This is a genomic window from Tritonibacter scottomollicae (assembly GCF_003003215.1).
Classification (GTDB): domain Bacteria; phylum Pseudomonadota; class Alphaproteobacteria; order Rhodobacterales; family Rhodobacteraceae; genus Epibacterium; species Epibacterium scottomollicae.
On record NZ_PVUF01000001.1, the window covers coordinates 731,678 to 820,415 of the forward strand.

81 protein-coding genes, 4 tRNA genes and 1 pseudogene (1 of these 86 only partly in view) are annotated in these 88,738 nt (G+C 62.4%); 48 read left to right on the top strand and 38 right to left on the bottom strand.

The features are described from left to right. Nucleotides 1-848, top strand: the end of a protein-coding gene (locus CLV89_RS03470; protein ID WP_106162208.1) for a molybdopterin-containing oxidoreductase family protein. 1,234 nt of this gene lie to the left of the window's left edge; 848 of the gene's 2,082 nt are visible here — the last part of the coding sequence; its start codon lies beyond the left edge, outside the window; its stop codon occupies nt 846-848. Between the two features lie 115 nt (nt 849-963). Then, entirely contained in the window at nt 964-2,361 is a 1,398-nt protein-coding gene (pdxR, locus tag CLV89_RS03475; RefSeq protein ID WP_106162209.1) for a MocR-like pyridoxine biosynthesis transcription factor PdxR, read from the top strand. A gap of 68 nt (nt 2,362-2,429) precedes the next feature. On the opposite strand, the gene CLV89_RS03480 is transcribed toward pdxR, so the two are convergent. From CLV89_RS03480 to CLV89_RS03505, 6 genes are all read right to left on the bottom strand, one after another. Further along, nucleotides 2,430-2,504, bottom strand: a tRNA-Glu gene (locus CLV89_RS03480). Between the two features lie 203 nt (nt 2,505-2,707). Then, a tRNA-Glu gene (locus CLV89_RS03485) sits at nt 2,708-2,782 on the bottom strand. 124 nt (nt 2,783-2,906) lie between these two features. Continuing rightward, nucleotides 2,907-4,649, bottom strand: a complete 1,743-nt coding sequence (gene recJ, locus CLV89_RS03490) for a single-stranded-DNA-specific exonuclease RecJ (protein ID WP_106162210.1) — start codon at nt 4,647-4,649, stop codon at nt 2,907-2,909. Between the two features lie 112 nt (nt 4,650-4,761). Further along, on the bottom strand, nt 4,762-5,745 hold the full coding sequence (gene glpX, locus CLV89_RS03495) for a class II fructose-bisphosphatase (protein ID WP_106162211.1): 984 nt from the start codon (nt 5,743-5,745) through the stop codon (nt 4,762-4,764). Nucleotides 5,746-5,924: 179 nt separating this feature from the next. Continuing rightward, nucleotides 5,925-7,211, bottom strand: a complete 1,287-nt coding sequence (locus tag CLV89_RS03500; RefSeq protein ID WP_106162212.1) for a homoserine dehydrogenase — start codon at nt 7,209-7,211, stop codon at nt 5,925-5,927. 96 nt (nt 7,212-7,307) lie between these two features. Further along, on the bottom strand, nt 7,308-7,616 hold the full coding sequence (locus tag CLV89_RS03505; RefSeq protein ID WP_341477103.1) for a hypothetical protein: 309 nt from the start codon (nt 7,614-7,616) through the stop codon (nt 7,308-7,310). 119 nt (nt 7,617-7,735) lie between these two features. Between CLV89_RS03505 and CLV89_RS03510 the strand changes: the two genes are divergently transcribed. Both CLV89_RS03510 and CLV89_RS03515 read left to right on the top strand, forming a co-directional pair. After that, nucleotides 7,736-8,323, top strand: a complete 588-nt coding sequence (locus CLV89_RS03510; RefSeq protein WP_165798083.1) for a TetR/AcrR family transcriptional regulator — start codon at nt 7,736-7,738, stop codon at nt 8,321-8,323. A gap of 5 nt (nt 8,324-8,328) precedes the next feature. Then, nucleotides 8,329-8,817, top strand: coding sequence for a GNAT family N-acetyltransferase (locus CLV89_RS03515; RefSeq protein ID WP_106162214.1), 489 nt, complete (start codon nt 8,329-8,331; stop codon nt 8,815-8,817). A 310-nt stretch (nt 8,818-9,127) separates the two neighbouring features. Here CLV89_RS03515 and CLV89_RS03520 read toward each other — a convergent pair whose 3' ends face one another. From CLV89_RS03520 to CLV89_RS03530, 3 genes are all read right to left on the bottom strand, one after another. Then, a complete protein-coding gene (locus tag CLV89_RS03520) occupies nt 9,128-10,039 on the bottom strand; it encodes a pirin family protein (RefSeq protein ID WP_106162215.1) in 912 nt (303 codons plus the stop codon). A gap of 258 nt (nt 10,040-10,297) precedes the next feature. Continuing rightward, entirely contained in the window at nt 10,298-11,755 is a 1,458-nt protein-coding gene (gene nhaC / locus CLV89_RS03525) for a Na+/H+ antiporter NhaC (protein ID WP_106162216.1), read from the bottom strand. A gap of 377 nt (nt 11,756-12,132) precedes the next feature. Further along, nucleotides 12,133-13,413, bottom strand: coding sequence for an FAD-dependent oxidoreductase (locus tag CLV89_RS03530; protein ID WP_106162217.1), 1,281 nt, complete (start codon nt 13,411-13,413; stop codon nt 12,133-12,135). Nucleotides 13,414-13,530: 117 nt separating this feature from the next. Between CLV89_RS03530 and CLV89_RS03535 the strand changes: the two genes are divergently transcribed. Together CLV89_RS03535 and CLV89_RS03540 are read left to right on the top strand one after the other, a co-directional pair. Continuing rightward, on the top strand, nt 13,531-14,127 hold the full coding sequence (locus CLV89_RS03535) for a helix-turn-helix domain-containing protein (protein ID WP_417839050.1): 597 nt from the start codon (nt 13,531-13,533) through the stop codon (nt 14,125-14,127). Between the two features lie 170 nt (nt 14,128-14,297). Further along, entirely contained in the window at nt 14,298-14,789 is a 492-nt protein-coding gene (locus CLV89_RS03540; protein ID WP_106162219.1) for a hypothetical protein, read from the top strand. Between the two features lie 31 nt (nt 14,790-14,820). On the opposite strand, the gene CLV89_RS03545 is transcribed toward CLV89_RS03540, so the two are convergent. After that, nucleotides 14,821-15,768, bottom strand: coding sequence for an SRPBCC family protein (locus CLV89_RS03545; protein WP_243394918.1), 948 nt, complete (start codon nt 15,766-15,768; stop codon nt 14,821-14,823). A 360-nt stretch (nt 15,769-16,128) separates the two neighbouring features. Here CLV89_RS03545 and CLV89_RS03550 point away from each other — a divergent pair, with 360 nt between their 5' ends. Continuing rightward, nucleotides 16,129-17,514 carry an MATE family efflux transporter gene (locus tag CLV89_RS03550; RefSeq protein WP_106162221.1) on the top strand — a complete coding sequence of 462 codons (1,386 nt, stop codon included), beginning with the start codon at nt 16,129-16,131 and terminating at the stop codon, nt 17,512-17,514. Continuing rightward, nucleotides 17,511-17,966 (top strand): glyoxalase superfamily protein, encoded by a 456-nt coding sequence (locus tag CLV89_RS03555; protein ID WP_106162222.1) that lies wholly within the window; start codon nt 17,511-17,513, stop codon nt 17,964-17,966. The genes CLV89_RS03550 and CLV89_RS03555 overlap by 4 nt, the downstream gene beginning before the upstream one ends. Before the next feature lie 60 nt (nt 17,967-18,026). On the opposite strand, the gene CLV89_RS03560 is transcribed toward CLV89_RS03555, so the two are convergent. Genes CLV89_RS03560 through CLV89_RS03570 form a run of 3 tightly spaced genes read right to left on the bottom strand, consistent with a single transcriptional unit; the run spans nt 18,027 to nt 20,887 of the window. Then, nucleotides 18,027-18,635: a TadE/TadG family type IV pilus assembly protein gene (locus tag CLV89_RS03560; RefSeq protein ID WP_106162223.1), complete on the bottom strand. Its 609-nt coding sequence runs from the start codon at nt 18,633-18,635 to the stop codon at nt 18,027-18,029. 3 nt (nt 18,636-18,638) lie between these two features. Beyond that, nucleotides 18,639-19,181, bottom strand: a complete 543-nt coding sequence (locus tag CLV89_RS03565; RefSeq protein ID WP_106162224.1) for a TadE/TadG family type IV pilus assembly protein — start codon at nt 19,179-19,181, stop codon at nt 18,639-18,641. Continuing rightward, nucleotides 19,178-20,887, bottom strand: a complete 1,710-nt coding sequence (locus tag CLV89_RS03570) for a pilus assembly protein TadG-related protein (protein ID WP_106162225.1) — start codon at nt 20,885-20,887, stop codon at nt 19,178-19,180. Before CLV89_RS03570 ends, CLV89_RS03565 begins: the two co-directional genes overlap by 4 nt. Nucleotides 20,888-21,259: 372 nt before the next feature. Here CLV89_RS03570 and CLV89_RS03575 point away from each other — a divergent pair, with 372 nt between their 5' ends. Continuing rightward, complete coding sequence (locus CLV89_RS03575) at nt 21,260-22,690, top strand: Glu/Leu/Phe/Val family dehydrogenase (RefSeq protein WP_106162226.1); 1,431 nt, start codon at nt 21,260-21,262, stop codon at nt 22,688-22,690. Between the two features lie 122 nt (nt 22,691-22,812). Here the strand turns inward: CLV89_RS03575 and CLV89_RS03580 are convergent, their stop codons facing one another. Beyond that, a complete protein-coding gene (locus CLV89_RS03580) occupies nt 22,813-23,355 on the bottom strand; it encodes a winged helix-turn-helix transcriptional regulator (RefSeq protein ID WP_106162227.1) in 543 nt (180 codons plus the stop codon). Between the two features lie 39 nt (nt 23,356-23,394). Between CLV89_RS03580 and CLV89_RS03585 the strand changes: the two genes are divergently transcribed. From CLV89_RS03585 to ribD, 13 genes are all read left to right on the top strand, one after another. Then, nucleotides 23,395-23,775 carry a VOC family protein gene (locus CLV89_RS03585; RefSeq protein ID WP_106162228.1) on the top strand — a complete coding sequence of 127 codons (381 nt, stop codon included), beginning with the start codon at nt 23,395-23,397 and terminating at the stop codon, nt 23,773-23,775. A 306-nt stretch (nt 23,776-24,081) separates the two neighbouring features. Next, nucleotides 24,082-25,347 carry a sarcosine oxidase subunit beta family protein gene (locus tag CLV89_RS03590; RefSeq protein ID WP_106162229.1) on the top strand — a complete coding sequence of 422 codons (1,266 nt, stop codon included), beginning with the start codon at nt 24,082-24,084 and terminating at the stop codon, nt 25,345-25,347. 66 nt (nt 25,348-25,413) lie between these two features. Next, nucleotides 25,414-25,692 carry a sarcosine oxidase subunit delta gene (locus tag CLV89_RS03595; RefSeq protein WP_106162230.1) on the top strand — a complete coding sequence of 93 codons (279 nt, stop codon included), beginning with the start codon at nt 25,414-25,416 and terminating at the stop codon, nt 25,690-25,692. Further along, on the top strand, nt 25,689-28,634 hold the full coding sequence (locus CLV89_RS03600) for a sarcosine oxidase subunit alpha family protein (protein ID WP_106162231.1): 2,946 nt from the start codon (nt 25,689-25,691) through the stop codon (nt 28,632-28,634). Before CLV89_RS03595 ends, CLV89_RS03600 begins: the two co-directional genes overlap by 4 nt. Continuing rightward, the gene (locus tag CLV89_RS03605; RefSeq protein ID WP_243394919.1) at nt 28,627-29,184 is read left to right on the top strand and encodes a sarcosine oxidase subunit gamma; all 558 of its coding nucleotides are present in this window, start codon (nt 28,627-28,629) and stop codon (nt 29,182-29,184) included. The genes CLV89_RS03600 and CLV89_RS03605 overlap by 8 nt, the downstream gene beginning before the upstream one ends. Nucleotides 29,185-29,222: 38 nt before the next feature. Then, nucleotides 29,223-29,582: a hypothetical protein gene (locus CLV89_RS03610; protein WP_106162233.1), complete on the top strand. Its 360-nt coding sequence runs from the start codon at nt 29,223-29,225 to the stop codon at nt 29,580-29,582. Between the two features lie 38 nt (nt 29,583-29,620). Then, nucleotides 29,621-31,639, top strand: a complete 2,019-nt coding sequence (gene dnaG, locus CLV89_RS03615) for a DNA primase (protein ID WP_106162234.1) — start codon at nt 29,621-29,623, stop codon at nt 31,637-31,639. Between the two features lie 165 nt (nt 31,640-31,804). Next, the gene (gene rpoD / locus CLV89_RS03620; RefSeq protein WP_106162235.1) at nt 31,805-33,805 is read left to right on the top strand and encodes an RNA polymerase sigma factor RpoD; all 2,001 of its coding nucleotides are present in this window, start codon (nt 31,805-31,807) and stop codon (nt 33,803-33,805) included. 256 nt (nt 33,806-34,061) lie between these two features. Beyond that, on the top strand, nt 34,062-34,355 hold the full coding sequence (locus CLV89_RS03625; protein WP_243394920.1) for a hypothetical protein: 294 nt from the start codon (nt 34,062-34,064) through the stop codon (nt 34,353-34,355). 105 nt (nt 34,356-34,460) lie between these two features. Next, a complete protein-coding gene (locus CLV89_RS03630) occupies nt 34,461-34,919 on the top strand; it encodes a hypothetical protein (RefSeq protein ID WP_106162237.1) in 459 nt (152 codons plus the stop codon). 13 nt (nt 34,920-34,932) lie between these two features. Next, complete coding sequence (locus CLV89_RS03635) at nt 34,933-35,352, top strand: secondary thiamine-phosphate synthase enzyme YjbQ (protein WP_106162238.1); 420 nt, start codon at nt 34,933-34,935, stop codon at nt 35,350-35,352. Between the two features lie 147 nt (nt 35,353-35,499). Continuing rightward, entirely contained in the window at nt 35,500-35,967 is a 468-nt protein-coding gene (gene nrdR / locus CLV89_RS03640; protein WP_106162239.1) for a transcriptional regulator NrdR, read from the top strand. Between the two features lie 47 nt (nt 35,968-36,014). Beyond that, nucleotides 36,015-37,115, top strand: a complete 1,101-nt coding sequence (ribD, locus tag CLV89_RS03645) for a bifunctional diaminohydroxyphosphoribosylaminopyrimidine deaminase/5-amino-6-(5-phosphoribosylamino)uracil reductase RibD (RefSeq protein WP_279327842.1) — start codon at nt 36,015-36,017, stop codon at nt 37,113-37,115. Between the two features lie 78 nt (nt 37,116-37,193). Here the strand turns inward: ribD and CLV89_RS03650 are convergent, their stop codons facing one another. From CLV89_RS03650 to CLV89_RS03660, 3 genes are all read right to left on the bottom strand, one after another. Next, nucleotides 37,194-39,233 (bottom strand): capsular polysaccharide biosynthesis protein, encoded by a 2,040-nt coding sequence (locus CLV89_RS03650; protein WP_106162241.1) that lies wholly within the window; start codon nt 39,231-39,233, stop codon nt 37,194-37,196. Nucleotides 39,234-39,239: 6 nt separating this feature from the next. Further along, on the bottom strand, nt 39,240-40,367 hold the full coding sequence (locus CLV89_RS03655; RefSeq protein WP_106162242.1) for a polysaccharide biosynthesis/export family protein: 1,128 nt from the start codon (nt 40,365-40,367) through the stop codon (nt 39,240-39,242). 105 nt (nt 40,368-40,472) lie between these two features. After that, nucleotides 40,473-41,765: a capsule biosynthesis protein gene (locus tag CLV89_RS03660; protein ID WP_106162243.1), complete on the bottom strand. Its 1,293-nt coding sequence runs from the start codon at nt 41,763-41,765 to the stop codon at nt 40,473-40,475. A gap of 205 nt (nt 41,766-41,970) precedes the next feature. Here CLV89_RS03660 and CLV89_RS03665 point away from each other — a divergent pair, with 205 nt between their 5' ends. From CLV89_RS03665 to CLV89_RS03695, 7 genes are all read left to right on the top strand, one after another. Next, entirely contained in the window at nt 41,971-42,576 is a 606-nt protein-coding gene (locus CLV89_RS03665; RefSeq protein WP_106162244.1) for a riboflavin synthase, read from the top strand. Next, nucleotides 42,576-43,184 carry a hypothetical protein gene (locus tag CLV89_RS03670; RefSeq protein ID WP_106162245.1) on the top strand — a complete coding sequence of 203 codons (609 nt, stop codon included), beginning with the start codon at nt 42,576-42,578 and terminating at the stop codon, nt 43,182-43,184. The genes CLV89_RS03665 and CLV89_RS03670 overlap by 1 nt, the downstream gene beginning before the upstream one ends. Nucleotides 43,185-43,851: 667 nt before the next feature. Next, complete coding sequence (ribB, locus tag CLV89_RS03675; RefSeq protein ID WP_106162246.1) at nt 43,852-44,976, top strand: 3,4-dihydroxy-2-butanone-4-phosphate synthase; 1,125 nt, start codon at nt 43,852-43,854, stop codon at nt 44,974-44,976. A 14-nt stretch (nt 44,977-44,990) separates the two neighbouring features. Continuing rightward, the gene (locus tag CLV89_RS03680) at nt 44,991-45,515 is read left to right on the top strand and encodes a 6,7-dimethyl-8-ribityllumazine synthase (RefSeq protein WP_106162247.1); all 525 of its coding nucleotides are present in this window, start codon (nt 44,991-44,993) and stop codon (nt 45,513-45,515) included. Between the two features lie 24 nt (nt 45,516-45,539). Next, nucleotides 45,540-46,022, top strand: coding sequence for a transcription antitermination factor NusB (gene nusB / locus CLV89_RS03685; protein WP_106162248.1), 483 nt, complete (start codon nt 45,540-45,542; stop codon nt 46,020-46,022). Nucleotides 46,023-46,431: 409 nt separating this feature from the next. After that, nucleotides 46,432-46,848 (top strand): universal stress protein, encoded by a 417-nt coding sequence (locus CLV89_RS03690; RefSeq protein WP_106162249.1) that lies wholly within the window; start codon nt 46,432-46,434, stop codon nt 46,846-46,848. A 40-nt stretch (nt 46,849-46,888) separates the two neighbouring features. Beyond that, nucleotides 46,889-48,538: a BCCT family transporter gene (locus tag CLV89_RS03695; RefSeq protein WP_106162250.1), complete on the top strand. Its 1,650-nt coding sequence runs from the start codon at nt 46,889-46,891 to the stop codon at nt 48,536-48,538. Between the two features lie 74 nt (nt 48,539-48,612). On the opposite strand, the gene CLV89_RS03700 is transcribed toward CLV89_RS03695, so the two are convergent. After that, a complete protein-coding gene (locus tag CLV89_RS03700) occupies nt 48,613-50,163 on the bottom strand; it encodes an adenylate/guanylate cyclase domain-containing protein (RefSeq protein WP_106162251.1) in 1,551 nt (516 codons plus the stop codon). 168 nt (nt 50,164-50,331) lie between these two features. Here CLV89_RS03700 and CLV89_RS03705 point away from each other — a divergent pair, with 168 nt between their 5' ends. Together CLV89_RS03705 and CLV89_RS03710 are read left to right on the top strand one after the other, a co-directional pair. Continuing rightward, on the top strand, nt 50,332-50,652 hold the full coding sequence (locus CLV89_RS03705) for a hypothetical protein (protein ID WP_106162252.1): 321 nt from the start codon (nt 50,332-50,334) through the stop codon (nt 50,650-50,652). Nucleotides 50,653-51,068: 416 nt separating this feature from the next. Continuing rightward, complete coding sequence (locus CLV89_RS03710; RefSeq protein ID WP_207796878.1) at nt 51,069-51,599, top strand: MmcB family DNA repair protein; 531 nt, start codon at nt 51,069-51,071, stop codon at nt 51,597-51,599. A 109-nt stretch (nt 51,600-51,708) separates the two neighbouring features. Here the strand turns inward: CLV89_RS03710 and CLV89_RS03715 are convergent, their stop codons facing one another. Both CLV89_RS03715 and CLV89_RS03720 read right to left on the bottom strand, forming a co-directional pair. Next, nucleotides 51,709-52,743: a chemotaxis protein CheA gene (locus CLV89_RS03715; RefSeq protein WP_106162253.1), complete on the bottom strand. Its 1,035-nt coding sequence runs from the start codon at nt 52,741-52,743 to the stop codon at nt 51,709-51,711. Nucleotides 52,744-53,006: 263 nt separating this feature from the next. Then, on the bottom strand, nt 53,007-53,195 hold the full coding sequence (locus CLV89_RS03720; protein ID WP_106162254.1) for a DUF6324 family protein: 189 nt from the start codon (nt 53,193-53,195) through the stop codon (nt 53,007-53,009). Nucleotides 53,196-53,479: 284 nt separating this feature from the next. Here CLV89_RS03720 and CLV89_RS03725 point away from each other — a divergent pair. Beyond that, a tRNA-His gene (locus CLV89_RS03725) sits at nt 53,480-53,556 on the top strand. Nucleotides 53,557-53,778: 222 nt separating this feature from the next. On the opposite strand, the gene CLV89_RS03730 is transcribed toward CLV89_RS03725, so the two are convergent. Continuing rightward, nucleotides 53,779-54,087: a DUF6476 family protein gene (locus CLV89_RS03730; RefSeq protein WP_106162340.1), complete on the bottom strand. Its 309-nt coding sequence runs from the start codon at nt 54,085-54,087 to the stop codon at nt 53,779-53,781. Here CLV89_RS03730 and CLV89_RS03735 point away from each other — a divergent pair. Next, the gene (locus CLV89_RS03735) at nt 54,086-55,123 is read left to right on the top strand and encodes an RluA family pseudouridine synthase (protein WP_106162255.1); all 1,038 of its coding nucleotides are present in this window, start codon (nt 54,086-54,088) and stop codon (nt 55,121-55,123) included. The genes CLV89_RS03730 and CLV89_RS03735 overlap by 2 nt on opposite strands. Before the next feature lie 220 nt (nt 55,124-55,343). Here CLV89_RS03735 and CLV89_RS03740 read toward each other — a convergent pair whose 3' ends face one another. Further along, entirely contained in the window at nt 55,344-55,757 is a 414-nt protein-coding gene (locus CLV89_RS03740; RefSeq protein ID WP_106162256.1) for a hypothetical protein, read from the bottom strand. A gap of 98 nt (nt 55,758-55,855) precedes the next feature. Here CLV89_RS03740 and CLV89_RS03745 point away from each other — a divergent pair, with 98 nt between their 5' ends. Beyond that, nucleotides 55,856-56,686, top strand: a complete 831-nt coding sequence (locus tag CLV89_RS03745) for a LysR family transcriptional regulator (RefSeq protein WP_165798084.1) — start codon at nt 55,856-55,858, stop codon at nt 56,684-56,686. Nucleotides 56,687-56,867: 181 nt separating this feature from the next. Then, complete coding sequence (rpoH, locus tag CLV89_RS03750; protein ID WP_106162258.1) at nt 56,868-57,764, top strand: RNA polymerase sigma factor RpoH; 897 nt, start codon at nt 56,868-56,870, stop codon at nt 57,762-57,764. A 767-nt stretch (nt 57,765-58,531) separates the two neighbouring features. On the opposite strand, the gene CLV89_RS03760 is transcribed toward rpoH, so the two are convergent. Beyond that, nucleotides 58,532-59,704 (bottom strand): dipeptidase, encoded by a 1,173-nt coding sequence (locus CLV89_RS03760; RefSeq protein WP_106162259.1) that lies wholly within the window; start codon nt 59,702-59,704, stop codon nt 58,532-58,534. Nucleotides 59,705-59,864: 160 nt separating this feature from the next. Here CLV89_RS03760 and CLV89_RS03765 point away from each other — a divergent pair, with 160 nt between their 5' ends. Both CLV89_RS03765 and CLV89_RS03770 read left to right on the top strand, forming a co-directional pair. Beyond that, nucleotides 59,865-60,854, top strand: coding sequence for a Gfo/Idh/MocA family protein (locus CLV89_RS03765; RefSeq protein ID WP_106162260.1), 990 nt, complete (start codon nt 59,865-59,867; stop codon nt 60,852-60,854). Between the two features lie 227 nt (nt 60,855-61,081). Next, nucleotides 61,082-61,351, top strand: coding sequence for a DksA/TraR family C4-type zinc finger protein (locus CLV89_RS03770; RefSeq protein ID WP_106162261.1), 270 nt, complete (start codon nt 61,082-61,084; stop codon nt 61,349-61,351). Nucleotides 61,352-61,399: 48 nt separating this feature from the next. On the opposite strand, the gene CLV89_RS03775 is transcribed toward CLV89_RS03770, so the two are convergent. The 4 genes from CLV89_RS03775 to CLV89_RS03790 all read right to left on the bottom strand — a co-directional run bounded on the left by CLV89_RS03775 (nt 61,400) and on the right by CLV89_RS03790 (nt 65,357). Next, on the bottom strand, nt 61,400-61,909 hold the full coding sequence (locus tag CLV89_RS03775) for a GNAT family N-acetyltransferase (protein WP_106162262.1): 510 nt from the start codon (nt 61,907-61,909) through the stop codon (nt 61,400-61,402). Between the two features lie 97 nt (nt 61,910-62,006). After that, nucleotides 62,007-63,827: a M3 family oligoendopeptidase gene (locus CLV89_RS03780; protein WP_106162263.1), complete on the bottom strand. Its 1,821-nt coding sequence runs from the start codon at nt 63,825-63,827 to the stop codon at nt 62,007-62,009. Between the two features lie 274 nt (nt 63,828-64,101). Then, nucleotides 64,102-65,049 carry an alpha/beta hydrolase gene (locus CLV89_RS03785; protein WP_106162264.1) on the bottom strand — a complete coding sequence of 316 codons (948 nt, stop codon included), beginning with the start codon at nt 65,047-65,049 and terminating at the stop codon, nt 64,102-64,104. 20 nt (nt 65,050-65,069) lie between these two features. Further along, nucleotides 65,070-65,357 (bottom strand): SCP2 sterol-binding domain-containing protein, encoded by a 288-nt coding sequence (locus CLV89_RS03790; protein WP_106162265.1) that lies wholly within the window; start codon nt 65,355-65,357, stop codon nt 65,070-65,072. A 99-nt stretch (nt 65,358-65,456) separates the two neighbouring features. Here CLV89_RS03790 and CLV89_RS03795 point away from each other — a divergent pair, with 99 nt between their 5' ends. The 5 genes from CLV89_RS03795 (at nt 65,457) to CLV89_RS03815 (ending at nt 70,682) form a co-directional block, all read left to right on the top strand. After that, nucleotides 65,457-66,047: a tetratricopeptide repeat protein gene (locus CLV89_RS03795; RefSeq protein ID WP_207796872.1), complete on the top strand. Its 591-nt coding sequence runs from the start codon at nt 65,457-65,459 to the stop codon at nt 66,045-66,047. Between the two features lie 85 nt (nt 66,048-66,132). Continuing rightward, on the top strand, nt 66,133-69,090 hold the full coding sequence (locus CLV89_RS03800) for a helicase-related protein (protein WP_106162342.1): 2,958 nt from the start codon (nt 66,133-66,135) through the stop codon (nt 69,088-69,090). A gap of 7 nt (nt 69,091-69,097) precedes the next feature. Then, entirely contained in the window at nt 69,098-69,472 is a 375-nt protein-coding gene (locus CLV89_RS03805; RefSeq protein ID WP_106162266.1) for an RNA-binding S4 domain-containing protein, read from the top strand. Between the two features lie 67 nt (nt 69,473-69,539). After that, nucleotides 69,540-69,878, top strand: coding sequence for a ferredoxin FdxA (gene fdxA / locus CLV89_RS03810; RefSeq protein WP_106162267.1), 339 nt, complete (start codon nt 69,540-69,542; stop codon nt 69,876-69,878). Nucleotides 69,879-70,169: 291 nt separating this feature from the next. Then, nucleotides 70,170-70,682, top strand: a complete 513-nt coding sequence (locus tag CLV89_RS03815) for a CarD family transcriptional regulator (RefSeq protein WP_106162268.1) — start codon at nt 70,170-70,172, stop codon at nt 70,680-70,682. Between the two features lie 84 nt (nt 70,683-70,766). Here the strand turns inward: CLV89_RS03815 and cobS are convergent, their stop codons facing one another. Then, a complete protein-coding gene (gene cobS / locus CLV89_RS03820) occupies nt 70,767-71,519 on the bottom strand; it encodes an adenosylcobinamide-GDP ribazoletransferase (protein ID WP_106162269.1) in 753 nt (250 codons plus the stop codon). 101 nt (nt 71,520-71,620) lie between these two features. Between cobS and cobT the strand changes: the two genes are divergently transcribed. Continuing rightward, entirely contained in the window at nt 71,621-72,631 is a 1,011-nt protein-coding gene (gene cobT / locus CLV89_RS03825) for a nicotinate-nucleotide--dimethylbenzimidazole phosphoribosyltransferase (protein WP_106162270.1), read from the top strand. Between the two features lie 39 nt (nt 72,632-72,670). Here the strand turns inward: cobT and CLV89_RS03830 are convergent, their stop codons facing one another. From CLV89_RS03830 to CLV89_RS03840, 3 genes are all read right to left on the bottom strand, one after another. Beyond that, a complete protein-coding gene (locus CLV89_RS03830) occupies nt 72,671-74,548 on the bottom strand; it encodes a monovalent cation:proton antiporter-2 (CPA2) family protein (protein WP_106162271.1) in 1,878 nt (625 codons plus the stop codon). A gap of 203 nt (nt 74,549-74,751) precedes the next feature. Further along, nucleotides 74,752-75,975: a PAS domain-containing protein gene (locus CLV89_RS03835; RefSeq protein WP_106162272.1), complete on the bottom strand. Its 1,224-nt coding sequence runs from the start codon at nt 75,973-75,975 to the stop codon at nt 74,752-74,754. A 63-nt stretch (nt 75,976-76,038) separates the two neighbouring features. Further along, nucleotides 76,039-76,494, bottom strand: a complete 456-nt coding sequence (locus CLV89_RS03840) for an Lrp/AsnC family transcriptional regulator (protein WP_106162273.1) — start codon at nt 76,492-76,494, stop codon at nt 76,039-76,041. Nucleotides 76,495-76,632: 138 nt separating this feature from the next. On the opposite strand from CLV89_RS03840, the gene hppD reads away from it, so the two are divergent. After that, complete coding sequence (gene hppD, locus CLV89_RS03845; protein WP_106162274.1) at nt 76,633-77,733, top strand: 4-hydroxyphenylpyruvate dioxygenase; 1,101 nt, start codon at nt 76,633-76,635, stop codon at nt 77,731-77,733. A 139-nt stretch (nt 77,734-77,872) separates the two neighbouring features. On the opposite strand, the gene CLV89_RS03850 is transcribed toward hppD, so the two are convergent. Further along, entirely contained in the window at nt 77,873-80,695 is a 2,823-nt protein-coding gene (locus CLV89_RS03850) for a hypothetical protein (protein ID WP_133166696.1), read from the bottom strand. A 242-nt stretch (nt 80,696-80,937) separates the two neighbouring features. Here CLV89_RS03850 and CLV89_RS03855 point away from each other — a divergent pair, with 242 nt between their 5' ends. Beyond that, entirely contained in the window at nt 80,938-81,654 is a 717-nt protein-coding gene (locus CLV89_RS03855) for an SIMPL domain-containing protein (RefSeq protein WP_106162276.1), read from the top strand. Nucleotides 81,655-81,750: 96 nt separating this feature from the next. On the opposite strand, the gene CLV89_RS03860 is transcribed toward CLV89_RS03855, so the two are convergent. The 3 genes from CLV89_RS03860 to CLV89_RS03870 all read right to left on the bottom strand — a co-directional run bounded on the left by CLV89_RS03860 (nt 81,751) and on the right by CLV89_RS03870 (nt 85,096). Beyond that, a complete protein-coding gene (locus tag CLV89_RS03860; protein ID WP_106162277.1) occupies nt 81,751-83,043 on the bottom strand; it encodes an O-acetylhomoserine aminocarboxypropyltransferase/cysteine synthase family protein in 1,293 nt (430 codons plus the stop codon). Between the two features lie 139 nt (nt 83,044-83,182). After that, nucleotides 83,183-84,172: a hypothetical protein gene (locus CLV89_RS03865; protein WP_106162278.1), complete on the bottom strand. Its 990-nt coding sequence runs from the start codon at nt 84,170-84,172 to the stop codon at nt 83,183-83,185. A gap of 99 nt (nt 84,173-84,271) precedes the next feature. After that, nucleotides 84,272-85,096 (bottom strand): hypothetical protein, encoded by an 825-nt coding sequence (locus CLV89_RS03870; RefSeq protein ID WP_243394921.1) that lies wholly within the window; start codon nt 85,094-85,096, stop codon nt 84,272-84,274. A 250-nt stretch (nt 85,097-85,346) separates the two neighbouring features. Between CLV89_RS03870 and CLV89_RS03875 the strand changes: the two genes are divergently transcribed. After that, a tRNA-Thr gene (locus tag CLV89_RS03875) sits at nt 85,347-85,422 on the top strand. Here the strand turns inward: CLV89_RS03875 and CLV89_RS03880 are convergent. Both CLV89_RS03880 and CLV89_RS03885 read right to left on the bottom strand, forming a co-directional pair. Further along, nucleotides 85,385-86,947: a recombinase family protein gene (locus CLV89_RS03880; protein WP_106162343.1), complete on the bottom strand. Its 1,563-nt coding sequence runs from the start codon at nt 86,945-86,947 to the stop codon at nt 85,385-85,387. The genes CLV89_RS03875 and CLV89_RS03880 overlap by 38 nt on opposite strands. After that, the gene (locus CLV89_RS03885; RefSeq protein ID WP_106162280.1) at nt 86,935-87,234 is read right to left on the bottom strand and encodes a hypothetical protein; all 300 of its coding nucleotides are present in this window, start codon (nt 87,232-87,234) and stop codon (nt 86,935-86,937) included. The genes CLV89_RS03880 and CLV89_RS03885 overlap by 13 nt, the downstream gene beginning before the upstream one ends. A 223-nt stretch (nt 87,235-87,457) precedes the next feature. On the opposite strand from CLV89_RS03885, the gene CLV89_RS03890 reads away from it, so the two are divergent. Further along, entirely contained in the window at nt 87,458-88,180 is a 723-nt protein-coding gene (locus CLV89_RS03890) for a hypothetical protein (RefSeq protein WP_106162281.1), read from the top strand. Here the strand turns inward: CLV89_RS03890 and CLV89_RS03895 are convergent. Further along, complete coding sequence (locus CLV89_RS03895) at nt 88,165-88,470, bottom strand: hypothetical protein (protein WP_106162282.1); 306 nt, start codon at nt 88,468-88,470, stop codon at nt 88,165-88,167. The genes CLV89_RS03890 and CLV89_RS03895 overlap by 16 nt on opposite strands. 136 nt (nt 88,471-88,606) lie before the next feature. Between CLV89_RS03895 and CLV89_RS22850 the strand changes: the two are divergent. Continuing rightward, nucleotides 88,607-88,738, top strand: a pseudogene (locus tag CLV89_RS22850) (IS3 family transposase); the annotation flags it as partial.

An 88,738-nucleotide genomic window follows, 5' to 3' on the forward strand; every position in this document is an offset into this window, starting at 1 on the left:
AGATCTTCACCGTCGGCTGCGATGTGGTGATGACCGACAGCATGGCCTATTGCGATGTGATCCTGCCTGCCGCCACGCATTTCGAGCATGACGAGATCTTTGCCGCCTATGGCCAGAACTACGTGCAACGCGCCGCGCCGGTGATCGCGCCGGTGGGCGAGAGCCTGCCCAACACCGAGATCTTCCGCCGTCTGGCGGCGCGCTTCGGCTACACGGAAGCCGCCCATCAGGCCAGTGACGCGCAGCTGATGGATGACGCGATGGACGCCAGCCATCCGCAATTCGAGGGCCGCCCGCCAAGTCAGATGCCCACCGACCGCGCGCTGGAAATGCAGGCACAGGACGGCACTGCGCTGATCCTCTGCGACACAGTGCAGCCCGACACGAAAAGCGGCCGGATCGAGCTGTTCAGCGATGCCCTGCAGGCGGAGACCGGCTTTGGCGTGCCGCGCTTTGATCCGGTGCCGCAGGACCTGCCGCTGGTGCTCATCACCCCCAGCTCCGACAAGCGCATCAACGCCACCTTCGGCAGCGCGCCGCTCTCTGCCGGCCCCGAAAGCATCGAGGTGCACCCAGAGGATGCCGCCGCGCGCGGGCTGCAGGATGGCGACACGGTGGAGGTTTCCAACACCCGCGGCAGCGTCACCTTTCGCCTCAAGGTCTCGGACGCGATGCAGCGCGGCGTGGTCTACGCGCCCAAGGGCACATGGCGCATCAGCTCCGCCACGGGTCTCACGGCCAATGCGCTGATCCCGGTGGAGGTGCGCACGGATATCGGCGACGGCGCCTGCTACAATGAGACTTTCGTGGAACTGCGCGCCTTTGCCGGTTTGCAGGCCGCCGAGTAGGCGAGGGCACCTCACGACAGACCGGACAGGACCGGGCCTCGCGCCCGGTCTTTGCTTGTTGTGACATTGGCAGGGCGTTACGCTCTCCTCCAGCACATACTCACCGGACCAATTGATGCCTAAACCCACGCCTGCCTTCATGCCGGACCGCGCCTCTGCAGTGCCGATCTTCGAGCAGATCTGCGTCTCCTTCCGCGCCCGCATCCGCTCCGGCGCGCTGGAAACCGGGGCGCGGCTGCCCGCGACCCGGGCCTTGGCGCAGGATCTGGGCGTGGCGCGCGCCACCGTGGTCACCGCCTATGAACAGCTGGTGGCGGAGGGCTACCTCGCCTCCCGTCGCGGCTCCGGCTACACGGTTTGCGCCATGGGTGAGGTCGAACTGTCCCCGGGCGCGCCCGCCACCGCGCCCCCGGAATTGACCGAGCGCGGAGATCTGCTGTTGGAGGCGGGCCAGCCCGACATGCGGCTGTTTCCGCACCGCGCTTGGGCCAAATGCGTCGCCCGCCTGTGCCGCACCCGGCCAGAGGACATGCTCAGCGGCTGTGGCCGATTTGGGCACCCGGAGCTGCGGCAGGCCATCGCCACCCATGTGCGCGACTGGCGCGGCATCGCGGCGCGTCCGGACCAGGTGCTGGTGACCTCCGGCGCGACCGAGGCGCTGGACATCTGCCTGCATGCGCTGGCCACGGCCGAGGGCGCGGTGGGTGTCGAGGATCCGGGCTTTCCCCCGATCCGCCGCTTTGCCGAGGCGCAGGGCCGCTGCACCCGCGATCTGGCGCTGGACCCACAGGGGGCGGAGCTGCCGACTCCCGGCGATGGCACCGATGTGGTGGTGCTGACGCCCTCGCATCAATACCCGCTGGGCGGCGCGATGACAGCGGGACGACGGCAGGACTTTGTGCGCTGGGCGGCGCAATCGCAGGGCTGGATCATCGAGGATGATTACGATTCGGAATTCCGCTACGCGGGCCGCCCGATCCCGGCATTGGCTGGCGTCGACGGGCAGGGGCGCACGGTCTATATCGGCAGCTTTTCCAAGATCTTCTCCAACAGCCTGCGCATGGGCTATATCGTGGCCCCCGATGGGCTGATCGACCGGCTGGCACAGGCCATGCGCGCCAAGGGGGCACGCGCCAGCGCCATGCCGCAGGCGGCCCTGGCGGAGTTCATGCAGCAGGGTGAGTTCTACCGGCATCTGCGCCGGGTGCGCCGGATCTACGCGGAGCGCCACCGCAACCTGATCGAGTCCCTGCGGGCCGGGTTTGGCGATGTGGGGCATGTGGTGGACCATCAGGCCGGCATGCAGGTGGTTTTGCATCTGCATGCCGCATTTGCGGACAGGCCAATCGTAGCCGCCGCCCGCGCCGCAGGGGTCGGGGCCGAGGCGCTTTCGGCCTACAGCCGCCGCGCGGGCGCCTGCAACGGCGTGGTTCTGGGCGCTTGCCTCAATGATCTGGACGAACAGGCAGAGGCCCTGATCCGCCTGCGACGGGCCATTTCCTCAACAGGATAATCCCCGTCGCGCCTGCGTATAGATCGTATGTGAGTGGTCGGATGCGCCAGCTTTTCGAAAAGGAAAAGTGGTACTCCGTAGGGGAATCGAACCCCTCTTTCCAGGTTGAAAACCTGGCGTCCTAACCGATAGACGAACGGAGCACTCTTGGTGTGAGCGGGTGTTTACTGAAGGTGGCCCAACCGCGCAAGAGGAAATCTGCCCAAAGTGCAAAGTTTTTACGACAGGGGGCGGAGCGTGAGATTCATAGTGAAACCAAGCGTTTAACGTGACGTGCCACATGTTTCACGCGGCATTGCATCGCGCAGTGTGCGGGATGTTTGCTCGATAACTACGGGGGAGAAAGTGGTACTCCGTAGGGGAATCGAACCCCTCTTTCCAGGTTGAAAACCTGGCGTCCTAACCGATAGACGAACGGAGCACTCTTGGTGTGAGCGGGTGTTTAGGGTTTTGCGCCGCAGGCCGCAAGCGAAAAAAACGCGGGCGGCGCAAAATTCTTATCCACAGGCGGCTGGAGGGCGCTGACCTCGCCCTTTGACGCCATGTCAGGCCTCGGCGGCGTCCTCCAACCGCAGTTGCGCGCTCTGGCGGCCACCCCAAGTGTTCACCTCCAGCCGTCCGGCCACATGAAACCGCGCGCCACCATGCTCCAGCAGGCGCGGCCCCAGCGCGGTGTCAAAGGCCCCAAAGGCGATGGTGTCGATATTGCCGCCCATGCCATCGGTAAAGCTGACCTTGAGATGCGATTCGCCCACCCGTTTGGCGAATCTCACCGCCATGTCGGGAAATCCGTAGCGCGGGGCAGGGGCGCCCGCGCCAAAGGGTCCGGCCTGTTCGATCTGTTCGATCAGATCCACGGTGGCCGCGCCCGGCATCAGCATGCCGTCGAGCTTCAGATCGGAGGGCCCGAGGTCTCCGGCGCCCTGTTTCTCCAACAGCTCCGCCAGCCGCGCCATGGCTGGTTCCAACTGGTCGCGCGCCACGGTCAGCCCCGCCGCCATCTTGTGGCCGCCACCCTTCAGCAACAGCCCTTCCATCGCCACCCGCTGGATCGAGGCGCCAAGGTCGATGCCGGACACCGAGCGGCCCGACCCCTTGCCCTCATCGCCATCCAGTCCGATGACAATAGCCGGGCGACCTGTGGCCTCCTTCAGGCGCGAGGCGACGATGCCGACCACGCCCGGATGCCAGCCTTCGCCCGCCGCCCAGACCAGCGGCGCGTCAAAGCCACGCTCCTCGGCCTGTTCCAGGGCGGCGGCACGTACGGCGTTTTCAATGTCGCGGCGCTCGGTGTTGAGCTGATCCAGCCGTTCGGCCAGCGCGGCGGCTTCATGCGGGTTCTCCGTCGACAACAGCCGCGCACCGAGATCCGCCTTGCCGATCCGCCCGCCCGCGTTGACGCGCGGGCCCAGCAGAAACCCGAGGTGATAGGTCGAGGGCGCCGAATCCATCCGGCTCACATCCGCCAGCGCCACCAGCCCGGGGCGCTGGCGCTGTCCCATGACCTTCAGCCCCTGACGTACCAACGCCCGGTTGGCGCCGATCAGCGGCGCCACATCAGCCACGGTCGCCAAGGCCACCAGATCCAGCATCGCCATCAGGTCCGGCCCCGCGCCAAGCCCCTTTTCGCGGGCCTGACGGCGCACCTCGACCAGCATCAGGAACACCACGCCGGCCGCACAGAAATAACCCAGATCGCCATCCTCGTCCTGGCGGTTCGGGTTCACCACCGCCACGCAGTCGGGCAGGGTCTCGCCGCCGAGGTGGTGGTCCAGCACCACCACATCCGCGCCCTTGGCCGCGGCAATCGGCCCGTGCGAGAGCGTGCCGCAGTCGACGCAGACAATCAGGTCGTGATCGCGCGCCAGACCGGCCATGGCGGCGTCATTGGGACCATAGCCCTCGTCGATCCGGTCTGGAATATACAGCGTCGCCTGCTGCCCCATCTGCCGCAGATAGACCATCAGCAGCGCCGCCGACGACCCGCCATCCACGTCATAATCGGCAAAAATCGCAATCCGCTCGCGCCGTTCCACCGCCTGCAGGAAACGTGCGGCGGCGGTCTCCATGTCCTTCATCCGACGTGGATCAGGCAGCAGCTCCTTCAGTTGCGGGGTTAGGAACCCGGTGGCCTCATGCGCGGGCACCCCGCGCCGTGCCAGCACCTGACAGACGGCGGCGGGCAGGCCGGTTTCTTGCGCCAGATGCTCACCCGCGCGGGATTGATCGACGCCGGGTCCCCGCCAGCAGCGCCCGGTCAGAGAGGTCTCGACACCCAGAAAACTCAAATCCGCACTCCCGTTATGTGCAAAGGCCGGACCCGTGCGGGACCCGGCCTTTCATCTTTTCCCAAATACCTAAATCCCGACCCCAGCTGCAAGCGCTGAGGCCGAAGCGGGATTACTGATGCGCGCTCAGCGGCGTGCGGTAGGTCATGCGCCGCACCGATCCGGTTTTGGAGCGCATCAACAACGTGGTCGTCTCGACCCAGCCCGGCTGGCGCTTGATGCGCGGCAGCAGCGAGCCGCCGGTCACCCCGGTGGCGGCAAAGATCACGTCCTGCGTCACCATCTCGTCAAGGGCATAGATGCGGTCCAGATCGGTGATGCCGGCCTTGGCGGCACGGCCACGCTCGTCATCGTTGCGGAACAGCAGTCGGCCAAAGATCTGCCCGCCCATGCATTTCAGTGCAGCCGCCGCCAGCACGCCCTCCGGTGCGCCGCCGGAGCCCATGTACATGTCGATGCCGGTGGTCTCGGCCTCGGCGCAATGCATCACGCCGGCCACGTCGCCATCGGTGATCAGGCGGATGGAGGCACCGGTTTCGCGCACCTCGGCGATCATCGGCTCGTGGCGGGGGCGTTCCAGAATGCAGACGGTGATGTCGGAGGGGGCGCATCCCTTGGCCTTGGCCAGCGCTTCGACCCGCTCGCGCGGCGACATGTCCAGTGACACCACGCCCTCCGGGTAGCCCGGGCCGATGGCCAGCTTGTCCATATAGGTGTCGGGCGCGTGCAGCATGGAGCCGCGCGGCCCCATGGCGATCACGGTGAGCGCGTTGGGCATGTCCTTGGCGGTCAGGGTGGTGCCTTCCAGCGGATCCAGCGCGATGTCGACGCCGGGACCATTGCCGGTGCCCACTTCCTCGCCGATGAACAGCATGGGCGCCTCGTCCCGCTCGCCTTCACCGATCACCACCACGCCGGCGATGTCCAGCAGGTTGAGCTGTTCGCGCATGGCGTTCACGGCGGCCTGGTCGGCGGCCTTTTCGTCGCCGCGCCCGATTAGCGGGGCAGAGGCCAGGGCGGCCTGTTCGGCAACCCGGGCCAGGCCCAAGGACAGCAGGCGGTCGTGAAACGGCGCGTCGGCGGTGGTCGAAGTCATTCCCAATATTCCTATCTCAAACTAGCGCGATCCCATTTGGCATAGCCCGGCCGCCCCCATCGGGGCAAGGCGCGGGCGAAGCTGGTGTCGCTAACAGTTACGCATATGGTTCGGTCTTGCGCGGGCCGCCGCCGAGGCGATCAGGGCCCGCGCGCTTTGCCCCCTATAGAGGGGGAATGTCACAGTTCTTCGATGCGCAGCGCCACCGGCGCGCCCTCGACAACGCCGGTTGCAGCCAGCCCCTCCAGCGCCTGTTCCAGCATTGCGGAGGTGCATTTGTGGGTCACGATCAGCACCGGCGCGATGGTGGTGGCATGGTCGTACTGGCGCATGCGGTGGATCGACACGCCCGCATCACCAAGCGCCGAGGCCACCTTGGCCATGGCACCGGGCTTGTCCTGCAGCGCCATGCGCACGTAATGCGGCGCGGGCAGGCCGGTCTGTGCCGCCGGGGTCTCTTCCAGCGTTGCGGCGGGCTGGCCAAAGGTTGCGATGCGCAAGCCGCGCGCAATGTCCAGGACATCGCCCATCACCGCGCTTGCGGTGGGGCCTTCACCGGCGCCGGGGCCGCGCAGCACCACCTGTTCGATGGCGTCGCCTTCGATCACCACCATATTGGTGCCGCCCTCCAGCTGGCCCAGCGGCGAATTCGCTGGCACCAGACAGGGGGTCATACGCTGCTCCAGCCCGCGGGCAGAGCGCTGCGCCACGCCCAGAAGCTTGATCCGGTAGCCCATGTCGGCGGCGTGGCGGATGTCCTCGATGGCGATGCGCTGGATGCCTTCCAGCTTCACATTGTCAAAGGCTGGTTTGGTGCCAAAAGCGATGGAGGCCAAGAGCGCCAGTTTGTGACCGGCGTCGATGCCGCCCACGTCCAACGTCGGGTCGGCTTCGAGAAAGCCCAGATCATCGGCCTCCTTGAACACGGTCGCATAGGGCAGGCCGGCGGTTTCCATCCGGGTCAGGATGTAGTTGCAGGTGCCGTTCATCACCCCCATGACGCGGGTGATCTCGTTGCCCGCAAGCCCCTCGGTGAGGGATTTGATCACTGGGATGCCACCGGCCACGGCAGCTTCAAAGCGGATCACGCGGCCATTGGCCTCGGCCTGTTCGGCCAGCGCCTGACCGTGAATGGCCAGAAGCGCCTTGTTGGCGGTGACCACATCCTTGCCCGCCGCCAATGCGGCCTCGGTGGCGCGTTTGGCGGCGCCCTCGTGGCCGCCCATCAGTTCGACAAACACATCCACGTCATCGCGGGTGGCCAGCGCCACCGGGTCGGTCTCCCAGGCGTAGTCCTTCAGCGAGACGCCGCGATCCTTGGTGGCGTCTCGGGCGGAGACGGCGGTGATCACCACCGGGCGTCCCGTGCGGGCCTCCAACAGGGCGGCATGGCGGCGGATGATTTTCACCACGCCCATGCCGACCGTGCCCAAACCTGCAATCCCCAGTCGAAGCGGTTCAGTCATAGTGGAGGTCCTTATTGTATTGGCGGTCTATGGGTTCGCAGTCGCCTTAGCGGCTCTGGCCCGCTGGTGCAATGTTCAACGCGGCCAAACCCTGCCTCAGGGCTGGCGGCGGCGTAATTCCTCGGCCCGGCGGCGCAAACGGGCCGCACGGGCATCAAGCGTATCCGACAGCTCGGCGCTTTCCTCTTCGGGCAGCGGCTGCTGTGCCAGGGCGGTGTCGAGCGGCAGCAACCTGGGGTAGGGCTGTTGGCGCAGATCCGCGGGCAAGCGGTCCTCAAGCTGCGGCACGCGCGAACAGCCCGCCGTCAGGGCCAGCAGTGCGCAGGCCGACAGAACCACACGGCGCGCCGCCACAGGTGCAGGCGAAGAGAGCATCAGGGTGGTCAGTTTGGCGGGGATGGACATACCAAGCTTTCTGTCTGGAGTTTCGCCCTTGATGCACAAATGCGCCTGTGGGTACAAGTTAATCTGCGCCGGCTGCCATGCCGCTTTTATCTGAACAGATGTTCAGTTACCTTGGGCATATGGCACGTACTCAAGGTTCCCATTCCGACATCACCGGCCCCCGCATCCGTGCGGCCGCGCAGGAGCTGTTTGCCCGCCACGGCTATGCCGCCGTCTCCATGCGCCAGATTGCGGGCGCGGTGGGGGTGCAGGCAGGCGCGCTCTATAATTACACCGCCGACAAGCAGAGCCTGCTGTTCGATCTGATGCAGGCCCATATGGAGGGGCTGTTGTCCGCGTGGGCGACAGAGCAGGTGCCTGAGGATGTGATGGGGCAGTTGGAGGGCTTTGTGCGGTTTCACATCCGCTACAACCTCGAACGCCCGGATGCGGTGTTCATCGCATATATGGAGCTTCGCAATCTCACCGAGGAGAATTTTGCCCATATCGAGGATCGCCGCCGCGCCTATGAGGACCAGCTTGAGGGTATCCTGAAGGCCGGTGTGGCGCAGGGGCTGTTCCGGGTGCCGGATACCAAGATCGCTGCTTTGGCGGTGATTGCTATGCTGAACGGGGTATTGACCTGGTACCGCGACGGTGGGCGCCTGTCGCTGGTGGAGGTCGAGACGCTCTACTGGGACATGGTGCGCAAATCGGTGGGGGTGTAGGCCACATGGCACTGTTGGCCTTGCAGTCGGAACGGTTACGGGCGGTCCCCGTCGCGCGACTGTCGCCACAGGATCGCGAAGCGCTGTTCGAGCCCGAAGTGGTTGCCTATCTGCCGGACGGTTTTCAGGGGCTGGAGACGGATGCCGCACGTTGTGCGCTGCTGGACGGCGTGCAGCAGGAGGCCGAGGTGGTGGCGCTGTCAACCCGGGCCGGCGAGGTGATCGGACTGTTGATCCTGTCGCATGGGGCTGCGGGAGATCGCCTGCGTCATCTCGGGTATCTCTTTGTCCGAGCGGCCTGGGGGCAGGGATACGCTAGCGAAATGCTGCGCGCGCTTCAGGACCTGTATCGTGGCCAGCCTGTGGTCCTGTCCGGTGGCGTGATGGCGGGCAACGCCGCCTCTGCCCGGGTTCTGCAAAAGAATGGCTCCGTGCCGGGGGTGCCGAGCGAGGCAGGTGAGGTCACCTATACCTGGGATGCGGAACGCGGTTGAGGGTGCCAAGCGGAGCGCTTCCGCGCGCTTTTATTCTGCAGGGGGCGAGGTGATGGCTGTTGGCGGGCGCGGTGTCTGGCGCTGCTGTTGTAAAACAGGGCTGCTGAGACGGTCCTGAGGGGCAGGTCTGCCCTCAGGAGCCGCGTTCAAGTTTTTTTGAGGTTGGGCGCGTCAAGGTCACGCCGCCCGTGCCGGGCGGGGCCGTTGGCCCCCTTGACCCGATGCGCGGGTGTCGTGGGTGATTGCGACATAGAGAGTGAGCAGCGCTGGAGCGCCGCTCACAGGGACAAGTGGATATCGGTTTTCCCGATCAGTGAGCGGGCCTAATAAATGTCCCGTTGCGCAGCTCGGCAAAGGCTTTTTGCAGCTCGGCCTGGGTGTTCATCACGATGGGGCCGTGCCAGGCCACCGGCTCCTCGATCGGGGCGCCGGAGATCAGTAGGAAGCGCACGCCATCGGGGCCGGCCTGAACGGTGACCTCGTCACCGGTCCCAAAGCGCACCAGCGTGCGGTCGCCGGACATGTCGCGGATGTTGACTTCTTGTCCCGCGACTTCCTTTTCCAGCAGCACGCCGGTGGGGCGGGAGGCATCGGCAAAGGCCGCCTGACCGTCAAAGACATAGGCGAAGGCGCGGCGGTAGGTGTCGATCTTGAAGGTCTTTTTCACGCCTGCGGGGATATAGACATCGAGATATTGCGGATCGGCGGCGATGCCGTCGATCGGGCCGCGTTTGCCCCAGAATTCGCCCACGATCACCTTCACCCGTGTGCCGTCGTCGTCGATCACCTCGGGGATGTCCTTGCCCTGCACGTCCTGATAGCGCGGCGCGCACATCTTCTGGCTGCCGGGCAGGTTGCCCCAGAGCTGAAAGCCATGCATCTGGCCCTTGGTGTTCCCGCTCGGCATTTCCTGATGCAGGATGCCGGACCCGGCGGTCATCCACTGCACATCGCCCGCGCCAAGGCTGCCGGTATTGCCGAGGCTGTCGCCATGCTCGACAGAGCCTTCCAGCACATAGGTGATGGTCTCGATGCCGCGATGGGGATGCCAGGGAAACCCTTGTTTGTAGAGCTCCGGGTGATCATTGCGAAAGTCGTCAAACAGCAGGAACGGGTCCAGCTCGCTGGGGTCCTGAAAGCCGAAGGCGCGGTGCAGATGCACGCCAGCGCCCTCCATCGTGGGTTGGGCGGCGCGTGTTTCCAGAATGGGGCGCAGTGACATGTGGATCTCCTGATGAGAGGTTTCATCACAGAAGATAGGCTGCGCGGGGCGATGGGAAAATCTGCGGTGGCTCACCGGGGCTGTGCGTATGCGCAGGGCTGGAGCGGCGCTTGGCAGCGCCGAAGCCATTGGGGCGCTTTTGATGCTCGGATCGGTGGCTGTGCTTGGCGACCCATGCCGGGGACCGCGTCAGCAATCGCGGCTGGGTGGCCGCCCCCGACCTGAACCGGGAGCGACCAATGATGGGTGTCGTGAGGGTTACTCTGCCGGACGCTCCGCCGCGTCGCCGGTGGCGGGCAGATCAGCCGGATCCGCCTTGGGTGTGAACAAGCCGGTCCAGGCGTAGAAAATGCCAAACACCGGGGCCAGCCAGCAGGCGAAGGACAGCGGAATATAGAGCAGGTTCTCCAGGTTGCCCTCGGAGATACCCAGCGCCAGCGCCGAGATCACGAATGCACCGCCTGCGTTCCACGGGATCAGCGGCGAGATGATGGTGCCGCCTTCTTCGGTGGCGCGTGCAAGGTTCAGGCGCGAATAGCCCATACGGTCATAGACCGGCTTGAACATGCGGCCCGGCAGTGCGATCGACAGATAGGGGTCGCCCGCGACGGTGTTGGTTGCCATCGACGACAGGATCGCCGAGGTCTGCAGGCCTGCGATGGTCTTCACCCGTCTGGTCAGGACCTCGATGATCGCCGCCAGACAGCCGGTGCGCTCCAGTGCGCCACCAAAACCAAGCGCGATCAGGATCAGCGAGATGGTCCACATCATCGACTGGATACCACCCCGGTTCATCAGCGCATCCATCGCCTCGACCCCGGTTTCGACGGAGTAGCCGTAGTTGGCGTAGGTAAAGATGTCATGCACCGATGCGCCCTGCACGAAGATCGCGATCAGCGAGGCCACCACCACGCCGATGAACAGGGTCGGGATTGCCGGCATTTTCATCATCGCCAGCGTCACCACCAGCAGCGCCGGAAGCAGCAACCATGGGGTGATGTCAAACGATCCGTCCAGCGCGCCCTTGAAGCTTTCGATGCGCTCGAAGGAGGGCTTGCCCTCACCGAGGCTGAAGCCGACGATCGTGTAGATCAACAGTGCGATCAGCATGGCCGGAACCGTGGTGGGCAGCATGTTGCGAATGTGGTCGAACAGATGCGTGTCGGTGACCGCAGGGGCCAAGTTGGTCGTGTCTGACAGCGGCGAGACCTTGTCGCCGAAGAATGCGCCGGAGACCACGGCAGCGGCGGTCCAGTAGGCCGGGATATCAAACCCCTCGCCAATGCCCATCAGCGCCAGGCCAACGGTGCCGACGGTCCCCCAGGAGGTCCCAAGCGCCAGTGACACGATCGCACATAGGATCATGCCGGCGGCCAGGAACAGCTGTGGCGACAGGATCGACAGGCCATAGTAGATCAGGGTTGGAACCGTACCGGAGGCAATCCAGGTGCCGACGATCATGCCGACGAGGATCAGCACTGACACCGCCGGAAAGGAGACCGCGATGACGTGGAACGCGCCTTTTTCGATCTCGTCCCAGGTCAGACCCTCGATGAGCCCGACAACAGCGGTCAGCGCGATGCCGATCGCCAGCGGAATATGCGGCGTGAAATCCCCGAAGTAGAAGATCTGAACCGCAAGTATGCCCAGCGTCAGAATGATCGGCACCAGCGCCAGCCCGATCGATGGGCGGATATCTGTTTTTTGTAATGGCATTAAGTATGTCCTCTCTGTTGTTGTCCGACCCGGTGTCATCCGAAGACAAGACCGGAGCGGGATTGCGCGTTCTTGGCGTCAGTGTGTCCGGGGCAAGGCCGGGGTGGTCACGGAAACATCTTCAAAGGCTTGGCCCGCACGGTTGGCCGGGCGAACGCCGCCCACTGATGCGGGCCCTGCCCATGGCCTGCCGTCGCGGCGTCCTAAAGGCATCGCGCGCAAGAGTGCAGCGGCACCATGCTGTCAACATGGACCCCACTGGCCGATGTGTCCAATGTGTCTATCCGCGTGTCTCTGCGTGCAGCAGGGCGCGGAGCGGTGCGGGGCTGGTGCTGGCCGAACTTGTTCATCAGATCTTCCTCAGTCGTCGTGCCGGGTTAGGCGCTCTTGAGCCAGCTGGCTGTCTCGGAAACGTCGGATGGGGCAGGGCGCACGCCATCGACAAGGTCACTCAGCACCTGCGCGGCGCCCGCCGCCATGGTCCAGCCAAGCTGCCCGTGCCCGGCGTTGAGCCAGACATTCGGCGTGTTGCGCAACTGGCCGATATAGGGACGCCCGCTTGGGGTGCTGGGGCGCAGCCCGGCCCAGTGGCGGGCCCCGTCAAGATCCACGGCGCCGGTGAAATGCCGGGCCACGTAACCGTCCAGATGTGCTGCGCGGTCGGCCCGTGGGCTGCTGTCATGGCCCGCAAACTCGGCAATCCCCGTCACCCGCAGCCGATCCCCAAGCCGGGTCACCGCCACGAGGTTGGTTTCGTCCACAAAGGGGCGCTGCGGGATGCGGCTGTCGTCAAGGATCGTATAGGTGGCGGAGTAGCCCTTCACCGGGTAGATCAGCGGCCGCACGCCAAGTGATGCCGTCAGCGCCGGGGTGCCGGTCCCGGCCGCGACCACCAGCTGATCGCAGGCAATCTCGCCGGATGGCGTCAGGACCGCCTGCACCCGCCCCTCTGCGCGCCGATACCCGGTCACGGATGTTTCGTAGCAAAAGGTCACGGTGGTGTTCTGCTGCAACCATTGCGCCAGGGCCTGGGTGAAACGATGGCAGTCGCCCTTGCTGTCGACGGATGACACCAGCCCGCCCTGCAATGTGCCCTCAAAGGCGCGCAGGGCAGGGTCGCGCTGGATCAGCTCTGACGCGCTCAGCGGCACAAACCCCTGATCCCCGTCCGACAGGCTCTTGACCCGCGCATGATAGGCCGCGCGATCCCCGTACAGATAATACGCCCCGTCATGATCCTGATCGAAGTCCAGGCCCGTGGCCTGTTCGAGATCTTGCAGCATTCGACGCCCATGGCGCGACAGCCGTGCCATGGCATCGGAATTGGTCGCATGGGCGCGGGCGGTGCAATGGCGCAGGAAGGCCAGCCCCCAGCGCCAGAGGTCCGGGTCCAGCAGCTTGCTGATTTTCACACTGGGCGCGCGCCCCAGAACCGCACCAAGCATCTGGCGCGGGGCCGCAGGCCCGGCCCAGCTTTCCGTATGGCCGACAGCGATGATCCCGGCATTGGCATAGCTGCAACCGGACGCCGGTGCCTCCGCCTGATCTATGACAGTCACCTGATGGCCTCGCATGGCAAGGTGGTAGGCGGTGGTCAGCCCCACAACGCCCGCGCCAATCACGGCAAAACGCTGGCCACTGTCCTGTTGGTCATGCATACTTTCATCCAAATCGCTCAGAGCCGGTGCATATAGGCAGTTTTTGGTAAAATAAGAAAAATCATGTCTCAAACAACAAAAAAAGACTCATCTTCTCTTTCAACTGCATTGGCCCCCTTGCTCGACGACAGTGAAAAGGAGCGCATCCGCAGCGAACTCGGCAGGCGTGTCAAAGGTTTACGCAGCTCGGCAGGGATGACGTTGGAACAGGCCTCCGAACGCACCAGCCTTGCGGTTTCGACCATCTACAAGATCGAAAACGGCAAAGTGTCCCCCAGTTTCGAGAATCTCTTGCGACTCGCGCGGGGCTACGGCGTCGGCTTGGAGAAGCTGATCGCAGAGCCGGAGGATGAGGTCAGCACCACCCGTCTGACCGTCACCCGCGCGGGGCAGGGCCGGTCTGTCGAAGGCAAGGTCTACGACTACGAGGTGCTCTGCAACGGGCTGACAGGCAAGAAGATCATTCCGCTGATCGGCACCATCAGCGCCGCCGGAGATACATCGCCCGCGCATCTGGACCGCCATGACGGCGAGGAGCTGCTGTTTGTGCTCTCCGGCGAGGTCGAACTGCTGGTGGAACATTACGAACCGGTCATTCTCACCGCCGGGGACTGCGCCTATTACGACAGCACCATGCGGCACGGTGTGCGCAGCACCGGGCCCGAGGAGGCGCGCGTGTTCTGGGCCTGCACCCATATCAACGGTCTGGACTAAGGCGCGGCCCGGAGGGAGGCCGGATCTGCGCGGGCGAACCGATGCGGGCGACTGCCCACCATACCATGATCGGGCCGCTGAACGCGTATCGTCCGTTCAGGCGCAAAAGGGCTGTTAGATCCGGCTGTTTTTCGCTAACCCTCCGTCATTGACCTGAGGGAGAGCAATCCATGACCAGCCTGCACGGCTCTGACGAGATTTTTGCCACGGTGGAGGCGTCACCGTCGCGCCGCGTGATCGGTGTGTCGCTGCTGGTCGGATTGGGGTTGATGACCCTCTATGTCGCCATGTCGAGCACGCCGGGCTTGGCTTGGCAGGCGTTCCTGCTGGCGGTTTCCGGCGGGTCGCTGTGGATGGGCTATCGCATGTGGCAGGCCACTGCCCACCGGATTGAGCTGACCGCCGAAGGGCTGCGCTGCTCTGACGGGACCGAGATCATCCGGATCAAGGATCTCGATGTGCTGGATCGCGGTTTCTTCGCGTTCAAACCCTCCAACGGGTTTCTGATGCGCAGCAAGATCACCGGCGAGCGCTGCTGGTATCCCGGCCTCTGGTGGCGCATGGGACGGCGCATTGGTATCGGCGGTGTAACACCGGGCTCGCAGACCAAAACCATGACCGAAATCCTCGCCGCGATGATGGTAGAACGCGACGCTGGCTGAGGGGCTGGTCGTTGCTGGCAGACCTGTCGGGTTATCCGGCCAAGCTGCGTTCCGTGCGCGCCTTGACCAGCTCCAGGATCACGTCATGGAAATCGTCAAAGAAGAAGTTGTGCCAGAACTCGGCGTAAGCCCCCATGCCTGATCCATCATAGGTCCAGGTGGTCAAAGAAAGCCGCGTTTTACCGCCGTGGTCTTCGAGGACATATGCGCCGCGCAAGACATCAAAATGCTGGCCGCCCACCTTTACATGCGGGTCTTCGATATCCTCGGGGGCCCAGCCGTCTGGAAACTCAAAATCCCATGCAATGCGCCGATCAGGTTCATATGCGGTGATCTGCTCCAGAAAATGAATGTCGTCTCCCCAGTGGGAATGCCGCACGGCACCGTCTGATCTCTCCTCCCAAACCGCCGCCGTGGGTTTGGGCACCCCAAGCAGATGTGAGCTGCGCGTGGGGATCTCGTCTGGCGAAATATCCGGAATGGATTTGAGCATCTGAAACACCACCGCAGGCGGCGCGTCGATCAGGATCGAGTCCGAGATCTCATATACAGTTGGACCCGTTGGCAGCATATCCAGCAGAACGATGGCCAAAACCGGCAGGCTTGCGGCGCTCAGGGTGCTCTTTGAGAATGTTCTCCAGCGGTCGTAGCTGAGATATAAAACGCCCCCGAGCAACGTGCCAAACAGGATCGGGATCAGGGCCATTGTGATGCAGATCAGCCCCTCGAGACCGCTCACCAAAGAGCCGAGCAGGGACAGGAGCATGACGAACAACAGCCATGCGATCGACTTGCCAAACGTCTTGAGCGAATTCTTGGGGCGGAACCACATGATGATGAAGCCCGCCAGGGCGGGAAACCCCAAAAGATACGTGAAACCGACAGGGTCGATCATGACCACGGTAATGGCGGCAAGGCCCAATATGCCCGCGGCCAGCGCAATGGCGGGTGCCAGTATCCGGAGTGTATTTGACAGCATCTCTAATGCGAACTTTCTCTGACCTGCTGAAAACAGGCATAAATTCATACGGTTCAATATACGTCCAACGCCCGAAATCAGCCCGGACTGAACGCGGCGGCCACCGTTCATGCATGTGTTAAACCAAAACCCATGAGGAGGGAACGCGACCTTTGGTGCGATCATCGGGACTTGACGCACGCCCGGACACAGCCTAAGCGAGGCATCAGGGGCGCAGACCCCCGCCGCCCGCTGGCCTTTGGCCTTGGTGAAGTTCTGCAGACATCTCTGTCTATCGATCATCCTCCACGCATTTCGCGCGGGTGGTAATGCGGGTCCCATCCTGTTCTTGCGCGACACCTGCAAGAGGAGATCGGGGATATGACATCTTCCCCCACCAACCATTTTCTGACCGGACGATTGGGTCCGATCTATGCCAAGACCGCTCTGCCCATCATTTTTGTGATGGGGATGAACGGCTGCCTGACCGTGGCAGATGCCTTGTTTCTGGGGCATTTCGACGGGCCGGAGGCGCTGGCCGCCGTGACCCTGATGTTTCCCGCCTACATGCTGGTCGTGGCGCTGGCGACGCTGGTGGCCAGCGGCATGTCCAGCCGCCTTGCCCGCCACCTCGGCGCGGATGAGACCGCGGCGGCGCAGGCGGATTATGCCGGCGCGCACGGTCTGGCGCTGGCGGTCTCGGTCGCGCTGATGCTGGCCTTTGTGCTCTGCGGCAATGCGGTGACGCAGGCCGCCGCCGGGGGCGATGCGGCGCTGGCCGCCATGGGCCACACCTACCTTCGCATCACCGTGGGCTGCACGCCGTTGCTGTTTGTGCTGTCGGTCAATTCCGACGCGCTGCGCAACGAGGGGCGCGCGGGGCTGATGGCGCTGATGAGCCTTGTGGTCTCGCTTTCCAACATCGCCTTCAACTATCTGCTGATTGCCGAGGCCGGGATGGGCGTTGCGGGCTCGGCGCTGGGCACCGCCCTGGCGCAGGCCTTGGCGCTCGCCTTGATCCTGGTGTTTCGCCTGCGCGGCAAGACCGTATTGACCCCCACCGTGTTGCGACAGCAGAGCCTTCTGGCAGGCTGGGGGCGGATGCTGGCGCTTGGCGCGCCACAAAGCCTCAATTTCATCGGCATCGCCTTGGGGGCGGCGGCGATCATGGCGGCACTGCAATGGGTCGAGACGCCGGATTACGCGCAGATCGTCACCGCCTACGGGGTGATTACCCGGCTGCTGACCTTCAGCTTCCTGCCGCTTTTGGGGCTGTCCTATGCGATGCAAAGCATCACGGGCAATCTTTATGGCGCAGGCGCGCACGGGCGGGTGCGTCAGAGCCTCAGGCTCGCCTGCATGATGGCGCTGCTCTATTGCGCCACCATGCAGGCCACGCTCAGCCTCGGCGCGGCGCATATCGCGGGCTGGTTTGTCACTGACCCCGGCGTCATCGCGCAGGTTGCGCGTATCCTGCCCATTCTTGGCGGCTTGTTCACCCTCGCGGGGCCGCTGATGATGGTGGCGATGCATTTCCAGGCCATCGGGGACGCGGCGCGTGCGGCGCTGTTGGGACTGGCGAAACCCTATCTCTTCTCGATCCCGCTGACGTTTGTTCTGGCGGCACACTGGGGGGAACTGGGCATCTGGCTGGCCGCACCGATGGGGGAGGCGGCGCTGTTGCTGCTGACGCTTCTGGTGGTGCTGGACCTGCGCCGTCGTGGCAGAGTGCTGCCCATCAATCAAGCGCCGGAGGGCACCCCATGAGACAGGACTTGCCAACCCTTGCCCAAGCCAAGGCAACGGCGCGCGAATGGCGCCAAGAACGGGCGCAGCAGGGCGAAGCCCACAGCCACAGCGCGGCGCTTGAACATGTCGCACAACAGTTGGGGTTTCGCGACTGGAATGCCTGCGTTGCCACATTGACTCAAGCGGATGCGCGCCAGTTTGCTCCGGGGGAGCGCGTCTCGGGCCGGTATCTGTCGCAGCCTTTCACCGCCCGGATCCTGCGCGCCACTCCGGCGCCGGGGCACCCCGGCTGGTTGCGTCTGGAGCTGCATCTGGACGTGGCGGTGGATGTGGTGACCTCGACGCGGTTCTCGAACCTGCGCCGTCGGGTCACCGGCGTGATTGGCCCTCAGGGCTTCAGCCAGGAAAAGACGTCGGACGGGCAACCGCATCTGGTGATCGACGCAAAAAGACCTCAGCCCGACCCGTGATGATCACGGCCGGGCTGAGGCAGGACAGACCGCCGTTGCAGCAACAACGGCGGTCTGCTCTTAACTCTCTGCGTTGTCGACCACCTCGTCGTCATGGATGGTGCCATCGCTGACCACAGATCCCTCAAAGGCGATCTGCGAGGCAAAGCGCGGGCGGGAGAAGACGAGATTGTAGATATTGCGTGTGCCAAGACCCACATTGAACGCCGGTTCCACGTCATTCCAGGTTTCGACAACGATGATCCGTTCCTCATCCGGCATCGTCGGCAGCTTGTCCTCGATGTCGACCACCGTCGCGTCGGTCCAGATGTCCATCTGCGCGCCGCGTTCCACGGACCAGTCCACATAATAGCGCGCATCATCCGCATCCCAGCGGATCACCGAGACCCGCATCGACATGCCAGAGTCGGCGCGCGCCATCATCCGCCCCAGCGTGTAGATGCTGTTGATGTATTCGTCGTTCAGCGCGGTGGTTTCACGCGAGATGAGGTCGGAGACCGTATAGGCGGCCTTGGTGTTCACGGTTTCCTGCCGGAACAGGTCGAACAGGGTAAAGGTGACTGCAAAGACGCCCAGCAGGAAGGGCAGGTAAATTGCGGTTTCGATCGCGATATTGCCGTCTTCGCGGTGCCGAAATCGACGCAGGGTATCTGATAGCATCTTGAACATGGCTTACTTTGGCTCCTGAACAAAGGCGCTGGAGGCAAACAGGCGGACCCGCCCGTCATCATCTTTCTGCATGCTGCCGCCCAGGCCCCAGAGCGGGAACAGCGGATCAAAGCTCATGCAGGCGCGCAGGAACATCAGATCGTTGGATGCGCCATTGACGAAGGTGTTGACCGGGTCGACCTGCTCGATCGAGTCCACGCAATCCGGGACCGACGTGACACCGGACCAATTGAACGGGTCCAGCTGGACCATCTCCAGCTTCAGCGACACCGCGCAATCGTCGATCATGCCGGTGCGATCGCAGATGCGGTCACGAATGTCGTCGTGTTGCATGTTTCCACCCGTTCCGAGGCGAATATCGCGCACCGTCATATCCATGGCGCGGTCCAACATGACCTGACGCAGGGTGATCATGCCCAGTTCGACTGTGGCAAACAGGATCATCAGCATCAGCGGAAACAGCACGGCAAACTCGACCGTTGCGTTGCCGTCCTCGTTGCGGCGGAAGGCCCGCAGGGTTTTTATGGGATTTGGCCAGTTCATCATTCCGTCAACCTCAGCTGGCGGATGGCGGTGGCGATGGACGCAAAGGCATCCGAGATCTCCAACCCATCCACGTCATAGTAATGCGAGGCGGAGCTTGCGCATTGCTGCAAGACCTGCTGGCCGCGCCAGGGTGCCTCGAAACCGATCGTGAAGACGACGATACCCTCGTCCTTGGCCGCGTCGCATACCGCCAACGTGCGGGAATCTTTGCTGTTTGAGCCGACGTAGGAATAGATGCGGTCATACCAGTAGTATCTGGCGTTGTTCATCCAGTCGCCGAAGAGCCTGTTGTAGACATACTTCAGCGAGGTATCGGCAAAGAGCTCGTTGTAGGTCAGCTCTTCAGCCTGGCCCGGCTCTTCTACGGTCCTGGTCTGCCAGGACCCGTAATAGCAATTGCCGTAGTAAATGGTGCCGGTGCAGGTGGTCTCCTCATAGGTTCCGTTCCCATAGGCGTGATCTTCCCATGTTCTGGTGTGGTCCCAAAAGAACCTGTCGTAGCTGCGGTTGGGATTATATGTGGAGTAGACGTCGGCGTCTTCATTATACCAGACCGTCGACAGGCCATCGCGATAGCTGTTGTTGACGTAGTATTGCGAGGTGTTCTGCCCGTCGGTCATCATCACGATCACCTTCAGCGTTTCGGTGTCCGAGTATGCCACCGGGCGGTCGGCGTAGATCGAGTCGATCGACTGGTTCGGGTTCTCACTGTCGGCAAGCTGCGCGATGATCGGCTGCACGGATGGATCCAGCAGCGCGGTGCCCCATTTCATGCCCAGGTCGATGGATGTGTTCTCGGAGGGGCTGAAGCGATCAATGTAGTTCTGCAACTGCGCGACATTGTCCGACATCAAAAGCGCCGTGCGCTCCGGGTTGTCATCATGCGAGGCGCAGGTGGGTTGGCGCACATGCTGGTTTCTGTCGCGATAATCACCGCTGTTCCAGATCGTGAAATGCATCGCGCGCTGATAGGTCTGCTGCAGATCAAGGTTCGCGGAGTTGAAGTCGGACTGGCCGAAGTTCAGGCAATGGGAATATCGGTTCTCACCGCTGACCTGCATCCGGTCGAGAAAGGCCTCGGGCATCGACACCTGCGTCGAATAGGGCACGATGGAGATCGTCATATTGCCGTCTTCGGTGTTCTCGTCCATGGTCTGGACGAACTCCTTGGCGGCCCGTTTCAGGTTCACCAGACGGGAATTGTTGCGCATCGAGCCGGACACGTCGAGCACCAGTGAGATTTCCACATTGCCGATGCTCTCGATTGCAGTGGCGGCGGCGTTCAGCGGCAGGACGCTCTCGTAGCCGGCGAATTTCATCCAATAGGGATCAAAATCCGCGTCCACGCTTGCGGAAACGCGTCGAGACGAGACCGAGACCTCGGCGTCCACGGCGGTGGTATATTCGCCGAGACCGGATTTGGTCATGTAGTCGATCACCACCTCTTTGGCATCCAGCGGCTGATCCAGGTCGGCCGCCGCCAGCACGGAGCGGTCAAGCGTATATTGCAATTCGGTGCGATCCCGTTCCAGGCGCACGACATCCATGCCGATCCCGGCCACAGCAAGCATGAGCAACAGCGTCGCGACCATCGGCTTTGCCAGCACACCGCTTTCGTCTTCGCGAAAGCGCTTCAGTCGGCACATCAGACCCGACCGCGATTGCGGTCCGGTCAGAGCAGATGAATTCCAGAAGTTTACCTTCATAGTTCATTCGTTCCTTCGGTCCGATGCGCGCAGACTCAAACCTGAGAGGCCTGGGCACTTGTGGACATGAATATTCTCTTAATTTTTGTTGAGGAAGATGGCCGAACTTGGGCGGAACCACGCCTAACTTGGTGCTTCTTATGAAATTTTGATCTTAATCTGCGCCCGGCTATCGCGGTTGTTCCACGCTTGGAAACAATCACGGTTGGGGCCATGCGCAGGCCCGCTCTGAACGATTCGTGATCGCTAACGTTCTTAAACTGCCAGTTTTTTGTGCAATTTCCGGGGATAAACGGTCGCAGTCGGTAACGTTCTCTGCATAGATGGGGAGCATACTCACTTGAGTCGTTTCAGAAGGACGGGGATTATCCCATGAGCAATCTCAAAGAACCCAGCTTCCGCGAAAGTGTGGATCTCATGTTCAACCGCGCGGTGGCGCTGATGGACCTGCCGCCCGGGCTGGAGGAGAAAATCCGCGTCTGTAACGCCACCTACACGGTGCGTTTCGGGGTCCGCCTGCGCGGCCAGATGCACACGTTCACCGGCTATCGTTCGGTCCATTCCGAACATATGGAACCGGTCAAGGGCGGCATCCGCTACGCCATGGGCGTGAACCAGGACGAGGTTGAGGCGCTGGCGGCGCTGATGACCTACAAATGTGCCCTGGTCGAAGCACCCTTTGGTGGGTCCAAGGGCGGTCTGCGCATCGACCCCCGCCAGTACGAAGAACACGAGCTGGAGCTGATCACCCGCCGCTTTGCCTATGAACTGGCCAAGCGCGACCTGATCAACCCCTCGCAGAACGTGCCCGCGCCCGACATGGGCACCGGCGAGCGCGAGATGGCGTGGATTGCGGACCAATATGCCCGCATGAACACCACCGACATCAACTCCCGCGCCTGTGTCACCGGTAAGCCGCTCAACGCGGGCGGCATCGCTGGCCGGGTCGAGGCCACGGGCCGCGGCGTGCAATATGCGCTGCAGGAATTCTTCCGCTACGAGGAAGACAAGGCCAAGGCGGGCCTCTCTGGTACCCTCGATGGCAAACGCGTCATCGTGCAGGGTCTCGGCAACGTGGGCTACCACGCGGCCAAGTTCCTCTCTGAGGAGGACGGCTGCAAGATCGTCGGCGTGATCGAGCGTGATGGCGGGCTGTTTGATGAAAACGGTCTCGATATCGAGGATCTGCGCGCCTGGATCGCCAAGCACGGCGGCGTCGATGGCTACCCCTCGGGGCAATATATCAAGGACGGTGCAAAGTACCTTGAGGAAGAATGCGACATCCTGATCCCGGCGGCGCTGGAAGGGGTGATCAACCTTTCCAACGCGGCCAATGTGAAGGCCAAGCTGATCATCGAGGCCGCAAACGGCCCGGTGACCGCCGGTGCTGACGAGATCCTGCGCAAGAAGGGCGTCGTGATCATCCCCGACATGTATGCCAACGCCGGCGGTGTAACGGTCTCCTACTTTGAGTGGGTCAAGAACCTGTCGCACATCCGCTTTGGCCGCATGCAGCGCCGTCAGGAAGAGGCGCGCCACCAGCTGGTGGTCGATCAGCTGGAAATGCTGTCGGAAAGCATGGGCAAGGCCTGGTCGCTCGATCCCAAGTTCAAGGAGAAATACCTTCGCGGCGCCGGCGAGCTGGAGCTGGTGCGCTCCGGTCTCGATGACACCATGCGCATTGCTTACCAGTCCATGCGGCAGGTCTGGCACGAGCGTGATGATGTCTCCGACCTGCGCACCGCCGCCTATCTGGTCTCCATCGACAAGGTGGCCTCCAGCTACCGCGCCAAGGGCCTCTGACGCGCCCGCGCAGCAATCAACAAAAACGGCGGGTCTCCACCCGCCGTTTTTTGTTTTGTCTCCCGAGGGAGATGTGCCGTTGTCGCGGAATGGCGATGTCCCCTCAGCTCGGGCTCGCTCGGCTAAGCAAAAACCACGTCGGGCGCGATGACCTGACTGATCCGGCCACCAGTGTTCACCGCGCTGTAGATGGATCTTGGCGGGCGGGCGACGCTATCGACGCTGCGGCAGACCCAGTCCCGGGCTTCCATTGATTTCAACGACTGCGACAGCGCCCGATCTGTAATCGTCGGCAACTGTTGCTTGATCTCCGTGAAATGGCTCGGCCGGTGCAGCGATGTCAGAACCGGCAACGTCCATGACCGGCGCAGCAGGGGCCAGTCTTCCTCTGTTGCAACATCGCGGATTCTATCGGCAAGGGCCGCGACCGTCTTTCCCAGAGGTGTCAGCCGGAATTCCGGACGCAGCGGATGACCGTGGCCCGGGTTTCGCTCCAGCAGCCCCAGGTCGATCAGATGATCCATGCTCTGCGCGAAGGCAGTCCTGCTGGCGCCAGTGGCAGCCAGCAGCGGCGCTTGCCGCCCGGCGACACCCGAATGCAGGCTCGACAATATCGGCAGTGCCCAGGCCCGTGAGGTGATGTTGACAAACAGTTTAATGTCCATAAAGTATAGTTAGTATATTTTGAATCATAAGGAAAGCCCATGTCACTCATTTCCGTCGATCAGACCATCACCCTCGCCATGTCCGTCACCGACCGTCATGCCAGCGCCAAATGGTACCAAAGCATGCTTGGGTTCGAGCTGCTCTATCATGCCGATGACGCGGGCTGGTCCGAGATCCGGACAAACACGCCCGGTGTTGTCATCGGGTTTGGCGAGCACACCAAGCCCGCTCCCGGCAACTGTGTGCCGGTCTTCGGGATCGCGGATCTGGACGCGGCGCGGCAGAAGCTGGAACAGGCCGAGGTGACATTTGATGGCGAGACGGATGTCGTCGAGGGCATGGTCAAGACCGCGACCTTCTACGACCCTGATGGCAATGCGCTGATGCTGGCGCAGGATCTGACCGCTGGGAATGGGTAACACGCTGATGCTATGTGGCATCCCTGCTGTGCCTTGGCCTTGCAGGCACGGCTTCATTTTCACCTGACGCGTGGCGCGGCACTTTCGAGTGTCGCGCCCTTTTGTATTGCCAGCGTCTGCAGGGGTGCGATGGCTTTGCTCTGAAATTGCACTGGACATAAGTGCCCAGTTCGTGGCCATCTGCGCAAGAGACTGCCGCGGTGCTGGAGGCGGGGCTATGACCGGGCGCGCAAACCCGCTAGCACTAGGGCGACAGGGCGTGCCATCGGGCGTGGTGCGGCGTGAAACACCGTTTGGGAGTGGGCCATGGGGATTTCGGATCGATTTTCGGGCTGGCGGGTGCTGAAGGAAGGGCTGACCGGCAACAAGGGCTGGACCCCGCATTGGCGCGACCCGGAACCGAAGCGCGACTATGATGTGGTTATCGTGGGCGGCGGCGGTCACGGGCTGGCCACCGCCTATTACCTCGCCAAGGAACACGGCCTGCGCAATATCGCGGTGCTGGAAAAGGGCTACCTCGGCGGTGGCAACGTCGGGCGCAACACCACCATCGTGCGGGCCAACTACTACCTGCCGGGCAATTCGGAGTTCTATTCCCATTCACTGAAGCTCTGGGAAGGGATGGAGCAGGACCTCAACTATAACGCCATGATGTCCCAGCGCGGCATTCTCAATGTGTTCCATAACGACGGCCAGCGTGACGCCGCGGTGCGCCGTGCCAATTCCATCATCAATCAGGGCGACGATGCGGAGATCCTCTATCGTGATCAGCTGAAGACGCTGGTGCCTTTCCTCAACTACGACAACAATCGTTTTCCGATCATGGGCGCGCTGTTGCAGCGCCGGGCAGGGACCGCGCGCCATGATGCGGTGGCCTGGGGGTTTGCGCGCGGGGCGGACCAGTTCGGCGTTGATCTGATCCAGAACTGCGAAGTGACTGGCATCGATGTCGAGGGCGGCAAGGTGGTGGGCGTGCAGACCGCGCGCGGACCGATCCGGGCCAAAAAGGTGGCGCTGGCGGCGGCGGGCCGGTCGAGCCAGGTGGCGGCGATGGCGGGGCTGACCCTGCCCATCGAGAGCCATGTGCTGCAGGCCTTTGTCACCGAGGGGCTGAAGCCGGTGATCGACCATGTGATCACCTTCGCCGAGGGGCATCTCTACATCAGCCAGTCCGACAAGGGCGGGCTGGTGTTTGGCAGCTATCTGGATTTCTACAGTTCTTATGCGGCGCGGGGCAACCTGCCGATGCAGGAATACACGATGGAGGCGATTGCGGCCATGGTGCCCGCCGTCACCAAGGCGCGGCTGCTGCGCAGCTGGGGCGGCATCATGGACATGACGCCGGATGGATCGCCCATTATCGACCACACGCCCATCGAGGGGCTCTATCTCAATGCGGGCTGGTGTTACGGCGGTTTCAAGGCGACGCCGGCCTCGGGGGATTGCTTTGCGCATTTGATCGCCACCGACCGCCCGCATGCGGCGGCCACGCGGTTCAAGCTGGACCGGTTCCGCAGCGGCTATGGTCTGATGGATGAGGAGGGCACCGGTGCGCAACATAATCTGCACTAAGCGCTTGTCGCGCAGCTTGGGAGCCTCCGGCGGAGGTGTTTTTGAAAAGATGAAGGGGCGGTTGTCATGAGGATCACCTGTCCGCTGTGCGGCGCGCGCGATCGGCGCGAATTCACCTACAAGGGCGCAGCCTTGCCGGTGCCTGCTTTGGAGGCTGGGGTGGCGGAATGGGACGCGCATGTGCATCTGCGCGACAACCCGGCCGGGCCATTGGAGGAGTTGTGGCAGCATGACATGGGCTGCGGGGCCTGGCTGAAGGTCACGCGCAACACCGCCACCCATGAGATGCTGGGCGTGGCGCTGGCGCAAGACGCGGGCCTTGCCATCAAGGAGGGCCAGCCATGAGGATTTCCGGCAAGGGGCTGGTCTCGCACAATCGGACCGTCAATTTTTCGTTTAATGGCAAGGATTACATGGGGCTGGAAGGCGACACGCTGGCCTCGGCCCTCTTGGCCAATGATGTGCATCTGGTGGGGCGGTCGTTTAAATATCACCGTCCGCGTGGCATCCTGACCGCAGGGTCTGAGGAGCCCAACGCGCTGGTCAGCACCGGCAAGGGCGCGGCGCGAGATCCCAATATTCGCGCCACCCAGCAGGAGCTGTTCGAGGGGCTGGCGGCGCAGAGCCAGAACTGCTGGCCCTCGGTCGAGCGCGATGTGATGGCGGTGAACGATCTGGCCGCGCCCTTTTTGGGGGCGGGGTTTTATTACAAGACCTTCATGTGGCCCGCTCCCCTGTGGGAGAAGCTCTACGAGCCGATCATTCGCCGTGCGGCGGGGCTTGGGGCCTTGTCCGGGGCGGCCAACAAGGACCCTTACGAGAAGGCCTTTGCCTTTTGTGACCTGCTGGTGATCGGGTCTGGCCCGGCCGGGCTGATGGCGGCACTGACGGCGGGGCGTGCGGGGACTGATGTGATCCTCGCTGAGGACGACAGCCGCATGGGCGGGCGCCTTCTGGCCGAGGTTGAGGAGATCGACGGCAAGCCCGCGCATGTCTGGGTGGCAGAGGGGCTGGCGGAGCTGGAGGCTATGGACAACGTGCGCCTGATGCCGCGCACCGCGGTCACCGGCGTCTATGACCAGGGCACCTATTCGGCGCTGGAGCGGGTCTCGCACCACCTGCCGCCGAGCCAGTCGCTCAAGACCGCGCATCGCCCGCGCGAGTGTTTCTGGCGCGTCGCTGCCAAAGCCTCGGTGCTGGCGGCGGGGGCCATTGAGCGCCCCATCGCCTTTCGCAACAACGACCGCCCCGGCATCATGATGGCGGGGGCGGTGCGGGCCTATCTCAATCGCTGGGGGGTGGCCCCGGGCGCGCGGATCACCGTCTTTGCCAATAACGATGACGCCCACCGCACCGCGCGGGATCTGGTGGCGGAGGGCGTGCATGTCACCGCCGTGATCGACAGCCGCCATGACGCGCCCGACAGTGGCGAATTCCCCGTTATCAAGGGCGCGATGATTTGCGACAGCGCCGGGCGGCAGCGGCTGGAGAGCGTCACCATCCGCAGCGTCAATGGCGAGGAAAAGCTGCAAACCGATTGTCTGGCCGTTTCTGGCGGCTGGAACCCCTCGGTGCATCTGACCTGCCACATGGGCGCGCGCCCGGAGTGGAACCGGGAGCTGGCGGCCTTCCTGCCAAAACCGGATGCGGTGCCGGGCATGGTGGTCGCAGGGGCCGCCAATGGGGTGTTTTCCACCCATGGTGCCTTGCAGGATGGCGCGCAGGCCGCCGTCACCGCGTTGGCCGGCATGGGCACATCGGTTGACGCTCCGCCTTTGCCAGTGGCCAGCGACGCGCCCTACCGGATCAGCCCCTTGTGGGCGGTGCCGGGCAAGGGGCGGGCGTGGCTGGATTTCCAAAACGACGTCACCGTCAAGGATGTGGCGCAGGCGGCGCGGGAGAACTTCCGCTCGGTCGAACATATGAAGCGCTACACCACCCAAGGCATGGCCACCGATCAGGGCAAGAACTCCAACGTGGCCGCCTTGGCGGTGCTGGCGGATGCCACCGGGCGCAGCATTGCGGAGACCGGCGTCACCACTTTCCGCCCGCCCTTCGTGCCCACGTCCATTGCCGCGATGGGGGCAGGGGCCGAGGATCAGGGCTTCAAGCCGCAACGCTATCTGACCTCGCACAAGGCATCGCTGCAGCGTGGCGCCGCCAATATCGAGGTCGGCCTGTGGTATCGCGCCAGTTATTTCGCCAAAGACGGCGAGAGCACCTGGCGGCAATCCTGCGACCGCGAGGTCACCATGGTGCGCAAGGCCGTGGGTGTCTGCGATGTCTCGACGCTGGGCAAGATCGACATTCAGGGACCGGATGCGGCACAGCTGCTGGATCTCGCCTATACCAATCTGTTCTCCACGCTGAAGCTGGGGCGCGTGCGCTATGGTCTGATGCTGCGCGAGGACGGCTTTGTCATGGATGACGGCACCACCGCACGGCTGGGGGAAAACCACTATGTGATGACCACCACCACCGCGGCGGCGGGGCAGGTGATGGCGCATCTGGAGTACCTCACGCAGGTGGTGCGCCCGGACCTTGATGTGCGCTTCACCTCTGTGACCGATCAATGGGCGCAGTTCTCGGTGGCTGGTCCCAAGGCGCGCGATCTGATCGACGCGCTGGTGGACGAGGACGTCAATGGCGAGACCTTCCCCTTCATGGCCTGCGGGGCGATCACCGTGTCGGGCGTAGCCGGGCGGCTGTTCCGGATCTCGTTCTCGGGCGAGCACGCCTATGAGATCGCGGTGCCCGCGCGCTATGGCGACGCACTCTATCGCCTGCTGCTGGAGCGGGCTGACCCCTTCGGCGGTGGTCCATACGGGATGGAGGCGCTGAATGTGCTTCGGATCGAGAAGGGCTTTATCACGCATGCGGAGATCAACGGCACTGTCACTGCCTTTGACCTCGGCATGCAGGGGCTGGTCTCGAAAAAGAAATCCTGCTGGGGCAAGGCTTTGTCGGAACGGGACGGGCTGATGGATGACGACCGGATGCGGCTTGTGGGCCTCAAACCCGTAGGCGCGATGCAGGTGCTCAGCGCCGGGGCGCATCTGTTTGACCCCGATGCCACGGTGGAGCGGGTCAATGACCTTGGCTATGTGACCTCGGTGGGGTTCTCGCCGACGCTGGGACATATGATCGGGCTGGCGATGCTGTCGGGCGGGCCGGACCGGATGGGCGATACCATCCGGCTGGTGGATCACACGCGGGGCATCGACACCCTGTGCGAAGTGGTGAACCCTGTGTTCTTTGACCCTGAGGGAGGGCGCGTTCGTGGCTGAGACTGAGATGCAACTTGCCGCACAGTTCCCCTGCGCGGGGCTGCTGCCGCTGACCATTGGTGACGTGACCCTCACAGAGGACACCCCCGCCGCCATGACCCTGATCGCGCCCTACAAGGGGCAGGAAAAACCGCTGAGCGATGCGTTGAACGCCGCGCATGGCATGGGGTTTCCCGCGCCCAACCGCGCCACTGGAAAGGCGGATGCCCGCGCGATCTGGTTTGGCCGGGCGCAGGCGCTGCTGGTCGGCCCCGTGGCCGATCCCGAACTGGCGGCGCATGCAGCGCTCACCGACCTCAGCGATGGCTGGGCGGTGGTGCGGCTGGAGGGCGCGCGCGCCGAGGAGGTGATGGCCCGTCTGGTGCCCATTGATCTGCGGCCACAGGTGTTCAAACGCGGCCACACCGCGCGCACGGAGCTGAAACACATGATGGCGTCTATCACGCGGGTCGGGCCAAAAGCCTTGCAAATCATGGTGTTCCGCTCTTTTTCGGCGACGCTTGTTCACGATCTGAAAAGAGCCATGGAAGCCGTGGCAGCACGGGGCTAGATTGACAGGGATCACGAAACTGATTCCGGAGCTGATCCATGATCCGCAACATCTTCGCAGCCGCACTTGTGGCCGCGCCCCTCTTCGCCACCCCCGCGTTCTCTGCCGCAGACCTCGGCAAGGAGGAAAGCTGCAAATATCAGGGGCAGGTGATGGCCGCCGTGCAAGCCGCGCGTCTGGACCGGGTGCCCGAGGGCAAGGTCGAAGAGACCATCCGCGCCGCCGAACCGGAGTGGCCGGAGAACTTCTCCAACGCCATCCCTCAGCTGACGCAACACGTCTACCAGATGAAGCGTCGCGACCTGAAGAACATCGACCTGGGCGAGATCTTCGAGACCCAATGTGTGGAAAACTGGGATCAGATCCAGGAAATGAAAAAGAACCTCTCCGGTAGCTGAACCAGCACCTGATGCGCCCCTTGACTGGAGAGATGTGAATGTCGTTGCCGCCCGGATTCCTGGATGAATTGCGCACCCGCGTCAGCCTGTCTGACGTGGTCGGACGCAAGGTCATGTGGGACCAGCGCAAGAGCCAGCCGGGCAAGGGCGACCTGTGGTCCCCTTGTCCCTTTCACCATGAAAAAACCGCGTCTTTTCATGTGGATGACCGCAAGGGGTTCTACTACTGCTTTGGCTGTCACGCCAAGGGCGATGCGCTGAAGTTCGTGCAGGAGACAGAGAATGTCTCCTTCATGGAGGCAGTGGAGATCCTCGCGGGCGAGGCCGGGCTGGAAATGCCCAAGCGCGACCCGAAGGCGGCCGAGAAACAGGACCGCCGCACCCAATTGGCCGAGGTGATGGAGCAGGCGGTGAACTACTTCCGCCTGCAGCTGAAGACCCAAGGCGCCAGCGAGGCGCGCGCCTATCTGGCACGCCGTGGGCTCGACCAGGCTGCACTGGACCGCTGGGAGATCGGCTTTGCCCCGGATGGCTGGCAGAACCTCTGGGATGCGCTCAAGGGCAAGGATGTCGCCGACGATCTGATCCTGGGCGCGGGGCTGGCCAAACCCTCGAACAAGGGCAAGCGGCCCTATGACGTGTTCCGCAACCGGATCATGTTTCCGATCCGCGATGCGCGGGGCCGGGCGATCGCCTTTGGCGGCCGGGCCATGGATCCCAATGACAACGCCAAATACCTGAATTCGCCGGAAACCGAGCTGTTTGATAAGGGGCGCAACCTCTACAACCACGGCCCCGCGCGGGCGGCCTCTGGGCGCGGCAGCACGCTGATCGTAGCCGAGGGCTATATGGATGTGATCGCGCTGGCGGAGGCCGGGTTTGCCTCCTCCGTGGCGCCACTGGGCACCGCGGTGACCGACAATCAGCTGCAGCTGTTGTGGCGGATGTCGGACGAGCCGGTGATTGCGCTGGATGGCGACACCGCCGGTCTGCGCGCCGCGATGCGGCTGATCGACATGGCGCTGCCGCTCTTGGAGGCGGGCAAATCCCTGCGCTTTGCCATCATGCCGGAAGGCAAGGACCCGGACGATCTGTTGCGCGCCGAGGGCGTCGAGGCGGTGCAGGCGGTGCTGGATCAGGCGATCCCGATGGTGCGGCTGCTGTGGCGGCGCGAGACCGAAGGTCGGGTGTTCGACAGCCCGGAACGCAAGGCAGCGCTGGACAAATCCCTGCGCGAGAAGATCAAGCTGATCCGCGATCCCTCAATCCGCCAGCACTATGCCGAGGACCTGAAAGAACTGCGTTTTCAGCTCTTTCGCGGCAATCGCGACAGCGGTGGTCGCGGCGGGCAGGGGGGCACCGGCTATGGCCAGCGTCCCGGTGGCTACCAGCCGCGCTCCCGTGCCCAGGGCGGGTTTCGCGATGGCCAGCGGGCGCCATGGGGAGCCCCGCCAGCGCCGCGCAGCACCACACGCGCCTCGATTGTCGCCTCCGCCGAAGAACATGATTTCGCCCGGGTGCGCGAGGCGGTGATTCTGGCCACCGCCATCACCACGCCGACGGTGATCCCGGAATTCGAGGTCAACCTGGAACGCATGCAGTGCCTGGACATGGATCACGCCCATCTGCGCGACCTGTTGCTGCGCTTCGGGATCGATGCACCAGAGCGACTGCGCGATGAAATTGCCTATGCTCTGGGGCCGGATGCTCTTGAAAACCTGCTGTCGCTGCGCCATGTGGCACTTAGCCCCTGCGTGCGAAAACCCGGCGATCTGGACATGGCCAGTCTGACACTGGCCGAAGAATTCGCAAAACTCGAAAGCATCGCGGGGCTCAATGCCGAACTGGCGGAGGCCGAAGAGGATCTGGATGGCTTGGCGGATGAGGCCCTGACCTGGCGATTGCGTCAGGCGGCAGAGGCCCGCAACCGGGCTGTGCGCAGCGAGAATGAGGACAAGGCAACTTATGACGTGGGTGAAAACGGGGCGCGGCTCAATCGGGATGAGCGCGATGCCTTCGGGGACCTGCTCAAGCGAATCGGCTTCACGGCAGAATGACGAATCACCGGTATTTTGCGTGGTAAACTGTGGCCACGACGCCGCGGTGTGACGTTTTGCTAAAGAAGCTTGGAGAAAAATTGGGTAAACGGGGTGACGAATCAGATGACCGCTCTACAGATTCGCATCAGCCGAATCGCCCGCAGCCCCTTAGAGGAGCATTGAATGGCCGCCAAAGATACCGACGACCGCAAGCCTGACGACCAGGAGCCGGAAATTTCGCTCGACATGAGCCAGGCCCAAGTCAAGAAGATGATCGCTGAAGCTCGTGAGAAGGGCTACATCACCTACGATCAGCTGAACCAGGTTCTGCCGCCGGATCAGGTCTCCTCCGAACAGATCGAGGACGTCATGTCCATGCTGTCGGAGATGGGCATCAACATCATCGAGGACGAAGAGGCCGAAGAGGAGGAGAATAAAGGCTCCACCGAACTGGTCTCCACCGAAGCCAACCGCGAAGTTGCGGTGGCCGGTGCCGGGTCCGAGAAGCTGGACCGTACCGATGACCCGGTGCGCATGTATCTGCGCGAGATGGGCTCGGTCGAGCTGCTGTCCCGCGAGGGCGAGATCGCGATTGCCAAGCGCATCGAGGCTGGTCGCAACACGATGATCCTCGGGCTGTGCGAAAGCCCGCTGACCTTCCAGGCGATCACCATCTGGCACGACGAACTTCTGTCCGAGGATATTCTCCTTCGCGACGTCATCGATCTGGAAACCACCTTTGGCGACCAGATGGACGAAGAGGGCGGCGTGGGCGAGCCGGTGGTGGATACCTCTGCCGTGGCGAGTGCGGCCAAGCCGGAAAAAGACAAGGACTCAGGCCCGGAGCTGGATGCCGACGGCAACCCGATCCTCAACAACGACGACGATGACGACGACGATGACGAACAGGCCAACATGTCCCTCGCGGCCATGGAAGCGGCGCTGAAGGATCGTGTGCTGGAAACGCTGGAGCGGATCTCCAACGATTTCGCCATGTTGTCGGAAATGCAGGATCTGCGGATCTCGGCCACCCTCAACGAGGACGGCTCCTTCTCGCAGAGCGACGAGGCGAAATATCAGCAGCTGCGCTCCGAGATCGTCGAACTGGTGAACGGCCTGCACCTGCACAACAACCGCATCGAGGCGCTGATCGACCAGCTCTATGGCATCAACCGTCGCGTCATGCAGATCGACAGTGCCATGGTGAAGCTGGCCGACCAGGCCCGCATCAACCGCAAGGAATTCGTCGAGTCCTATCGTGGCCGCGAGCTGGATCCGAACTGGTTGTCGGAAATGGGCGACAAGCCTGGCCGTGGCTGGAAAATGTTCATCGAACGCTCCACCGACAAGGTTGAAGAGCTGCGCGCCGACATGGCGCAGGTGGGCCAGTATGTCGGTCTCGACATCTCGGAATTCCGCCGCATCGTGCAGCAGGTCCAGAAGGGCGAAAAAGAGGCCCGTCAGGCCAAGAAGGAAATGGTCGAGGCCAACCTGCGCCTCGTGATCTCCATCGCCAAGAAATACACCAACCGTGGCTTGCAGTTCCTTGATCTCATTCAGGAAGGCAACATCGGCCTGATGAAGGCCGTGGACAAGTTCGAATACCGCCGTGGTTACAAGTTCTCGACCTACGCCACCTGGTGGATCCGTCAGGCGATCACCCGCTCGATCGCCGATCAGGCGCGCACCATCCGTATTCCGGTGCATATGATCGAGACGATCAACAAGCTGGTCCGCACCGGCCGTCAGATGCTGCACGAGATCGGCCGCGAGCCGACCCCGGAAGAGCTGGCTGAAAAGCTGCAGATGCCGCTGGAGAAGGTCCGCAAGGTGATGAAGATCGCCAAGGAACCGATCTCCCTCGAAACCCCCATCGGGGACGAGGAAGACAGCCAGCTTGGCGATTTCATCGAGGACAAGAATGCCGTGCTGCCGCTGGACAGCGCCATTCAGGAAAACCTCAAGGAAACCACCACCCGCGTGCTGGCGTCGCTGACGCCGCGTGAGGAACGGGTTCTGCGCATGCGGTTCGGCATCGGCATGAACACCGACCACACGCTGGAAGAGGTCGGCCAGCAGTTCTCGGTGACCCGCGAACGGATCCGCCAGATCGAGGCCAAGGCGCTGCGCAAGCTCAAGCACCCGAGCCGCTCGCGCAAACTGCGCAGCTTCCTCGATCAGTAAGCACAGTCTGTTGCCATGATTTTGAGGGCGTCCCACGCGGGGCGCCCTTTTTCGTTGGTGATTTGCGCGCGGGTGCGCCTGGTGGCGCCCTCATGTGATGCCATGTGAGGACTGCGCGCCTCAGGTCGGGGCGGGGAGAGCAGCGCGCGGCGCGTTAACCAATCCGGCCTTCTGCATATTGATTAAATCTTTCGATAAATTAACTTCTGTTCGTGGGAGCAATCGATACACTTGCGCCAAGCACCGGGGGGTGAACATGAGTAGCAGCACTGAATTGACGCGCGCCGTGGAGGCGCTCGATGAAAAACTTGATGCGCTGGACACGATGACGGAGGTGAATTCCTTCCTCGTGGCAGCTTTGCGTGACCATGAGCAGGACCTGAAGCGGATGAGCCCGCAGGAAACCCGCGCGCTGTTGCGCCGCAAGGCGCGCGAAAAATACCGCGCGGACGGAGGCGAGGCGCCAAATCCGGCAGCTCTCGACCTGCTGGAAGAGACCCTTGGCACCGGCCATACCGCAGATGTGATTCCCTTCCCGCAGTCGCGCTGACCTGATTTCGGCGCGTTTGTGTCGCGGTGCGGCGCTGCGGCTTGTCCCTCCGGGAGAGCTACACTACATTTTGGGCAACCGGCTTCGGCTACAAGGATATTCCCAATGCCCATTCGTCCTCGCACCCTTTCTCGTGTCTTCGCCCTGCCGTTGATTGCCGCGACAGCTGTCCTCGCGGGGTGCAGCGTACCGCAAGGCTTGGGCCCGCAAGCAGATTACTTCTCCTCGCGCGCGATGGCCCGCATCTACGCGCTGGAGGATGGCAGCTTTGAGGTGGTGCCGGAAATCGGCGCGGAGGGCGCCGCCTACTGGTGTGCTGCCTCGGAATACGCCCGCCGTGCGCTTGGGGCAGGGTGGTCGCAGGACATCTATGTCGCCAAAGGACGCGCGCCCAGCACGGTCAGCGGACGCATCGACAGTGTGACCTTCACGCTCGCCCCCGTGGCGCGAGAGGGCGGCCCGCGCCCGTTCATCAGTACCTTTGGCTTCAAACCGGGCGATAACTTCAGCGTCTCCAGTGGCGACAGCTTCTGCCGCGATATCGAACCGCTGCCGTTCTTCTGAGACTGGCCTGGTGATGCAGCAACAGGAGCTTGAGGTCGCGACGCGCGGGCAGGGGCTGTATGAGGTAACCCGTCATGTGCAGCGCTTCGTGGCGCACAGCGGCGCTGCGCGGGGCCTGCTGACGCTCTTTGTGCGGCATACCTCCTGTTCGCTGCTGATCCAGGAAAACGCCGACCCGGAGGTGCAAACGGACCTTCTGGCCTATTTCGCGCGATTGGTGCCGCCCTCCAGCCACCCCGACATGGGCTATCTGCGTCACACCTACGAGGGTCCGGATGACATGCCGGCCCACATCAAGGCGGCGATGATGCCGGTCAGCCTGTCGATCCCGGTGTCGGAGGGGCAGATGGTGCTGGGCACCTGGCAGGGCATTTACCTGTTCGAGCATCGCGATGCACCGCACAGCCGCCGGATCTTTGCCCATCTGTCGTGAAAACAGGGCGCTCGCACTCCGGATCGCGCCAAGGTCTTGCGGTTGAATTTCCCCTCTACCCAAACCCTAGCTGCTCCCCTATAGTTGTGGATAACTGCGCAAGCCTGCGCACTAGAACGATTTATCTCGAGGGAAGGGAGCCGGCGGATGCGCTGCCCATTTTGCGGAAATGTCGACACGCAAGTGAAGGATTCGCGCCCGGCGGAGGATCACGTCTCGATCCGGCGGCGTCGGTATTGCCCGGCCTGTGACGGGCGGTTCACCACCTATGAACGGGTGCAGCTGCGCGATCTCGTGGTGATCAAGACCAACGGCAAGCGCGAGGATTTTGACCGCGACAAACTGGAACGCTCGATCCGCATCTCGATGCAGAAACGCCCGGTTGATCCCGAGCGCATCGACCAGATGATCTCCGGCATCGTGCGTCGGCTTGAGAGCATGGGCGAGACGGATATCGGCTCCAAGAAGATCGGTGAAATCGTGATGGAGGCGCTGGCCCGCATCGACACCGTGGCCTATGTTCGCTTTGCAAGCGTCTACAAGAATTTCCAGGCGGCCGATGACTTTGAGGACTTTGTCCACGAGCTGCGTCCACCGATCCAGCCCGAGACGTAACGCCCGGCCCCGCGGCCTGCCAACAGCCTGGGGAAAGGTCTGATCCAGTGAGCACTCGCGACCATCGTTTCATGGGACTTGCCCTCTCGCTCGGGCGGCGTGGGCAGGGCCGAACATGGCCAAACCCTGCGGTGGGCTGTGTCGTCGTGAAGGATGGCCGTGTCGTGGGCCGGGGCTGGACCCAACCCGGCGGACGCCCCCATGCCGAAGCCATGGCTCTGGCACAGGCGGGCGAGGGCGCGCGCGGCGCCACTGCCTATGTCAGCCTTGAACCCTGCTCCCACCACGGCAAGACGCCGCCCTGCGCCCAGGCGCTGATCGATGCGGGCATTGCCCGCGTGGTCGCCGCCATAGAGGATAGCGACCCCCGGGTCAGCGGTCAGGGCTTTGAGATGCTGCGCGCCGCCGGCGTCACCGTGACCAGTGGCATCCGCGCAGATGAGGCCGGCTTTGATCACGAGGGCTTCTTTCTCAAGACAGAACAGGGCCGCCCCTTTGTGACGCTGAAGCTGGCCTCCAGCTTCGATGGGCGCATCGCCACCGGATCGGGGCAGAGCCAATGGATCACCGGCCCGGAGGCCCGCCGCGTCGTGCATGCGATGCGCGCCCGCCATGATGCGGTGATGGTCGGGGCCGGGACGGCGCGGGCGGATGATCCCTCGCTCACCGTGCGCGATCTCGGCATCGACGATCAGCCCGCCCGGGTGGTGGTCTCGCGCCATCTTGACCTTCCCTTGATGAGCAAACTCGCCCGCAGCGCCAGGGAGGTCCCGCTCTACCTCTGCCATGGCACTGGTGCCGATGCGGAACGGCTGCGCGCCTGGGAGGGACTGGGCGCGACGCTTCTGTCCTGCAGCGCGCTTGGCACCCAGATCGACCCGCATGACCTGCTGCAACAACTGGGCAGCGCCGGTTTGACCCGGGTGTTCTGCGAGGGCGGCAGCGCGCTGGCTGCGACGCTCTTGGCGCATGATCTGGTGGACGAGCTGGTCGGCTTTACCGCCGGTCTCAGCATCGGCGCCGAAGGCCTGCCCTCGATCGGTGCGCTTGGCATCGGCCGCCTCGACGAGGCCCCGAGGTTTGAGCTGGTGGAGACCCGCGCTATCGGCGCTGACATCCTGCACCGCTGGCGCCGCCCCCAAAGCTAACGTCATAGCGCCCGCGGCGCCCTCTTCATCTTTTTTGAAAATACCTCGGAGCGCGAGGCAGAGCCTCGCATCCTGCGCTCAGCGCCAGAGCGGCGCAAAGGAGGCCAGAAGCCCCTGCAGTTTCGACAGGCTGCGGTTCACGCCACCCGGCGCGGGCAGATCCCCGGCGATCAACCGATCCACCGCAACCTCCGGCGAGCACGGCAGGTTGGACAGGGGGTCGAAGTAGCGCGGATAATCTATCAGCGCCGCATGGGCGAGGCTCAGGATGCCGGGGCGCACATCGCGCCAGTGCGGCGCTTCCAGCCGGTCGCGGGTCAGCCCCCAACCCGCATAGAACGGCAGGCCGACGCAGGTCACCGGCACCCGGCGCAACAGCGCCTCGAACCCCAGAAGCGAGGTCATGGTCCAGACCTCATCCACGCTGTCGATCAGCGCCGCCGGATTGGCCTGTTCGGCCACCACATCGGCCCAACTCTCAGCGGACTTGATGCGCCCCTTGCGCAGACCCGCCTCTACATCGGGGTGCGGTTTGTAGATCACCACCGCGTTGGGTCGCGCCGCGCGCACCGCTTGCAGCAGCTTCATATTGGTGTTGATCTTGCCCGCGCCAAGCCGGATCGAGGCGTCATCCTCCACCTGACCGGGCACCAGCACCCGGTGGCCCTTGGGCAGATCCGGCAGGTCGCCGTCGAGGTTGTATTTCGTCACCTCATGTTTGATCAGCCGCATCACCAGTGTTTCCACTCGCCGCTCCTGCTGCGGCGTCAGGCTCACGCGCTCGCGGATCAGATCGTCCAGATCACTCTGCCGGGTGGGGTCGTAGTAGATGCCCTGCCGGTCCAGTACCAGCGATAGCGGCGGCACCAGCTCCGCCCCCAGCCCGCGTGAGCGCAAAAAGCCGTCCTCCAGGTGATGCGCGCCAGCGTGGTCCTTGGTGGCCTTGCTGGCCCAGACCATCCAGTTCTTGCCGCTCTTCCTTGCGGTCTTGGTCTTTTCGGTGAAGGTCATGCGCTTGTGCTGACCAAAGAAGCGCTGCAACGGCGCACGTTTCCACAGCCGCATCTCGGAGGCCGCCCAGCCCGCACGATCCTCGCGCCAGGCGCGCACCTGCGCCTCCAGCGAGTCGATCACCAGCTCCAGCGGGCAGAGCCGGTCGTGATGGGGATCATACCATGTGGGGTAGAGGATCATTGCGGCGGCAAACAATTGCGCGCGGGTCAGGCGGCGGTTCCGGCCGGGCGGGGGAAACTCGTCCTGTGTCAGCCCCCAGCCCGCATAGAACGGCTGGCCAAAGATGCGCGGCCGATGCCCCGAAAGGATCGCCTCGAACCCCAGCTGCGACGACACGGTGTAGACGCCCACCGCGCCCTCCAGCAGCAGATGGGGCGAGACGGGCGCGTCGAACAGCTCCACCCGGTCATTGGCATGGCGGGCATCGAAATAGCCCTCGCGGTGGCCCTGCGAGGTCTCCGGATGGGTTTTGATGAGGATACGCGCACCGGGGTTTTCCTCCTGCGCGAACGCCAGCATTTCCTGAAACCGCCCCTGATCGGCGCCGGGAAAGGGGATCGAGGCCCTGACCGAGGCATCCTCGCGCAGCTGATCCACCACCAGCACATAGCCGGGCTCGGGCGGCGGTACATCCGGGTGAAAGGCGTTGTATTTGCTCAGGTGGGCGTCCTGCAGGCGGGCCATGCAATCCCGCGCCCGTTTCATCAGGGCGCTGTCATCGAGCGGGTGGTCTTTCAGCAGCGTGACCAGATCGCTCGACAGTGAGGGGTCAAAATGCACGCCGGTGCGGTCGATCAACAGGCCCAGCGGCGGCTCGCCCCTGCGGCCCGGATAGACCGAGCGCAAAAAGGCGTCCTCGATCCGCACCAGCGGCGCGCCATGCTCTTCGGCGATCTTGCGGCCCCGGTGGGCGGTGGGGCTGTCGCCCCAGATGCCGACCTGATCGCCCTCCTTGGGCAGGCCAAGGCTGATGTCGTACCCGGCGAGATCAAGGATACGCCGGACACGCTTCTGGGTCAGAAAACCACCGTTATAGACGAACAACCGGGAGCGTTGGCTCCCGGTTTCTGTGGTGTCTGGATGCGGCGAAGGCGCGTGCATCATGCTGGCTTAGCTGCCGCCGAACAGGGTCTCGACACTGGCGGCGGTGGACAGCGGGCTGGTCAGCAGCGACAGCGTCTTGGTCCACTGCGCATAGGGCGCTTCGGTCACATAGATGGTGTCGCCATCGCGGATCACGAAGTCCCGCGCGATGAACAGACCGTTCGGCTGGGTGAGGTTCAGCACATAGACCATCCGCTGCGCGCCGATCAGATCGTCGCGGCCCAGCACCTGGTTGGAGATCTCTGGCGCCTCGTTGCGGAACACAAACACGCCGGTGGGATCGGAGGCGGTGGCAATGAGCCCGCCAACCTGTGCGATGGCCTCGAGTGCGGAGAGGTTCTGGCTGTCGAAGGGCACACGCGCCTGTGCGGCGGTGGCGCCGAGTGCGGTGAAGGAGCGGGTATCGCCCTCAACCAGGATCTTGTCACCGTTGCGCAGCGCGATATCGAGTTCCGGGTGATCGTAGAGATCCTCGAACCAGATGGTGCCGGTATGGCCGCCGCGAATGACGGAGACCTGCGCAATCTCGGGTTCGATCGCCACACCACCGGCCTGCGCCAGCATTGTGGCCAATGTGCGGGTGGGCCGTTCGATCGGGTAGACGCCCTGTGCGCCAACGGCGCCGGTCAGGCTGACAGTGGCGCCATCACCGGCGAGGCGACGCACCTGCACCTGCGGGTCTGGGGTCTGATCCTCGAGCTTCTTGGTGATCGCTTCACGCAGCTGTTCCGGGGTGTTGCCGGAGGCGCGTACACGACCTGCGTAGGGCACAAAGATATTGCCCGCGCCATCGACCTGCACTTCTTCGAGCAGGGTGGCGTTGGCGCCGGTGCTGGCCAGAAGGCCGTCATCGACGTTTTCCCAGATCGTCAGGCCGAGGATATCGCCGGGACGAATGATGTCGGAGGTCAGCACCGATGCATTGGTGAACTGATTGGAAAATCCAAGCGCCGGCACAACGGCGGTTGCGCGGGCGACGCGGTCATTCACGGCGACGACAAAGGCGTCGCCCTGTTTTTGCACGGAGCCTGCAAAGATCTGGCGTTTGCTGGGGCCTACCTTGGGCAGGCCGCATGATGCTGCGAGGGCAACCGCAGCCAGCAAGGCCACGGGGCGCGCCCATCGAAAATGCATGGGTTTCACTGCTCGGTCTCCTCGACCTATTTTTATTTTGCCTCAAGTTTTGAGTGTAAGGTAGCCGAGTGTCACGCGAAAATCCAGCACGACCTGTAGCCGAGGTCAGGTCACGAGGCGCAAGTGTTGCCGTGGCGCTGCTGTGCCGGTGAGGAACGCGTCATAGGGGTCCTCGGACGAGAGCATCATATCGACCACCTGCCGCAACAGCTGTCGCCGTCCGGAGCGCGAGTAGAAGCCGCCGGGAAACTGTGAGGTTTCCAACAAATAGCGGCGATACTGCTGGTAGGCTGGGCCGTCCGGGCGTTTCGGCGTGCGAAAAAACTCCGGCAGGGGCTGGGTGGAGACAAAGTCCGGCTTGTCATAGACCGCGCGGCCAAACACCTTCAGCGGCAATCCACGCCAGAGCACCTGCTGCCCGGCAGTGGAATTCACCGTGACAGCGGTGCGGGCCTCGTTCAGGAGCGCGGCGAGTTTGCCACCGCGCACATAGTGGACCCGCCCCTTGATCCCGTGCTGCGCGGCAAGGCGGCGAAGCTCGCGGCGGATCGGGGTGCGACCATCTTCCAGCGGATGCGCCTTGATCACGAGGTGATGATGCTGCGGCGCGCCTTCGGCAAACCCCGATATCACCAGGTCCAGAAACTCGGTCATGGTGGAGAAGGGCGAATGGGCCTGAAAGGCGCTGTCATGCTCCAGCTGCAGAAGGGCCAGGTGATAGGGAAAGCCACCGCCGGTGATGCGGGCCGTCGCGATCCGACGGTCCAGCGCATGTAGAGGCATCAGCAGCAACCGTTTCAGGTAGAGCTGAAATTCCTTGGTCACCGACAGGGCACGATGGGGGCGGAAGTTCCGGTATCCCCGGTTCCAGAACATCACGAACCAGTGATAGAGCGCGCCATACATCACATGCTGGCGGGTATCCCCCCAGCGGGCGGGGGGCAGGGGCGTGTCCATCGCGCTTTGGGCCAGCGCCTGTTCCATCTGCGCCACCGGCATCTCCATCAGGCGCGAGTTGCCGTTGGAGCCGTCACGCTCATAGGTGACCCAATAGGGGCGCAGATAGCCTTCCTCGAACACATGCAGGGTGATGCCGCGGGCGCGCGCGATCTTCGCCGCCTCGGCGTGCACGGGGCGGGTGTCGCCATAGAGCACGATATCAGTGACCGCATGCGTCTGCAGCAGCTCGATGAGCCGCGCGGGCCAGTCGGCCAGCGGATCAGTATAGGCGATGTAGCTCTTGCGGTCCGGCCAGAATACCCGGTCGCCAGCGTTGAAGCCGACCCGGTGCACGCTGCAGCCTGCGGATTGCAACATGCGGCCAAGCGCGCCGAAGAACGGCCCATGCGGGCCTTGCAGGAACAGGAAGCTGCGTGTTGGGCGCGGGTCTTGCGGCATATGTGCTCGATCTGGCCTCTTGACGGGCTGTGGGCGCTGCTGAATTTGGCAGCATGGTTAGGGCGGTTTTAACCGCAATCTAGGGTGAAAGTATGACCATATGCTTTCCTTGGGCAAGCAGGCTCTTGAGCCGGGGGCGGGCAGGGGCTAGCTACTTTGCAAGAAGCGCCCGAGGATGGGCGCGCGACGTTGAAGGAGACCGCCCATGTTCACCGGGATCATCACCGATGTGGGAACCATCACCGAGCTGGAGCAGGAGGGCGACCTGCGCGCCCGCATCCGCACCGCCTATGACACCAGCGGCATTGACATGGGCGCCTCGATTGCCTCGGACGGGGTCTGCCTGACCGTGGTGGCGCTCGGGGCGGACTGGTACGATGTGCAGATCTCGGCCGAGACCACCTCCAAGACCAATATCGACGCGGCGGGCAACCACAAGGGCTGGTATGTCGGCAAGCGGGTCAATCTGGAACGCGCCCTCAAGGTGGGCGACGAGCTGGGTGGCCATATCGTCTCCGGCCATGTGGATGGCGTGGCGGAGGTCGTAGGGCTGCGCGACGAGGGCGACAGCACCCGGGTGACCCTGCGCGCGCCCAAGGAGCTGGCCCGGTTCATCGCGCCCAAGGGCTCGGTTGCGCTCAATGGCACCTCGCTGACGGTGAATGAGGTGGAGGGCTGCGATTTCGGCATCAACTTCATCCCGCACACCAAGGAGGTGACCACCTGGGGCGATGTCAGCCTGGGGGATCTGGTCAATCTGGAGATCGACACGCTGGCGCGCTACGTGGCGCGGCTGCAGGAGAGCCTCTGATGGCGTCTGGCTCGGGTGCGGGCGCTGGAGTGGGCACAGGATCGGTGCCGGGGCTGGGGCATAACGGCGGCCCGAGCATGGAGCCGGGCATGATCTGGCGCACCCATGCCTGGCGGTCGGCGCAGAAGAAGCTGATGCCCAACACCATTCCCAAACTGGTGCTGCAGATGCGCCTGAAGCGCGCCGCCGAGCTGGGCATGGATTACAAGACCTATGCCAAGGTGCGTCAGACCTCCGGTCAGGATGTGCTGGGGCTGTTGTTCTCCTCCAACGCGCTGGGCCTTCTGCGCGATCCGCATCTGCCCGAGGGCAAGGGAGCGGCGCTGGCGCGGGTGGCGCATGCCGGGCGTCTGGCGCTGGTCTATCGCCCGCTGGCCGCAGAAGCGGTGGCCCGCGTGAACACGCAGCTCGACGCAGTGGGTCCGGCGCCGGTCTTCACCGAAGGCTGGGGCGCGATGCGCGAGAAGGTGCAGGGCGTGATGCGCCAGCGCGGCCTGTCCGGTGCCTCGGTGGTGGTGATCGGGGATGCGCCGCTGGAGCGGGAATGGAGCACCGCGGGTCGCGCGGCGGCCTATCTGACCGCAGCGGAATATTTCGGCGCCGCCTGAACCGGACGCGTGGACAGGCCTTTGGCCGGGAGCGCCGTGTGGCGTCCCGCTGTGGTCATGAGGTCTGCGATCTGCGCTCATTGTGAAATTAAAGAGGCTGGATCGTCGTGGAGGTCGGCTTTCTGATAGGTGACCTGTTTGTGGTTGGCCTATCCTATGTGGCCTGTCGGATAAGGATGGCGGCGCCGCCACAATGGGCGGAGGTGGCCGGGAATATCTTCCCGCGTGCTCAACGTTATCTCTGCACTGCCCCCAATATCAGGGAGCCGGTTCCTGGGTGTGGCCGGGGATTTTACACCCGGCAAATGATCGCGATCCGGTCCACTTTAGCCCGCCGGTCTTGATATGCTGCCACCAGGGCGCGCGCCGCCTGCGCAACGGGATGCGAGGCTCTGCCTCGCGCTCCGAGATATTTCTGAAAAGCTGAAGAGATCTGAGCCCTGCCGACGTCCTGCGGCAGATAGCACAGGGTGCAGAGGTCGACGGGCGAGGCGTGTTTTATCAAAAATCCAGGCGATTTGGTGCGCTGTTGCGCCGGTGACGTGCGCGCATGTGCCGTTTGTGGGGCTGGTGTTTGAGGCGTCTGTCCGCTATTCCGACCGGCACAACAGTGGCGCGGGAGGGCCGATCCGACCGCGCGCCCTCTCGAGCGAAAGGCCTGCCGCCCATGAGCTATGAAACGCCCGGTCCCGTCGAAGCTGAACTGCGCGACGCCATCAGCCCCATCGAAGAGATCATCGAGGAAGCCCGCAAGGGCAAGATGTATATTCTGGTGGATCACGAAGATCGCGAAAACGAGGGCGATCTGGTCATCGCGGCGGAGTTTGCCGATGCGGATGCGATCAACTTCATGGCCACACATGGACGTGGGCTGATCTGCCTGCCGATGACCGCCGAACGGGTTGATCATCTTGGTCTGCCGATGATGGCGGTGAACAATTCCTCGCGCCATGAGACGGCCTTTACCGTGTCGATCGAGGCGCGCGAAGGGGTCTCCACCGGGATTTCTGCCGCCGACCGGGCGCTGACCGTGGCCACCGCCATCAACGAACAGAACACCATGGCGGCGATTGCCACGCCGGGCCATGTGTTCCCGCTGCGTGCCAAACGTGGTGGAGTGCTGGTGCGCGCCGGTCATACCGAGGCGGCGGTGGATATCTCCCGTCTGGCGGGGCTCAAACCTGCCGGTGTGATCTGCGAGATCATGAAGGAAGACGGCACCATGGCGCGGCTGCCGGATCTGGTGGCCTTTGCCAAGCAGCATGACATGAAGATCGGCACCATCTCCGACCTGATCTCCTATCGCACCAAGAACGACAATCTGGTGGATGAGACCGGGCACTCCACCGTCACCTCGGAGCATGGTGGCGACTGGGAGATGCGGTTGTTCACGGATCAGACCCATGGCGTTGAGCATGTGGTGCTGATCAAGGGGGACATCACCACCGACGCGCCGGTTCTGATCCGCACCCATGCGCTGCATGAGGCGTCTGATCTGCTGGGGCTGGGCCCCAAGCCCGCCGGCGAGCTGCCGCGGGCGATGGAGCTGATCGCCGAGGAAGGCCGCGGTATGGTCTGCCTGTTCCGCCAGCCGCGCAACGCGCTGTATGCTGCCGAGGATGACGGGCCGCGCACCATCAAGCAGACCGGCCTTGGGGCGCAAATTCTGAACAAACTGGGAGTGGAAGAGTTGATTTTGCTCACCGACTCGCCTGAAACCAAATACCTTGGCCTGGATGCCTATGGGCTGTCGATCGTCGGCACCCGTCCCATCCTGTCCACTGACAGCTGAAGGAGGCCCGCACCATGGCCGGACAAGAAAACCACTACATCCTGCCGCGCCCGGACTTCGACAAGCCGGTGAAGCTGCTGATCGTCGTCTCGCCCTATTACAAGGACATCGCCGACAATATGGTCGCCGGGGCCGTGGCCGAGATCGAGGCGGTGGGCGGCACATATGAGCTGGTCGAGGTGCCCGGCGCGCTGGAGATCCCCACCGCGATCGGCATTTCTGATCGCGCGTCGAACTTTGACGGGTTCGTGGCGCTGGGCTGTGTGATCCGCGGTGAGACCACCCATTACGACACGGTCTGCAATGACAGCTCGCGCGCCATTCAGCTCTTGGGTCTGCAGGGCCTGTGCATCGGCAATGGCATCCTGACAGTGGAAAACCGCAAACAGGCCGAGGTGCGCGCCGATCCTGCCGATCAGAACAAGGGGGGCGGTGCGGCCGCTGCAGCCTTGCATCTGATCGCGCTGGCGCGTAAATGGGGCGCCCAGACCAAGGGAGTCGGCTTCAAGCCTGCGTCCGACTCCTATCGGCTCGCTTAATCTCAAAAACGGATCACCCTCGCCATGACCTCGACAGACGCCCCGAAACCGGGAAAGAACAAGACGCAGGCCCGCTCTGCGGCCCGGCTCTATGCGGTACAGGCGCTGTTCCAGATGGAGCATAGCGACCAGTCCTTCGACAAGGTGATCGCGGAGTTCGAAAACCACCGGTTCGGAGCCATCTACGAGGAAGGCGAATTTGCCGAGGGCGACAGCAAACTGTTCCGCAAGCTGCTGAAGGATGCGGTCAACCATCAGGCCAAGATTGACCAGATGACCGACCGGGCGCTGGTGGCAAAATGGCCGATCGCCCGTATCGACCCGACATTGCGGGCGCTGTTTCGCGCCGCTGGTGCCGAATTCGTCGAGAGCGATACGCCGGTGAAGGTCGTCATCAATGAATATGTCGACATCGCGCGTGCCTTCTTTCCGGAGGGGAAAGAGCCGAGCTTTGTCAATGCGGTGTTGGACCACATGGCCCGCGAGGCGAAGCCGGAGGCGTTCTGACGGGCCGCTCACGCTGCGCGGTTTGCTCTGTCTGTTCTCGAAACATTTGCACAACTTGATCCAAGAGCGCGCGCTGGCGCGCTCTTTTTGTTTGTGGCGTCATTGCAGGGCGGTGGCAGGGGAGTGCGCCGGGGCAAGACGCACCTGGCGCTGCGTTCTGACATCCGTGTCGGTCGGTGCGGCGCGCATTGATGATGCATTAATGCGACGGGTTGTTGACGCTTTGCGACGCGCGGACGCGCTACTGGCCCGCCAACACGCATATTATCCACAGTAAACAACCAGTTGTTTGCTTTGCCCCGCAAAACCTGTCAGCTTATAGGCCAAGGACAGTCGTTCCAATTGCGGGAACCGACTGCCGACCCGGAAACAAAAACGCCCACCGGGGCTGCCAGAAACAGGAGGGGAAATGTTTCAGAAAATAGTCGTGCCAGTGGACCTGGCGCATGAAGCCGCATTGCAGAAAGCGCTGCAAGTGGCGGTAGGGATGGCGAAGGCCCATTCGGCCGAGCTGTGTTATGTCGGAGTGGCCTCGGCCACTCCGGGCGGTGTTGCCCGCACGCCGGAGGAATATAAGGAAAAGCTGGAGAAATTCGCCGAAAGCCAGTCCGCCAACCATGGGGTGCAGGCCAGCAGCCACGCCATCATGACCCATGATCCCTCGACGGATCTCAACAAGGCGCTGGAGCAGGCGATTGCCGACCTCAAGGCGGATCTTGTTGTCATGGCCACGCATGTTCCGAATATCTCGGATTACATCTGGGCCGGTCACGGTGCCCATGTTGCTGCCCATAGCACCGCGTCGGTGCTGTTGGTGCGGGATTGACTGACATCGAATTGAAACTCCGAAACGAAAGGCGGCACACATGACCGACCAAACGCCGGAACCATCTGACGGCATCCCGAGCCCGGATGGCGCGTCACATATCATCGACACGGAATATGAAATCGGCCAGGACAATGTTGAAGGGTCAGTTGGCCCGTTTGGATTTGACATCCACAACCCTGTCTTTGCGATCTCTGGCATGGCCATCGTGGCCTTTGTCTTCTACACGCTGGCCCTGCCAGAGCAGGCGGGCTCAGTGTTCAGCTGGCTGTTCAGCTCGGTGACCAAGGGCTTTGACTGGTTCTTCCTCGGTGCCGCGAATATCTTTGTGATCTTCTGTCTGTTCCTGATCGTGACGCCCTTTGGCAACGTGCGACTGGGCGGCACCGAAGCAGAGCCCGACTACAGCTACATCGGCTGGTTCGCGATGTTGTTCGCCGCAGGCATGGGCATTGGCCTGATGTTCTACGGCGTGTCCGAGCCGCTGAGCCACTTTGGCACCTCCATGGGAGGGATCAGCGAAGAAGGCGGCGTGCGCACCGACTGGGCGCCGCTTGGCGGGGCTGCGGGCAATGAGGCCGAAGCGATGCGTCTGGGCATGGCCGCGACGATCTTCCACTGGGGTCTGCACCCCTGGGCGATCTACGCTGTTGTGGCACTGGCGCTGGCCCTGTTCAGCTATAACAAGGGTCTGCCGCTCACCATCCGCTCTGCCTTCTACCCGATCTTTGGCGATGCGGTCTGGGGCTGGGTTGGTCACGTGATCGACATCCTGGCGGTGTTTGCAACGCTCTTTGGTCTGGCGACGTCGCTTGGCTTTGGCGCGACGCAGGCCAACGCAGGCCTGAATGAGCTGTTCGGCATTGCGGTCAACTCCACGACCGAAGTGATCCTGATTTCCGCCATTACCGCGATCGCACTTGTGTCGGTGATGCGGGGCCTTGATGGCGGCGTGAAGATCCTGTCCGAGATCAACATGGGTCTGGCCTTCGTGCTGCTGATCTTTGTGCTGCTGGTGGGGCCGACCGTGTTCCTGCTGTCGCTGTTCTGGGATTCGCTCTTGGCCTATCTTCAGTATCTGCCGGCGCTGTCGAACCCGGTGGGGCGTGAGGACGTCAACTTCAGCCAGGGCTGGACCTCGTTCTACTGGGCGTGGTGGATCTCCTGGTCGCCGTTTGTGGGCATGTTCATCGCCCGCGTCAGCCGTGGCCGCACCGTGCGGGAATTCATCACCTGCGTGCTTTTGATCCCGTCGATGGTCTGCGTGCTGTGGATGAGCGTCTTTGGCGGCACCGCAATGTTCCAGGTGATCAACGATGGCTACACAGCTGCGCAAGAGGCTGACCTGCCGGTGAAGCTGTTCAAGATGCTCGACGTGATGCCGCTGGCCGGGATCACCTCGCTGGTGGGCATCGTGCTGGTCATCGTGTTCTTTGTGACCTCCTCGGACTCCGGTTCGCTGGTAATCGACACCATTACTGCGGGTGGCAAAGTCGACGCCCCGGTGCCGCAGCGTGCCTTCTGGTGCATCTTTGAGGGCGCGGTGGCGATCGTGCTTCTGCTGAGCGCCGGAGGCCTGCAGTCGCTGCAGTCGATGGTGATCTCCACCGGTCTTCCGTTCACGGTGGTGCTGCTGGTGATGTGCTACGCGATCCTGCGGGGCCTGATCAGCGAGCGCAAGAACACCTGAGCCGCAACGCTTTTGTGAAACGAGAAACGGCGCCCCGGATCGGGGCGCCGTTTTGCATTTCTGGTGGGGTGGGGTCAGCCTTTGGCCGGCTTGTCCAGAAGCGCCTGCAACTGGCTGCGCGTCGCTTCGTCCAGCCGGTCCAGATGCACCGTCAGGCTTTTGCCGTCGGTGCTGGTCTCGGTGGGCGGCAGGTTGCCCGCACGGCCCGGCGCAATGGCATAGGGGTGCACGTCGCGGGTGATGCCCTTGAATTGCATTGGCGGCATCGGCTCGGCGGCCACGAAGTCGCGCACATGGGCGTAGGTTTCATGGCTCATCACGATGCCGCCGGGCTCCGCCGCCGCTTCCAGCCGCGCCGCCAGGTTCGCCTCGGCGCCGATGATGGTATAATCCATCCGCGCCTCCGAGCCGAAGTTGCCGACGTTGCAATAGCCGGTGTTGATGCCGATGCGGGCGCGGAAGGGGCGGTCGATGCCGCGGGCCCGCCACTCCTGTTCCAGTTCCGCAAGCCGCTCCTGCATCTCCAGCGCCATGCGCACGCAGGCACGGGCGTCTTCGGCAGTGCCCAGGGTTTCCGGATCGCCGAAGAAGGCCACGATGGCATCGCCGATGAACTTGTCGATGGTGGCGCCATGCCGCGCGGCAATCGTCGACATCTCGGTGAAATACTCGTTGAGCAGCGCCGTCAGCTCTTCGGGCTGCAGCGTCTCGGCGGTCTGGGTGAAATCCTTGATGTCGGAAAAGAACACCGTGAGCTTCTTACGCTCGGTCGAGATCGAGGCGTCCTTCTCGCCGGAAAAGATCGACCGATAGACCTGCGGCGACAGGTAGCGCGAAATTTTCATGGAAATGCCGGCGAGGAATTCATTGTTGGAGGTCAGCTCCTCGCTGATCTTGCGGAAGCGCTGTGCCAGTCGCAGCTGATGCAGGGCGAACAGGATGCCAAGCCCGCCGACAATCAGCATGTAGAGCAGCAGGTGGCTGAAGGAGAGCAGGCTGGTCGCCACCTGTTGGCCGATGTTGTAGGATTGGATGCCGCGGATATCGCCCACCTGCCAGTCGGTCTTGGTGCTGTCGGGGTGACTGTTGTGGCAGGACACGCAGGTTTCTTCCATCACCACCGGCGTCACCATGGTCAGATTGTGAGAGAACAGACCGGCGTGTTCGTTGCGAAAGAACAGCATGGGGTCGGTGGCGCCAGTCCGATATTGCTCGAGCGCGCGTTGTTCTGCCGGTGTCAGCGTCACCGCCTGTCGTCCCGCGAAAGGGTAGTCCGAGGCGAAGCGGTAGGAGACGTTGAGGCCGCGATCTGCGATCTCTTCTCCCAGCTCGATCGACATGGTGGCCGGGATCGGGATCGCGCCGTTGCGATCATGGTAGTCATGGGTGGCAAGGGTCGGTGCCTCCGCATCCAGTCGAGCCACCACGTTTCGGCTGTAATAGCCGCGCACGGTGTCCAGAACCGCATCCAGCGTCTTGCCCTGACGCCGCAGCGACTGATCGGTGATTGCCATCAGGTCCAGCCAGACCACCACTGGCAGGGCGAGGATCGCCAGTGCAAGCGCCCAGTTGATCAGGTGAGGCCGGGCGATGAACAGGCGCCCGAACTGGCGTTTGAGTGACATTTCTGGATATTCCTTGCACGACTGGCGGATTGCGGCGGCGCCTGAAACGCAGGCGGTGTTTCGAGTTATACGGCAGCGCCCGGTAAAATCGTCGCAGTTTCTTTGCAGGACTGGACCAAACCATGGGTACGCCCTAGATTTTAAGGCACACAAGCAGTGGAGGATGCCATGCCGGAACTGATCAAGCTTTATATTCGCAGCGCTCTCTGGGGGCTGGTTCTGGCGGCCATCTTTGTCGCTATTTTGCTGTGGTTCAACGTCGCGAACCTCGGCGCGTTGGTGTTCGGATCCGATGCGGGCATTGTTGCGGTGCTGGCGCTCTGGATTTCCAACGCTGTGGTGTTTGGTGGGGTGCAGTTCGGTTTCAAGATCATGGCGATGGCGGAACGGGACGACACGCCGCGGGGTGGCATGTCCATCGGCCCGGAACTGAAGCCAGCACTTGTGCCTGCCAAATCCGCAAAGCCGGGCAAGGCGCGCCGCGCCTGACAGGTGCCGGATGTTGCCGGCGTGCGCGATGGCGCGAGACAACGCGGGTGATGCACTTTCAATCCGTCAAAGGCCGCGCTTCGGGCGCGGCTTTTTGCTGCTGTGCTCTTGGACTGGGGAAAGCGGCGGGAACCACCAGTCAACCGTGCGGCTTTGATTCCCGGGGACCTGTATGTACAGGTGGGCGCCAGATAAACGGACCAGGGTCCGAACAGAGCCAGCTCCCTTGGGATTGCTTAAGGCCACTGGAATGCTGCCTGTCACGAGAAGGGCAGAACCCGCCTGACCGTCTACCTAGTGCGCCGAGGGGCGCGGCACAAGGGGCAGGGGCATTTCGAGGACTTGATTTTCGTTCATGAATTGTTCACCCTTGCGGAATGACAGATCCATACGCGGAACAGGACGCGTTTGACGCCATGGCGGCGCAGGACGCAGAGCGGGCCGATCCGGCGACGGATGGACCGGAGATCGCGCTCCAGCCGGGGCAGCGTCTTGCGCGGGGCGTCAGCCGCTACCTGCTATCCATGGGCTTTGCATCGGTCGAGGAGTTCGTCCCTGAGCGTGGCCTGCGTGTCGACGTGATGGCGCTTGGCCCGAAAGGGGAGCTGTGGGTGGTAGAGTGTAAATCCAGCCGCGCGGATTTTCAGGGCGATGCGAAATGGCAGGGCTACCTGGAGTGGTGTGATCGCTATTTCTGGGCCGTCGATGTGGACTTCCCGACGGAGCTGTTGCCGCCGGACACCGGCCTGATCATTGCCGATGCCTATGACGCCGAGGTTGTCCGTATGGGGCCGGAGCAGAAGGTTGCACCTGCCCGGCGCAAGAAGATGATCCAGAAATTTGCCATGGATGCAGCGCGCCGCCTGCAGCGCCTGCGGGACCCGCGTCCGGGGCGTGATGGTGCGCTGTTGATGCCGATGGGCGACCCCGAGGCGGGGAGCCACTGAGAGCACCGCAGACAGAACCACTGACAGAACCGCATTGCTCCGCGGCATCCTCCCGGGGGGAGCGCGCGCTCAGGCAGCGATAACAGCCACCCGTAGCGGACGCGATCTGTCAGGCCGTCAGATCCATTGCAGCCTTGGCCGGGGGAACGATGTAGATAATGTCGCTATGACCATCAAGCTGCAGCGCCATGATCTGTTGTTGCTCTGCGGCGGCGGCGGCCTCGCGGGCCGGATCGCGTTCAAATGGCTTTGGCGCAACGGTCAAGGAGGACGCGGGGTCCGTCGCGGGGCCAACATTGGGCCGCTTGGCAGGGTCTGACATGACCATGCGCGGGACCGGCGCGCGGTCGCCACGCGTCGAGGTTTGCGCCGCAGCGGTGGCGTCAGACAGCGCTCCTGTCAGCCCGACGCTCTCATCCGAAAACAGCGCTGCGCCCTGCGCGTCGCGAGAGGCCTGTTGCTGCGCGTAAGCCTTTTGGGCCAGTGCGATCAGTTCGGCACTGGCACGCTGCTGATCTTCGGTCAGGGGCAGGCTTATCACGGCATTCGATGTCATGTGGTCTCCTGAAGGTCGGGTCTGCGCAGGCGAAGACCGGTCGAAGCCAGTGGCGTCTGCGCCATTCCGCGCCGGGGCGGCTGTATCCTGTGGCGGGCGTCCGACGATGATCACGCCATCATCCATGACATAGATCACCCGCGGCGCACTGGCGGATGAGGCATCCGATGCGGTGGTTGCAGCCGTCGGGGATTCTGCCTCCGACGGACGGCTGTCCGGCATACTGCCAGACTGCTGCATTGCCGTGCCGGATGGGAACACCGCGAGGGCGTCCATGTTCTCCACCGGCTTGGCAGGCAGGTCGGCGGACTGAGAACGCAGAAAGCTAAGCACCTTCTCCATCTGGTCTACCGTATCCGAAATCTGGTTCATCGCCGAACGCCAGCCCGGCTCCGGCGGTTTTGACACCTGGTCGATCAGTTTTTCGCGCGCCCGGCGGGCCTGCGAGACATGGTTTTGCAGCTGATTGGTGGTCAGGCTCTCCGAGTCTGACAGAGAGAGCGCGGCGGCATGCGGCCCGTTGGCCGACGCGATCGCGCCGGGCAAGGTCACCATGAGGCCCATCGGCGGGGTCGTAAAATGATACATTACACACGCTCCAAGTAGAAACTTGACGTTTCTTAATCATTTGGAGGTGGAGGTTAACACAGGCCTAACTTCCGTAAACGGAACCGGTAAAATTGAACGAATTAAGCCGCTTATAGCGGGCTGTTAGCCAGTTAACCCAAGCGGCTATCGGTAATTTTGCGGTCGGTTTTGTGGCGGCGAGACGGCATGGAGCGGACATGAAAAAGCCGGGCACCTGGCCCGGCCATCTTCCGACCACATATCGGCGCTGCGCTGGCCTGTTGTCAGGAGCTGACGGACCGGGCTGCATGTGCTGCCGCACGAATTTCGTCAGCAATTTCCTCGGCTTCTTCCGGCTCGAAGTCCATCGGAACCTCCACGCCGTCGGCCTCGATGAAAATCCGGACCATGCCTGCATCGGTTGGGCCGATCTGCATGTTCGCCTCAATGTCACGTTCGGTGTTGATACCCATCTGCGGCTCCTTTGGGCGGCGTTTTGTAGTGAGGACCTGTGCTAGACTGCAGGCCCTTAAAAAGCAAGATGTTGCCCGGCTTCGGGCACAGCTGTCCACTGCTTTGCCGATTGGCGCGCGTGCTGAGGCAGGGAATCACCTCAGCTGGCCCCCGCATTCTGCGCTGGCAGGGAGGGGCAGTCAGCTCTGCGAACATGCTGACAAACCAGAATTCCTCTTTGTGCAAAAAACTTGTGACATGGGCTCTTGCGCTCCGATTTTCTGTGTTGTAAATGGCCCTCAGTGCCGCCTTAGCTCAGTTGGTTAGAGCGCTTGATTGTGGATCAAGAGGTCCCTGGTTCGAGACCAGGAGGTGGTACCATCCCCCCCAAAAAAAACGCATATAGACGCGATGATGTACTGCAGAGTGTAGCGTTCAGCTGCTTTTTGTGTGGGTCTTGCGGGCGTTCATCATGGTGTGACCGGCGGCGCCTTGGGGCGAGCGGGGATGCCGCGCTACACACGGCCACGGGACGGTTTGCGACGGGCATGTCTCGCGCCGGACATGCATTGGGCGCTGATGGCTGGGGTCGTTGGTTCCGGATCAGTCGAGCGTCAGGCTCTGACGTACGTCGCCGCTGGTGGCATCCAAGATCAGGATCTGGTCATCCGTGGTAACCACGGCGATCCAGCCGCTGCCGAAGGTGACAGCCCGTGCGGTCGTGCCTTCGGGCAGGGAAATCTCTGCCGGTAGCTGCGGTCTGTCCGGTTCATCCGACAAACGGATGACAAGCAGTGCGATTACCACTAGAACCCCGCCCACCATGATCACGGTCAGCGTGGTCACGAGACGCCGCAGAAACTTCAGCTGCGCCGGTTCGTCTTGGTTCTCAGGCTCGGAAGGAAGTGTCATGGCCAGCCGCCGCATTGAATTTGTGATCGCGGACAACCCGCCCAAGCGGCTTGATAAAGCCATTGCACGCGATGTGCCAGAGGAAGCGAGCCTGTCGCGCACCCGATTGGCGCGATTGATCGAAAGCGGCGGTGTCGCGGTGGATGGTCAGGCGGTCACAGAGCCCAAGGCGCGGGTGGCCGAGGGGGCAGAGATCGTGATCACCGTGGAGGAGGCCGAGGACAGCCATATCGGCCCGGAGGACATCCCGCTCGACGTGATCTATGAGGATGACGATCTGATCGTCATCAACAAACCGGCGGGCATGGTGGTGCATCCGGCGCCGGGCAGCCCCTCGGGGACATTGGTCAACGCTTTGCTGCATCACTGCGGCGCGGATCTGTCCGGGGTCGGGGGCGTGAAGCGGCCGGGCATCGTGCATCGCATCGACAAGGAGACCTCTGGGCTGCTGGTGGTTGCCAAGTCGGATGTGGCGCATCAGGGGCTGGCGGCGCAGTTCGAACGCCACACCGTGGAGCGGTATTATCAGGCGCTGTGCTACGGGACGCCGGATGGCAATGATCCCCGGCTGCGCGGGGTGCGCGGCGCCAGCTTTGAGCCGGGGCATATCCTGAAGATCACCACCCAGCTGGCGCGTCACCGGACGGATCGACAAAGGCAAGCGGTCTTTTTTGAGGGCGGGCGTCACGCCATCACGCGGGCTCGCATCATCGAGGCCTTTGGCACGCCGGCGGTGGCCTCGCTGGTGGAATGCTGGCTGGAGACGGGGCGCACCCATCAGATCCGGGTGCATCTGGCGCATGCCGGACATAGCCTGCTGGGCGATCCGACCTATGGTGGCAAGCGCAAGATTTCCCCCAAGGCGCTGAGCGCGGCAGGTGTGGCGGCGGTCGACGGGTTCTCCAGGCAGGCGCTGCACGCTGCGGTGCTCGGGTTCAAACACCCGGTGAGCGGAGAGATGCTGCGTTTCGAGGCGCCCTTGCCGGATGACATGCAGGGGCTGATCACGGCGTTGCGCTTGCCGGTTGCGCGCTGAGGTCATCATCGGCGTCTACCTGACGACCCCGTGAATCCTGGTAAATATTGACTGCGTAAATGAGGTGTTTCGCTTCGGGCTGTGCCCGAAGCGACCCGCGCCGCGTGCCCAATGGGCACGCGGCGCGGGCGTCATCCGCCTGACTATGGCGTCTAGCCGCGCGGTTACGAGGATGCGCGGTGCGTGTCCTGACTGGGTTCTGTCGGCTGCCTGTGTCGGATTAGACCGGGATGGCCCCCGTGACCGTCTCACGGAAATAATCCAGCTTTCCGTCAGTCTCATGCGAGATGATATAGGTCAGGCTGGTGACGGTGCAGTCTTTGAGCCCGTAGAAGAAGCGCTGATGAAAACGGGTCAGGTGCCACCCGTCCGCAAGCGGCTGCACGTCTATGTCCAACGCCTCCGTGCCCTGAGGGAAGATATCAGTGCCGAGCCGGGTCAGGATCGCGCCCATGCTCTCAAGGCCTTTGCCTGCCTGCCAGCTGACATCCACATCGTCGGCATAGTGGTCGATGCGAAAGTCGATGTCATTGGCCATATGCTCCATCAGGCCGGGGTCGCCCGCCACAAATTTCTGCAGCACGGATTGTATGGCGGGCTGGGACGGGGCGGGTGTGTGTGAAACTGCGGTCACGGATCTCTCCTGAGTTGAATTATGCGTGACCCATCGATGGCGCGGATGCATAAAATAATATAGACCGATGCTAACTTTGCATTACATAGAGAATGACTATGTTAGAGATCACCCCGCTGCGGTACTTTCTGAGTGCCTATGAAACCGGCTCCATCAGTCGCGCGGCTCAGGTCAATGCGGTGAGCCAGCCCAGCGTGTCCGCCGCGATCCAGCGGTTGGAGCGCGAGTTGGGCGGTTCGCTCTTCCTGCGGTCCCGGCGCGGGTTGGTCACCACACCGCTGGGCGAGCAGCTCTACCGGGAGGCCGCGCCAAGCGTGACGCATCTGGCGGACCTGTCGACCCGGCTGCGCCCGCATCCGCGACAGCGTCTCAGGATCTACTGTCACCCGGATGTGCTGCTCTCGCCCTTCTCGGTGCCGTTGCAGGCGCTGGTGCGGCGACGACAGGAGCTGCTGCCGGAGTTCTGCGATCAGGCGGAGGTCTGTGATATCGCATGCGTGGCCGAAAGCTGTGCCCCGCCCGGGTATGCGTTTCTGCCACTTTGGGATGAGGGCTATGGGGTTGCGCTGCCCGCCGGGCACAGGCTGGCGCAGGCGGGCGTGTTGCGGCCCGAAGACATCGTGGCAGAGCCACGCATTCACCGCCCGTATTGCCCGAAGGCGGATGTTCTGCATGAGGTCGAGGCGGGCAGGGGGATGCCGCCACCGCATGGCGCCGCGGCTGTCAACGACCAGCAAGTGCTGGACCTGGTGGCGGCAGGCCTGGGCATCGCGCTGGTGCCACTGCGCCATGCGGGCTGTCATCCGGGGGTGGCTGTGCGTCCCCTGACCGAGGTGCCAGAGGTGCGGCGCACCGTCGGGCTGGCGTATCGCAAAACGGTGCTCGCCCGCGAAATCGCGGCGGAGCTGGCGGCGGAGGCAAAGGAATAATCGAGGCGAAACAAAGTGCTAACGAAAAGGTGAATATTTTTATAGCTTTTTGTGACGCACTTCACAGAGGACATGCGTTGTCCTTTGTATAACACTGAGCAAGAGGTCACTTGAAAATCGTGATCGCAACAACCAAATGGGCTGATGTTAAGTCCTTACACATTCGAAAGGGACAGATCTGATGGCAAATTATGCAAACCTGCCCGCCCCATCTCCCGAAGGTGGCCTGAACCGCTACATGCAGGAGATCCGGAAGTTCCCGCTGCTGGAGCCGGAAGAAGAGTACATGCTGGCCAAGCGTTGGGTCGAAGAGCAGGATACTGAATCCGCGCATAAGATGGTGACGTCGCACCTGCGTCTGGCCGCGAAAATTGCCATGGGCTATCGCGGCTACGGTCTGCCGCAGGCCGAGGTGATCTCTGAGGCGAATGTGGGTCTGATGCAGGCAGTGAAACGGTTTGATCCCGAAAAGGGCTTTCGTCTGGCGACCTATGCCATGTGGTGGATCCGGGCCTCGATCCAGGAATATATCCTGCGGTCCTGGAGCCTGGTGAAGCTGGGCACCACGTCGGCGCAGAAAAAACTCTTCTTCAACCTGCGCAAGGCCAAGGCTCGTATTGGTGCGCTTGAAGATGGCGATCTGCGTCCCGAAGTGGTCAAGAAAATTGCCACGGATCTTGGCGTGACCGAGACTGAAGTGATTTCGATGAACCGGCGCATGTCCGGTGGTGACGCCTCGCTGAACGCCATGGTGGGCAGCGATGGTGACAGCACCATGCAGTGGCAGGACTGGCTGGAGGACGAAAGCGCGGATCAGGCGGGCGACTACGAGGCCCGCGATGAACTGGAAGCGCGTCGGGAGCTGTTGGCCGAAGCCATGAGTGTTCTGAACGACCGTGAGAAGGACATCCTTTCGCAGCGCCGCCTGGCTGATCAGGCCAAGACGCTGGAAGAGCTGAGCGGCCAATATGACGTCAGCCGGGAGCGCATCCGCCAGATTGAGGTGCGTGCCTTTGAGAAGCTGCAGAAGAAGATGCGGGATCTGGCCGCAGGCAAGGGCATGTTGCAACAAGCCTGATCTGCTGCGTCCGCAAGATGTTTGTCACTGGCGCCTTTCTCCCTCGGCGTTGACAAATCAGGGGTCACCGAATGGTGGCCCCTTTGTCGTTTCCGCACTGGGCGCACCCGGCTTGGAGACATCGTGGGCGCGCGACGGTGACGTGACTGCGAGAGAGGGAGGACTGATGCCATGGACGAGGCGTCTGTCTGCGCGAGGCGCAGGAGAGAATACATCCGCGCGTCGTCGGGCAGGGGGCGATGAGTCGGGCAGAGGGCGAAGCTGGCTGGCGCGCTCCGGTGACGGCGCGGCGGGCGGGCAAAACAGCCCATGCAGTTCAGATGTTATCGTGGTGGATCGCGCGTGCTGCTGGGTTTGACATGCCGCAATGCGGCTGAAACCTGGCGTGGCTGGCATATGATCTGCCTGGATGGCGCTGCGGATGCTGGCTGCGAAATGGCGGAGCGGGCGACAGCGCGACACTACTATTGCTGGCTTGATGACGTGGGGAGCTGGCGTGGCTTGCGATCTGGCTGAGATCCATCTGGATCTTGGCTGGAGGGCTTGCTGCTGGCGGCCTGATCATCTGGCTTGCTGCAGTTGAGATCTTTCTAATGCGAGTGCGATCCTGCGTCAACGAAAAAAACGAGCAAAATCAAATACTTGACTGATGTTGTCGGGTATTTATTCCGACTGTTGCGGTCAGGTTTCGCGCCTGCCAAGAAAAAACGCGCACCATCAATGGGGTGCGCGTTCTTGAGGCGTCAGAGATGGGGCCGGAGCCTGGGTCAGTCGAGGCGGGCGCGGATCACCCGGAGCATGTTCTCGCCTGCTACTTTGCGGATCTGCGACTCCGAGAGGCCTTCGTCGAGCATCGCCTGGGTTAGTGCCGCCAGTTCGGAGGTGTCGAAGGTGGTTTCGACAGAGCCGTCAAAGTCGGATCCGAGGGCCACGTGATTCGCGCCGACCACCTCAATCGCACCGCGGATCGCACGGGCGATCCCGGCCGGGGAGGCATCACAGACCGCATCGGCCCAGTAGCCGATGCCAATGACGCCCCCTGTCGCGGCAATCTCCTGCATCAGCGCATCGGGGAGGTTCCGCTTCACCGGGCAGACCTTTTGAATGCCGCCGTGAGACAGAACGATGGGCACATCTGTCATCTCGATCACGTCGCGCACCACCTGCGGGCTGGAATGCGCCACGTCCAGGATCAACCCCTGCGCGACGGAGGCCGCGACGACATCACGCCCGAACTCGGTCAGGCCTTGATCGTTGCTGCCGTGGAGGGAGCCGCCAAGGGCGTTGTCAAAGAAGTGCTGTAGCCCGATGAGGCGGTAGCCCGCGTCCACCAGCCCCTGCAACTTGTCGATGTCACCTTCCAGCGGATGGGCCCCTTCGATGCCAAGCAGCCCGCCGACCACATCATCGCCCGCTGCTTTGAGCTCAAGCAGCGCGTCGAGGTCCGCCTCGGTGCGGATGATCCTGAGGCGCCCCTCGGACCGCTCCTGAAAGCGATGCAGTTTCTGCGCCTGATAGAGCGCACGTTCATAGAGCGACGACCAGGTGGGCAGTGGCCACAGCTGGCCGACCGCCAGCAGCGTGATGTTGTCCATCGCGTCGGTCTCATTGTGATCGTAGTTCTGACCGGCAGGGGATTTGGTGACCGCGGTAAAGACCTGCAGGGCGACGTTGCTCTCGATGAGGCGGGGAATATCCACATGACCGCGGGTGCCACGCTCGGTCAGATCGCGCTTCCACAGGAGCGGATCGGCGTGCAGATCGCCGATCGTCAGACTGTCGTGGAGCGCCTGAGCCGTGGCGCTGACTTCATAGGGGGCATGTTCGACGACGCGATTGCGGCTTTTCTCCACATAGGCAGGGGCAAAGAGCAGGAAGGCGACCACTGCGAGGCCGCAGAGTATCATGAGCCGTCGAAGCCATCTTGCGAGTGTTGCCATTGTCCTGATCCTCCATCTGCTTTTGCGCGCAGGCTAGGCGAGGACACTGACAACGCAAGAAGAAAGCGTGCGGGGGTGGAGGGTCGGCAAAATTTGCCCCGCCGTCACGTCAGAGCTAATGTGAGCGCAAACAGGATTCCCTGAACGAAGGAGAGAAGTCATGACAAACCCGGTCCGGTGGGGCGTCCTAGGGGCGGCCAAATTCGCGCGCGAACATATGGCGCCCGCCATTCATGCGGCAGAGGGGGCGGAACTGGCCGCGCTGGCAACCTCCAGCGCCGAGAAGGCGGTGCCGTTTCAGTCCTTTGCACCCGGGATCACGGTGCATGAGAGCTATGAGGCGCTGCTGGCGGACCCGTCGATTGACGCGGTCTATATCCCGCTGCCCAACCACCTGCATGTGGAATGGGCAGTGAAGGCGATGCAGGCGGGCAAGCACGTGCTGGTAGAAAAACCCGCAACCTTGCAGGAGGCTGAATTCGATCAGTTGATCGCGGCGCGGGATGCCGCGGGCGTGCTGGCGGCAGAGGCCTATATGATCGTGCACCACCCGCAGTGGCAGCGGGTGCAGGAGTTGGTGCAATCGGGCGCGCTTGGGCAGCTCCGGCATGTGTCGGGCAGGTTCTCCTTTGACAACCGGCAGGATGTGGACAACATCCGCAACCGCCCCGAAACCGGCGGTGGCGCGCTGCGCGACATTGGCGTTTATGTCTTTGGCTCGGCCCGGTTTGTGACCGGGGAGGAGCCGGTGGAGGTCAGCGCCCAGATCGAATGGGAGAATGGCGTCGATGTGTTGTCGAACGTGCAGGCGCGGTTCCCGGGGTTCCTCTACACCGCTTATGTCAGCACCCGCATGCAGCCCTATCAGGAGATGCTGTTTCACGGCGACAAGGGCGTGCTGCGTCTCACGGCGCCTTTCAATCCACGCGTCTTCGGCGAGGCACGGTTGGAGCTGCACCAAACATCCCATGCGGCAGGGACCGGTCAGGTGATTGCGGAGCGGTTCCCGCTGGCGGATCACTACAAGCTGCAGGTGGAGGCTTTTGGTCGATCACTGCGCGAGGGCGTGCCCTATGCCTGCCCGCTGGAATTCTCCCGTGGCACCCAGGCGATGATGGATCGGGTGTTCGAGGTCGCAACGGACCTCTGATCAAGGAGGTTGAGGCGTCAGGGGGGGGCGCTCCCGCGCGTCCCCTCTGCATGGAACATGCAGATCGGCCCCTTGGGCCGGGCAGGCCGCGCCGGAGGCGCGGCCTGCCGCCGGGCGACGTGCGTCGCACGGCGCAACCCCTCGAAAGTGTCGATTTTGATATCAGGGTTGCCCGGCTGTGGCAGCCGGGTCTAGCATGGCTGCCACGACAACTGGGAGGCGTGGCGATGGCTGGCGGCTGGGCAAAGGATGGCGCGGTAAGCGAACAGATCGAGGCATCGATCTCGGACGAGCTGGCGCGTCTCAAGACGCGTCGTGCCCCGGTCGGCGAGAGCCTGACCCATTGCGCTGATTGCGAGGAGGCGATCCCCGAAGCCCGGCGGCGCGCCATACCCGGCGTGAAGCTCTGCATCGATTGTCAGCAGGAGCGCGATGGGTCTCAGCAGCTTCGGGGCGGCGTCAACCGACGGGGCAGCAAGGACAGCCAGTTGAAGTGATCTGGGTGACGTGAGGTGAGGGGCCACTGCTGGATGTGCCGCGGCTGATCAGGCGGGACGCAGCAGCAGCCGCATGACGTGCTGGGGGCCGGCAAGACCGCCGTCATGGATGTCACCGGTGTCGACAAATCCGGCCTGCAAATAGCTGCGCACCGCAATCTGGTTGCGGATGTTCACGGTCAGCACCAGCGCCCGCGCGCCCGGGTAGAGGTGGCACAGCGCATTCGGCAGCGCTGCCAATGTGGCGCGCCCGATGCCGCGCCCCTGATGGTGGTAGTCGATCATGAAGGCGCGCAGGCCGAGGTCGCCGTAATGGGCGAAGCCATAGGTTTGCGGATATTTCAGGTCGATCTTGAAAAAACCAACGGCCGCGCCCGCCGTGCGGATGGCGTAAAGGTCGATCCGGTCCTCCTGCGAGGCGAAGGCCATGTCGATGGTGCCACAATAGACGATCTGCTCTGGAGCCACCTCAATGTGGCGGACCAGATCATGGTCGGACTTTTCAAGTCGCTGAAATTCGATTCCGGGTCGCGTCGTCATGGTGCGGTAAAGATGCATAAAAAAGACCCGCCGTCACGATGCGGCGGGCCTTGAGGGATCAATTTTAGAGTGTTTTCAGCATCGTTGCCATCGAATGGCCTCTATGCGGAAAGCCTTACTCTTCCATGGCTTCCAGCTCGTCGATCAGCCCGGAGATCATCGACAGCCCCTTGTCCCAGAATTTGGGATCGGAGGCGTCCAGGTCAAAGGGCGCCAGAAGCTCCTTGTGGTGCTTGGAGCCGCCGGCTTTCAGCATATCGAAATACTTGTCCTCGAAGCCCTCCGCGCCCTCGGCGTAGACCGAGTAGAGCGCGTTCACCAGCCCGTCGCCGAAGGCATAGGCATAGACGTAGAAGGGCGAATGCACGAAATGCGGGATATAGGCCCAGAAAGTCTCGTATCCTTCCATGAAGTCGAACGCGTCGCCAAGGCTTTCGGCCTGAACGCTCATCCACAGGGCGTTGATGTCCTCGGGCGTCAATTCGCCATCGGCGCGGGCGGCGTGCAGTTTGCATTCAAAGTCATAGAAGGCGATCTGGCGCACGACCGTGTTGATCATGTCCTCGACCTTGCCGGCGAGCAGCACCTTGCGCTCTTCCTTGGTCTTGGCCTTTTCCAGCATCTTGCGGAAGGTCAGCATCTCGCCAAACACCGACGCGGTTTCTGCCAGCGTCAGCGGGGTGGAGGAGAGCATTTCGCCCTGATCGGCGGCCAGCACCTGATGCACGCCGTGGCCCAGCTCATGCGCCAGGGTCATCACGTCGCGCGGTTTGCCGAGATAGTTCAGCATCACATAGGGGTGCACATTGGTGACGGTGGGATGGGCAAAGGCGCCGGGGGCCTTGCCAGGTTTCACGCCCGCGTCGATCCAGCCCTTGTCGAAGAACGGCTCTGCCAACTCGCCCATGCGCGGATCAAAGGCGGCATAGGCCTCCATCACCGTGTCGCGCGCTTCGTCCCAGTCGACGATGCGGGTGGCCTCCATCGGCAGCGGCGCGTTGCGGTCCCAGACCTGCATACGATCCAGACCGAGCCATTTGCGCTTCAGCTCGTAATAGCGGTGCGAGAGCTTGGGGTAGGCGGCCACGACCGCCTCGCGCAGGGCCTCGACCACCTCGGGTTCAACATCGTTGGACAGGTGACGGCCCATCTGCGGGCTGGGCATGCCGCGCCAGCGGTCGATGATCTCTTTCTCTTTGGCCTGGGTGTTGTGGACGCGGGCGAAGGTCTTGATGTTGTCGGCAAAGACGCGGGCCAACTCGCGGGAGGCGGCCTCGCGCTTGGCGCGGTCCTGCTCGGTCAGATGGTTGAGCGTCGCCTCGATGCCCAGCTCCTCGCCGTCGATCTCAAACGTGAGGCCGGCGATGGTCTCGTCGAAGAGTTTCTCCCAAGCGTCGCCGACGATGCCGAGGTCATGCATGAAGCGTTCCAGCTCATCGGAGAGCTGATAGGGCTTCATGGCGCGGATGCGGTCGAACACGGGCTTGTAGCGCGCCAGATCGGCATTGGCGGCAAACAGCGCGTCCAGCTTGCCGTCCTCGATGCGGTTGATCTCCAGCGTGAAGAACACCAGCGGGGTGGTGAAGACGGTCACCTTCTCCTGCACATCGGACAGGAACTTGGCGCGCCCCGCATCGGTGGTCAGCTGGTAGTAGCGCAGACCGGCGTAGGACATGATGCGCCCGGCGATATTGTTGATCTTCTCGTTGCGCAGCACGCAGGCCAGCAGGCCGTCGGCGTCCAGATCCGCCAGCTTGCCCTCATAGTCGGCAGCGAAGGAGGCGCATTCCCCTTGCAGCCAGTCGAGGTCGCGGCTGAGTTCGGGGGCTTCTTCGGAGGTGTAGAGATCGCTGAGATCCCATTCGGGCAGCTTGCCCAGGCCATCAGCGCCGGAAGAGGCATTGGCATCGCGCACGGGGAAGGGGAGTTGGAACATGGGACCTCCGTCTGGTGTCTGGCAGGGGTGGGCATGCCCGCGAGGATGCGCGGCAGGGGCCCGAGCCTGAAAATCGGTTCCCGAAACACTTAGGTCTCTGTATCGGCAGGCACAAGCGCCGAGCGGAAGATGCCTGCTGAAACCACCGAACAGAGGGGTTTCGTTTCGGGCAAGGCCCGAAACGACCCGCGCCGCGCGCGCCCTGATCGGGCGCGCGCGGCGCGGCGGTGGCAACGTCAACGTCGCAGCACCAACTCACCCTCTCGAAAACGGATCAGCGGTGCGCGCGGAAATGTGCGGCGATGGCGTCAAAGACGCGGGTCCGGGTGTCCGGTCGCTCCATCAGGATTTCGTGTTGGGCATCTGCGACCACATCCAGTTTGCCGCCGGGCCAGCGCGCCATGCGGTCATGCACGGCGTCGGTGGAGACGATCTGCTCGCTGTCGCCCAGAAAGGTGATGCAGGGCACATTCGGCGAGGCCTCTGCCCGAAGCGCCGCGCATTCCACCATAGCCTGTCCGAGCCACTGGACGGTCGGGCCGCCGAGAACAAGATCCGGCTGTTTTTCCATCTGCATCTGCAGGAAGGCGTACATTTCGGGGTCATTGGTCAGACTGTTGCCCTCGAACGGCGTGACTTGCACATATTGTTCGATGGTGGTGGTGGGCACCAAGCTCTCACTCAGCCCCAGTCGAGCGCCAAAGCGGGTCAGGATCCGGGCCAGCGGACGCAGGGCAAAGGGAATGCGAATGCCCCACATCGGCGCGGTGAAGACACAGGCCGAAACGGGCAGACCCTGATGCAGGGCGCGCAGGCCGATGGCGCCGCCCATGGAGTGGCCAATCATGTACCAGGGCTTTGGCAGATCGAGGGCCGTGGCATGATCAAGCAGCGCGGCGACGTCCTCGTGAAAATCGGCAAAGCGGTCAACATGGCCCAGACGACGGTCCGCTAGGGCGCGATCCGCCAAGCCCTGACCGCGCCAGTCCACCGCGATCACGGCAAACCCGCGTGCGGTCATCTCGGTCGCAAAGGGGCCGTATTTTTCGATGTATTCGGTGCGCCCCGGGAACATGAGAATGGTTCCCGCAGCGTCCGATTGGGGCCGCCAATGGCCTGCGCGGATCCGCAGGCCATCACGTGTGGTCAGCCAATGGGCTGCGCCATCGTCGGGACCGCGCGCGATCTCGGCGAAGTATGGCGCGGGTGAGGTCTCTGCCATCGGCTGATCTTTCATGGCGGTCAGGACAGCGCTTGTGCCAGCTGCATCGCCACGCCCATGTCGCCGTCGATGGTCAGCTTGCCGCCCATGAAGGCGGCCGTCGGGTTCAGCTCACCGGAGAGGATTTCCTGAAAGGTCTCCGCATCGGCGGTCATGGTCACCTCGGCGTCGTCATCGGAGACGCGGGCGCCATTGGCATCCAGAATGATCGAGCCCATGTCGGTGATCTCGAACTTGGCAGTGCTGTCAAAGCCGCCGTCCATCTTTTCGTTCAGCGTTGCGGCTGCCTGTTCCAGAGTGTCGCTCATGTCGTCTTTCCTAAATCGGGTTCTGCGCCTCTGCACAAAACTGTGAAACTGATGGTCGGGGCACTGGTATTTGCACCCTGGACCGTTACCTTTCAAAGTATGGGCAGAACTTGCGCGAATCTCAAAGCTATCGTGGCGGCAATCTCGTTGTCCGTCATCCCCTCTCTATCATCTGTTGTCGCCGCACAGACAGCGGCGCCGGTGAACCTGTCGTCCTTGGGCGAAGATGCGCTGCTGGAACGGCTGCGGGATGCCGATCCCAATGATGCTGCCGCGCTGGAGCGCGAACTGCAGGCCGTCTGGAGCAGCAGCGGCTCGCCCTCGATGGATCTGTTGCTGCGCCGGGGGCGGGACGCGATGGAGCGGCAGGACTGGGCGGCGGCGATCGAACATCTGACCGCACTGACCGACCATGCGCCGCAGTTCGCCGAGGGCTGGTCGGAGCGCGCCCGGGCCTTCTTTAACGCAGAGCGCTACGGGCCGGCGGTTGCGGATCTGGAACAGGCGTTGGCCTTGAACCCGAATGATTACAACGCCATCTTTGCGCTTGGGCAGGTGTTTGAGTTCTTTGGCGATGCCAAGCGCGCCTATGCTGCCTATGAGCGCGCCAAGGCTATACATCCCAATCACGAGGAAGTAACCAAGGCGATGGATCGACTGTCCGTCGAAGTGGAGGGGCGGGCTCTGTGATGAGAGCGCTCTGAGCAGTGATCCCTGAATTTGATCCCCTGATGCCGGCGGTTGCCGGAGGACAGGGCGCGTGGAGTTTGATGCAATGACAGCTGCATCCCGGGTCATGGCCGTCCTTGGCCCGACCAATACAGGCAAGACCCACTACGCGATTGATCGCATGCTAGGCTATCGGACCGGGATCATGGGCTTCCCGCTGCGCCTGCTGGCACGCGAGGTCTATGACAAGATCGTAGGCTTGCGCGGTCCCTCGGTGGTGGCGCTGGTCACCGGCGAAGAGCGGATCGTGCCGCCGCGCGCGAAATACTGGATCTGTACCGTTGAGGCGATGCCCGAGGGCATGGGCTGTGATTTCCTTGCCATCGACGAAATCCAGCTCTGTGCCGATCCGGAGCGGGGGCATGTGTTCACCAACCGGCTGCTGCATGCACGCGGCACGACGGAGACGCTGTTTCTGGGCGCGGATACCATGCGCGGGCCGATTTCTGCGCTGGTGCCGGGGGTGGAGTTCGTGCGGCGCGAGCGGTTGTCGGAACTGGTCTATGCGGGCTCCAAGAAAATCAGCCGGATGCCGCCGCGCACCGCCATCGTCGGCTTCAGCGTCGACAATGTCTATGCCATTGCCGAACTGCTGCGCCGTCAGAAGGGGGGTGCGGCGGTGGTGATGGGGGCGCTCAGTCCGCGCACCCGCAATGCGCAGGTCGAGCTCTACCAGAATGGCGAGGTGGACTACCTCGTGGCCACCGATGCGATCGGCATGGGGCTGAACCTCGATGTGGATCACGTGGCCTTCGCCTCTACCTCGAAATTTGATGGCCGCCGCATGCGGGAGCTCGCGCCGAATGAGCTGGCACAGATCGCCGGTCGCGCGGGGCGCGGCATGAGCCATGGCAGCTTTGGTGTCACCGGCGATGCCCGACCTCTGGATGAGGGCGTGGCCGAGGCGATCATGGAGCATCGCTTCACGCCGCTGAAGAAGCTCAACTGGCGGTCGGCGGACTTGCGGTTTGGCTCCATCGACGCGCTGATTGCCTCGCTCGAATCAAGTCCCGACCATGAGGTGCTGCTGAAGGCCCGCGAGGCCGATGACCTGATGGTGCTGAAGAGTTTTGCGCAAGATGCGACAATCCGCGACAGGGTGCGCGAGGCGCCGGCGGTGCGTCTGTTGTGGGATGTGTGCCGGATTCCCGACTTCCGCGGCATTAGCCATGCAGAGCATTCTTCTTTGCTTAGCGGCATTTTCGGCTATCTTCAGGATGGCGGTGTGGTGCCGGATGACTGGTTTGCCCGTCAAATTCGTCGGATTGACCGTACGGAAGGCGATATTGACACATTGTCGAAACGCTTGGCGTTTATCCGCACATGGACGTATGTGGCACAGCGAAAGGGCTGGCTGCGTGACGAAAGTCATTGGCGGGAGGAAACCCGCACTGTAGAAGACAGGTTGTCCGACGCCCTGCATATGCGTCTGACGCAACGATTTGTGGACCGGCGCACATCTGTTTTGATGCGCCGGCTCAAACAGAAGGAGGCCCTTTTGGCCGAAGTAAATGACCAGGGTGAAGTGACCGTCGAAGGCGAATTCGTCGGTAAACTCGAAGGCTTCCGGTTCTCGCCGGACAAGACCGCACAAGGAGCGGAGGCAAAGGCGCTGAAATCAGCGTCGGTGCAGGCGCTCGCGCCGCAGTATCATCTGCGTGCGGACCGGTTCTACAACGCACCCGATACCGAAATTGATTACACCGATCAGGGCGGCCTGATGTGGGGTGAACACGCCGTCGGCAAATTGGTGGCCGGCGCAGATGCGCTGTCCCCGCAGATCGAGGTTTTTGTCGATGATGCCGCGGGCCCAGATGTGGCCCAGAAGGTTGAACGCCGCCTGCAGCATTTCATCTCGCGCAAGATCCAGGCTCTGTTCGAGCCGCTGATCAACCTGCAGAAGGATGAGGCCCTGTCGGGTCTGGCCCGTGGCTTTGCCTTCCGCATGGTGGAATCGCTGGGCATTCTGCCGCGCGCTGGCGTGGCGCAGGAGGTGAAGGATCTGGACCAGGACGCCCGTGGTGCATTGCGCAAGCATGGCATCCGGTTTGGCCAGTTCACCATCTTCATGCCGCTGCTGCTGAAACCGGCGCCGACCCGTCTGCGTCTGCTGTTGTGGTCGCTGGCCAATGGCTTGCAGGAATTCCCCGAAGCGCCGCCTCCGGGGCTGGTGACGGTTCCGTCGATGCCGGAAGCGCCCGAAGGCTACGATACCATGGCAGGCTATCGTGCTGCCGGGCAGCGCATGATCCGGATCGACATGCTGGAACGTCTCGCAGATCTGCTGCGGGCCGAGGACAGCCGGGGTGGCTTTGAAGCCAAGCCCGACATGCTGTCGATCACCGGCATGACGCTGGAGCAATTCTCCGATCTGATGCAGGGCCTTGGCTACCGCGCAGAGAAGGGCGAACGCACCAAGGTCAAGGCGGTCGATGCCGTGGTGACCGAAGGCGGGACACCTGCGGCGGATCAGCCGGTGATGGATGCGGCCGCCGAAGCGGAAGCCACACCAGCCGCAGCACCTGTCGACGCAGATGCAGCCGAAGCGGCTGCGGATGTGCCAGCCGGTACCGAAGAGATTGCGGACGAAGGCGTGGCGCCCGTCGCGGCAGAGCCTTCCGATGCTGATGTTGCGGAACCGATCGCGGAGACGGCAGATGCCGAAACCCCGGTGGGTGAGGCTGCTGATGCTGCGATTGACGAGCCCGAGATCGAGGTGTTCTACACCTTCACCTGGGGGCGTACTCCGCGTCAGGGCGGCAATCAGCGCGGTCAGCGTCGCGGCGAAGGTCGCGGTCAGAAAGCTGACGGCGCGGGCCGTGGCAATGCGCGCGGTGGTGGCAAGCCACAGGGCAAGCCCGGTGGCAAGAAAGGCGGCCGTCCGGACCGTGGTGGTGACAAGGGGGCCAAGACCTATTCGTCCCGTCCTCCGCGCAAGGAAAAGCAAATCGACCCCGACAACCCCTTTGCCGCAGCGCTGATGGGGCTGAAACAGGACGACTGATTGCGTCATGAGTGATCACGCGGGCAAGATCCGGATCGACAAGTGGCTGTGGCATGCGCGGTTTTACAAAACCCGCTCGCTGGCAGCCAAACAGGTCGGGGCGGGTCATGTCCGCGTGAATGGCGCAAAGGTTTCAAAGCCTTCTCAGAACGTCTCCGTTGGGGACGTTCTGACTTTTCCGCAAGGGTATCTGGTGCGCGTTGTACGCATCGCCGCCCTGTCGGAGCGACGTGGCCCGGCCTCTGAGGCGCAGACACTTTACCTTGATATGACCGAGCCGCAGGACAAACCGCCTGCCAATCCCAAATTTGAGGGAAAAGGTCGCCCGGATAAGAAGCAGCGCAGGGCGCTTGGTCTTACTCGTGTCTGGGACGATCATTGACGGCTTGAAGCCTGCGCGCTTGTGGATTAGCTAAACGTCCAGACACTGGAACGGGATCCAAGCCAAAATGACCTACGTCGTTACGGACAATTGTATTGCCTGCAAGTACACCGATTGCGTCGAGGTATGCCCGGTTGACTGTTTCTACGAGGGTGAGAACACGTTGGTGATCCATCCCGATGAATGCATCGACTGTGGTGTATGCGAGCCAGAGTGCCCCGCCGACGCGATCCGTCCGGACACCGAGCCGGATATGGACAAATGGGTGGAATTCAACCGCAAGTACTCCGAGCTCTGGCCGGTCATTGTCTCCAAGAAGGACCCGCTGCCGGGTCATGAGGAGAAAGACGGCGAAGAGGGCAAGCTGGAGAAATACTTCTCCGAAGCGCCCGGCGAAGGCGGCTGAGACAGCGCTGTTTCGGGTCATTTCGCGCGAAATAGGCGTTAAAGATTGACCCATACGTCATATTGACGTGCCCTGCCGCTTTCGGAGGGCGCGTTTTTGTGCTATATTTAACGGATGTAACGAAATACGTAGAATATCGCCCGCCGTGATGATCACATGATTCGTGTGTCTCTTGGTGGGCTGTCTGCGCCAATTCGATGCCCAGCGGCCCATGTTCCATGTGCCGCGCAGGTGAGTCGTGGCGTGGGCCAAGTCGGCATGGTTGCCGTGTCATCGCGAGGAAAGACCTGTATGACCAAATCGAAGAAGCTCGAGTTCCGCCCTAACGATTATATTGTCTATCCGGCCCATGGGGTTGGTCAGATCATGTCGATCGAGGAGCAGGAAGTGGCCGGCTACAAGCTGGAGCTATTCGTGATCACCTTTGAGAAAGACAAGATGACCCTGCGGGTTCCGACCCACAAGGCAGTCGACATTGGCATGCGCTCGCTGTCCTCTCCGGACGTGATCGCGCAGGCGATGAAGACGCTGAAGGGCAAGGCCAAGGTCAAGCGGGCCATGTGGTCGCGCCGGGCGCAGGAATACGAACAGAAGATCAACTCTGGCGATCTGATCTCGATCGCCGAAGTGGTCCGCGATCTGCACCGGACCGACGATCAGCGCGAGCAGAGCTATTCCGAGCGTCAGCTTTATGAAGCGGCGCTGGAACGTATGACGCGCGAAGTTGCTGCTGTCTCCGGTGGCGATGAAATCGCGGCTGCCAAACAAGTGGATGAGGTTCTGACCTCGCGCGCGGCAGCCTGATTTCTTCAGTTCTGTGAACACAAAGGGCCGTCCCGGTGGGGCGGTCTTTTTTGTTGTCTGTACGCTGGACTGCGATCTGCTGCGTCAGAGCAGTGCCAAGAGCGCAAGCCCGGCAGCGATTTCGCAGAGCTGCTGTGTCGCGCCTAGGATATCGCCGGTCTGACCGCCGATCTTCGCCCGGGCAAGGGCACGCAGGCCGAGCACCACTGGCACCAGCAATAGGCCAACAGCCACCGCAGTCACGCCGATGCAGAAAATGCCCAGACCCAGTGCAAGGACAACGCCGGCGACCACATGCGCGCCGTTTGGGCGGCCAACGCTGTGCGACAGGCCGGTGTCCCGCGCATGGGGCAGGCTGGACATCATCACCGGCATCGCGGCGCGACTGAGGACGGCCATGACCACCAGCGCCCAGATCATGCCAGCGCTCAGCAGTGCGGTCAGCGTCACCCAGCGCAGCCCGCAGCCCAGTCCCAGTGCCAGCACCCCATAGGTGCCTATGTGGCTGTCTTTCATGATCTCAAGGCGTCTTGCCCGGTCAAAGCCACCCCAAAGCCCGTCCGCCGTATCCGCCAGCCCGTCTTCATGCATGGCGCCGGTGATCAGCACCTGCACTGCCAGTGCGAGACCGGCGGCGATGGCAGGCGACCACCATCCCAGCGCCAGCTGTGCGGTCGCAAGCGCCAGAAGTCCGACGATCAGCCCCGCCAGCGGGAAGGCCCAGACCGCATGGGCCTGGCGGCCAAAGCGGCTTTTATGCAAATGCGGCAGGGGCAGGCGGGTCAGCAGCACCAGCGCAAGCAGTATATCCATTGCCTTGAAGTCGTTTTTTCGCATGGTGATGCCTCTGGCAGGTCTTCTCGGCGCGCGGCGCGGGGGGTAAACAGGTCAGACACCGCTTTACCTGCGCGGTGCGGTCCGACGCAACGAGGCTTTTCATGCTGCCAGAATTTAACTCACTCTCCGCCTTTCGCGCGGCGCTTTCCAAGGCGCCTGTCGCCGATGCCACAGCGCGTGCAGGCTGCGAAGCCCGCAATGGTCAACTGACCAAACCACCGGGCGCATTGGGACAGCTCGAAGAGGTCGCGATCTGGTACGGCAGCTGGCGCGGAACCGACAAGCCGGACATCTCGGCGCCACAGGTGATTGTTTTTGCGGGCAATCACGGCGTGACCGCACGGGGGGTTTCAGCCTTCCCGGCAGAGGTTACGGTGCAGATGGTTGCCAATTTCAAGTCTGGCGGGGCGGCGATCAACCAGCTTGCGAAACTCGCAGGCGCGCGCATGGATGTGCATGCGCTGGATCTTGATCGCCCGACGACCGATTTCACCGCAGCTCCTGCAATGACCGAAACGGAGTTCCTGTCGGCGCTACAAACCGGCTGGGCTGCGGTGGATCCGGCCTGTGACGTGCTGGTGGTTGGTGAGATGGGCATCGGCAACACAACCTCTGCCGCGGCCATCTGCCATGCGCTCTATGGGGGAGAGGCCGCCGACTGGACCGGTCGCGGGACGGGAGTGGATGATGCCGGGCTTGTGCTGAAGGCGCAGGTGGTTGCTGAGGGCGTGGCCCTTCACCAATCCGCAGACGGGCTGGATATTCTGCGCTGCCTGGGCGGTCGTGAAGTTGCCGCAATGGCGGGTGCGATCGCGGCGGCCCGCATGCTGCGCATTCCGGTGATCCTGGATGGGTTCATCTGTTGTGCGGCGGCGGCCTGTCTGGCGCGCCTGGCCGATGGGGCGCTGGATCACACCATCGCCGGCCATCAAAGCGCCGAGGGCGCCCATGCGGCCCTGCTGCAAAATCTCGGCAAGGCACCGTTGCTGTCGCTTGGGCTGCGCCTGGGAGAAGGCTCTGGTGCGGCATTGGCGATACAGGTGCTAAAGGGCGCAGTGGCCTGCCACACTGGCATGGCAACCTTTGCCGAGGCAGGCGTCTCCGACGGCTGAGTGCCGCACATCCGGGCAGCGCGGTTCAGCCTGAGAAGGTCATCGTGACCGTTCGACGTGTTCCTCCGCGAGGGACAGGAGCGCGGTTTCCAGATCTTTCTCCAGTTCCTTTGCGCGCTTGATGTAGGCGGGGTTTTCGCTGGCAGGGGTGCCTGGGATCCAGTGCCCCGCCAGCTCCCGGACAGTGTGCCGGTCATGTGCGTAGAAGGTCTGCTCTGCCTGTGCGGCCTCGTACTCGCTGAGGCCGATGTTCTCCAGAACATAGCGACCTGCGCGCAGCGAACTATCGAACATCTCGCGCACGATATCGTTGGCGCCCGCCTTGTAGAGTTCAAACACGTGGTTGCGATCATAGGCGCGGGCCACGATGTGAATATGCGGGTAGTTGCGCCGGGTATCGGCGACAAGCTTGGTGGCATTGTCCTGATCGTCCAGGGCAACCACCAGAACCTTTGCCTTGGCAATCCCGGCGGCCTTCAGCAGTTCCGGGCGGGTGGGGTCGCCAAGGAAACTCTTGACCCCGAAGCGGCGCATCAGCTGCACGGCCTGCATGTCACTGTCCAGAAGAACAGTCTTGAAGCCGCTGGCATTCACCAGGCGGTGCACAATCTGGCCGAAGCGACCAATCCCGGCGATGATGACGGTGCCTTCCTCGTCGATCTCGTCAGGCGTGTGTTCCACATGCGCTTCCTTCATCCGGTTGGAGAGGATCTCGTAGAGGATGAACAGAAGCGGCGTGATCAGCATCGACAGCGCGATCACCAGCAACAATTTCTCGGACAGGTCCGGCGTCACCACGTTCAGTTGCAGTGAGAACGCCAGCAGGACAAAGCCGAATTCGCCTGCCTGTGCCAATCCGAGCGTGAAGAGCCAGTGATTGCGCCCTTTCAGGCCAAACGCCTTGCCGACGAAGTACAGCACAGTGCCTTTGGTCAGGATCACCAGAAGCGCCAAGCCGATCACGTCACCCGGTTCGGCCAGAAACAGGCGGTAGTTGATGCCCGCGCCGACGGTGATGAAGAATAACCCCAACAGCAGGCCCTTGAACGGCTCAAGGTCACTTTCCAGTTCATGTCGAAATTCGCTGTTGGCCAGAACCACACCGGCGAGAAACGCACCAAGCGCCGGGGAGAGGCCGACCAGTGTCATCAAGAATGAAATCCCGACAACGATCAGCAGCGCCAGCGCCGTGTACATCTCGCGCAGGTTGGAGGCATGGATGAAGCGAAACACCGGCCGGGTCAGATAGACGCCTGCGAGGATGACAAAGGCCACCGCCCCGATCGTCATCAGGGTCACCGCCCAGCCTGGCATGCCCTCGACCAGTGACAGGGAGTGATGTGCCGCATCTGCCGCACCATCGCCGCGTTGGATCGAGCCATCATGCGACAGAGATGTCAGTGGTGCTGTGGCGAGCAAAGGCAGGAGTGCGAGAATCGGGATCACCGCGATGTCCTGTGTCAGCAGAACGGAGAATGTCGCCCGACCGCCGCCGGTTCTGGTCAAACCTTTCTCGGACAGGGTTTGCAGCACGATCGCGGTGGAGGACAGCGACAGCGCGAGGCCTACGGCAAGTCCGACCTGCCAAGTGTGACCAAATGCGATGGCCGCCCCGGCCAGCAGACCCGTCGAGGCAAAAATCTGGAGACCTCCAAGCCCGATCAGATGGTGTCGCATCGCCCAGAGCGCGCGCGGCTCAAGCTCCAGACCGATCAGGAACAGCATCATCACAACGCCGAATTCGGCAAAGTGCTGCAAGTCCTCCGCTTCGGATCCAACAAGTCCGAGGATGGGGCCAATGATGATGCCGGCTGCGAGATAACCGAGAACCGATCCTAGGCCGAGGCGCGCGGCGATCGGTACGGCAATCACGGCGGCGGCGAGATAAATTGACGCTTGAGAGAGAAAACTGTCCATAAGATAATATTGCCAGATTTTGGAGACTTGGCATAGAGATAGGCGCGTTTCGTCGGTTCTTATCTCCCCGTGCGACAAAAAGAAATCAGCGTGGCTGATGTGCAGCATGTTGCAGGGCTGGATGAGGCGCCCGCGCGTCAATGCAATCTGCCCCCGAAGCGGCAGGCTCCGAGGGCAGATGTGTCAACCTAAGTCAGCGGAGGTTATTGCGCTTCGATCGAGCGGATTTCCTCGCCAAGCTTGGCGATATGTTCCAGCCGCTCCGAGATGCGTTCCTGAAAGGCCCCCAACTGGTCGATGATATCCGAGAGTGTTTCGCCGGAGGAGGGAAGGCGAGCGCTCTCGATCTTGCACAGCACACGGGTCGAGCTGAGGCCGAGGAAATGACGGTGCATGACCTGACAGGCGTTGATGATACGGTCTGCCTCGATATCCACCTCGGCCATACCCGACTGGGCAAAACTCGATTGCTGCTCTGCAAGGTCGGTGAGCAACCGGCGCTCAGTGTCCATTTCGGTGTCGCCGAGGTTGCGCCGCTCGATTTTCAACTGGGCGTCGCATTCCGTCAGTATGCGCGTCAAACCAGCGATGAAGAGGCTGGAGTTCACGGAGTGTTTGACGGTGGCGAAGTTGGTGTTCTCGCCCATCACGTTGCGCTCGAACCAGTCTGACATTTCCCGCGACATTGCACCGTAGTTCTGGGAGAGAACGGTCACCGGCCCGCCCGACGGTTCGATGCGCGAGGCAATGACGCGCAGGTTATGCGGGATCGTGTGCATCGCCTCGAAGTCTTTTACGAGGCCGTGTGTCTCATCCAGCAGCTTCTCTGCATTGCGCAGCATATCGCGCAGATCGGAAATCTGCTGGTCAGGTTTGCGGCCCAGCCCCTCGTCACGGGCGATGAGTTCTTCGGCCAGCGCGTGGGATGCAAAGTGCTGATAGTCGTCAAACCCCCTCGAATGGACCCAGTCGAGCATGATTTGCATGCTTTCGGTAGGGGACAGTCCGCCTTCGGTCTCAGCTTTGGACATCTTGGCGTAGAGTGCCTGAATATCGCTGAACAATTGGCTGGAGGGTTTGATCCGAGCAGAGAGATAGCCACCTTCACAGGGAACAACAGCCGCAAACACCCAATAATGCAGGCCGTCCTTCGCCTTGTTCTTTACATATGCACCGATGGTATTACCGGATTTCAGCGTGTCCCAGAAGATCTGAAACAGGCCTTTTGGCGTGTCTGGGTGGCGCACCAGCTTGTGCGGGGCACCCAGAACCTCGTCCCATTCGTAGTGAGATACGCGCTGAAACACGTAGTTGCAGGCTTGGATAACACCACGCTCATCGGTCCTGGAGAAGAACACTTCGTCCAACTCGAAGGGAGCTGCTCCGCTTTTTGGGCGGGTTTCAATGCGACGGTCGACAAAAGACACGAGGGCGATTCCATCTAATGATCAATTTGGACCCACCATAGCCCGCCAGAAGTTCACGTATTCTTAAACTGGTAGCGGGCTGTCTCCCTTTAACTGTGCCATTACGATTTGGCTGTGCACGCGTCCGACGGCGGGATGTGGCAAAACAACCTCGTGCAGCAAGGTGTTGAGCTCCTGCAGATCGTGACAATAGACGCGCAGGAGGTAATCCGCCTCGCCGGTCATGGTCCAGGCTGAGGTGATCTCGGGGCGACCGGCCACCAAGCGGGCAAAGCTGGCGGCATTGTCCGGCCCATGGCTGTGCAGGTGAACCTGCACGAAACACTGCACCGCAAGACCGAGCTTTCCGGGGTCGAGGCGGGCCACATAGCTCTGGATATAGCCCTCGGTCTCCAGGCGTTGGCGCCGCCGCCCCGCCTGGCTGGAGGAGAGGTGCAGAGCTTCGCCAAGCTCTTGCGCGGTGGCCTGGGCGTCCTTTTGCAAATGTGCGAGCAATTTAATGTCGATGGCGTCAAGCATGCGTGAATTCCCCGAATGTCTGCTTCATGGTGCGCGATTTGCGCGAAATGTAAAAGGGTTCAGTGCGAGATTGCGCAAAATATGCACCTCAGATGCGGTAATATGAGGCCAACGTAGCAAGCAACGCAGGAGATACGCATGGGCCCCTTTCCCCACGACGCGCCGAAGTCCGTGATCAGCGACGAGAACCCCGCCGGCACCGACGGGTTTGAGTTTGTCGAGTTTGCCAGCCCCAACCCGGAGGAACTGCGCGAGCTGTTCACCAAAATGGGCTATGAGCTGGTCGGCCGCCATAAGACCAAACCGGGCATCGAGCTTTGGCAGCAGGGCGATATCACCTATATCCTAAACGCCGAAAAAGGCTCCTTTGCAGAGAAGTTCGTCGAGCTGCACGGCCCCTGCGCGCCGGCAATGGGCTGGCGTGTGGTGGACGCGCAGAAGGCCTTTGACCATGCGGTTGCCAAGGGTGCGGAGCCTTATGAGGGCGCCGACAAGACCATGGATGTGCCCGCGATCAAGGGCATCGGCGGCTCGCTGATCTACTTCATCGATCAGTATTACGAGACCTCGCCCTACAACGAGGAATTCGAGTGGCTGAAGCAGTCCAAGCCGCGCGGCGTGGGGTTCTACTACCTCGATCACCTGACCCACAACGTGTTCAAGGGCAACATGGACAAGTGGTTCAACTTTTACGGTGATCTGTTCAACTTCAAGGAAATCCGCTTTTTCGACATCCAGGGCAAGTTCACCGGCCTCTTCAGCCGCGCGCTGACCTCGCCCTGTGGCCGCATCCGCATCCCGATCAACGAGGACCGCGGCGAGACCGGCCAGATCGTAGCCTATCTGAAGAAGTACAACGGCGAGGGCATCCAGCATATCGCCGTGGGCGCGCGCGACATCTATGATGCGACGGACGAGATTTCCGAGCGCGGCATCCAGTTCATGCCGGCCCCGCCAGAGACCTATTACGCCATGAGCCAGGACCGGGTGAAAGGCCATGAAGAGCCGCTCAACCGGATGCAGAAACACGGTATCCTGATCGACGGCGAGGGTGTGGTGGACGGCGGCGAAACCCGCATCCTGCTGCAGATCTTCTCCAAGACCGTGATCGGGCCGATCTTCTTTGAGTTCATCCAGCGCAAGGGCGATGACGGCTTTGGCGAGGGCAACTTCAAGGCGCTGTTCGAGTCGATCGAGCAAGAGCAGATCAACAATGGCGAAATCGAAGCCGCAGAATAATCTGCCCGGTCGGTCCCCGAGGCGACCCACCCACAGGTAAACAAGAAAGCCGGGCAAGATGCCCGGCTTTTTTATGCAGTTCAGACCGTTGTCTCTTCCGGCCCGTTGTCCGCGACGTGCCAGTCAGGCGAGATCTGGTTTAGCTGTTGGGCAGGTTGAGCGTCCTGTTGCGGCCGCCTTTCTGATATTGCAGCTGGCTGTCGCCGATTGCCACGATCCGCCCACCATCAATCCGGTCGCCGACCTTGACCTTCACATAGCGTCCCGACGGCAACCGGACCAGCGCGCGGCGGGCCGAGGGTTTGCCATAGACCCCGATCAGATTCACGCGCCGCAGGTTGAGCGCGCGTTGCACGGTGGCCTGCCGTGCCACGGAGGCGGAGGAGGGGATGGAGGGCGTAACCACCGCCGCAGGGGCCGAGACTGCGGCTGTCTGTTGTTGCTGCTGACGCCGCTTTGCGCGATCCACGAGGTTGGCGAAGTTCGCAGGGCGTGCCCGGGGTTGCGGAGCGCGCGCAACGGCCAAGGCTGTGGCGGGTTGGCTTTCCTGTTCCTCGGTTTTCAGCGAGGCGGGCCGGGTTGGTGGGCGCTTGGACAGAAGCTCTGCACGTACAACGCCGCCGTGTTGCGCGCGTTCGGCCTGTTCCACCAGGTCATTTGGCCGTGTCCGGGGGCGCAGCTTTTGCAGCAGCGCAATGCGTGCGGTCGTGTCTGCCGCTTCCTGCTCTCGTGCAGAGGGGCGGTCCGGTGTCGCGGGCGGTGTGATCTCAGGGCGGCCGGAAAACACCATGATGCCGTCCGGATTCATCGTGCCCTCGGGCGTGGCTTCGACCAGCCCGCGCGCGTCGAGGTCAAAGGCGCGACCGGCTTCGGTCGGGTTGGACACGGCGCCAAACGGGGTGTCGGTGTTGAGCGCGGTTCGGGCGGGCAGGGCGATGGCGTCCTGAGACAGTTCGGTATTGTCGATCGAGGCGACATACATGCTGTCGAGATCAATCAGCGGCGGCAATTCCGCGATATCCGGCACGCGTTGCCAAATCCCGGTGGCTGCATATTGCGCCGCTGCCTCAAGATCGGCGACCGTACCGTCCAACCCTTCGCCCGCATCGGCGGCGTCATCTGGCACCACACCATCTGCCAGCGCTTCAGGGTCGATATCTGCCCCTTCATTGCTCAGGTCGTCTTGTGATGCCTCCTGCGCCTGGCCGCCCTCGTCGCCAGTACCGGAAATGTCGCGCGGCGCGGGCAGGGAGGCAATGACAAGATCCTGGCCATCGATTGGCGCGACCTCATCGACCACGGGCGTTCCGAGGGCTTCAAGAACGGCGGCGTCGGTGACCGTCAAACCATCAGGATCGGCCTGGGGTGCCGCGACCTGACCGGTGTCGAAGTCCGCAGGCAGGGAAGCGTCATCGGACGGCAGGAATGGCGCATCGCTGGCGGACAGGCCCGGTGCGACAAGGCCTGCAGCCCGTTCGGAATCCTCGGCGGTGGCAAGTACCGGCGTGGCGACCGGGTCCTCGGTCTGGACCAGGTCCGCACGTCTGAGATCGGACCAGAGCTCGGGCAGTTCCTGAACCAAGGCCCAGGCGCCGAGCGCCGAGACGGTGGCCAGGGTGACCGCGACCAGACCGATGCGACCCGAGCGGGAGCGCAGAGATCGCGCCTGTGGCATCTGGCTGATGTCGTTTTGAGGCGGCGACACGGGCCTGGCGGCAGCGGGCGCCGTATCCGCCGCAGGCCTGGGCGGCGCGGAGGTCGTATGCGCCAGAACCGGTGTCGGCATGGACAAGCTCGGGGCGGGCGGAACGGAGGCGGTCGGCGACGATTCGGAGGCGTCTCGCTGCGGCCCGGTGGTCAGCGGTGCCTTTGAGCGGAGGTCTGCGCTTGCCGTTTCGGCGGTCTCCGGCCTTAGCACGACAGCTGCGGTTGGGCCTTCGGTTGGCGCGCGGCGCTGTGCGCTCAGCGGTGCTGTTTCGCCACGCGCACGGCGTGAGCTGAAACTCAGCGCCGCTGCGGCGTCTTGATCCTGCGCATCCTGGTTTTCGTCAGGCTGGGGCGACGAGAGGTCGTCCGGTGTGTTGGGGGGGCTGTCCAGCTCAGTGGCCTCCGCGCCGCTGCTCTGCGTCGGCTCTGCGGAGGGCGGTGCCGCAGGCAGAATGATGGGGCCGCCGGAATGCGGGGCAAGCGCGTCTTCGCCTTTGCCCATCGCGTCCACTTCGGGTTTTTTGAACAGGTCTGCCTGCGCATCCGTCTCGGATTCATCGGACTCATCGGCCTTGGCCGCGGGTTGATCGTCTTCAACAGATGTGTCTGCGGCATCGGTGGTCTGCGTGTCGGCGGAGTGGGCCACATCCGTGCTGCTTGCCGAAAGCTCCGAGGCTGGCGCCTCGCTGATGGAGGCCGCGTCGCTGTCCTCGAGGCTCAGGGGGCCAATCTCGACCACCGCGATATCATCCGGCTCAATCTCCAGCCCGCGCGCGGCGCGGGGGGTGCCAAAGAAAGGTTCGCCCAAGAACACATGGCCTTCTGGTGCGGCAACGAAGCTTACCGGGTCAAACCCATGTGCGAGCGCAAAGCTCTCGGCTTCCTCGAGGGTTTCGATCGCCACGGCCGCCACATGGGTCTCGGCACCATCCGGGCTGATATCAAAGGCGAGTTCTGATACGCTGTAGGGCGTTGCGCCTTCAAGTGCCTTGCGTGCCGACGTGATCCGCGCGTCGTTCGACCGCTCACCTGTCTGGATGGTCAGGTAGCGGATCTGCGCATCGGGCAGGATCAGCTTGCAGTGCAGGGACTTGCCGGGCAGGGCAGCGGTGGCCTTCGCACGCAGGGCCGCCAGGGCGGCGGGCATGTCCGGCGTGTCGGTCGGAATTTCGCCGACACGTTGCCATCCGCCCGCGCCACGCACCAGCAGCGCGATGCCGTCGAAAGAAAGAGAGAGCGCAAACTCTGGTTTCATCAGGTCATCAGTGTCTTTTGTCTGCGTGCCTCGCCCCTCAGGGAACCGTTGCATCCCGAAAGGCGAGCGACATGAAAGACGGCCAACCAACCCGGGACGCCCGTGCCGGGGCGCCGTTATTGTTGCGCAAACCATAGAGCAGTAACCCGCCGAGGGGAAGCAAAAGCACGAAAGCTCCCCTTGCGCGCGGGGATCTGCCACTCCCATGTAGACCTCAGATCGACACTAGCGGAGGATCCCAGATGTTGAACCAGAAAACCATGGCCCTGATGTTGGCAGGCGCTGTTGCGTTTGCCCCCCTGTCCCTGAGCGCGGAAGAGCTGCGCCAGTTGCATGTGACAGGCGAAGCGAGCATGGATGTCGCGCCGGATCAGGCCGTGATTACCCTTGGCGTGCGTGAACAGGCCGAAGAGGCCGGTGCCGCGATGGAGCAGGTCTCCGTGCGGATGAACGAGGTCATGACCAGCCTGGGCAACAGCGGTATCGCGGGCGAGGACATGCAGACACAGCACGTGTCGATGCATCCCGTCTGGAGCCAAGTCCGCCGCGACGAGCAGGACGAACGCAGCATCACCGGCTTTGAGGCCTCCAATATGCTGACGGTGACCCTGCATGACATTGATGGCATCGGCGGGGTGCTGGATGATGTGCTGCGCGCGGGCGCGAATGAGTTCCGCGGGCTGTCGTTCTCCTACAGCGAGCGGGACACCGCGCAGGATCTTCTGCGTACGCAGGCGGTTGAAAATGCGTTTCACAAGGCGCGCCAGCTGGCCGAGGCCTCAGGCATGGCGCTGGGACCAGTGCGCGAGATCCGCGATGGTGGATCTGCGGGTGGTGCGCCGATGATGGCGATGGAAATGGCGCGCTCTTCCGATATGCCGATCTCTGCCGGCACCGTGAGTCTGGAGCACAACGTCTCCGTCACATTTGACATCATGGAGCCGTCTGGCCCCAACTGATTTTGCGCCTAATGCGCTGTTACAAAATGGAAAAAGGCCGGGATTTCCCGGCCTTTTGCAGTTTTTTTATCAAAGCGGTCTGGGCGCTGTGACGTTTCAGTCGGAGGCTTTCGCAAGCGCTTGATCCAGATCCCGGATCAGGTCGTCGGCGTCTTCGATCCCGATGGAAATCCGCACCACATTGGGACCGGCACCGGCCGCCTCCTGCTGTTCAGCTGTCAGCTGGCGGTGGGTGGTCGAGGCCGAGTGGATCACCAGCGAGCGGGTATCGCCGAGGTTGGCCACATGGGAGAAGATCTCGAGGCTGTCCACCAATTTGATGCAGGCGTCATAGCCGCCCTTCAGTGCCACGGTGAACAGGCCGCCGGTGCCCTTGGGGTAGCAGCGTTTGGCGCGCTCGGCATAGGGCGAGGAGGGCAGGCCCGCATAGGTCACGTGATCCACGCGCGGGTCGTTTTCGAGCCAAGCCGCCACCTTCTCGGCGTTTTCAACATGGCGTTGCATGCGCAGGGACAAGGTTTCGATCCCCATCAACGTGTAATGCGCCGCCTGCGGGTTCATGGTCATGCCCAGATCGCGCAGCCCGATGGCGATGCCGTGGAAGGTGAAGGCGAGGTTGCCGAAGGTCTCGTGGAACTTCAGCCCGTGATAGGCGGGCTCGGGCGCCGACAAGGCCGGGAACTTGTCCGAGGCCGACCAGTCGAACGTGCCGGAATCAACGATGCAGCCGCCGGTAACTGTGCCGTTGCCTGTCAGGTATTTGGTGGTGGAATGCACCACCAGCGTTGCGCCATGCTTGATCGGCTGGCAGAGGTAGGGCGTGGCTGAGGTATTGTCGACGATCAGCGGCAGACCAGCGGCGTCGCTGACATCGGCCACCGCGCGAATATCGGTGACATAGCCGCCGGGGTTGGCCACGGATTCGCAGAACACCGCACGGGTGTCATCGTCGATGGCATCGCGCACGGCGTCGAGATCGTCGAAGTCGACGAACTTTGCCGACCAGCCGAAGCGTTTGATGGTCTGGCTGAACTGGGTGACGGTGCCGCCATAAAGCCGGGTGGAGGCCACCACGTTCTTGCCCGGGCTCATCAGGGCAAACAGGGCCATGATCTGGGCCGCATGACCGGAGGAGCAGCAGACCGCGCCGACACCGCCCTCAAGCGTGGCCAGCCGTTCCTGCAGCACCGCGACGGTGGGGTTGGTGAGGCGGGAATAAATGTAACCCACTTCCTGCAGGTTGAAGAGCGCGGCCGCGTGATCGGCGTCCCGGAACACATAGGAGGTGGTCTGGTAGATCGGGGTCTGGCGGGCACCGGTGGCCGGGTCGGGGCGGGCGCCTGCGTGAATTTGCAGCGTGTCAAAGCCGTAGGTGGGGCTGTCGGACATCTCGATTATCTCCCTTATGTCGCACTCAATATCAAGCTGGCGACAGAACACACCGGGCGCGGCCTTTGTGCAAGGGAAAGCGAGCAGGTTTCATCTGCAATTGTGACCTATGGATCGGCGCAGCGGCGCGATCTGAGGGTCAGCGCATCCAGAGACCTTCGGATTTGATCCGGTTGCGGATCGCCTGTTCGCGGCGGGGCAGGTTGTCCTGATCGAACAGGGCGCGCACGCGGTGTCCCTTGCCCTGATAGACGAGACGTTTGATCGGCTCGTAGGTCTTCAGGACCTTCTTGATCTTGTTGGGCGCGCAGACCTCTTCCAAGGTGGCAACCACATGATCGCTCTCGCGCGCATAAAGCAGCGGGAAGGTGCGGTAGTGACAGCTGGTGTGTCCGTCCAGATAGCCGTCGGGCAGGGTGTCGCGACCGCCGCCAAAGGAATGGATGACCAGCGGCAGGGCCACCTGATCGAGCCAGGGATCGAGGGACTGGCCCACGATTTCCACCGGCGGGTCATCCCGGATGGATCGTGCATAGTCCTGGAAGCGTCTGCCAAAGGCGCGCGGGCAGGCACCAAAGAAGTACCCGGCGTTGAAATAGAGATACCGCTTCCAGTATTCGTCCGGCTGGTCCAGGTCGAGGCTGCTGTCAAAGTCGAGGTTGAAGCGCCCGTACAGCGCACGCCAGATGTCGGCGTAGCCCGGTCCGTAGAGTGTGGGTGTGGGCCAGGTGCCTTCACGCCGCAGACTGGCGGAGGGGCGCGAGAAGTCGAACGGAACTTTGCCCAGGTCGCCAGTAATAAGCGTGTCGGTGTCAAAAAAGACAAACGGCTCGCCTTCTGGCAATACGGACAGGGCTTCGATCTTGTTGCCATAGGGGTAGGATTGGCCGAAGTGCTGTGACTCAAACGGCAAGATCTCTGCGTCCAGTCGTGACAGCGCCTCAAGCACCGGCACATTGCGGATGGACGGATCGCGGGCCCAGAGCGGACCGGGCTGCGGGACGGCGACGCACAACCGTCCGCGAAAGCCGGGGTTTGTCTGGCGCAATGATGCGGCGAAGAGCACGGCCTCGAACATCAGCCGACCGGACTGGCCTACGATCATGATGTTGTAGTTTTGCCCGGACATGGAACCGCTCGTGTCATTCTGGAAATGCTGACCTCTTCCTAACCACCGGGGCAGGGACGGTAAACACTCTTGCGTCCGATGTGTTGCCGGTCAGCGGTCTTAGGGCGTCAGCAGTCTGACGTCGGGAATACGGCTCAGCTGGTCGACATCGGCGTCATAGGCCTCTTCGATCCGGGCGATAAGCTCTGGCGTCCACTCCTCGATGTCCAGTTCCTCTTCAAGCGCCTCTTCGATGGCATATTTGTCGAGGAAGGCGGCGAAGATGCGACGTTTGTACATCTCTGTTATTTCGGGACGGTCATGCAGATAGGCGCGCATGCGTCGCATGCCCTCGCGCGTCATGATGGTGCCCAGCAGATCCATGCCGCCCTTGACCTTGCTGTCGGCCTCCAAATTGCCCAGCTCGCGCAGGATTTGCGCCCAGATCATGGGCAGATCCTCGTAACACCAGAGCGTGATCGGAACATCCGGCACAGCGGCACGAATGCGGGCAATCATCGCCGACCAGCGCAGCTCTGCCGGGTTGGTGGTGCTCAGGACGTCCTGTCGGCGCCCGGGGCCCGCCTTTTCCAGCAGTTTTGGTAAAAAACCGGTCGGGCTGCGGATTGCCATATAGAGCTCAAGATCGTCATTGGGAAAGAGCGCCTTGAGCGCTCGCATACGGTCCTCCGCCTCCGGATAGAGACGCTGGCCGTCAAGCGCATCGCGCTGTGAGCCAAAGAAATGCGGATTGGACAGCACCACGCGATCGGCGTGCTCTTCCTCCAGAATGGCGTCCCACAAGAGATCCTGCGCATCCTCCGACGGTGCGTGGTCCTTTGAGGCCGCCATGCACTCCTTCAACAGGGGGCGATACTTGGCAGGTCCCGGCACCGAAGTTCCACGCGCCAGAAAGCCCTCCTTGTTGCGCAGGAGGGTCTTCATCAGGCGATCTTCTTCTGTTCCATGCGCGCCGGCATGTATTATGACCTGCATTCTACTGACCTGTCTGTCGCGTTCTATCGCGTCTGAAGAATGCTATGCATAAATTGCGTCGAGTTTGCGGTCAAATCGCAACTTATCGATGGCCCAGCAGCATAATGAGGAGCCCGTCCCGCTGGTGCAAATCCATCTCCGGTCTCGTTCATTTTGTCTCTTGCCAAGCCGCGCTAAAGTGATTATCCCGCCGCGAAAGGCCCCTATAGCTCAGCTGGTAGAGCAACTGATTTGTAATCAGTAGGTCCGCGGTTCGAGTCCGTGTGGGGGCACCATTTCACATTTTGATGTGAAATCCGCTAAAAAATCAAAAATTACAGACACTCGTGGAGTTCGATAACCGTTTTGACGGTCGTATGCCAATGGGGCTTTGAAAGCTGTTTTCAGGATGGTTTTACGCACTTCTAGTGATCCCTTTTCATAGATATTCCAAGGGTTTGAGAGGAAGTCTCTCAATAGTTCGATAATTTCGGACAGGGTGCTCTTGGGTTTGGTGTTTTGTGATAGCTTGTCAGTCAGCAAAAGCTTGTCCTCTTCCAGCTTCGCGATCTTGCTTTCTAGTGCCGCCATGACCTTTGGATTCGAGGTCTCGAGCATGCGTTCGACCAGCGCATCTTGCTGCTTATCCAACTCTTTGTGCTGGCGTTTGATTTCAGCCTTTGCTTGCTTGGCCTGATCACCCCGTTGATCCCATGCGTCTTTCAACATCGACATAGCGATATCGAGCATGTTTTTGCTTGGCGTCATCGAGCGGAGAATATTCTCAAACCCATCATCAATCTTTTCCGCGCGGATGCTCTTGCGATACTCCGAACAATCACGGGTTTGACAGTTGTAGTACGGGTAACGCTTCCCCGTCGCACTGCGCGACCAATAGGCCGTCATCGGCTTGTCGCAGCAGGCGCAAATGACCGAGCCACGCAAGGGAAAGTCTTTGCTGATGTCAGGGCGCTTGGCGGCGATGCCTTTGCTGTTCCGACGCTCTTGTATGGTCTGATAGGTCTCCAGAGAGATCAAGGCTTGGTGGTGGCCCTTGCGGCGTGTGATGCCCCAAGGTTCATGCTCAATGTAACCCGCATAGATCACGCGGCCCAGCATGTCCGTCACCTTCTGTTGGCGGATTTGGCCATTGGGCAGGTCTTTCGGAAACTCTGGCTGAGTTTCCAAGAAACGCTTGATGTCCGCCTGTCCTGAGAAGCGATCCGAGGCATAGCCTTCCAGCGCTTCCTTGACGATGGATGCAATGGGTTCATCTGGCGTGAGCAGTTTCCCATGGCCCTTGGTCTTTTTGTATGTGTAGCCCACAGGCGCGGAGAAGACGGAATAACCATTCATCATCCGACCTTTCATACGGTTGGAGGTTTGCTCAGCATTCTTCTCGCGCTGATGCTGTGCGACCGAGGCCAGCATGTGTTCGACAAGCCGAGAGTCACTATCCTCACCGAACTCGATGGAGGGGCTTTCCAAGATGCCGCCAGCATCACTCAAGGTTTGACGCAGCGAGATGTGTGCCTGCACGTCACGCGCAAAGCGGCTGATGTCGTCAATGATGACCACCACGCTGCCCTTCGGGTGTAGGCGCAGGAAGGCCAACATCCGATCCATGGCAGGACGACGCTCAAACTTCCCTGACATGTCGTCTTTGAATACCTCGACGACATCGTAGTCTTTATAGGTCGCATACTCACGGCAACGGTTTTCCTGAGACGCGAGACCGTCGCCTTCGCGGACTTGCTTAGCCCCAGAGACGCGGGCATAAATCACCGCTTTGCTTGGTCTTGTTCTGCTTAGTCCTGCCATTGGTCCTCCTCCGCACGGGTCTGTGCCAATTCATTGTTCAGCAAGGATACCAGATCAGTGGAATCGTCTTCCAACGCTTCCTGATCTTCTCCACAGATTTGCGTAGTGGGTTTTACGTCATATCCCAGATCGACAAACATCACGACAATCGACCACAGGGTTTCAATCAGTTCTTTCTGGTCATCCAGCGGCATATCGCTGTCTTCCAGCATGGCGGCGTAAACCTCCCAATCAACGGAGAGGCTGGGGCGTGTGGGCGTATTGTTTTTATCAGGCGGACAGGTCATGCACGCGCTCCTTTCTTCAAATAGATTTTTGGAAAATGTGAGTCTCACGTCGCCAATTGTTCGGGGCGCACTTTGAGAACAAATATAGAACATATAACCACATTTCCCTGCGACCACGCAAGGAAAATCTCTGAATGATCCTATGCGCTTAACCTGTCCCTAGCATGGCAAGGCTGTGGCTATCTCGGGTGTTCAGGGGGTGAATACGGGTGTATGAGGAAGCATGTCATTTGATCCAAAGAATAAGGCCGACAAGGCGAAGCTCTATCCAGTCCTCAAGGCGCTCGCTGATCTTGATCCAAGAAAAACGCCTGACCTGATCATGGATGACGCTGTGGGTTATCCTGTGGCACGTGGGCAAGATTATGTACGTAATATGCGTAGGGGCGAGATCGCCGCCACATATGCCGCGCTAATCCACCAATGGCTGCTTGAGCATCATTTCGATCTGGCCCATCGCCTTGCGCCTGAGATTTTCCCTGAGACACCAGAGCAACGCTGGCAAGTCATCGTAAACGAACGGGCGATCTCAGATCGTTTTCGCCTTGTGCTCATTCCTCTGATGATGGGCATTGTTGAGCGCGAAAGCCAGTTGAAGCCAGCCGATACGACCATTCGACTTGGCGAGCGGTTTTGCTTTGAGTTGGATGGTGAGATTGAAAGTCATGCCATCGCGTTCCAAGCTGTACGGGGTCAATGGCACAATGTCCCGCTTGGCCCTAATGGTGAGGCCAGCGCACAAATCCAATCAGGTCAAAACCGATTACCCCAGAAACTAGATGGAAAGCTCGACCCGTTGGCTGAAAATCACGACGAAGGCATGCATGAGTTCGTTCTGATCACAGCCCCTACCAATGACATCCCGACCAATATTCAAAGCCTCAACACATGGATTGCGGACAGACCAAACACCTTACACCGCATCACGGTTCAGTTCGTGAAGTGACCACCCAAGATCGGTTTGAGGACCTCATTGCAAGGCCAGAGTTGCGCCCATTCCCGAGCGCCTTGGGTTTTAAGTTCGCCATACCTTGAAAGATCACCCAGTTTGGCAATTTCTAAGTCCTTGAAGAAATCCTCGGGACTGCCCAGATCATCAGCGATAGACGTTGCGCGTGCAGCTTGTGCCAACTGGATCGCATCAAAGAAACAGGGAATGGTTACCTCATGTGCAAACGCCTGAAGTTCGTCCTCAGTCGGAATGAGGGAAGAATCTTGCTCAATTTGAGCCTGCACTAAAGGCAGCTCTGCAAGATGCCCCAAAAGCTGGAAAATACGCGTAGCTGCCTTGGGGTGGGTTCGGCTGGAGTGCCCCCACTGAAGTGGTCCACCTTTTGGGATAGGAATATCCCGTTTTCAGGAGGACGACGAGATGTCAGGCAAACGAGAGAAGCCCGAGGACATCGTGCTGAAGCTGCGACAGGTTGAGGTGCTGCAAGGACAAGGGAGCTCGGTTCAGGAAGCCGTTCGGCAAATCGGTGTGACGGTTCAGACTTACTACCGG

Coding starts and splice junctions, on each gene's coding strand:
- cobS (WP_106162269.1), bottom strand. CDS start 71,519: ATGCGAAAAAACGACTTCAAGGCAATGGATATACTGCTTGCGCTGGTG.
- cobT (WP_106162270.1), top strand. CDS start 71,621: ATGCTGCCAGAATTTAACTCACTCTCCGCCTTTCGCGCGGCGCTTTCC.
- CLV89_RS03630 (WP_106162237.1), top strand. CDS start 34,461: ATGCCCATTCGTCCTCGCACCCTTTCTCGTGTCTTCGCCCTGCCGTTG.
- CLV89_RS03890 (WP_106162281.1), top strand. CDS start 87,458: ATGTCATTTGATCCAAAGAATAAGGCCGACAAGGCGAAGCTCTATCCA.
- CLV89_RS03870 (WP_243394921.1), bottom strand. CDS start 85,096: ATGAAGACCCTCCTGCGCAACAAGGAGGGCTTTCTGGCGCGTGGAACT.
- CLV89_RS03765 (WP_106162260.1), top strand. CDS start 59,865: ATGACAAACCCGGTCCGGTGGGGCGTCCTAGGGGCGGCCAAATTCGCG.
- CLV89_RS03885 (WP_106162280.1), bottom strand. CDS start 87,234: ATGACCTGTCCGCCTGATAAAAACAATACGCCCACACGCCCCAGCCTC.
- CLV89_RS03550 (WP_106162221.1), top strand. CDS start 16,129: ATGACATCTTCCCCCACCAACCATTTTCTGACCGGACGATTGGGTCCG.
- CLV89_RS03800 (WP_106162342.1), top strand. CDS start 66,133: ATGACAGCTGCATCCCGGGTCATGGCCGTCCTTGGCCCGACCAATACA.
- CLV89_RS03565 (WP_106162224.1), bottom strand. CDS start 19,181: ATGATGAACTGGCCAAATCCCATAAAAACCCTGCGGGCCTTCCGCCGC.
- CLV89_RS03590 (WP_106162229.1), top strand. CDS start 24,082: ATGGGGATTTCGGATCGATTTTCGGGCTGGCGGGTGCTGAAGGAAGGG.
- CLV89_RS03610 (WP_106162233.1), top strand. CDS start 29,223: ATGATCCGCAACATCTTCGCAGCCGCACTTGTGGCCGCGCCCCTCTTC.
- CLV89_RS03545 (WP_243394918.1), bottom strand. CDS start 15,768: ATGCTGTCAAATACACTCCGGATACTGGCACCCGCCATTGCGCTGGCC.
- CLV89_RS03865 (WP_106162278.1), bottom strand. CDS start 84,172: ATGTCCGGGCAAAACTACAACATCATGATCGTAGGCCAGTCCGGTCGG.
- CLV89_RS03860 (WP_106162277.1), bottom strand. CDS start 83,043: ATGTCCGACAGCCCCACCTACGGCTTTGACACGCTGCAAATTCACGCA.
- CLV89_RS03555 (WP_106162222.1), top strand. CDS start 17,511: ATGAGACAGGACTTGCCAACCCTTGCCCAAGCCAAGGCAACGGCGCGC.
- CLV89_RS03760 (WP_106162259.1), bottom strand. CDS start 59,704: ATGGCAACACTCGCAAGATGGCTTCGACGGCTCATGATACTCTGCGGC.
- CLV89_RS03570 (WP_106162225.1), bottom strand. CDS start 20,887: ATGAAGGTAAACTTCTGGAATTCATCTGCTCTGACCGGACCGCAATCG.
- CLV89_RS03780 (WP_106162263.1), bottom strand. CDS start 63,827: ATGTTCCAACTCCCCTTCCCCGTGCGCGATGCCAATGCCTCTTCCGGC.
- CLV89_RS03665 (WP_106162244.1), top strand. CDS start 41,971: ATGTTCACCGGGATCATCACCGATGTGGGAACCATCACCGAGCTGGAG.
- CLV89_RS03795 (WP_207796872.1), top strand. CDS start 65,457: ATGGGCAGAACTTGCGCGAATCTCAAAGCTATCGTGGCGGCAATCTCG.
- CLV89_RS03635 (WP_106162238.1), top strand. CDS start 34,933: ATGCAGCAACAGGAGCTTGAGGTCGCGACGCGCGGGCAGGGGCTGTAT.
- CLV89_RS03705 (WP_106162252.1), top strand. CDS start 50,332: ATGCCGGAACTGATCAAGCTTTATATTCGCAGCGCTCTCTGGGGGCTG.
- CLV89_RS03840 (WP_106162273.1), bottom strand. CDS start 76,494: ATGCTTGACGCCATCGACATTAAATTGCTCGCACATTTGCAAAAGGAC.
- CLV89_RS03520 (WP_106162215.1), bottom strand. CDS start 10,039: ATGTCACTGCGCCCCATTCTGGAAACACGCGCCGCCCAACCCACGATG.
- CLV89_RS03575 (WP_106162226.1), top strand. CDS start 21,260: ATGAGCAATCTCAAAGAACCCAGCTTCCGCGAAAGTGTGGATCTCATG.
- CLV89_RS03515 (WP_106162214.1), top strand. CDS start 8,329: ATGGCACTGTTGGCCTTGCAGTCGGAACGGTTACGGGCGGTCCCCGTC.
- CLV89_RS03660 (WP_106162243.1), bottom strand. CDS start 41,765: ATGCCGCAAGACCCGCGCCCAACACGCAGCTTCCTGTTCCTGCAAGGC.
- dnaG (WP_106162234.1), top strand. CDS start 29,621: ATGTCGTTGCCGCCCGGATTCCTGGATGAATTGCGCACCCGCGTCAGC.
- nrdR (WP_106162239.1), top strand. CDS start 35,500: ATGCGCTGCCCATTTTGCGGAAATGTCGACACGCAAGTGAAGGATTCG.
- CLV89_RS03710 (WP_207796878.1), top strand. CDS start 51,069: ATGGCGGCGCAGGACGCAGAGCGGGCCGATCCGGCGACGGATGGACCG.
- ribB (WP_106162246.1), top strand. CDS start 43,852: ATGAGCTATGAAACGCCCGGTCCCGTCGAAGCTGAACTGCGCGACGCC.
- CLV89_RS03600 (WP_106162231.1), top strand. CDS start 25,689: ATGAGGATTTCCGGCAAGGGGCTGGTCTCGCACAATCGGACCGTCAAT.
- CLV89_RS03715 (WP_106162253.1), bottom strand. CDS start 52,743: ATGTATCATTTTACGACCCCGCCGATGGGCCTCATGGTGACCTTGCCC.
- CLV89_RS03595 (WP_106162230.1), top strand. CDS start 25,414: ATGAGGATCACCTGTCCGCTGTGCGGCGCGCGCGATCGGCGCGAATTC.
- CLV89_RS03500 (WP_106162212.1), bottom strand. CDS start 7,211: ATGACTGAACCGCTTCGACTGGGGATTGCAGGTTTGGGCACGGTCGGC.
- CLV89_RS03585 (WP_106162228.1), top strand. CDS start 23,395: ATGTCACTCATTTCCGTCGATCAGACCATCACCCTCGCCATGTCCGTC.
- CLV89_RS03690 (WP_106162249.1), top strand. CDS start 46,432: ATGTTTCAGAAAATAGTCGTGCCAGTGGACCTGGCGCATGAAGCCGCA.
- rpoD (WP_106162235.1), top strand. CDS start 31,805: ATGGCCGCCAAAGATACCGACGACCGCAAGCCTGACGACCAGGAGCCG.
- nusB (WP_106162248.1), top strand. CDS start 45,540: ATGACCTCGACAGACGCCCCGAAACCGGGAAAGAACAAGACGCAGGCC.
- CLV89_RS03730 (WP_106162340.1), bottom strand. CDS start 54,087: ATGACACTTCCTTCCGAGCCTGAGAACCAAGACGAACCGGCGCAGCTG.
- CLV89_RS03540 (WP_106162219.1), top strand. CDS start 14,298: ATGACCAGCCTGCACGGCTCTGACGAGATTTTTGCCACGGTGGAGGCG.
- CLV89_RS03855 (WP_106162276.1), top strand. CDS start 80,938: ATGTTGAACCAGAAAACCATGGCCCTGATGTTGGCAGGCGCTGTTGCG.
- CLV89_RS03720 (WP_106162254.1), bottom strand. CDS start 53,195: ATGGGTATCAACACCGAACGTGACATTGAGGCGAACATGCAGATCGGC.
- CLV89_RS03625 (WP_243394920.1), top strand. CDS start 34,062: ATGAGTAGCAGCACTGAATTGACGCGCGCCGTGGAGGCGCTCGATGAA.
- CLV89_RS03790 (WP_106162265.1), bottom strand. CDS start 65,357: ATGAGCGACACTCTGGAACAGGCAGCCGCAACGCTGAACGAAAAGATG.
- CLV89_RS03695 (WP_106162250.1), top strand. CDS start 46,889: ATGACCGACCAAACGCCGGAACCATCTGACGGCATCCCGAGCCCGGAT.
- hppD (WP_106162274.1), top strand. CDS start 76,633: ATGGGCCCCTTTCCCCACGACGCGCCGAAGTCCGTGATCAGCGACGAG.
- pdxR (WP_106162209.1), top strand. CDS start 964: ATGCCTAAACCCACGCCTGCCTTCATGCCGGACCGCGCCTCTGCAGTG.
- CLV89_RS03680 (WP_106162247.1), top strand. CDS start 44,991: ATGGCCGGACAAGAAAACCACTACATCCTGCCGCGCCCGGACTTCGAC.
- fdxA (WP_106162267.1), top strand. CDS start 69,540: ATGACCTACGTCGTTACGGACAATTGTATTGCCTGCAAGTACACCGAT.
- rpoH (WP_106162258.1), top strand. CDS start 56,868: ATGGCAAATTATGCAAACCTGCCCGCCCCATCTCCCGAAGGTGGCCTG.
- CLV89_RS03580 (WP_106162227.1), bottom strand. CDS start 23,355: ATGGACATTAAACTGTTTGTCAACATCACCTCACGGGCCTGGGCACTG.
- CLV89_RS03770 (WP_106162261.1), top strand. CDS start 61,082: ATGGCTGGCGGCTGGGCAAAGGATGGCGCGGTAAGCGAACAGATCGAG.
- CLV89_RS03830 (WP_106162271.1), bottom strand. CDS start 74,548: ATGGACAGTTTTCTCTCTCAAGCGTCAATTTATCTCGCCGCCGCCGTG.
- CLV89_RS03745 (WP_165798084.1), top strand. CDS start 55,856: ATGTTAGAGATCACCCCGCTGCGGTACTTTCTGAGTGCCTATGAAACC.
- CLV89_RS03530 (WP_106162217.1), bottom strand. CDS start 13,413: ATGCATGACCAACAGGACAGTGGCCAGCGTTTTGCCGTGATTGGCGCG.
- CLV89_RS03735 (WP_106162255.1), top strand. CDS start 54,086: ATGGCCAGCCGCCGCATTGAATTTGTGATCGCGGACAACCCGCCCAAG.
- CLV89_RS03880 (WP_106162343.1), bottom strand. CDS start 86,947: ATGGCAGGACTAAGCAGAACAAGACCAAGCAAAGCGGTGATTTATGCC.
- CLV89_RS03505 (WP_341477103.1), bottom strand. CDS start 7,616: ATGTCCATCCCCGCCAAACTGACCACCCTGATGCTCTCTTCGCCTGCA.
- CLV89_RS03785 (WP_106162264.1), bottom strand. CDS start 65,049: ATGGCAGAGACCTCACCCGCGCCATACTTCGCCGAGATCGCGCGCGGT.
- CLV89_RS03655 (WP_106162242.1), bottom strand. CDS start 40,367: ATGCATTTTCGATGGGCGCGCCCCGTGGCCTTGCTGGCTGCGGTTGCC.
- CLV89_RS03805 (WP_106162266.1), top strand. CDS start 69,098: ATGAGTGATCACGCGGGCAAGATCCGGATCGACAAGTGGCTGTGGCAT.
- CLV89_RS03815 (WP_106162268.1), top strand. CDS start 70,170: ATGACCAAATCGAAGAAGCTCGAGTTCCGCCCTAACGATTATATTGTC.
- CLV89_RS03650 (WP_106162241.1), bottom strand. CDS start 39,233: ATGATGCACGCGCCTTCGCCGCATCCAGACACCACAGAAACCGGGAGC.
- CLV89_RS03670 (WP_106162245.1), top strand. CDS start 42,576: ATGGCGTCTGGCTCGGGTGCGGGCGCTGGAGTGGGCACAGGATCGGTG.
- CLV89_RS03775 (WP_106162262.1), bottom strand. CDS start 61,909: ATGCATCTTTACCGCACCATGACGACGCGACCCGGAATCGAATTTCAG.
- CLV89_RS03700 (WP_106162251.1), bottom strand. CDS start 50,163: ATGTCACTCAAACGCCAGTTCGGGCGCCTGTTCATCGCCCGGCCTCAC.
- glpX (WP_106162211.1), bottom strand. CDS start 5,745: ATGACTTCGACCACCGCCGACGCGCCGTTTCACGACCGCCTGCTGTCC.
- nhaC (WP_106162216.1), bottom strand. CDS start 11,755: ATGCCATTACAAAAAACAGATATCCGCCCATCGATCGGGCTGGCGCTG.
- CLV89_RS03510 (WP_165798083.1), top strand. CDS start 7,736: ATGGCACGTACTCAAGGTTCCCATTCCGACATCACCGGCCCCCGCATC.
- CLV89_RS03560 (WP_106162223.1), bottom strand. CDS start 18,635: ATGTTCAAGATGCTATCAGATACCCTGCGTCGATTTCGGCACCGCGAA.
- CLV89_RS03850 (WP_133166696.1), bottom strand. CDS start 80,695: ATGAAACCAGAGTTTGCGCTCTCTCTTTCTTTCGACGGCATCGCGCTG.